102 protein-coding genes, 1 tRNA gene, 4 pseudogenes and 2 riboswitches (2 of these 109 running past the window's edge) are annotated in these 113,662 nt (G+C 73.2%); of the genes and pseudogenes, 61 read left to right on the plus strand and 46 right to left on the minus strand.

Annotated elements, in window-relative coordinates; all coding sequences use genetic code 11:
- The 3 genes in view from CO540_RS21640 to hppD are tightly spaced (at most 55 nt apart) and all read right to left on the minus strand, a layout consistent with a single transcriptional unit that may run on beyond the window.
- On the minus strand, positions 1-598 hold the 5' portion of the coding sequence (locus CO540_RS21640; protein ID WP_099163425.1) for an RDD family protein. 419 nt of this gene lie to the left of the window's left edge; the window shows 598 of its 1,017 coding nt (coding positions 1-598); it begins with the start codon at positions 596-598; its stop codon lies beyond the left edge, outside the window.
- 55 nt (positions 599-653) lie between these two features.
- Positions 654-1,367, minus strand: coding sequence for an RDD family protein (locus CO540_RS21645; RefSeq protein ID WP_099163426.1), 714 nt, complete (start codon positions 1,365-1,367; stop codon positions 654-656).
- Positions 1,368-1,377: 10 nt separating this feature from the next.
- Positions 1,378-2,583, minus strand: coding sequence for a 4-hydroxyphenylpyruvate dioxygenase (gene hppD / locus CO540_RS21650; RefSeq protein WP_091568761.1), 1,206 nt, complete (start codon positions 2,581-2,583; stop codon positions 1,378-1,380).
- Positions 2,584-2,723: 140 nt separating this feature from the next.
- On the opposite strand from hppD, the gene CO540_RS21655 reads away from it, so the two are divergent.
- From CO540_RS21655 to CO540_RS21680, 6 genes are all read left to right on the plus strand, one after another.
- The gene (locus tag CO540_RS21655; protein WP_099163427.1) at positions 2,724-3,230 is read left to right on the plus strand and encodes an Lrp/AsnC family transcriptional regulator; all 507 of its coding nucleotides are present in this window, start codon (positions 2,724-2,726) and stop codon (positions 3,228-3,230) included.
- A gap of 103 nt (positions 3,231-3,333) precedes the next feature.
- Positions 3,334-4,767, plus strand: coding sequence for a PQQ-binding-like beta-propeller repeat protein (locus tag CO540_RS21660; RefSeq protein ID WP_099164888.1), 1,434 nt, complete (start codon positions 3,334-3,336; stop codon positions 4,765-4,767).
- A 76-nt stretch (positions 4,768-4,843) separates the two neighbouring features.
- A complete protein-coding gene (locus CO540_RS21665) occupies positions 4,844-6,511 on the plus strand; it encodes a fumarate hydratase (protein ID WP_099163428.1) in 1,668 nt (555 codons plus the stop codon).
- A gap of 264 nt (positions 6,512-6,775) precedes the next feature.
- Positions 6,776-9,757: a BTAD domain-containing putative transcriptional regulator gene (locus tag CO540_RS21670; RefSeq protein ID WP_099163429.1), complete on the plus strand. Its 2,982-nt coding sequence runs from the start codon at positions 6,776-6,778 to the stop codon at positions 9,755-9,757.
- Between the two features lie 43 nt (positions 9,758-9,800).
- The gene (locus tag CO540_RS21675) at positions 9,801-11,210 is read left to right on the plus strand and encodes a class II fumarate hydratase (protein WP_172967901.1); all 1,410 of its coding nucleotides are present in this window, start codon (positions 9,801-9,803) and stop codon (positions 11,208-11,210) included.
- A gap of 63 nt (positions 11,211-11,273) precedes the next feature.
- Positions 11,274-11,867: a GNAT family N-acetyltransferase gene (locus CO540_RS21680; RefSeq protein ID WP_099163431.1), complete on the plus strand. Its 594-nt coding sequence runs from the start codon at positions 11,274-11,276 to the stop codon at positions 11,865-11,867.
- On the opposite strand, the gene CO540_RS21685 is transcribed toward CO540_RS21680, so the two are convergent.
- Positions 11,834-12,379: a CGNR zinc finger domain-containing protein gene (locus CO540_RS21685; RefSeq protein ID WP_099163432.1), complete on the minus strand. Its 546-nt coding sequence runs from the start codon at positions 12,377-12,379 to the stop codon at positions 11,834-11,836. The genes CO540_RS21680 and CO540_RS21685 overlap by 34 nt on opposite strands.
- Before the next feature lie 71 nt (positions 12,380-12,450).
- On the opposite strand from CO540_RS21685, the gene CO540_RS21690 reads away from it, so the two are divergent.
- From CO540_RS21690 to CO540_RS21700, 3 genes are all read left to right on the plus strand, one after another.
- Entirely contained in the window at positions 12,451-13,413 is a 963-nt protein-coding gene (locus CO540_RS21690; protein ID WP_099163433.1) for an EamA family transporter, read from the plus strand.
- A complete protein-coding gene (locus CO540_RS21695) occupies positions 13,410-14,108 on the plus strand; it encodes an HAD family hydrolase (protein ID WP_099163434.1) in 699 nt (232 codons plus the stop codon). Before CO540_RS21690 ends, CO540_RS21695 begins: the two co-directional genes overlap by 4 nt.
- A gap of 88 nt (positions 14,109-14,196) precedes the next feature.
- Entirely contained in the window at positions 14,197-15,885 is a 1,689-nt protein-coding gene (locus CO540_RS21700) for a S8 family serine peptidase (RefSeq protein WP_172967902.1), read from the plus strand.
- A 68-nt stretch (positions 15,886-15,953) separates the two neighbouring features.
- Here the strand turns inward: CO540_RS21700 and CO540_RS21705 are convergent, their stop codons facing one another.
- Together CO540_RS21705 and CO540_RS21710 are read right to left on the minus strand one after the other, a co-directional pair.
- Positions 15,954-17,009 (minus strand): hypothetical protein, encoded by a 1,056-nt coding sequence (locus CO540_RS21705; RefSeq protein ID WP_172967903.1) that lies wholly within the window; start codon positions 17,007-17,009, stop codon positions 15,954-15,956.
- Between the two features lie 401 nt (positions 17,010-17,410).
- Positions 17,411-18,058, minus strand: a complete 648-nt coding sequence (locus CO540_RS21710; protein WP_099163436.1) for an IclR family transcriptional regulator — start codon at positions 18,056-18,058, stop codon at positions 17,411-17,413.
- Positions 18,059-18,120: 62 nt separating this feature from the next.
- Between CO540_RS21710 and cysS the strand changes: the two genes are divergently transcribed.
- Entirely contained in the window at positions 18,121-19,536 is a 1,416-nt protein-coding gene (gene cysS, locus CO540_RS21715) for a cysteine--tRNA ligase (protein WP_099163437.1), read from the plus strand.
- Positions 19,536-20,651 carry a 23S rRNA (guanosine(2251)-2'-O)-methyltransferase RlmB gene (gene rlmB, locus CO540_RS21720; protein WP_099163438.1) on the plus strand — a complete coding sequence of 372 codons (1,116 nt, stop codon included), beginning with the start codon at positions 19,536-19,538 and terminating at the stop codon, positions 20,649-20,651. The genes cysS and rlmB overlap by 1 nt, the downstream gene beginning before the upstream one ends.
- 60 nt (positions 20,652-20,711) lie before the next feature.
- Here the strand turns inward: rlmB and CO540_RS21725 are convergent, their stop codons facing one another.
- Positions 20,712-21,803 (minus strand): ABC transporter ATP-binding protein, encoded by a 1,092-nt coding sequence (locus tag CO540_RS21725; RefSeq protein WP_099163439.1) that lies wholly within the window; start codon positions 21,801-21,803, stop codon positions 20,712-20,714.
- Positions 21,804-22,167: 364 nt separating this feature from the next.
- Between CO540_RS21725 and CO540_RS21730 the strand changes: the two genes are divergently transcribed.
- Positions 22,168-22,244, plus strand: a tRNA-Thr gene (locus CO540_RS21730).
- A gap of 73 nt (positions 22,245-22,317) precedes the next feature.
- Here the strand turns inward: CO540_RS21730 and CO540_RS31055 are convergent.
- Positions 22,318-22,875, minus strand: a complete 558-nt coding sequence (locus tag CO540_RS31055; RefSeq protein ID WP_253866142.1) for a tyrosine-type recombinase/integrase — start codon at positions 22,873-22,875, stop codon at positions 22,318-22,320.
- 760 nt (positions 22,876-23,635) lie between these two features.
- Here CO540_RS31055 and CO540_RS21740 point away from each other — a divergent pair.
- Genes CO540_RS21740 through CO540_RS21750 form a run of 3 tightly spaced genes read left to right on the plus strand, consistent with a single transcriptional unit; the run spans position 23,636 to position 29,383 of the window.
- Positions 23,636-25,135, plus strand: coding sequence for a class I SAM-dependent DNA methyltransferase (locus CO540_RS21740; RefSeq protein WP_216642295.1), 1,500 nt, complete (start codon positions 23,636-23,638; stop codon positions 25,133-25,135).
- Positions 25,128-26,342 carry a hypothetical protein gene (locus CO540_RS21745; protein WP_157779170.1) on the plus strand — a complete coding sequence of 405 codons (1,215 nt, stop codon included), beginning with the start codon at positions 25,128-25,130 and terminating at the stop codon, positions 26,340-26,342. The genes CO540_RS21740 and CO540_RS21745 overlap by 8 nt, the downstream gene beginning before the upstream one ends.
- Positions 26,339-29,383 (plus strand): type I restriction endonuclease subunit R, encoded by a 3,045-nt coding sequence (locus CO540_RS21750; RefSeq protein WP_099163441.1) that lies wholly within the window; start codon positions 26,339-26,341, stop codon positions 29,381-29,383. Before CO540_RS21745 ends, CO540_RS21750 begins: the two co-directional genes overlap by 4 nt.
- 831 nt (positions 29,384-30,214) lie before the next feature.
- On the opposite strand, the gene CO540_RS21760 is transcribed toward CO540_RS21750, so the two are convergent.
- The 3 genes from CO540_RS21760 to CO540_RS21770 form a co-directional block, all read right to left on the minus strand.
- A complete protein-coding gene (locus CO540_RS21760) occupies positions 30,215-31,108 on the minus strand; it encodes a tetratricopeptide repeat protein (RefSeq protein WP_099163443.1) in 894 nt (297 codons plus the stop codon).
- A 42-nt stretch (positions 31,109-31,150) separates the two neighbouring features.
- Complete coding sequence (locus tag CO540_RS21765) at positions 31,151-31,855, minus strand: hypothetical protein (RefSeq protein ID WP_099163444.1); 705 nt, start codon at positions 31,853-31,855, stop codon at positions 31,151-31,153.
- Positions 31,856-32,103: 248 nt separating this feature from the next.
- Positions 32,104-32,568: a carboxymuconolactone decarboxylase family protein gene (locus tag CO540_RS21770; RefSeq protein WP_216642296.1), complete on the minus strand. Its 465-nt coding sequence runs from the start codon at positions 32,566-32,568 to the stop codon at positions 32,104-32,106.
- A 125-nt stretch (positions 32,569-32,693) separates the two neighbouring features.
- Here CO540_RS21770 and CO540_RS21775 point away from each other — a divergent pair, with 125 nt between their 5' ends.
- From CO540_RS21775 to CO540_RS21790, 4 genes are all read left to right on the plus strand, one after another.
- Positions 32,694-33,551, plus strand: coding sequence for a sigma-70 family RNA polymerase sigma factor (locus tag CO540_RS21775; RefSeq protein ID WP_099163446.1), 858 nt, complete (start codon positions 32,694-32,696; stop codon positions 33,549-33,551).
- Positions 33,548-33,949 (plus strand): helix-turn-helix domain-containing protein, encoded by a 402-nt coding sequence (locus CO540_RS21780; protein WP_091568979.1) that lies wholly within the window; start codon positions 33,548-33,550, stop codon positions 33,947-33,949. Before CO540_RS21775 ends, CO540_RS21780 begins: the two co-directional genes overlap by 4 nt.
- A gap of 35 nt (positions 33,950-33,984) precedes the next feature.
- Positions 33,985-34,419 carry a VOC family protein gene (locus tag CO540_RS21785; protein WP_091568982.1) on the plus strand — a complete coding sequence of 145 codons (435 nt, stop codon included), beginning with the start codon at positions 33,985-33,987 and terminating at the stop codon, positions 34,417-34,419.
- A 68-nt stretch (positions 34,420-34,487) separates the two neighbouring features.
- Entirely contained in the window at positions 34,488-35,102 is a 615-nt protein-coding gene (locus CO540_RS21790) for a histidine phosphatase family protein (protein WP_099163447.1), read from the plus strand.
- A gap of 59 nt (positions 35,103-35,161) precedes the next feature.
- Here CO540_RS21790 and CO540_RS21795 read toward each other — a convergent pair whose 3' ends face one another.
- A complete protein-coding gene (locus tag CO540_RS21795; RefSeq protein ID WP_099163448.1) occupies positions 35,162-35,818 on the minus strand; it encodes a type 1 glutamine amidotransferase domain-containing protein in 657 nt (218 codons plus the stop codon).
- 71 nt (positions 35,819-35,889) lie between these two features.
- Here CO540_RS21795 and CO540_RS21800 point away from each other — a divergent pair, with 71 nt between their 5' ends.
- Positions 35,890-36,774 carry a LysR family transcriptional regulator gene (locus CO540_RS21800; RefSeq protein WP_099163449.1) on the plus strand — a complete coding sequence of 295 codons (885 nt, stop codon included), beginning with the start codon at positions 35,890-35,892 and terminating at the stop codon, positions 36,772-36,774.
- 9 nt (positions 36,775-36,783) lie between these two features.
- Here the strand turns inward: CO540_RS21800 and CO540_RS21805 are convergent, their stop codons facing one another.
- Positions 36,784-37,239 (minus strand): protealysin inhibitor emfourin, encoded by a 456-nt coding sequence (locus CO540_RS21805; RefSeq protein ID WP_157779171.1) that lies wholly within the window; start codon positions 37,237-37,239, stop codon positions 36,784-36,786.
- Positions 37,240-37,411: 172 nt separating this feature from the next.
- On the opposite strand from CO540_RS21805, the gene CO540_RS21810 reads away from it, so the two are divergent.
- From CO540_RS21810 to CO540_RS21820, 3 genes are all read left to right on the plus strand, one after another.
- Positions 37,412-39,811 (plus strand): M4 family metallopeptidase, encoded by a 2,400-nt coding sequence (locus tag CO540_RS21810; RefSeq protein ID WP_099163451.1) that lies wholly within the window; start codon positions 37,412-37,414, stop codon positions 39,809-39,811.
- Between the two features lie 77 nt (positions 39,812-39,888).
- Positions 39,889-40,656, plus strand: a complete 768-nt coding sequence (locus CO540_RS21815) for an enoyl-CoA hydratase/isomerase family protein (protein WP_099163452.1) — start codon at positions 39,889-39,891, stop codon at positions 40,654-40,656.
- A 58-nt stretch (positions 40,657-40,714) separates the two neighbouring features.
- Positions 40,715-41,326 (plus strand): hypothetical protein, encoded by a 612-nt coding sequence (locus CO540_RS21820; protein WP_099163453.1) that lies wholly within the window; start codon positions 40,715-40,717, stop codon positions 41,324-41,326.
- Here the strand turns inward: CO540_RS21820 and CO540_RS21825 are convergent.
- Positions 41,301-41,852 carry a peroxiredoxin-like family protein gene (locus CO540_RS21825; RefSeq protein WP_099163454.1) on the minus strand — a complete coding sequence of 184 codons (552 nt, stop codon included), beginning with the start codon at positions 41,850-41,852 and terminating at the stop codon, positions 41,301-41,303. The two genes, CO540_RS21820 and CO540_RS21825, sit on opposite strands and share 26 nt — an antisense overlap.
- Positions 41,853-41,921: 69 nt before the next feature.
- Here CO540_RS21825 and CO540_RS21830 point away from each other — a divergent pair, with 69 nt between their 5' ends.
- Complete coding sequence (locus CO540_RS21830; protein WP_172967904.1) at positions 41,922-42,545, plus strand: TetR/AcrR family transcriptional regulator; 624 nt, start codon at positions 41,922-41,924, stop codon at positions 42,543-42,545.
- 102 nt (positions 42,546-42,647) lie between these two features.
- Here CO540_RS21830 and CO540_RS21835 read toward each other — a convergent pair whose 3' ends face one another.
- From CO540_RS21835 to CO540_RS21845, 3 genes are all read right to left on the minus strand, one after another.
- On the minus strand, positions 42,648-43,088 hold the full coding sequence (locus CO540_RS21835) for an HNH endonuclease (protein ID WP_091569006.1): 441 nt from the start codon (positions 43,086-43,088) through the stop codon (positions 42,648-42,650).
- Positions 43,089-43,360: 272 nt separating this feature from the next.
- A complete protein-coding gene (locus CO540_RS21840; protein ID WP_099163456.1) occupies positions 43,361-44,887 on the minus strand; it encodes an FAD-dependent oxidoreductase in 1,527 nt (508 codons plus the stop codon).
- 219 nt (positions 44,888-45,106) lie between these two features.
- Entirely contained in the window at positions 45,107-45,586 is a 480-nt protein-coding gene (locus CO540_RS21845) for an MSMEG_6728 family protein (RefSeq protein WP_099163457.1), read from the minus strand.
- 87 nt (positions 45,587-45,673) lie between these two features.
- Between CO540_RS21845 and CO540_RS21850 the strand changes: the two genes are divergently transcribed.
- Positions 45,674-47,458: a TrkA family potassium uptake protein gene (locus CO540_RS21850; protein ID WP_371682238.1), complete on the plus strand. Its 1,785-nt coding sequence runs from the start codon at positions 45,674-45,676 to the stop codon at positions 47,456-47,458.
- A gap of 6 nt (positions 47,459-47,464) precedes the next feature.
- On the opposite strand, the gene CO540_RS21855 is transcribed toward CO540_RS21850, so the two are convergent.
- The 3 genes from CO540_RS21855 to CO540_RS21865 all read right to left on the minus strand — a co-directional run bounded on the left by CO540_RS21855 (position 47,465) and on the right by CO540_RS21865 (position 52,122).
- Positions 47,465-48,694 carry an APC family permease gene (locus tag CO540_RS21855; protein WP_099163458.1) on the minus strand — a complete coding sequence of 410 codons (1,230 nt, stop codon included), beginning with the start codon at positions 48,692-48,694 and terminating at the stop codon, positions 47,465-47,467.
- Between the two features lie 72 nt (positions 48,695-48,766).
- Complete coding sequence (locus CO540_RS21860; protein ID WP_099164891.1) at positions 48,767-51,298, minus strand: chitinase C-terminal domain-containing protein; 2,532 nt, start codon at positions 51,296-51,298, stop codon at positions 48,767-48,769.
- A gap of 86 nt (positions 51,299-51,384) precedes the next feature.
- The gene (locus CO540_RS21865; protein WP_172968060.1) at positions 51,385-52,122 is read right to left on the minus strand and encodes a phosphatase PAP2 family protein; all 738 of its coding nucleotides are present in this window, start codon (positions 52,120-52,122) and stop codon (positions 51,385-51,387) included.
- 130 nt (positions 52,123-52,252) lie between these two features.
- On the opposite strand from CO540_RS21865, the gene CO540_RS21870 reads away from it, so the two are divergent.
- The gene (locus CO540_RS21870) at positions 52,253-53,461 is read left to right on the plus strand and encodes a DUF4032 domain-containing protein (protein ID WP_091569017.1); all 1,209 of its coding nucleotides are present in this window, start codon (positions 52,253-52,255) and stop codon (positions 53,459-53,461) included.
- Positions 53,462-53,469: 8 nt separating this feature from the next.
- Here the strand turns inward: CO540_RS21870 and nagA are convergent, their stop codons facing one another.
- Genes nagA through CO540_RS21885 form a run of 3 tightly spaced genes read right to left on the minus strand, consistent with a single transcriptional unit; the run spans position 53,470 to position 56,493 of the window.
- Positions 53,470-54,579 (minus strand): N-acetylglucosamine-6-phosphate deacetylase, encoded by a 1,110-nt coding sequence (nagA, locus tag CO540_RS21875; protein WP_099163460.1) that lies wholly within the window; start codon positions 54,577-54,579, stop codon positions 53,470-53,472.
- Positions 54,576-55,508, minus strand: coding sequence for an ROK family protein (locus tag CO540_RS21880; protein WP_099163461.1), 933 nt, complete (start codon positions 55,506-55,508; stop codon positions 54,576-54,578). Before CO540_RS21880 ends, nagA begins: the two co-directional genes overlap by 4 nt.
- 55 nt (positions 55,509-55,563) lie before the next feature.
- Positions 55,564-56,493, minus strand: coding sequence for an SIS domain-containing protein (locus CO540_RS21885; RefSeq protein ID WP_099163462.1), 930 nt, complete (start codon positions 56,491-56,493; stop codon positions 55,564-55,566).
- Positions 56,494-56,692: 199 nt separating this feature from the next.
- On the opposite strand from CO540_RS21885, the gene CO540_RS21890 reads away from it, so the two are divergent.
- The 4 genes from CO540_RS21890 (at position 56,693) to CO540_RS21905 (ending at position 60,164) form a co-directional block, all read left to right on the plus strand.
- Complete coding sequence (locus tag CO540_RS21890) at positions 56,693-57,478, plus strand: DeoR/GlpR family DNA-binding transcription regulator (RefSeq protein WP_099163463.1); 786 nt, start codon at positions 56,693-56,695, stop codon at positions 57,476-57,478.
- Positions 57,479-57,620: 142 nt separating this feature from the next.
- Positions 57,621-58,622, plus strand: a complete 1,002-nt coding sequence (locus CO540_RS21895) for an ATP-binding cassette domain-containing protein (protein ID WP_099163464.1) — start codon at positions 57,621-57,623, stop codon at positions 58,620-58,622.
- A complete protein-coding gene (locus CO540_RS21900) occupies positions 58,619-59,632 on the plus strand; it encodes an ABC transporter permease subunit (RefSeq protein ID WP_099163465.1) in 1,014 nt (337 codons plus the stop codon). The genes CO540_RS21895 and CO540_RS21900 overlap by 4 nt, the downstream gene beginning before the upstream one ends.
- Positions 59,633-59,768: 136 nt before the next feature.
- Positions 59,769-60,164, plus strand: coding sequence for a DUF3263 domain-containing protein (locus CO540_RS21905; RefSeq protein WP_253866144.1), 396 nt, complete (start codon positions 59,769-59,771; stop codon positions 60,162-60,164).
- Between the two features lie 6 nt (positions 60,165-60,170).
- On the opposite strand, the gene CO540_RS21910 is transcribed toward CO540_RS21905, so the two are convergent.
- Positions 60,171-60,383 carry a hypothetical protein gene (locus tag CO540_RS21910; RefSeq protein ID WP_091569036.1) on the minus strand — a complete coding sequence of 71 codons (213 nt, stop codon included), beginning with the start codon at positions 60,381-60,383 and terminating at the stop codon, positions 60,171-60,173.
- Between the two features lie 158 nt (positions 60,384-60,541).
- Between CO540_RS21910 and CO540_RS21915 the strand changes: the two genes are divergently transcribed.
- The 12 genes and pseudogenes from CO540_RS21915 (at position 60,542) to CO540_RS21970 (ending at position 67,556) form a co-directional block, all read left to right on the plus strand.
- Positions 60,542-61,444 (plus strand): hypothetical protein, encoded by a 903-nt coding sequence (locus tag CO540_RS21915; RefSeq protein ID WP_099163467.1) that lies wholly within the window; start codon positions 60,542-60,544, stop codon positions 61,442-61,444.
- Between the two features lie 150 nt (positions 61,445-61,594).
- Positions 61,595-62,104, plus strand: a complete 510-nt coding sequence (locus tag CO540_RS21920) for a GNAT family N-acetyltransferase (RefSeq protein WP_099163468.1) — start codon at positions 61,595-61,597, stop codon at positions 62,102-62,104.
- A gap of 256 nt (positions 62,105-62,360) precedes the next feature.
- Positions 62,361-62,810, plus strand: coding sequence for a hypothetical protein (locus CO540_RS21925; RefSeq protein WP_216642297.1), 450 nt, complete (start codon positions 62,361-62,363; stop codon positions 62,808-62,810).
- 2 nt (positions 62,811-62,812) lie between these two features.
- A complete protein-coding gene (locus CO540_RS21930; RefSeq protein ID WP_099163469.1) occupies positions 62,813-63,961 on the plus strand; it encodes an SRPBCC family protein in 1,149 nt (382 codons plus the stop codon).
- 35 nt (positions 63,962-63,996) lie between these two features.
- Positions 63,997-64,176 (plus strand): annotated as a pseudogene (gene gvpJ, locus CO540_RS31355) (gas vesicle protein GvpJ); the annotation flags it as partial.
- 181 nt (positions 64,177-64,357) lie between these two features.
- The gene (locus CO540_RS21940) at positions 64,358-65,113 is read left to right on the plus strand and encodes a GvpL/GvpF family gas vesicle protein (protein ID WP_099163471.1); all 756 of its coding nucleotides are present in this window, start codon (positions 64,358-64,360) and stop codon (positions 65,111-65,113) included.
- A gap of 2 nt (positions 65,114-65,115) precedes the next feature.
- Positions 65,116-65,460: a gas vesicle protein GvpG gene (locus CO540_RS21945; RefSeq protein ID WP_099163472.1), complete on the plus strand. Its 345-nt coding sequence runs from the start codon at positions 65,116-65,118 to the stop codon at positions 65,458-65,460.
- Positions 65,457-65,804, plus strand: a complete 348-nt coding sequence (locus CO540_RS21950) for a gas vesicle protein (RefSeq protein ID WP_091569055.1) — start codon at positions 65,457-65,459, stop codon at positions 65,802-65,804. The genes CO540_RS21945 and CO540_RS21950 overlap by 4 nt, the downstream gene beginning before the upstream one ends.
- Before the next feature lie 49 nt (positions 65,805-65,853).
- Positions 65,854-66,006: pseudogene (gene gvpJ / locus CO540_RS31360) on the plus strand (gas vesicle protein GvpJ); the annotation flags it as partial.
- A gap of 151 nt (positions 66,007-66,157) precedes the next feature.
- A complete protein-coding gene (locus tag CO540_RS21960; RefSeq protein ID WP_099163473.1) occupies positions 66,158-66,973 on the plus strand; it encodes a GvpL/GvpF family gas vesicle protein in 816 nt (271 codons plus the stop codon).
- Complete coding sequence (locus tag CO540_RS21965) at positions 66,964-67,206, plus strand: gas vesicle protein (RefSeq protein WP_099163474.1); 243 nt, start codon at positions 66,964-66,966, stop codon at positions 67,204-67,206. The genes CO540_RS21960 and CO540_RS21965 overlap by 10 nt, the downstream gene beginning before the upstream one ends.
- Positions 67,203-67,556: a gas vesicle protein K gene (locus CO540_RS21970; RefSeq protein ID WP_216642298.1), complete on the plus strand. Its 354-nt coding sequence runs from the start codon at positions 67,203-67,205 to the stop codon at positions 67,554-67,556. Before CO540_RS21965 ends, CO540_RS21970 begins: the two co-directional genes overlap by 4 nt.
- Positions 67,557-67,560: 4 nt before the next feature.
- On the opposite strand, the gene CO540_RS21975 is transcribed toward CO540_RS21970, so the two are convergent.
- Genes CO540_RS21975 through CO540_RS22005 form a run of 7 tightly spaced genes read right to left on the minus strand, consistent with a single transcriptional unit; the run spans position 67,561 to position 76,027 of the window.
- Positions 67,561-69,777 carry an AAA family ATPase gene (locus CO540_RS21975; protein ID WP_099163475.1) on the minus strand — a complete coding sequence of 739 codons (2,217 nt, stop codon included), beginning with the start codon at positions 69,775-69,777 and terminating at the stop codon, positions 67,561-67,563.
- A gap of 39 nt (positions 69,778-69,816) precedes the next feature.
- Positions 69,817-70,317, minus strand: a complete 501-nt coding sequence (locus tag CO540_RS21980) for a hypothetical protein (protein WP_099164892.1) — start codon at positions 70,315-70,317, stop codon at positions 69,817-69,819.
- 46 nt (positions 70,318-70,363) lie between these two features.
- Positions 70,364-71,125, minus strand: a complete 762-nt coding sequence (locus CO540_RS21985; RefSeq protein WP_172967905.1) for an ATP/GTP-binding protein — start codon at positions 71,123-71,125, stop codon at positions 70,364-70,366.
- Positions 71,103-71,552, minus strand: coding sequence for a DUF742 domain-containing protein (locus tag CO540_RS21990; RefSeq protein WP_091569069.1), 450 nt, complete (start codon positions 71,550-71,552; stop codon positions 71,103-71,105). Before CO540_RS21990 ends, CO540_RS21985 begins: the two co-directional genes overlap by 23 nt.
- A complete protein-coding gene (locus CO540_RS21995; RefSeq protein WP_091569071.1) occupies positions 71,549-72,013 on the minus strand; it encodes a roadblock/LC7 domain-containing protein in 465 nt (154 codons plus the stop codon). Before CO540_RS21995 ends, CO540_RS21990 begins: the two co-directional genes overlap by 4 nt.
- Positions 72,010-74,868 carry an ATP-binding protein gene (locus CO540_RS22000; protein ID WP_099163476.1) on the minus strand — a complete coding sequence of 953 codons (2,859 nt, stop codon included), beginning with the start codon at positions 74,866-74,868 and terminating at the stop codon, positions 72,010-72,012. The genes CO540_RS21995 and CO540_RS22000 overlap by 4 nt, the downstream gene beginning before the upstream one ends.
- On the minus strand, positions 74,855-76,027 hold the full coding sequence (locus tag CO540_RS22005; protein ID WP_099163477.1) for a hypothetical protein: 1,173 nt from the start codon (positions 76,025-76,027) through the stop codon (positions 74,855-74,857). Before CO540_RS22005 ends, CO540_RS22000 begins: the two co-directional genes overlap by 14 nt.
- A 375-nt stretch (positions 76,028-76,402) precedes the next feature.
- Between CO540_RS22005 and CO540_RS22010 the strand changes: the two genes are divergently transcribed.
- From CO540_RS22010 to CO540_RS22020, 3 genes are all read left to right on the plus strand, one after another.
- Positions 76,403-79,267 (plus strand): alpha/beta fold hydrolase, encoded by a 2,865-nt coding sequence (locus tag CO540_RS22010; RefSeq protein ID WP_099163478.1) that lies wholly within the window; start codon positions 76,403-76,405, stop codon positions 79,265-79,267.
- Positions 79,267-80,190: an ABC transporter permease gene (locus tag CO540_RS22015; protein ID WP_099163479.1), complete on the plus strand. Its 924-nt coding sequence runs from the start codon at positions 79,267-79,269 to the stop codon at positions 80,188-80,190. The genes CO540_RS22010 and CO540_RS22015 overlap by 1 nt, the downstream gene beginning before the upstream one ends.
- A 386-nt stretch (positions 80,191-80,576) precedes the next feature.
- Complete coding sequence (locus CO540_RS22020) at positions 80,577-81,026, plus strand: DoxX family protein (RefSeq protein WP_099163480.1); 450 nt, start codon at positions 80,577-80,579, stop codon at positions 81,024-81,026.
- 52 nt (positions 81,027-81,078) lie between these two features.
- On the opposite strand, the gene CO540_RS22025 is transcribed toward CO540_RS22020, so the two are convergent.
- Positions 81,079-81,732 carry a DUF4232 domain-containing protein gene (locus CO540_RS22025; protein ID WP_099163481.1) on the minus strand — a complete coding sequence of 218 codons (654 nt, stop codon included), beginning with the start codon at positions 81,730-81,732 and terminating at the stop codon, positions 81,079-81,081.
- 7 nt (positions 81,733-81,739) lie between these two features.
- Positions 81,740-82,048, minus strand: a complete 309-nt coding sequence (locus tag CO540_RS22030) for a helix-turn-helix transcriptional regulator (protein ID WP_099163482.1) — start codon at positions 82,046-82,048, stop codon at positions 81,740-81,742.
- A gap of 90 nt (positions 82,049-82,138) precedes the next feature.
- Between CO540_RS22030 and CO540_RS22035 the strand changes: the two genes are divergently transcribed.
- The 3 genes from CO540_RS22035 (at position 82,139) to paaN (ending at position 86,655) form a co-directional block, all read left to right on the plus strand.
- Positions 82,139-83,113 carry a DMT family transporter gene (locus CO540_RS22035; protein ID WP_099163483.1) on the plus strand — a complete coding sequence of 325 codons (975 nt, stop codon included), beginning with the start codon at positions 82,139-82,141 and terminating at the stop codon, positions 83,111-83,113.
- A 72-nt stretch (positions 83,114-83,185) separates the two neighbouring features.
- Positions 83,186-83,318: riboswitch (SAM riboswitch) on the plus strand.
- A 12-nt stretch (positions 83,319-83,330) separates the two neighbouring features.
- Positions 83,331-84,620: a threonine synthase gene (gene thrC / locus CO540_RS22040; protein ID WP_099163484.1), complete on the plus strand. Its 1,290-nt coding sequence runs from the start codon at positions 83,331-83,333 to the stop codon at positions 84,618-84,620.
- A gap of 361 nt (positions 84,621-84,981) precedes the next feature.
- Entirely contained in the window at positions 84,982-86,655 is a 1,674-nt protein-coding gene (gene paaN / locus CO540_RS22045) for a phenylacetic acid degradation protein PaaN (RefSeq protein WP_172967906.1), read from the plus strand.
- A gap of 58 nt (positions 86,656-86,713) precedes the next feature.
- Here paaN and CO540_RS22050 read toward each other — a convergent pair whose 3' ends face one another.
- On the minus strand, positions 86,714-87,229 hold the full coding sequence (locus CO540_RS22050) for a GNAT family N-acetyltransferase (RefSeq protein WP_099163486.1): 516 nt from the start codon (positions 87,227-87,229) through the stop codon (positions 86,714-86,716).
- Positions 87,230-87,452: 223 nt separating this feature from the next.
- Between CO540_RS22050 and CO540_RS22055 the strand changes: the two genes are divergently transcribed.
- The 3 genes from CO540_RS22055 to groL all read left to right on the plus strand — a co-directional run bounded on the left by CO540_RS22055 (position 87,453) and on the right by groL (position 90,925).
- Positions 87,453-87,656 carry a cold-shock protein gene (locus CO540_RS22055; RefSeq protein ID WP_067305333.1) on the plus strand — a complete coding sequence of 68 codons (204 nt, stop codon included), beginning with the start codon at positions 87,453-87,455 and terminating at the stop codon, positions 87,654-87,656.
- A gap of 110 nt (positions 87,657-87,766) precedes the next feature.
- A complete protein-coding gene (locus CO540_RS22060) occupies positions 87,767-89,029 on the plus strand; it encodes a hypothetical protein (RefSeq protein ID WP_099163487.1) in 1,263 nt (420 codons plus the stop codon).
- Positions 89,030-89,302: 273 nt separating this feature from the next.
- The gene (gene groL, locus CO540_RS22065) at positions 89,303-90,925 is read left to right on the plus strand and encodes a chaperonin GroEL (RefSeq protein ID WP_018787968.1); all 1,623 of its coding nucleotides are present in this window, start codon (positions 89,303-89,305) and stop codon (positions 90,923-90,925) included.
- Between the two features lie 69 nt (positions 90,926-90,994).
- Here the strand turns inward: groL and CO540_RS22070 are convergent, their stop codons facing one another.
- From CO540_RS22070 to CO540_RS22080, 3 genes are all read right to left on the minus strand, one after another.
- Positions 90,995-91,237 carry a hypothetical protein gene (locus CO540_RS22070; protein WP_091569104.1) on the minus strand — a complete coding sequence of 81 codons (243 nt, stop codon included), beginning with the start codon at positions 91,235-91,237 and terminating at the stop codon, positions 90,995-90,997.
- Between the two features lie 62 nt (positions 91,238-91,299).
- Positions 91,300-92,226: a GNAT family N-acetyltransferase gene (locus CO540_RS22075; protein WP_099163488.1), complete on the minus strand. Its 927-nt coding sequence runs from the start codon at positions 92,224-92,226 to the stop codon at positions 91,300-91,302.
- Between the two features lie 43 nt (positions 92,227-92,269).
- Positions 92,270-94,702, minus strand: coding sequence for a S8 family serine peptidase (locus CO540_RS22080; protein WP_099163489.1), 2,433 nt, complete (start codon positions 94,700-94,702; stop codon positions 92,270-92,272).
- A gap of 68 nt (positions 94,703-94,770) precedes the next feature.
- Here CO540_RS22080 and CO540_RS22085 point away from each other — a divergent pair, with 68 nt between their 5' ends.
- Both CO540_RS22085 and CO540_RS22090 read left to right on the plus strand, forming a co-directional pair.
- Positions 94,771-96,573, plus strand: coding sequence for a glycerol-3-phosphate dehydrogenase/oxidase (locus CO540_RS22085; RefSeq protein ID WP_099164893.1), 1,803 nt, complete (start codon positions 94,771-94,773; stop codon positions 96,571-96,573).
- Between the two features lie 69 nt (positions 96,574-96,642).
- Positions 96,643-97,152 (plus strand): hypothetical protein, encoded by a 510-nt coding sequence (locus CO540_RS22090; protein ID WP_091569111.1) that lies wholly within the window; start codon positions 96,643-96,645, stop codon positions 97,150-97,152.
- Between the two features lies 1 nt (position 97,153).
- Here the strand turns inward: CO540_RS22090 and CO540_RS22095 are convergent, their stop codons facing one another.
- Positions 97,154-98,554 (minus strand): FAD-binding oxidoreductase, encoded by a 1,401-nt coding sequence (locus CO540_RS22095; protein ID WP_099163490.1) that lies wholly within the window; start codon positions 98,552-98,554, stop codon positions 97,154-97,156.
- Between the two features lie 33 nt (positions 98,555-98,587).
- Here CO540_RS22095 and CO540_RS22100 point away from each other — a divergent pair, with 33 nt between their 5' ends.
- On the plus strand, positions 98,588-98,920 hold the full coding sequence (locus CO540_RS22100) for a DUF4031 domain-containing protein (protein ID WP_091576892.1): 333 nt from the start codon (positions 98,588-98,590) through the stop codon (positions 98,918-98,920).
- On the opposite strand, the gene CO540_RS22105 is transcribed toward CO540_RS22100, so the two are convergent.
- Positions 98,846-99,481 (minus strand): HD domain-containing protein, encoded by a 636-nt coding sequence (locus CO540_RS22105; protein WP_099163491.1) that lies wholly within the window; start codon positions 99,479-99,481, stop codon positions 98,846-98,848. The genes CO540_RS22100 and CO540_RS22105 overlap by 75 nt on opposite strands.
- Before the next feature lie 109 nt (positions 99,482-99,590).
- Between CO540_RS22105 and CO540_RS22110 the strand changes: the two genes are divergently transcribed.
- The gene (locus CO540_RS22110) at positions 99,591-100,814 is read left to right on the plus strand and encodes an aromatic acid exporter family protein (RefSeq protein ID WP_253866147.1); all 1,224 of its coding nucleotides are present in this window, start codon (positions 99,591-99,593) and stop codon (positions 100,812-100,814) included.
- A gap of 23 nt (positions 100,815-100,837) precedes the next feature.
- Here the strand turns inward: CO540_RS22110 and CO540_RS22115 are convergent, their stop codons facing one another.
- Positions 100,838-102,100: an aminotransferase class V-fold PLP-dependent enzyme gene (locus CO540_RS22115; RefSeq protein ID WP_099163493.1), complete on the minus strand. Its 1,263-nt coding sequence runs from the start codon at positions 102,098-102,100 to the stop codon at positions 100,838-100,840.
- A 45-nt stretch (positions 102,101-102,145) separates the two neighbouring features.
- Positions 102,146-102,268, minus strand: a riboswitch (SAM riboswitch).
- Positions 102,269-102,291: 23 nt separating this feature from the next.
- Here CO540_RS22115 and CO540_RS22120 point away from each other — a divergent pair.
- Entirely contained in the window at positions 102,292-103,743 is a 1,452-nt protein-coding gene (locus CO540_RS22120; protein ID WP_099163494.1) for a PrsW family intramembrane metalloprotease, read from the plus strand.
- Positions 103,744-103,746: 3 nt separating this feature from the next.
- Here the strand turns inward: CO540_RS22120 and CO540_RS30445 are convergent, their stop codons facing one another.
- The gene (locus tag CO540_RS30445; RefSeq protein ID WP_172967907.1) at positions 103,747-103,914 is read right to left on the minus strand and encodes a hypothetical protein; all 168 of its coding nucleotides are present in this window, start codon (positions 103,912-103,914) and stop codon (positions 103,747-103,749) included.
- Positions 103,915-103,985: 71 nt separating this feature from the next.
- A complete protein-coding gene (locus CO540_RS22125) occupies positions 103,986-104,333 on the minus strand; it encodes a co-chaperone GroES (protein ID WP_099163495.1) in 348 nt (115 codons plus the stop codon).
- Positions 104,334-104,505: 172 nt separating this feature from the next.
- Here CO540_RS22125 and CO540_RS22130 point away from each other — a divergent pair, with 172 nt between their 5' ends.
- Entirely contained in the window at positions 104,506-105,786 is a 1,281-nt protein-coding gene (locus tag CO540_RS22130; RefSeq protein ID WP_371682312.1) for an AI-2E family transporter, read from the plus strand.
- A gap of 52 nt (positions 105,787-105,838) precedes the next feature.
- On the opposite strand, the pseudogene CO540_RS31365 reads toward CO540_RS22130, so the two are convergent.
- A pseudogene (locus tag CO540_RS31365) lies at positions 105,839-106,525 on the minus strand (ATP-dependent DNA helicase); the annotation flags it as partial.
- Positions 106,526-106,645: 120 nt separating this feature from the next.
- Positions 106,646-107,977: pseudogene (locus tag CO540_RS31370) on the minus strand (ATP-dependent DNA helicase); the annotation flags it as partial.
- 125 nt (positions 107,978-108,102) lie between these two features.
- Here CO540_RS31370 and CO540_RS22140 point away from each other — a divergent pair.
- Positions 108,103-108,609 (plus strand): DUF402 domain-containing protein, encoded by a 507-nt coding sequence (locus CO540_RS22140; RefSeq protein WP_091569133.1) that lies wholly within the window; start codon positions 108,103-108,105, stop codon positions 108,607-108,609.
- Positions 108,610-108,616: 7 nt separating this feature from the next.
- Here the strand turns inward: CO540_RS22140 and sigJ are convergent, their stop codons facing one another.
- Positions 108,617-109,570, minus strand: coding sequence for an RNA polymerase sigma factor SigJ (gene sigJ / locus CO540_RS22145; RefSeq protein ID WP_099163498.1), 954 nt, complete (start codon positions 109,568-109,570; stop codon positions 108,617-108,619).
- Between the two features lie 477 nt (positions 109,571-110,047).
- Between sigJ and CO540_RS22150 the strand changes: the two genes are divergently transcribed.
- From CO540_RS22150 to CO540_RS22160, 3 genes are all read left to right on the plus strand, one after another.
- Positions 110,048-110,998: a PPK2 family polyphosphate kinase gene (locus tag CO540_RS22150; protein WP_099163499.1), complete on the plus strand. Its 951-nt coding sequence runs from the start codon at positions 110,048-110,050 to the stop codon at positions 110,996-110,998.
- Between the two features lie 151 nt (positions 110,999-111,149).
- Complete coding sequence (locus CO540_RS22155) at positions 111,150-111,776, plus strand: DUF47 domain-containing protein (protein ID WP_089157475.1); 627 nt, start codon at positions 111,150-111,152, stop codon at positions 111,774-111,776.
- A gap of 4 nt (positions 111,777-111,780) precedes the next feature.
- On the plus strand, positions 111,781-112,785 hold the full coding sequence (locus tag CO540_RS22160; RefSeq protein ID WP_099163500.1) for an inorganic phosphate transporter: 1,005 nt from the start codon (positions 111,781-111,783) through the stop codon (positions 112,783-112,785).
- A gap of 76 nt (positions 112,786-112,861) precedes the next feature.
- Here CO540_RS22160 and CO540_RS22165 read toward each other — a convergent pair whose 3' ends face one another.
- On the minus strand, positions 112,862-113,662 hold the 3' portion of the coding sequence (locus tag CO540_RS22165; RefSeq protein WP_099163501.1) for a Gfo/Idh/MocA family protein. 168 nt of this gene lie beyond the right edge of the window; 801 of the gene's 969 nt are visible here — the last part of the coding sequence; its start codon lies beyond the right edge, outside the window; its stop codon occupies positions 112,862-112,864.

Below are 113,662 nucleotides of genomic sequence, written 5' to 3' on the forward strand. Positions count from 1 at the left end.
TGGAGGTGTCCCCGTTCAGGGCCCGGCGCATCGACTCGCGCAGGTAGGGCGAGACCGCCTCGAAGTAGCGCCAGACGAACCAGCCGTTGACCACGGCGTTGAGCAGGAACACCACGCCGAGGTCGATCAGGCGGGCGATCAGTCGCGAGCCGTACGAGGCGAGCGGCAACCCGTGCGGACGCGGCGCCGGCGGCCGGCCCGGCCAGTGCGGGTACGGCCAGCCCGGCGGCGGCCCCTGCGGCCCCGGCCACGGCCCGGCCTGTCCGGGTTGCCCGGGCTGCCCCGGCCACGGCCCGTTCGGGCCCGGCTGCCCGGGAGCGGCGGTCGGCGGGAGCGGGTACGGCCCGGCCGGCGGCTGGCCCGCGCCCGGCCCGGAGACCGGCGGGACGGCCGCGCCACCGGTCGCGCCCGAGGTCGGCCGGGCGGCGGTGGGGTCGGCGCCCGCCGCCACCGGGGTCGGCTCGGGCTCGGCGGGCGGTGGGCCGTCGGGCGGGGTGACGTCGACCGGGATCGGCGCGCCGATCCAGCCCTCACCGTCCCACCACCGGCGGGTCTCCGGATCGGCCGGGTCGACGTGCCAGCCAGGTTCCACACTCACGGGGCCGTCCTTGTTCCCGACTGCGGGGCTCGCAGGCCCGGCTCACTCCTCGCGCTCACGGTGCAACCTTAACGACGACCGTGCCGGCCGCCTTGTCGTGCAGGCACTGCTGCCAGGGCTTGTCCCAGAGCTGCCAGAAGCCGTCCAGGTAGTTGAGGAACGGCACGAGCGAACCGGCGACGAACTCGACCAGGTACCGCTTGCCCAGGGCGCCCCGGGTCAGCGGGGCGTCCGGCTGGAGCGGCACGATCCGCAGTTTCATCACCTTCTTGCCGAGCGTCTGGCCGGTCCGGCGGGCGTACTCGACGTGGTAGAGCCAGTAGAAGACCAGCAGGAGCAGGAACAGCCCCAGCTCGGCCAGGAGCAGCGGCAGGAAGATGTCGCTGAAGATCACCGACGGGTCGGGTTCGGCCACGGTGCCGTCCGGTCCGGCCGCCGGCATCCGGTCGATCATCCGGACGACGAGCCAGACGAAGACCGGCGCGAAGAGCACCATCAGCACCGCCGACGCGAGAGCCGTGTCGATCAGCCAGGCGACCAGCCGTTCCCCGAAGCCGGCCAGCGGTTGACCGTTCGGGGCGACGGCCGGCGGCACGAACCCGGCGTGCGGCGCGTACCCCGGGGGTGGGGGCGGATAGTCGGGCAGGTGGGCGTACGTCGGCGGGGTGTGCTGCGCGGGCACCGCGGGGTCGGTGGGCGGCGCGAAGCCGCCGCCCGCGGGCGGGGGCCCGGCGGGCGGCGGCGTGCTGCTCGGGGGAGGCTCGATCACGCCGACAGTGTTACAGGTTGCCGCGCTTCTCCTGCTCCCGCTCGATCGCCTCGAACAGGGCCTTGAAGTTGCCCTTGCCGAAGCCGAGGGAGCCGTGCCGCTCGATCAGCTCGAAGAAGACGGTGGGGCGGTCCTGCACCGGCTTGGTGAAGATCTGGAGCAGGTAGCCGTCCTCGTCCCGGTCCACCAGGATCTTGCGGGACTGGAGCTCCTCGATCGGCACCCGGACGTTGCCGATGCGCGCGCGCAGCTCCGGGTCCTCGTAGTAGGAGTCCGGGGTGTCCAGGAACTCGACGCCCGCCGCCCGCATGGCGTCCACGCTGGCCAGGATGTCGTTGGTGGCCACGGCGACGTGCTGGGCGCCCGGGCCCTGGTAGAACTCCAGGTACTCGTCGATCTGCGACTTCTTGCGGGCCACGGCCGGCTCGTTGAGCGGGAACTTCACCTTGCGGGTGCCGCTCGCCACCACCTTGCTCATCAGCGCCGAGTAGTCGGTGGCGATGTCGTCGCCGACGAACTCGGCCATGTTGGTGAAGCCCATGACGCGCTTGTAGAACTCGACCCACTCGTCCATCCGGCCCAGCTCCACGTTGCCGACCACGTGGTCGACGGCCTGGAAGAAGCGCTTCGGCTGGAGGCCGGCGTCGATCATCGGCTGCCGGTCCACGATCGGGCCGCGGGCGACGAAGCCGGGCAGGAACACCCCGGTGTAGCGGGACCGGTCGACCAGCGTGTGCCGGGTGTCCCCGTACGCGCCGATGGACGCCATCCGGACGGTGCCGTGCTCGTCGCTGACGTCGTGCGGCTCGACCAGACCGGTCGCGCCCTGCGCGGTGGCGTGCGCGTACGCGGCGTCCACGTCCGGCACCTCCAGCGCGATGTCGGAGATGCCGTCGCTGTGCCTGGCCACGTGCGCCTCGCCGTCGGCGCCCGGGCGGACCACGCCGGTCAGCACGAACCGGGCCGAGCCGCTGGTCAGCACGTACTGGGCGTGGTCGCGGTAGCCCTGCTCCGGGCCGCGGTAGGCGACACAGGTCATGCCGTAGGCGGTGGAGTAGTAGTGCGCCGCCTGCTTGGCGTTGCCGACCAGGAAGTGCAGGTGGTCGAGGCCCTTGACCGGGAACGGGTCCCGGCTGATGTCATGGTCGACGGCGCCGACGAGAACGTCGGCGTCGACGTCCTCGGTCGACTGGGGTCGGTCGATCGCCTGGGTCATGGTGGCCTCCCTCGCGTACCGGCCGGCCTCGTGGGCCGCCGTGGATGTGCTCTTCCGGCGAGGATCTACGGCCGACCGTAAGGTGGGCAATAGTTGGCGATATTCCTGGTCAGGTTGCGCATTCGGTACGGTTGGTCGCCATGAACACTGGTCAGGATGTACAGCTCGACGAGCTGGACGCCCGCTTGATCGAACTGCTCGCCGAGGAGCCCCGGATCGGGGTGCTGGAGTGCTCGCGGCGGCTCGGCGTGGCCCGGGGCACGGTCCAGGCGCGGCTCGACAAGCTCGTCGGTCGCGGGGTGGTGGGCGGGTTCGGGCCGGACATCTCGCCGGCCGCGATCGGCTTCGGGGTGACCAGCTTCGTCACCCTGGAGATCAGCCAGCGGCACGGCCACGACCAGGTCACCGCGCACCTGGCCGCCATCCCGGAGGTGCTGGAGGCGCACACCATCACCGGCTCCAGCGACCTGCTCTGCCGGATCGTGGCCCGGTCGAACACCGACCTCCAGCGGGTCATCGACCAGATCGTCGCCTCGGAGGGGATCCGGCGCGCCTCCACCATCATCGCGCTGGCCGAGCAGATCCCCTACCGCACGCTCCCCCTCGTCCGCTCCGCCGCCCGGGGGGAAGGAAGGGCCCCCGCTTAACGCATCCGGTAGAGGAAGGGCCCCCTCTTAACATCCGAACCCGGGCAAGAAGCGGCGCGACACGCCCCGCGGGCGGCCCGGTGCAGCGGTGATCGTCGCTACCGTGTGCGGTGTGAAGGGCCTAGGCGTACGCGGCTGGTTGCTGCTCGGGCTCGTCACCGTGGTCGTCCTCGCCGCCACCGGGGTCTGGAACCCGTTCCCCGGCCTCTGGGACTGGGTCGACCGGAGCAAGCCGATCTCCGAGCCGGACGTGGTCTGGCAGCAGCGCGTCGGCGGCACCCCGCGCAGCGTCACCATCGCCGGCGACACCGTGATCGTGGAGCAGCGCACCCGGATCGAGGCGCGCACGCTCGCCGACGGCAGCCAGCTCTGGGAACGCAAGGCCGACTGGTCGGCGGTGGCGGGCAGCGGCCGGGAGTCGGTCGTCGCGGTGGGCAAGCTGCTGGACAAGGGGTACGAGGTGCTCGACCCGGTGACCGGCGTGACCCGCCGCCGGGACGAGCGGGCCATCGCCGTCTGGACCTACCGGAACCTGCTGCTGGACGCGTACTGCGTGCAGGCCACCGACTGCACGCTGCGGGCCTGGGAGCCGCGCGGGACGACTCCGCTGTGGAGCGCGTTCCTGCCCGGCGTGCACAGCGGCGTGCTCGCCGACAACCCCGAACTGCTCGGCACCCGACGACTGGGCGCGACCCGGATCGACGGCGGGGTGGCCGGGCCGGAGTCGGTCCCGCCGCTGCTGGGCTTTCCGGTCGACGGTCGGGTGCACGTGGTCGACACCGCCACCGGCCGGGTGCTGCAGAACGTCCAGCCCGGGCGGGAGGAGCGCCTGGCGGTGGTCGGCGGGCGGCTGCTCCGGATCGCGGCGACCTCCCGGGACGGGAGCTGCTACTTCGTCGTCACCGCCGTCGACCCGGCCACCGGGCAGCAGGTGTGGCGGCGGGCCGGGATCAACCTGCGCACCGCCGACTACGCCGGCTGCGTGCAGCGGGAGGATCCGCAGGGTGCCCGCAACGTGCTCATCGGCGTCGCCCCGGACGGGCGGGAGGCGGTCCTCGACGGCTACGACGGCCGGCTGCTCCAGGTCGGCGCGGAGGGCGAGAAGCTGCTCGCGGTCGACGACCGGTACGCGGTGGTGCGCAGCGCCGACAAGGACTCGCTGCTCGGCCGGGAGCTGTCCGCCGACCGGACCCGGTGGACCCGGCCGGCCGGCGGCAAGAGCGGCGCGGCGCTCACCCCGTACGCGGCGGTGATCAGCGAGGAGAAGCCGTCCCGGCTGGTCGCGGTCGAGCCGCGTGGGGGCCGGGTGCTGGTCGAGCTGCGCACGTCGGCGAACGCGTTGGCGGTCGGCCCGAACGGCATGATCATCGGCGAGGGACGGGAGATCGGGTACGTGCGCTGGGGCGCCGGGGCCGCCGGAGCGCCGCCGCCGAACGAGGACGCCGTGCCGGCGCCCGACCCGGGTGACACCTGGCGTCCGCCGACTGACCAGGGCAGCTGCGGTCCGAAGCGGGAACTCTGCGCCGACGGCAAGTGACGCCGGGTGAGAGCGCCGTCCCACGACCGACCTGCGGGTGTCACCGATCGACGGCTCTGCCCTAGGCTTTTCGGTCATGAGCAGTGCCGCCGCCTTCTCGTACGCACCCCTGCTGCCGACCGGTCCCGACCAGACGGAGTATCGCCTGGTCACCGACGAGGGCGTGGACGTCGTCAACGGCCCGGGTGGCCGCCGGTTCCTCACCGTGGAGCCGGCCGCGCTGACCGCGCTGACCGCCGAGGCGATGCACGACATCGCCCACTTCCTGCGCCCGGCGCACCTGGCCCAGCTCCGGTCGATCATCGACGACCCGGCGGCCTCGCCGAACGACCGGTTCGTCGCGCTGGACCTGCTGCGCAACGCCAACATCGCCGCCGGCGGCGTGCTGCCGATGTGCCAGGACACCGGCACCGCGATCGTGATGGGCAAGCGTGGCCGGCACGTGCTCACCGACGGCGCCGACGCGGAGGCGATCTCGCGCGGCGTCTACCAGGCCTACACCCGGCTCAACCTGCGCTATTCCCAGCTCGCGCCGCTGACCATGTGGGACGAGCGGAACACCGGCAGCAACCTGCCCGCCCAGGTGGAGCTCTACGCCGAGGACCCGGACGGCCACCCGGACGCCTACAAGTTCCTGTTCATGGCCAAGGGCGGGGGTTCGGCCAACAAGTCCTACCTCTACCAGGAGACGAAGGCGCTGCTGAACCCGACGCGGATGATGCAGTTCCTGGAGGAGAAGCTGCGGCTGATCGGCACCGCCGCCTGCCCGCCCTACCACCTGGCGATCGTCATCGGCGGCACCTCCGCCGAGTACGCGTTGAAGACCGCCAAGTACGCCTCCGCGAAATACCTGGACGCGCTGCCGACGCAGGGCTCGATGAGCGCCCACGGCTTCCGCGACCTGGAGCTGGAGGCCGAGGTGCTGGAGCTGACCCGCAACTTCGGGATCGGCGCGCAGTTCGGCGGGCGCTACTTCTGCCACGACGTGCGGGTGGTCCGGCTGCCCCGGCACGGGGCCTCCTGCCCGGTGGCGATCGCGGTCTCCTGCTCGGCCGACCGACAGGCGGTCGCCAAGATCACCCCGTCCGGCGTCTGGCTGGAGCGGCTGGAGACCGACCCGGCGCGGTTCCTCCCCGACGTCACCGACGAGACGCTGGAGACCGAGGAGGTCGTCCGCGTCGACCTGAACCGGCCGATGGACTCCATCCGCGCCGAGCTGTCGAAATACCCGGTGAAGACCCGCCTGTCGCTGACCGGTCCGCTGGTGGTCGCCCGGGACATCGCCCACGCCAAGATCGCCGAGCGGCTGGACGCCGGTGAGCCGATGCCGCAATATCTGCGCGACCACGCGGTCTACTACGCCGGCCCGGCCAAGACGCCCGAGGGCTACGCGTCCGGTTCGTTCGGCCCGACCACGGCCGGCCGGATGGACGCCTACGTGGAGAAGTTCCAGGCCGCCGGCGGTTCGCTGGTGATGCTGGCCAAGGGCAACCGGTCCGGCCAGGTCACCCGCTCCTGCGCGGCCCACGGCGGCTTCTACCTCGGCTCGATCGGCGGACCGGCGGCCCGCCTCGCCCAGGACTGCATCAAGCACGTCGAGGTGCTCGAATATCCCGAGCTGGGCATGGAGGCGGTCTGGAAGATCGAGGTGGAGGACTTCCCCGCCTTCATCGTCGTCGACGACAAGGGCAACGACTTCTTCGCCGAGGTCACCAAGCCGGTGCTCACGGTCGGCCGGCGCTGACCCGCTGACGGCGCGAGGGGCGCCCGGGAGTCCTCCCGGGCGCCCCTCCGCGTGTCCGCTGTGCACCGACATCGGTGCGCCCGCCCGGCTGGACGGCCGGACGGGCGCACCGCCCCCGTCGGATGCCGTCACCGACAACCGGGACGAGTCTGGTCGCCGTCGCTGTCGATCCGCTATCACATCGCTATCGCCTCGACAGGGCATTCCGTGACCATCGGGCTACGCTGCTGGAAGTTGCACTCACGGGGGCGGGTGGTGGCACAGATGCGCTTCGGGATCCTGGGACCCCTGCGGGTCGGCGGTGGTGAAGCCACCGTCACCGCGGGTCGGGACCGGATCGTGCTCGCCATGCTGCTGCTGCGCGCCGGGCGGGTGGTGTCGACCGAGGAACTGGTCGACGCGGTCTGGGAGGAGCGCCCGCCGGCCACCGCGCGGGCCCAGCTCCAGATCTGCGTGTCCCGACTGCGGCAGCGGTTCGCCCTGCTCGGGCTGCCCGCCGAGACCATCGTCACCGACCCGGCCGGCTACGGCATCCGGGTCGAGCCGGACGACCTCGACGCCGAGGTCTTCGCCCGCGGGGTGGAGACGGCCCGCGCGGCGGCGGCCGGCGGCCGGGTGGCGGACGCGCGGCGGCACTACCGGGCGGCCCTGGCGCTCTGGCGGGGTCCGGCGCTGGCGGGGGTTCCGGCCCGGAGCGTCCGGCGACGGGCCCAGACGCTCGACGAGCAGCGGCTCGCGGTGCTGGAGGAGTGCGTCGACGTGGAGCTGCGGCTGCGGCGCGCGGCCGACCTGGTCGACGAGCTGGCCGAGAACGTCGAACGCCACCCGTTGCGCGAGCGGCTGCGCGGGCAGCTGATGCTGGCCCTGTCCGCGCTCGGGCGCCAGGCGGACGCGCTCGCCGTCTACCGGGAGGGCCGGCGGATCTACGCCGACGAGCTGGGCATCGAACCCGGTGCGGCGTTGCAGGAACTGCACCAGCGGGTGCTCGCCGGTGACCTGGCGCTGGGCGGGTCGGAGACGCGCGCCGCCACGCCCGTGCGGGCGCTGCCCCGGGCCATCAGCGACTTCACCGGCCGGCAGCAGACCGTGGCCCGGCTGGTCAAGGAGATCGAACAGGACGGTGTCCGGGTCCACCTGGTCGACGGCATGGCGGGCAGCGGCAAGACCACGCTCGCCGTCCAGGTGGCGACCGCGCTGGGCGAGCGCTTCCCGGACGCGCAGCTCTTCGTCGACCTGCACGGGCACAGCGAACGCAGCCCGTTGAGCACGGCCGCCGCGGTGGCCACCCTGCTCCGGCAGCTCGGTGTGCCGGCCGAACGCGTACCGGTGGACCTGGCGGACCGGCTGGCCATGTGGCGCTCCGAGCTGGCCGGACGGCGGGCCGTCGTGGTGCTCGACAACGCGGCGGACGCCGCCCAGGTCGTACCCTTGCTGCCCAACGGCCCGGACTGCCTGGTGCTGATCACCAGCCGTCGGCGGCTGATCGGCCTGGACGGCGGCCGGCCGTCCTCGTTGCCGGTGCTCGACGCCGACGAGGCGGTCGAACTGCTCGCCCGGGTGGCCGGCGCGGAGCGGGTCTGGGCGGAGCCCGACGCCGCCGCGGAGGTGGCCCGTCGCTGCGGCCATCTCCCACTCGCCCTGCGGCTGGCCGGCGCCCGGCTCGCGCACCGGCCGCGGTGGCGGGTGGCCGACCTGGCCGAGCGGCTGGCGACCGCGGCGGATCCGCTGGCCGAGCTGACCGCCGGGGAACGTTCGGTGGCCCGGGCCTTCGCCCTGTCGTACGAGCAGGTGGCTCCGGCCGCGCAGCGTGTCTTCCGCCTGATCGGGCTGCACCCGGGCGCCCGGGTCGACAACCGGGTGGCGGCGGCGCTCGCCGACCTGTCGCTGCCGGAGGCGCAGGACGCACTCGACGACCTGGTCGACGCACACCTCGTCGAGGAGGTGGAGCCGGGCCGCTACGGGCTGCACGACCTGATCCGGGAGTACGGGCGCACGCTCGGCGCGGACCGGGAGACCGCGGCGGAGCGGCGGGCGGCGCTGGAACGGCTCCTCGAATACCACCTTCAGGTCGCTCTCGCCATCGCCCGCGTGATGGAGCTGCCCGGCAACGGTCACCTGTTCGACCTGCCCGAGCCGGCCCGGCCGGACCTCGTGGCCGCCGTCGCCCCCCTCGGCCGGCCCTGGTTCGACGAGAACGGGGCCGCCCTGCTCGCCCTGATCCGGCTGGCGGAGGTCGAAGGATTTCCGCGGTACTGCTGGCAGCTCGCCCGCGCCTGCTGGAAGGCGCACTTCGACGGGGGTCACCTCGACGAGCTGGTCGAGGCGCACACCATCGGCCTGCGCGCCGCCCTGGCCCTCCAGGACGACGAGGCCGTGGCGATGACGCTCAACTACCTCGCCTCGGCGCACTTCCGTCGGGCCCGCTTCGCCGAGGCCGTGCGGCTCACCGAGGCGTCCGTCGAGGTCTACCGGCGGCTCGGCCGGCGCCACGCGCTCCGCAACTCACTGAACAACCTGGGCACCGCCTACTCCCACAACGGCGACCACCGGCGGGCGATCGAGACGTACGCGGCCGCCACGCAGCTCGCGCGGGAGCTGGACGAGGCCGCGGCGCTGGCGAACGTGCTCAACAACACGGCGCTGTCGTTGCTGTTGTGGGGGCGGTACGACGAGGCGCTGGAGGTGTCCCGCCGGCATCTCGTGCTGGCCCGGGAGACCGGTGACTTCCGGCAGCTCAGTCAGGCCGTGGGGCACGTCGCGATGGCCCGGCACCGGCTGGGTCACCTGGGCCCGGCCCGGCGGCTGCTCCACGTCGCGTTGCGCCTCAAGCGCCGGGCCGCCAACCGCTACGGCGAGGGCGAGGTGCTCAACGAGATCGGCGTGCTGGAACGCGAGGCCGGCTTCCCGGACCGGGCGGCCGCCCGGCACCGGACCGCGCTCGCCGCGATGACCGACGCCGGCGACGTGATCGGGCAGTGCGCCTCCCGGAACCTGCTCGCCCGGGCGATCGGAGACCAGGGCGACGTCAGCAGCGCGTTGGACCTGCACCGCCGGGTGCTCACCGACGCCACCCGGCTCGGCGCGCGCTACGAGCAGGCCCGGGCGCTGGACGGCATGGCCCGGTGCCTGCGGTACACCGACTCCGACCAGGCACGGCGGTACGCCAACCGGGCGGTGGCGCTGTTCCGTCAGATCGAGTCGCCGGACCGGTGGGCCACCGAGGAGTTGCTGGCCGAGCTGGGTTGAGCGCCCCCCACTTTCCCTGCACGCCGGCGGCCGGCGCGGCAGGATGGTATGCGTGACGACTCCAGAGGCGACCGGCTACCGGATCGAACGCGACTCGATGGGCGAGGTGGAGGTGCCCGCCGAGGCGCTGTGGCGGGCGCAGACCCAGCGCGCGGTGCAGAACTTCCCGATCTCCGGACGCGGGCTCGAACCGGCCCAGATCAAGGCGCTGGCGCAGATCAAGGGGGCGGCGGCCCAGGTCAACGGTGAGCTGGGGGTGATCGACGCGGACGTGGCGGAGGCGATCGCCACCGCCGCCGCGCACGTTGCCGACGGCGGCTACGACGACCAGTTCCCGGTGGACGTCTTCCAGACCGGCTCCGGCACCTCGTCCAACATGAACACCAACGAGGTCATCGCCACGCTGGCCGGCCGGGAGCTGGGCCGCGACGTCCACCCGAACGACCACGTGAACGCCTCGCAGTCCAGCAACGACGTCTTCCCGACCTCGATCCACCTGGCCGCCACGCAGTTCGTGGTGGAGGACCTGATCCCCTCGCTGAAGCAGCTCGCGGGCGCGCTGGAGGAGAAGGCGGCCGAGTTCGAGACGGTGGTCAAGGCGGGCCGCACCCACCTGATGGATGCCACGCCGGTCACGCTCGGGCAGGAGTTCGGCGGCTACGCCGCCCAGGTCCGCTACGGCGTGGAGCGACTGGAGTCCGTGCTGCCCCGGCTGGCCGAGCTGCCGCTGGGCGGCACCGCTGTGGGCACCGGCATCAACACCCCGCTCGGCTTCGCCGGCAAGGTGATCGGCCGGCTGCGGGACTCCACCGGCCTGCCGCTCAGCGAGGCGCGTAACCACTTCGAGGCGCAGGGCGCCCGGGACGCGCTCGTGGAGACCTCGGGCCAGCTCCGCACCATCGCGGTCGGCCTCTACAAGATCGCCAACGACGTACGCTGGATGGGCTCCGGGCCGCGCGCCGGCCTGCGCGAGCTGCGCATCCCCGACCTCCAGCCCGGCTCGTCCATCATGCCGGGCAAGGTGAACCCGGTGGTGGCCGAGGCGATGCGCCAGGTCTGCGCCCAGGTCATCGGCAACGACGCGGCGGTGGCGTTCGCGGGCTCGCAGGGCGACTTCGAGTTGAACGTGATGCTCCCGGTCATGGGCCGCAACCTGCTGGAGTCGATCAAGCTGATCGCCGCGTCGAGCCGGTTGTTCGCCGAGCGCCTGGTGGCCGGCCTGGTCGCGGACGCCGAGGTCTGCCTGGCGTACGCGGAGGGGTCGCCGTCGATCGTCACCCCGCTCAACCGCCACCTGGGCTACGACGAGGCCGCCTCGATCGCCAAGGAGGCGCTGGCCAGGCAGGTCTCCATCCGGGAGGTGGTGATCTCCCGGGGGCACGTCGACTCGGGCACGCTCACCGAGACCCAGCTCGACGAGGCGCTGGACCTGCTCCGGATGACCCACCCCTGAGCGGGACGCCGCGACGCCGGTAATTGCCTCGCCCCGTCACCGGGTGCGCGGGATGATCCGACCGTGCCTGACGACGGGGTGTTGCTGGAGACCGCGCGGCTGACGCTGCGCCGGTTCACCATGGACGACGTGGGCCGGCTGGTCGAGCTGGACGCCGACCGTGAGGTCATGCGGTTCCTCACCAACGGTGAGCCGACGCCCGCCGGGACGATCCGGCACGAGGTGTTGCCCCGGCTGCTGGGGCAGTACGGCCGTCACCCCGGGCTCGGCCGCTGGGCGGCGCTCGACCGGTTCACCGGCGAGTTCCTGGGCTGGCTCGCGCTCGATCCGTCCGACGACGGTGCCGAGGGGGAGCTGGGCTACCGGCTGCGCCGCGCCGTGTGGGGGCACGGCCTGGCCACCGAGGGGGCGCGGGCGCTGGTGCGGCACGCGTTCGAGACGGTCGGCGTGCGGCGGGTGTGGGCCGAGACCATGGCGGTCAACGACCGCTCGCGCGCGGTGATGGCCCGCGCGGGGTTGCGCTGGGTGCGCACCTTCCACCTGACGTTCGACGACCCGATCCCGGGTACGGAGCACGGTGAGGTGGAGTACGAGCTGCGCCGCGAGGAGTGGCCCGCGGCGCGTCAGGAGTGGGACGCCGCCCTGCGGGCGCGGTAGGCGCTCACCGCGGCCCGGTTGCCGCAGCCGGCGTCGCAGAACCGGCGGGACCGGTTCTTCGACAGGTCGACCAGCACGTTGGCGCAGTCCGGGTGGTCGCAGTGCCGCAGCCGGCGCAGTTCACCCATGCGGATCAGGTCGGCCAGGGCCATCGCGGCCTCGACGGCCATCCGGGTCGCCAGCGGCGCGTCCCGCGGCACGGCGTGCAGGTGGTAGGGCTCGTCGTCGTGCCGGATGAGCTGTGGCAGCGCGTGCGACTCGCGGAGCAGGCCGTTGACGATCTCCACCACCTCGTCGGCGTCGGCGTGCCAGACGCGGTGCAACCGGGGCCGCAGGGCGCGGACCTGGCGCAGCTCGACGTCGGTGTGCTCGTGCCGGCCGCTGAAGCCGTGGACGCTGACGAAGTCGTCGAGGGCGCCCACGTCGGGCAGCTCGTCCCGGCCCGGACCCGCCGTGTTCACCAGTGCGGCGGCGGCGACCAGCGCGCACTCCGTGTCATGAGCAAAGAGCACCTTGACTCCTGTCGAAGGTTCCGCCTAGCGTCACCAGCATAACGCTTTTTACTCATGACCAGGAGTTGCCCATGCGTGAACGGCCCCGCGCCGGGCTCGGTCTGGCCCTGCTCTCCGCGCTCGCGTTCGCCACCTCGGGCACGTTCGCCCGCCCCCTGCTCGACGGGGAGTGGTCGGCCGCCGCGGTGGTGATCGCCCGGGTCGGTGTCGCCGCGCTGGTGCTGGGCGTGCCCGCCCTGCTCGCGCTGCGCGGCCGATGGCCGGTGCTGCGCCGCAACGGGGTCGCGGTGGTGCTGTTCGGTCTGCTCGGCGTGGCGCTGGCCCAGGCCTGCTTCTACAACGCCGTCCAGTACCTGCCGGTCGGGGTGGCGCTCATGCTGGAGTACCTCGGCATCGTGATGGTGGTCGGATGGATGTGGCTGGTCCACGGGCAACGTCCACGACTGCTGACCGTGGCCGGCTCGCTGACCGCCCTGTGCGGGTTGGCGCTCGTCCTCGACCTCACCGGCGCCGGCGGCCTCGACCCGGTGGGTGTGCTCTGGGGTTTGGGCGCCGGCGTCGGGCTGGCCGGTTACTACGTCATCGCCGGCCGCGTCGACGCCGAACTGCCGTCGGTGGTGATGGCCAGCGGCGGCATGGCCGTCGGGGCGCTGGTGCTGCTGCTGCTCGGCGCGGTCGGGGCGTTGCCGCTGGCCGCCGGCACCGGGGACGTCAGCTTCGCCGGGCACCGGATGAGCTGGCTGGTGCCGATCGTCGGGCTGTCGCTGATCGCCGCCGTCGTCGCCTACCTGGCCGGCGTCGCCGGGGCCCGGTTGCTCGGTGCGCGGCTCTCCTCCTTCATCGGGCTGACCGAGGTGATGTTCGCGGTGCTGATCGCCTGGCTGGTGCTGAACGAGTTGCCCAGCGGGATCCAACTGGTCGGCGGCGTCTTCATCGTCGGCGGCGTCGCGCTGGTCCGGATGGACGAGTTGCGGGCCGGACCCGAGTCGGCGGCACCCGCTCCGCCCGCGCCGGCACTGGCCGGCGAGCGATGAGCACGCCCCGCGCCGCGGTCGTCTTCGACGCCGACGAGACCCTGATCGACCTGCGCCCGGCGGTCACCGGCGGGCTGGTCGCCGTACTCGAGGAGATGCGGCGGCGGACCCCGGCGGCGGCCGACGTGTCCCTCGCGGACCTGGAGGGGGACTGGGGTGCGGTCTTCGGCGCGCTCAGCGCCGCACCGGTGCAGGAGATCCGACGGGCCGCGCTGGCCCGGTCGCTGGCCCGGGCCGGACTGGACGCGCACCTGGACGAGTTCGCGACGCTGTTCTTCGCCCGCCGGTACGCGCTGAGCAGGCCGTTCCCCGACGCGCTGCCGGCGCTGGCCGCGCTGCGCCCGCACCACCTGCTGGGCTTCGCCACCAACGGCAACAGCCGCGCCGAACGCTGCGGCCTGCCCGGCCAGTTCGCCTTCGAGCTGTACGCGCACGAGGGCGGCCTGCCGAAGAAGCCGGCGCCGGCGTTCTTCGCGGCCGTGGTCGCGGCCGCCGGGCTGCCGGCCGCGCGCATCGTCCACGTCGGCGACTCGCCGGAGCACGACGTGGTCGCCGCCCAGCGGGCCGGGCTACGCGCGGTCTGGCTCAACCGGGGCGGACTGCCCCGCCCGCCGGGGCTCGACCCCGACGCGGAGGTGTCCACGCTGGCCGAATTGCCCGAGGCCATCGCGGCGTTGACAAGTGCGAATGCCTGATTGGGGTCTATACCGGACGTGGATCTGGCGGAACTCGCTCCCGTGATGTGGGATGACACCACGTCCCTCAACGAGAGGATCTGATGTGGTGAGCAAGCGCTTCACCGCCGGCGCGGTCGCGGCTGCGGCCTCGCTGGCACTCACGGTGACCGGCCTGGGCGTTCCGGCGGCCGCCGCGCCGTCCAGCACCCGGACCTTCACCGTGCTGGCCGAGAGCGGCGTCTCCAACGACGCCGCCATCGCCGCGATCACCGCGGCCGGTGGCAAGGTCGTCTCCCGTACCGACGACGTCGGCCTCTTCCAGGTGACCAGCGACCGGGCGGACTTCGCCAGCCGGGCCACCGCCGCCGGCGCGCTGCTCGGTGCGGCCGAGGAGAAGGCGATCGGCAGCAAGCCGAAGCTGGACCGGGTCGAGCAGGAGCACCTGCTGGCCGCCGTCGCGAGCAAGGGCAAGGCCGCCAAGGGCAAGGCCAAGAAGATGGACCCCCTGGACGACAAGCTCTGGGGTCTGGACATGATCCGGGCCGACAAGGCCCGCACGATCGAGCCGGGTGACCGTCGGGTGACCGTCGGCGTGCTGGACACCGGCGTCGACGCCAGCCAGCCGGACCTGGCCCCCAACTTCAACTGGGCGCTGTCGCGCAACTTCGCGCCGGACCTCGTGGACGTCGACGGCCCGTGCGAGGTGGCGAGCTGCCTCGACCCGGTCGGCACCGACGACGGCGGGCACGGCACGCACGTGGCCGGCACCATCGGCGCCGCCGCCAACGGCTTCGGCCTCTCCGGCGTGGCGCCGAAGGTCTCCCTGGTCGAGCTGAAGGGTGGCCAGGACAGCGGCTACTTCTTCCTCAACCCGGTGGTCAACGCCCTGGTCTACGCGGGCCGTTCCGGCCTGGACGTGGTCAACATGTCCTTCTACGTCGACCCGTGGCTCTACAACTGCACCGCCAACCCGGCCGACTCGCCGGAGGCGCAGGCCGAGCAGCGGACCATCATCGAGGCCATGAAGCGGGCGCTCACCTTCGCGCACCGCAAGGGCGTCACGCTGGTCGGCGCGCTGGGCAACAACCACGAGGACCTCGGCAACCCGCGCACCGACGTGAGCAGCCCGGACTACGGCTCCGACCCGTACCCGCGGCCGATCGACAACGCGAGCTGCTGGGACCTGCCCACCGAGGGCCCGCACGTGATCGGCGTGTCGGCCGTCGGCCCGTCCGGCAAGAAGGCCGACTTCTCGAACTACGGCACCGAGCAGATCTCGGTGGCGGCTCCGGGTGGTTGGTTCCGGGACGGCTTCGGCACCGACACCTACCGCGCCGACGCCAACATGATCCTCTCCACGTACCCGAAGAAGGTGCTGCAGGAGGAGGGCTCGGTCGACGAGGCCGGCAACATCGTCGCCGGCTTCGAGAACTCGGTGTTCAAGCAGTGCACCGCCAAGGGTGAGTGTGGCTACTACACCTACCTCCAGGGCACCTCGATGGCGTCCCCGCACGCCGCGGGCGTGGCGGCGCTGATCGTCAGCCGCTACGGCAAGCAGCAGGGCCGCAACGGCTTCGGCATGTCGCCGGACCTGGTCGAGCAGCACCTCTACCGGACGGCGGCCGAGCACGCCTGCCCGGAGCCGCGGCTGCAGACCTACACCAACGAGGGTCGGGACGCCGAGTTCGACGCGTACTGCGCGGGCTCGCTGAACTTCAACGGCTTCTACGGCTACGGCATCGTCGACGCCTACGCCGCGGTGAAGACCCCGCTGAAGCCCAACGCTCGTCCGTAACACCCGTTCGACCGTCGTGGCGGTGTCCGGTACTCCCGGGCGCCGCCACGTCGGCTTTCTCGCGCTCGTCACGGCCGCCAGCCCCGGGCCACCAGGGCAGTGCGGATCTCCCGGACCAGCGCGGGGAACTCCTTGCGCAGGCGACGGCCGGTCACGTGCAGCACCAGCCAGCCGGCCTCGACGAGCTGGTTGAGGCGCCGCCGGTCCAGGTGCATCCGGTCGGCGTCGGAGTGCCACTGGCCGTCGTACTCGACCGCGACCCGGAACTCCGGCCACGCGAGATCGGGATGCAGGATCAGGCCGGTCGACACGCGCACCGGATGCTGGGCCACCGGACGGGGCAGGCCGGCGAACATCAGCCGCACCCGCAGGTGGGACTCGGGCGGAGACTGAGCCAGCCCGTCGGTCAGGCCGAACACCCACGCCGCCCGTCGGCCTCCGGGGCGACCGACGTTCCGGGCCGCCTCGCTGGCCAACTCCGCGCGGCCCACCGAGCCGGTGCGCAGCAGGCCGTCGATGATGCCGACCGCCTTCACCGGCTCGGCCCAGACCGCGGTCTCCCAGGCACAGGTCACCGGATCGGTGCGGGGCGGTGGCTCGGTCATGACCAGGGGCAGGCCCGATGATCGGTCCGCCGCAGGCGACGAGGTCGTGCGAGCGGGCGGACCGGTGCGCCTGGTCGGCGTGGTGCCCGCGGCCGCGCCGGTGACGGCGGCCCTGGTGGTGCCGGGGGTTGTGGCTGTGCCGGCCGGGACCAGGAGGCCGCAGCGGGTGGTCGACATCGGGGCATGGTGCACCCGCACACCCGGTTGCGAGTCGGCCCTGACCGTGGCCGGCAGCAGGACGTGCACGTCGTCCGTGAAGCCGGCAGCGTGCTCGACACCGTGCAGGTAGGCCGCAGAGGGGCCGGCGACCAGAGTGCCGGGTGGCATGCGCAGCAGAGCCGCGCGGCAGGTCAGCGCGTGATCACGGTCGAGCCGCGCGTCGGCGTAGACGTCCTGCCGGAGCCGGATCCAGGACGCCCCCCGGAGGTGGTGTCGGGACAGCAGGCCGCGCCGGATCGCGGCCGAGCCCCGGAAGACCTGCCAGGCCAACTCCGCTGGTCGATGAGGATGAGGTGGCATGCGACCAGCCTGGCGTGGTCGGGGCGGCACTCGACACCCCTGTGGACAGCCGCGGCCGAGCCATCCACCGCGACCTGTGGACAACCGCCTCACCCGGCCGCCGGTGTGGTAACGCCTCGCGCTCGGGCCGCAGGGTGATCGACTGCGGTTCGGGGAGGTGGTGGCGTCCGGGGCGTGGTGATGCAGCAACTTCGGCGTAGTGGTGGGGGATGGGCTTCGGTGGGGTCACTTCCGGGGTGGCGGCGCTGCGGTGGGAGGGTCGGGTGGTCTGGCCGGCGCGTCCCGGTCGTTGATCGTCTGCAGTTCGGCGAGGTGGTGGCGTCCGGGCTGTGGTGATGCCGCCACGTCGGCGGACTGGCGTGGGCCGCCCGGCCAGGCCTCGTGTCGGCGGGTGAGGCGGATCAGGAGAGGGCGGCGGCGACCGCCTCGGCGGCGGCGGTGACCTGGGCGCCGACCTCGATCACGTCGAGCGGGGTCAGCGAGACCACCCCCACGCTCCCCTCCAGCCCTGGCACCCCGAGCACCGGCGCCGCCACCCCGTACGCGCCGGACTGCAACTCGCCGCTGGTGCTGACCGGCCCGGACTCGCCGGCCCGCCCGGCCAGCACCGCCCGCCCGGCCGCGCCCCGCTCCAACGGATGCCGGGAGCCGGTGCGATAGGCCACGTGGAAGGCGGTCCAGCTCGGCTCGACCACGGCCAGCGCCACCCCCTCGCCACCCTCGACGACGGTCAGGTGGGCGGTCGCCCCGGTCCGCTCGGCGAGCCGGCGCAGGGCGGGCAGCGCCCCCTCGGCGAGCAGGGGCTGGGCCCGGCGGGCCAGGTGCAGCACGCCCATGCCGATCCGCAGCCGGCCCTCGCCGTCGCGCCGGAGCATGCCGTGCCCGGTCAGCGCGCCGACCAACCGGTAGACCGCCGCGCGCCCGATGCCGAGCCGCTGCGCCGCCTCGGTGACGGTCAGCCCGCCCGGGGCGTCCGCCACGAGGTGCAGCAGGCGCAGCCCGCGGTCCAGGGTCTGCGCCGTCTCACCCGGGCGTGCCGCCGTGTCCACGCACGCAGCGTACGGCCCGGCTCCGCCCAACCGGGAAATGTGCGGACGGCTACGCTTGTGAGGTGACGCTACGCCTGTATGACACCGCCACCCGATCGGTGCGGGACTTCGTCCCGCGGGAAGCCGGCAAGGTGGGGGTCTACCTGTGTGGTCTCACGCTCCAGGCCCCGCCGCACATCGGTCACCTTCGCTCCGGCGTCAACTACGACGTGCTGCGCCGCTGGCTGCTGAGCAAGGGCTTCGAGGTCACGTTCATCCGCAACCTCACCGACATCGACGACAAGGTCCTGGCCAAGGCGATGGAGCAGGGGCGACCGTTCTGGTCGATCGCCTACACGAACGAGCAGCTCCTCTCCGCGTCCTACCGGGCACTGAACGTGCTCCCGCCGACCTACGAGCCGCGGGCCACCGGTCACGTGCCGGAGATGCAGGAGCTGATCGCCCGGTTGATCGAGACCGGGCACGCCTACCCGGCCACTGACGGCTCCGGCGACGTCTACTTCGACGTGGCCTCCTGGCCGGCCTACGGGTCGCTGTCCGGCCAGTCGCCGGCCGACATGCAGTCCGCCGGGGACGCCCCCGACCGGGGCAAACGGGATCCGCGTGACTTCGCCCTCTGGAAGGGCGCCAAGCCGGACGAGCCGGCCGACGCCTACTGGCCGTCGCCGTGGGGTCGCGGCCGACCCGGCTGGCACATCGAGTGCTCGGCCATGTGCTGGCGCTACCTGGGCGCCGAGTTCGACATCCACGGCGGCGGGCTCGACCTGACGTTCCCGCACCACGAGAACGAGATCGCCCAGTCCCAGGCCGCCGACCTGCCGTTCGCCCGCTACTGGGTGCACCACGGCCTGCTCGGCATCGGCGGCACCAAGATGGGCAAGTCGTTGGGCAACACGCTCGACCTCGACTACGTGGCCTCGCTCGGGGTCCGCCCGGTGGAGCTGCGCTACTACTACGTCGCCGCGCACTACCGCTCCCGCATCGACTACTCCGAGGACGCGCTGCGCGAGGCCGCGGTCGCGTACCGGAGGGTCGAGGGCTTCGTGCAGCGGGCGGTCGAGCGGGTCGGCGCCGCCCGGCCCGGCGACCTGCCGGCCGGTTTCGCGGCGGCGATGGACGACGACCTGAACACCTCGGCGGCGCTGGCGGTGCTGCACGAGGTGGTCCGGGACGGCAACACGGCGTTGACCGCCGGCGACGATGTGACCGTCCGCACGACGCTCGCCGCCGTGCGGGCGATGCTGGATATCCTCGGCGTCGACCCCCTGGACCCGGCGTGGACCGGCGGTGGGCGCACGGACGACCTGCGCGGTGTGGTGGACTCGCTGATCGCGCTCGCCCTGGAGCAGCGCGCCCAGGCCCGCAGCCGCAAGGACTGGACCGCCGCCGACGCGGTCCGCGACCAGCTCAAGCAGGCCGGTGTGGTCGTCGAGGACACCCCCCAGGGCCCGCGTTGGACTATTGGAGAGCAGGACTGATGGCCGGCAACTCGCAGCGCCGTGGCCGGCGACTGACGTCGAAGTCGGGCGCCCCCAAGGGCACCGGTGGCAAGAACAAGGACTCCCTCGCCGGGCGGGGCCGCACCCTGCCGGCGGACGAGCGGCCGTGGCACAAGGCGTACTCGGGCACCGAGAAGCTGCCCCAGCGCACCGCCTGGAAGCAGGACAAGGAGCGCCGCGCCGCCGCCGAGGAAGGGCGCGCGCCCAAGATCGGCAACCCGGGCACCAAGGACACCACCTGGGGCAAGGGCACCCGGGCCGGCGTGCCGCTGAAGGGCGGCAAGGGCAAGCCCGGTGGCCGTGGCGGCCCCCGGGTGGCGCCGGGGCGCAAGGCCAACCCGGCGAAGGACAGCCCCGAGCTGCTGGTCGGGCGGAACCCGGTGCTGGAGTCGCTGCGCACCCAGGTGCCGGCCACCGCGCTCTACACCGCGCAGGGCATCGACGTGGACGACCGGGTCAAGGAGATCGTCCGCACCGCCGCCGACCGGGGCATCGCGATCCTGGAGGTCAGCCGCGCCGAGCTGGACCGGATGACCGGCGGCGTGCTGCACCAGGGCGTCGGCCTCCAGGTGCCGCCGTTCGCCTACGAGCCCTTCGACGACCTGGTCGCCGCCGCGCTGGAGCAGGCCGCCCCGCTGCTCGTCGCGCTGGACGGGGTCACCGACCCGCGTAACCTCGGCGCCGTCATCCGGTCGGCCGCCGCGTTCGGCGCGCAGGGTGTGTTCGTACCCGAGCGGCGTGCCGCCGGGATCACCGCGACCGCCTGGCGGACCAGCGCCGGCGCGGCCGCGCGCGTGCCGGTCGCCCAGGTCACCAACCTGACCCGGTCGCTCAAGGCGTGCAAGGACGCCGGCTTCGTCGTGGTCGGCCTCGACGCCGACGGGCAGACCGACCTGTACGACCTGGAGGCCGCGGTCGGCCCGCTGGTCGTGGTGGTCGGCTCGGAGGGACGCGGGCTGTCCCGCCTGGTCGGCGAGACCTGCGACCTCACCGTCAGCATCCCGATGATCTCGGACGTGGAGTCGCTCAACGCCAGCGTCGCCGCCGCGGTCACGCTCGCCGAGGTCGCCCGCCGTCGGTCCGTCGAGGCCTGACCGCACGTACGACGAAGGGGCGGTCCGCCACGGCGGACCGCCCCTTCGCTGTCGCTGACGTCAGATCCGCTTGCCGGTGGTGGCGTGGAAGACGTGGTTGCGCCCGGCACGCGGCTTGACGAACACGGTGTCACCCATGTTCGGCATGCTGCGCCGGTCGGTGCGAACCACGAACCGCTCGTTGTGGCCCTCCAGCGCGGCGTGGCCGTAGATGTTGGCGTCGGAGCCCAGGTCCTCGACCAGCTCGACCACGACCGGCATGCCGCCCTCGGACGGGCTCACCAGGTCGCAGTCCTCCGGACGGAAGCCGACGGTCACCTTGCCGTCGCCGCCCTCGGCCCGGGCCGCCGCGACCTGCTCGCGGGTCAGCGGCACGGTCATCTCGGCGAACGCGGCGCCCTGCTCGGCCAGCGGCACCGTCTTGATGTTCATGGCCGGGGAGCCCATGAAGCCGGCGACGAAGACGTTGGCCGGGGTGTCGTAGAGCGCCCGCGGGGTGTCCACCTGCTGGAGCACGCCGTCCAGCATGACCGCCACCCGGTGACCCATGGTCATGGCCTCGACCTGGTCGTGGGTGACGTAGACCGTGGTGACGCCGAGCTTCGCCTGGAGCGAGGCGATCTGCGTACGGGTCTGGACGCGCAGCTTGGCGTCGAGGTTCGACAGCGGCTCGTCCATGAGGAAGACCTGCGGCTCGCGGACGATCGCGCGGCCCATGGCGACACGCTGGCGCTGACCGCCGGAGAGCGCCTTCGGCTTGCGGCTGAGGAACTCCTCCAGCTGGAGCAGCCCGGCCGCCTCCTTGACCCGCCGGTCGATCTCCGACTTCGAGGTCTTGCGCAGCTTGAGGGCGAACGCCATGTTCTCGTACACCGTCATGTGCGGGTAGAGGGCGTAGTTCTGGAAGACCATCGCGATGTCGCGGGCCTTCGGCGGGAGGTGGGTGACGTCCCGGTCGTCGATGTAGATCGCGCCGTCGTCGACGTCCTCCAGGCCGGCGAGCATCCGCAGGCTGGTGGACTTGCCGCAGCCGGACGGGCCGACCAGGACGAGGAACTCCCCGTCACCGATCTGGAGGTCGAGCTGGTTGACGGCGGGGCGCTCGGTGCCCGGATAGATCCGGGACGCCTTCGCGTAGGTGACCGTAGCCATGATGGAGCGCTTCCTTTCACCGGCAGGAACGTGCCGGACGATCCGAGTGAAGGAGCGACCGGCGCCCAAGGCACCGGCCAACGGGGTCGTCGCCCGGGCAGCCGAGGCCGGCCGGAGTGTCGTCCGTGTCACTGCACCGTAAACGGCTTTCGCGGCCGTGCCAAGACGAGGAGCAGCGGGTGGGACGGACGGCATACACATTTCGGTCACCCGGGCACGGCGAGGCATCAATCTCCCCGCCCGAAGCGCGTCAGACCGACGATCCGTCGGCGCGGCCGGTCGGGAAATTGACGTTTTCCGTGCTCGGGAGCCCTGCCAGGCGGGATTTCCGGAGGCCACTCGCTATGCTGAGCCCGTCACACGCGCCCCTGTAGCTCAGCTGGCCAGAGCACTCGCCTTGTAAGCGAGATGTCGCCGGTTCGATCCCGGCCGGGGGCTCCAATTCCACAAGGCGATGCCGGCCGGTGGCCGTCGTGATCCCTCCGGTTGACAGCAACGCTGACAGCAACGGGGGTCACGACAGCCGTCCGTCGAGCTTGCCGAGCGCCTGGCGCATCGCGTCGAGGTTGGCGTGAGCGTAGACCTTGAGCGTGACCTTGACGTCGGCGTGCCGGGCGATGGCTTGGACAACGTGCGGGGGCACGCCCAGCTCCATCAGCAGGGAAACGACCGTGTGCCGTAGGTCGTGCAGCCGGACGCCGGGTAGGCCGGCGGTTTCCCGGAGCCTGGCGAAGGAGCGGCTGAGGTTGGTCGGCTCCATCGGCGTACCGCGCTCGGAGGGGAAGACGGGCCCCTGATCCTCCCAGACCTCGGAGAGGGCGGCCCGCTCCGCCTGCTGGCGCTCCCGGTGCTCCATCAATGTGAGCAAGGGCCGCGTGAGCGCGGCCCCACCCGGCGCACTCGGCCTGCTGGCGGCCTCCGGCCGGCATCGGCCGGCACGCCGGGCGGGATTGGGATAGGCACGATCTATGGATAGCCATGCCATGACGATCGCGTGCGGATTGGCCACCGTCGAGGGCAGGGCAATCGCTGCCGCGCCGCTACGCGGCTTGCCAGTGATGGCCAGCCCCATTGGGGAAGATCAGATAGACAGCCGAAGCCCCTGATGGGCGGGCCGGCGAGAGGGTAGATCCGACTCTTCGAGTGGCTGGCGGTACGGCGATGTGGTGGTCCGTAGATTCTGCACTTCTTCAAGGCGGCCCGCAACGGGCCGCACGCGCCGCCGCCTGGGCGCGCGCTGGCCGCTGCCGCTGTCGCTCCGCGGCCGTCACGCCTGACGCCCGGCGGCTGGCGCGGACAGCGAGAAGCCCGGTGGGCCGCCGCAGAACGACAGGCCGTTGACCGGCGAGGGTTGGGCCGGCAGCCGGGCGGGCCGCGCGGCCACGAGCCCGCGCGGCGTAGGGGAGCGGACGCCGGCCGCGTCGGCGAGCTGGCGGCGGTCGCGGGGTTGCGGTTACTGCGCCTCCGGCGGGGGCGCTCCGGCTCCAGGATGGCCGGGGCTCCGCCGGCGGGTCACGGTCCGTGCGTGGTTGCGGTAGGCCACCCGCCCGCAATCGACCCGGGCAAGCCGAGCAGACCACCGCCCGACCCACCAGCGTCCGTACGAGCGGTCAAGGTCCGCTTGACGCGGCGGGCCGGGCGGCGGCCCGCTCCCTAGGAGGGCGGGTCGACGGCGGAGGGGATGGCAGCGTTGTATGGATGCGGCAGAATCATCGGGTCGCCACTCTTGCCAAACGTGTCCCAGTCACCTGGAGTAAGCCAAGTGACATAGGAACGTGTCGGCGTCCTACGGGACGAGGCGGACAGCAACCATCGAGCGGGGAGTGCAGTACGTGAAGATCGCCCAGGGCGAACTGGAATCGAGATTGTGGGACGCCGCGGACGCTCTTCGCGGTCCGGTCGACCCCGCTGACTTCAAGACTTACGTCTTCCCGATGCTGTTCTGGAAGTGGATCAGCGACACATGGGAACATGAGCACGCGGCCGCGGTCGACGAGTGGGGTGCCAGCCTCAACGATGAGATAGAGGCCGACTACCACCGCTTCGTCGTTCCAGCCGGCACTCTATGGTCCGAGGTTACGGTCAAGGCCGACAACATCGGCGCTCGGATCAGCAAAGCCCTGGGCAAGATCGAGCAAGCGAACCCCGCCACCCTTGCCAACATCTTCGGCGACGCCGCCTGGGGCAACAAGGACCGGCTTCCCGAAGCAGCTCTAGTGGCCCTCATCAACGCCTTTAACAGCGTCCCCCTTGACCCCGACAGTGTCAGCCATGACGCGCTCGGCCACGCTTATGAGTACCTGCTAAAGGAATTCGCGGAAGCATCAGGCAAGAAGGCAGGGGAATTCTTCACACCACCGACCGTCGTGCACCTACTGGTTGCCATCCTGCGACCCCAGCCCAAGGAAACCGTCTACGACCCGGCTTGTGGCTCTGGCGGGATGCTCGTAGAGACCATCAACGCCATCGAGGCCGCCGGCGGAGACCCCCGTGAGGTTCGGCTGTTCGGTCAGGAAGTTAATCTGACCACTTCGGCGATCGCCCGGATGAACTTGGCCTTTCACCGCACTGTGGACTCGGAGATTCGCCGCGGCGACACCTTGCGCGAGCCGAAGTTCTGGGCCTCCAACGGAACCCACCAACGCTTCGACGTGGTGCTCGCCAATCCGCCTTTTAGCCTCGCAAACTGGGGTGCCGACGTCTGGCGCGCAGACCCGCGCTCCCTCTGCGGGGTACCCCCAGCAAAGAATGGCGACTTTGCGTGGATCCAACACATGATCTGTTCGATGAAGGAGAACACCGGCCGCGTCGGTGTCGTCATGCCCCACGGCGTCCTCTTCCGCGGCGGCGCCGAGGCGAAGATCCGCCAGTGCCTCATCGAGCGCGACGAGTTGGAGGCCGTTATCAGCCTGCCGCCTAACCTTTTTTACTCGACCTCCATCCCGGCGTGCCTGCTCATCTTCCGTTCGACTAAGCCCGAGGAGCGGCGCAACCACGTCCTGTTCGTCGACGGGTCCGCCCGGTTTACAAAGGGCAAGAAGCAGAACGTCATGTCAGACGCCGAGATGCAGGCCATCCTGGATGCATACCGAACCGGCGAGGCTCCGGACGGCCCCGACGACGTGAAGGTCCGTCTAGTGCCCTTCGGTGAAATCAAAGCCAACGACTTCGACCTGAACATCGGTCGCTACGTCCGCGCCGCGACTGAAGAGGCCGCTGACCTCGATAGCGCCCTTAAGGCGTACACAGAGGCCCGCACCGCTCGGCTGCACGCCGAGCAGCACATGTTCGAGAAGCTTCGTTCCTTTGGGATCGAGGTGCCGGGTGAGTGAATGGGCCGAGGTGACATTGAGCGAGGTCCTGAGTCCGACCAGTCGCCCACAGTCGGTGGCGGACGTCCACGAGGTACCGTTCGCAGGCGTGCGGTGGTATGCCGAGGGTGTCTATCCTCGTGCAACCGAGGATGCTTCCTCGGTGAAAACCAAAACACTGAACCGCCTCGACGTAGATGACATCACCTACAATCGCATGTGGGCCACTAAGGCTGCCTTCGGCGTCGTGGGCCCTGATGCGGCGGGATGCCTGGTAACCACCGACTTTCCCATCTTCCGAGCCGATAACACCCGCCTGCTGCCCGCCTACATGCGCCTTCTGTTCTCGACACGGAACTTTCAGCAACAGGCCTCGCTGCTCGCGGTCGGCACGACGGAGCGTCGGAGGCTGAAGGAGCCTGATTTCCTGAAGATCCGGGTCACCCTGCCGTCCGTTCATGAGCAGCGCCGCATGATTGCCCTGATAGCTGCGGTCGATACAGCTGTCACTTCACTGCGTGCCGAGATACGAGCGGTTGTCGACGTCGCCCAGCGGATTGCAGACGCCGCCTTCTCGTTCGCGGCAAGCACTGGGCACCTCTCCTCGGTGGGTGCCGTCACCAGCAAGGTTCAGAACGGCGTTATGTATAAGCGCGGCGCCGCGGAGGGAGGCTGGCCGGTAACCCGCATCGAGACCATGTCGACTGGCCGTATCAACCTGCTTCGCACCGGTCGCGCAGGCTTCACGGACGCCAATGCGAAGAACTTCGTTCTGGCCGAGGGTGACATCCTGTTCAGCAACAAGAACAGCCTCGATCGCGTCGGGGCGACCGCGTTTGTCCGCGCGGGGGATTTGCCATTGATTAATGGCGACAACATCCTGCAACTGCGGGCTGACGGAGTGAAGCCGACCTACCTGTTCGTGCTACTGCGATCTCGTCAGATGCGTGACGCCATTCGCCGCGTGACGCGCCCTGCGGTGAATCAGGCAAGTGTGAACGCCGGGCAAGTCAGGGCATTGCCAGTTCCCGTGATAGACGAGCAGCATCAGGAGAGAATCGGAGAGCAGTACATGGCTGCTCTGAACTTGGTCGAGCGCGTGGAATCCGAAATGACCGCTCTTCGCTCCTTCCGCTCCACGCTTCTTAGTTCCCTGCTGTCTCAGTCCATCTCGGTTACTGACTCGTACGACAGTCGGCAGGAGCAAGGCATGGAGACAGTCTCGTGAGTGGGTTCTCGGAGTCCTCGACAGTTCAGAAGTGGCTGGTCGACCGGCTCGGCGGCCTCGGCTGGGATCACGTCCCCGGCAAGGAGTTGCCGCGCGCCAAGACCGAGGTGCTCGCCGAGGAGTGGCTAATCCAGGCGCTCGAGACGCTAAATCGGGAGATCCAGGGCGTGCCGGAGCGCGTGGACGAGGTGCTTCCGCTAGTCCGAATGGGTGTGCTGTCGGCGGCGAATGAGGGTCTCGTCGCGGCGAACGAGCAGATGACGACGCTGCTGCGCGGGAACCGGACGGTCAAGTACATCGGAATTGACGAGTACGTGCCGCTACGGCTGATTGACTTCGACAGCCCGAGCAATAACAGGCTAGTCGTGTCGGATGAGGTGACCTTCGGGCCACCTGGCAAGGAGCGCCGCTTCGACGTCGTGTTGTGGGTCAACGGCATCCCGGTCGTGGTGATCGAGACAAAGACCCCGGTGAAGTCGGCGGTGTCTTGGCTGAACGGGGCCCGAGACCTCGCGAACGTCTACACGGTTCAGCACCCATCGTTCTTCGCGACGAATGTGCTGCTGGCCGCCACGGAGGGTAGGGAGTTTCATTACGGCGCTGTGGGCCAGCCGCCGGAGGAGTGGCTGATCTGGGGATCGACGGCCGACCCGTTTGACCTCGATGGATTCGCCCGGGTCGAGCGGACGGTGGATCTGCTGCTGACCCCGTCGCGGGTGTTGTCAGTGCTTCGGGACTTTACCCTGTTTGAGCAGCCGCACGGCGGGGCGAAGCGGAAGTTGTTGCCGCGCTACCCGCAGGTTGAGGGGGCCGAGGAGATCCACTCGAAGGTGGTGCGTGGCCGACCGAGTGGTCTGATCGAGCATTATCAGGGTACTGGCAAGACTCTCCTGATGGCGTTTGCAGCGCTCATGCTTATCAATGATGAGCGTGTAGGTGGGCCGACGGTGCTGGTGGTTCTCGACCGGCTGGACCTGATTGAGCAGGTGGAGCGTCAGTTCCGCACCGCCGGGCTGCCGCGCGTGTCGGTGGCGGAAACGAAGAAGGACCTGAGGCGGGTGCTGCGCGAGGACCACAGGGGGATCGTGCTTACGACGATCTTCCGATTCGAGCGCGAGGACAAGAGCCAACCGGCGTCGGCGCTGAACGACCGCGCGAACATCGTGGTACTGGTCGACGAGGCTCATCGCACCACCGAAGGCTCCCTCGGTGACGACATGCGCGCAGCTTTGCCAAATGCGAGGTTCTTCGGGTTGACCGGCACGCCGATCTCGGACAAGGACCGCAACACATTCAAGTTGTTTGGCGACCCTGAGGATCAGGGGTACGTCATGAATCGCTACACCGCCGAACGGTCCATCTTCGACGGCGCGTCGGTGCCCATCCATGTCGAGACCCGCCTCGTCAACTCCCACCTAGACAAGATCGCCTTGGATGAGGCGTTCGAGGAGATGGCGAGCGAGGAGGCGTTGACCGACGAGCAGCGGGAGTTCCTCGCAGGCAAGGCTGCGCGCGTTAAGACAATCCTGATGAACTCCGAGCGGATCCGTGCGGTGTGTACGGACATCGTCGAGCACTTCACCGCCAAGGTCGCTCCGCTTGGTATGAAGGCTCAGGTAGTCGCCTACGACCGCGAACTCGTCGTCGCCTACGAGACCGAATTGAAGCGTGTGTTGGCCAACCGTGGCCTGCCGTACGATGTCCAAGTCGTCATGAGCGTCGGCACCAGCAAAGACGAGCCTACAGCGTGGACGGCCTATGACCTGACCCGCGAGCAGGAGGCTCAAGTCAAGCGCCGCTTCAACGACGAGAACGATCCTCTCGCGTTTGTTGTGGTCACCTCGAAGCTGCTCACCGGCTTCGACGCGCCGATCCTGTTTGCTCAATACCTCGACAAGCCGCTACGCCGCCACACCCTCTTCCAGGCCATCACCCGGCCGAACCGGCGCTACACGAACCGGAAGACCCGGCAGGAGAAGCGCTACGGTCTCGTCGTTGACTACATCGGCCTCGGCCAGCAGATCGCCCAGGCGCTTAAGGCAGCAGACCCGGAAACAGGCGGCAAACGAAAGGTCGACGTCGACGATCTGGCGGCCGAGTTTGAGGCCCGCCTGACGGCCATTCTGTCACCGCGCTTCGACGGCATCGACCGCAACGACTCCGGCTTCGCCGCGTTGCAAAACGCCATGCAGCGGCTCGCCGCTGCAGACGAGCGAGATGCGTTCGCCCGAGTGTTCACCGGTCTGCAGACACTCTGGGAGTTCCTGTACCCGGCGCCGGTGCTTGCCGCGCACAAGCACGATTACTCCTGGCTGGCGAAGGTCTACGAGGCCGTTAAGCCAACGGGTGTCTCCAATGATCTATTGTGGGCGCGACTCGGAGCGAAGACCCTCGACCTGGTGCACGGCCACATTACCGACGTCGTCGTCGTCGGTACCGGTCTCGAAGAAGTCGTCGTGGATCCGGCCGCCATCGAGGCGATGCGCGAACTAGCCGAACAAGGGGGCTTCAACTTCGGCGGCAACGACCGCGACTTCGCCGAAGAGCCCATCACCCTGGCGGAAGTACTCGATACCATCGACACCCGCATCAAGCGCCGCTTCGAAGCCACCGGTGCAGCGGTGTACAGAAGCCTCGCCGAAAAGATTGACCAGCTCCGGGCGCAGGCCATCAAGAAGGCCGAGGACTCTGTCGAGTACCTGAAGAAGGCCCTCGAAGTAGCCAAACTGGCTGTCCAGGCTGAGCGCCTCGAAGGCGAGGGCCGACTCGACGAGGCAGAACGCCTACTGGATCCCAACATCGGCGCGCTGACCCAGATCGTGGAGACCTACAAGCCGGAAGGAACCCCAGTTATCGTTGAAGAGGTCGTTAAGGCCATTGACTCGATCGTGAAGGAAGTCCGGTTCACTGGCTGGAACGAGACCCAGGAGGGCGACAAGATCGTCCGCAAGCAGCTCCGCCTCGTCCTAGGCCGATACGGACTTCCAGCGACAGGGCCCCTGTTCGACAATGCCTACGCGTACGTCAGCGAGAACTACTGATGGCCAATGCCTGATCCCCGTGGTCGTCACACCAAGGGCAGGACCGCGGGGAACGACAGCCGCTGACACTGACCGACCACGCCGACCTAGCCCGGCGGATGTAGATGCTCACCGCCATGTGCTCCATCGACCGACATAGGCGATGGGCGAGGCGGGTGGCCGTCGAGCCGACGGGCGAGGGCAAGATCCGGACTATACGCGGCATGATCATGGCGGACGTGGAACGGGCGGGTCCTGTTGCGCTGTTGGAAGGCCCAGCGGCCGATGAAGCGCTAGCTGCTTCCTAAACCGTGAGCCGGTCGACCTGGCTACTCAGGCACGCCGTCGGTCAGATGCAGGTGGCTGAGGTTAGGCGAGAAGGCAGCAACATGGTTAGGGGTTCCGTGGTGCGGCTTGCTTGGTCGGAAGCGACCGGCCGCCACGGCCTGGTCTTAACAGCCGACCCCTACGGGGTACTCGCTCAGAGTGCCCGACGAGTCCGTCAGCTTCAGACCGGAACACACCGGAAGCGAAACGAGCGTTCGAGCCGTGAAAGACCCACACCGTGGAGGTCGCTGCGCCGCACGGGTCAGGGCTGGCGGGTGGCTGCACGGCCAGAGTATGCCTGCGGAGTCAGCCGGCGTGCGGCCCGTACCAGCCGACAGGATCGCAGCGGAGGTAGCTGTCGACAGCAACGGCGACAGTAACCGGCCCGGACGAGGACGCCCATCGACGGAAGCGTGCGGACAATCGTCCAAGGTCGCGAACGCCTACAGACGACGCCGGACGACCTACATAGAGCTTGTAAGCGAGATGTCGCCGGTTCGATCCCGGCCGGGGGCTCCAGTTCCATCAGGCGACCCGGGCCGTCTCGCGCGCCGGGCCGCCGGTGGCGTCCTCCTCCGGCAGGCGCCCCGCCCGGCGGTGCCGGAGCCGGAACGTGAGCGCGAAGAGCAGCGACACCGCCACAGCCGTGAGGCCGAACGCGGCGGCCATGGTCGCCGTGCGGGTACCGCCCCAGACCGCCCCGGCGGCGCCGGCCCCGCCGACGCACGCGGCGCCGACGATCGCGCGCCAGGTCAGCACCAGTGGCACGACGCCCGACGTCCGACCGACCGCGGCGCAGACGATCAGGACGGCCACCCCGACGACGGTGGGCCACATCATCCAGCCGGCATCGGTGGAGCCGTCGTCGACGGCGAGCCAGCGCAGGAACAGCACGCACCAGGGCGGGTATACCGCGAGGAGCACCAGGGTCGCCGCGCCCCGGCGGCGGATCCGCCGGTCCAGTCCGGCGCTGTGCCGCGCCGGCGCGCTGCTCGGGTCGACGGTGAGCGCCCGCCGGTAGAGCTCGCGGAACCGGGCCACGTCGCGGTCGACGGTGAGCACGTTGACGGCGAGCAGGTTCAGCCCTTCGGGATCGTCCGGGGCGAGTTCGACCGCGCGCCGCGCGTCGGCGTACGACTCCCGGTGCCGGCCCAGCAGGTGCCGGGCCAGCGCCCGGTACCGCCAGGCCACCGTGTCGCCGGGGTCGATGTCGATCGCGCGACCGGCCGCGTCGATCGCGGCGTGCTGGTCACCCAGGCCGATGAGCGCACCGGCCAGTCGACGCCACGCGAGGCTGTCGTCGGGGTGGGTCCGCAGGTGCGCGCGCAGCAGCGTGACCGCGGGCTTGAACTCCTTGGCGAGGACCAGGTCGCGGGCGCGCGCGACGGCGTCCTCGACCGGGGCGGACTTCGACTCCAACGCGGCTGCTCCTCGGCGGGATGATCGGCGAGCACCGAAGTATCACCCGGCGGCTGCGGGGTCGGACGGCGGGGACGTCGAGTGGGTCACCTCCACCTGACGGATCTGGTCCAGCAAGGCGTGGTGGTCGGCCTCCCTGGTGACGGTGTCCACCGGCACGTCGTTCAGGACGGTCTCGCCGCCGAGGGTGCTGGCCCAGACGCGCTCGGCATCGCCGTCGTCGGCCCGTCGGCCCCTGGCGGTCAATTCGCCCCGGCCGTTCTCGGCGTGGGCGAGCAGTTCCTTGACCAGGGGGCAGTCGCTGTCGATGCCGACCCGGCCCCGCAGGTCCAAGGTCGCCATGTCGCCGTTGGCCTGCCGGAGCAGATGGAGCAGCCCGTCCACCCTCGGCGGCGCCACCGGTCCGTCCTCGAAGCGGAATCGCACGCGGGTGACCACGTCGACGGTCTGCCGCCAGTCGGAGAAGCGTGTCTCGCCGGTCAGCGAACGGACGTCCCATTCGTCCGTGGTCGCGTTGCGGAGGATGGAACGCAACGCCCCGGTGAACGACATGACCCTGATGTCCCGGCGGATCTGGAAGATCACCACGAGATCGGCAAGGCGGAGGGCGAAGGGAGCGGCCATCCCGTCGGCCACGGCGCTGGGCGTGAAGTCCTGGGTCCGGTCGTCCCACAGGTCCACGTCCACCTGCTTCTGGAAACCGAGGCGCCCGTAGACGATCCCGTCCCGGACGCTCGTCCGGCCCACCCGCCAGAGCCGACCGTAGCGCTCCTCCCGTAAGCCAGGCTGGAGTGCGTCCAGCACCTGATTCGCGGGAGTCCGGAAGAGGTTGAGCTGGCCGGGAGGGACAATCCTGGCGCGGGCGACCCGACCCCTGGGGTGTGGGGGCATAGCCCGATCTTAGAGCGAAAAGCGTCGATTTTATAGACGCTGTGTCACTGACAGGAAACTCTGTGTGGCGCGGGGTGCCTGACGCCCCGCGCCACACCTGCGGATCAGCCCCAGTTCTGCGGGGCCGGCTGCCGGGTGGTCGCGTTGATCCGGTTGAAGAAGTTGGTGGTGGCGATCCAGAGCACCAACGCCGCCAGTTCCTTCTCCCCGAAGTGCCGGGCCGCCTCGGTCCACACCGCGTCCGGCACCGCGTCGCCGCGGTCGGCGAGACGGGTGGCGTGCTCGGCCAGGTCGAGCGCGGCCCGCTCGGCGTCGGTGAAGTACGGCGTCTCCCGCCACGCCGCCACCGCGAACAGCCGCTCCTCGGTCTCGCCGTTCTTGCGGGCGCCGCGCGCCCCCGAGTCGACGCAAGCGCTGCATCCGTTGATCTGGCTGGCCCGCAGGTGGACCAGCTCCAACGTGCCGCCGGGCACGCCGGCCGAGTGCGCGGCCCGGTAGAGCAGGTTGACCGCCTTGACGGTGTCCGGGAGCAGCGCGGCCGGGTTCGGCATGCGGGCTTCGAGGCTCATGGTCGTCCGTCCTGTCCTTGTAGGCTGGGCGGCGTCCGTTCGCCGCCCTCGCCCGTCTGTCGAGATCCGGGCCGGTGGTGTGACGGATGTGACGGCGATCACGCGGCGGTGAAGGGCGGGGGGTCGTGACCGACGCGGACCTGGTGGCCCGGCGCTTCGAGGAGCAGCGGCCCCGCCTGCGGGCGGTGGCCCACCGGATGCTCGGCTCGGCCGCCGAGGCGGACGACGCGGTGCAGGACGCCTGGCTGCGGCTGAACCGGGCCGACATTCCCGGGATCGACAACCTGCCGGGCTGGCTGACCACCACCGTCGGCCGGGTCTGCCTGGACCGGTTGCGGTCGGCCGGGCATCGGCACGAGGAGACCGTCGACGCGGTGGGCGAGGAGCCCTCGACCGTGCCGGAGCCGGAGCAGGAGGCGCTGCTCGCCGAGCGGGTCGGGCACGCGCTCCAGGTCGTGCTGAGCACGCTCGGCCCCACCGAGCGGCTGGTGTTCGTGCTGCACGACATGTTCGCCGTCTCCTTCGAGGAGATCGCGCCGGTGGTCGACCGCAGCGCCCCGGCGGTACGGCAGATCGCCGGCCGGGCCCGTCGCCGGGTGCAGGGCCGTTCCGCCGATCCGGTGACCGACCCGGCCCGGCAGCGTCGGGTCGTCGAGGCGTTCCTCGCCGCGTCCCGGGAGGGTCGCTTCGACGACCTGGTCGCGCTGCTCGACCCGCACGTGGTGCTGCGGGAGGACGCCGCCGCCGTACGGATGGGTGGCAGCGCCGAGGTCCGTGGCTCGTCGGCGGTGGCCGGCTTCTTCAACGGTCGGGCGCAGGCGGCGGTGCCCGCCTGGGTCGACGGGGCGGCCGGCGCGGTGGTGGTGCTCGACGGCCGGATCCGACTCGCGCTCAGCTTCGCCGTCACCGACCGGATCATCGGCATCGAGGTGGTGGCCGACCCGGACCAACTCGCCGACCTCGACCTGGTGGTCGCCGGATGAGTCGGGCGACCGAGGAGTCCAACCGGGCCATGCTGCGGGCCCGGGACGCGATGGACCGGGCGTACGCGCAGCCGCTGGACATCCCCGCGCTGGCCCGGATCGCGCACGTCTCCGAGTCGCACTTCATCCGGACGTTCCGGGCCACCTTCGGCGAGACGCCGCACCGCTACCTGCAGCGGCGTCGGGTCGAGCGGGCCATGTCCCTGCTGTTGGAGACCGACCGCGACGTCACCGACATCTGCCTCGCGGTCGGCTTCACCAGCCTCGGCACGTTCAGCCGGACGTTCCGCGACATCGTCGGGGAGTCGCCCCGCGATTTCCGGCGGCGCCGGTCCGCCGCCGCGAACGTGCCGAGCTGCTTCGCCAAATCCTGGACCAGACCCAGCAGTTTTGGATAAGCAGCAGGTCAGGGCGGTGCTCTAGCGTCGACGGCATGACGATGACTTCGATTTCCCGCTCGCAGATCTACGTGCTCGACCAGGACGAGGCGCTCGACTTCTACGTCGGCAAGCTGGGCATGGAGGTGAACACCGACCAGGATCTCGGCTTCATGCGCTGGCTGACCGTGAACGTGCCGGGTGACGCCGAGCGGGAGATCCTGCTGGAGAAGCCCGGCCCGCCGGCGCTGGACCCGAAGACCGCCGAGCAGGTCCGCGAGCTGCTCACCAAGGGCGCCGCCGGTGGCTTCCTGTTCCTGACCACTGACGACGCGCACAAGACGTACGCGGATCTGGTGGCCAAGGGGGTCGAGGTGACCGACGAGCCGACCGACCGGCCGTACGGGATCGACTTCGGGATCCGGGACCCGTTCGGCAACCGGATCCGGATCGGCCAGATGCACCCGCGGGAGCAGTGGGCGAACGGCTGACCACGGGGCTGCGGGGTCGGGGAGCGACCGACTAGGGTCGGCCACTCCCGATCCTGAAGGGGTGACCGATGGCGAGCCGCCTGTTGTTCCTGGCCCGGCACGGCGAGCAGGAGGAGACCGGGACGGAGGCCCCGGAGGTCGGTCTCTCCGCCCGGGGCCGGCGGCAGGCGACGCTGCTCGGCGAGCGGCTGCGGGGCGCGCGCATCGACGCCGTGCACCACGGGCCGTTGGCCCGGGCCGCGGAGACCGCCGCGCTGGTCGCGAAGGAGCTGCCGGGTGTTCCGGTCCACGAGGACGAGCGGGCCGGCGACCACATGCCGCACGACACCGACCCGACCGGCCTGCCGGCGCGGTACGCCGCGTTCCTCGCCGAGTTCACCGACGCGGAACGGCGAAACGGGCCGCGCGTGACGGCGGAGGCGGTGGCCCGGTTCGCCACCGCCCCCGCCGAGGGCGACGTCCGGGAGCTGGTGATCACGCACAACTTCCTGGTCGCCTGGCTGGTCCGGCACGCGCTGGAGGCGCCGGAGCGCCGCTGGATCGGGCTCAACCACGCCAACTGCGCGCTGACCGTGATCCGCTACAGCGACGCCGGCCCGCCGACGGTGGTCGCGCTGAACGACGCCGCCCACCTGCCGGCCGACCTGCGCGCCACCGGCTTCCCCGACGACTACCGGTTCTGACACCCGAACCACGCCCGCCTCGCGGAATGACGTGCGAGGCGGGCGGCGCGCCCGACGGGTCAGCCGCGGAGCTTGACCACGGCTTCGGCGAGCGCGCGGGCCGACTGCGGGTTCTGGCCGGTGACCAGGCGGCCGTCGACCACCACGTGCTCGGTGAAGTTCGGCGCCGGGACGTGCTGCGCGCCGGCCTCGGTGAGCTTGTCGGCGAGCAGGAACGGCACCTCGTCGGTGAGGCCGACGGCCGCCTCCTCGTCGTTGGTGAAACCGGCCACCCGCTTGCCGGCGATCAGCCGCGAGCCGTCGGAGAGGGTGAGGTTCACCAGCGCCGACGGGCCGTGGCAGACGGCGGCCACCACGCCGCCGCGCTCGTAGACCCCGCGGGCGATCCGGGCCAGGTCCGGGTCGTCGGGGAAGTCCCACATGGTGCCGTGGCCGCCGGCGAAGACGATCACGTCGTAGCCGTCCGGGTCCACGGTCGCGGCCTTCGGGGTGTCCGTCACGCCGGCCGTCGCCAGGAAGTCGTTCTGGGTCCGGTCGTCGGTGTCCCGGCCGTCGACCGGCGGCTCGCCGCCGGCCACGGACACCAGGTCGACGTCGTACCCGGCGGCCCGGAAGACCTCCCACGGCTCGGCGGCCTCGCCGACGTAGTAGCCGGTCTTGCGGCCGGTGGCACCGAGTTCGGAGTGGCTGGTCAGGGCGATGAGTGCACGAGTCATGCCACCATGCTGGCGCGCTGATCCATAGCTGACCAATAGGCAAGAGTCACGTCGGCGATAGGTTTGCTGATGTGAAGGTGTCCCTGGACCTGCTCCGCAGCTTCCTCGCCGTGCACCGGGCCGGGTCGGTCACCGGCGCGGCCGAGCTGTTGGGTGTGGCGCAGCCCACGGTGACCGCGCAACTGCGCGCGCTGGAGGAGGCGGTCGGTCGGCCGCTCTTCGACCGACTGCCGCGCGGTGTCACCCCGACCGCCGCCGGGGACGAGCTGGCCCGCCGGGTGGCCGAGCCGCTGGACCGGCTGGCGGCCGTGCTGACCGACGAGCCGGGTGCCGCGTACGCCCGGACGGTCTTCCTCGGCGGGCCGGCCGAGCTGCTCGCGGAGCGGGTGCTGCCGGCGCTGGGCGGGCTGGTGGCCGAGGGGCTGGAGCTGCGGGTCGCGGCCGGGCTGCCGGATCGGCTGCTGGACGACCTGGTGGCCGGCCGGCTCGACCTGGCGGTGACCAGCGTGCGGCCGCGTCGGCGGGGGGTGGTGGTGGAGCCGCTCTACGACGAGGAGTTCGTGCTGGTGGCGGCACCGGCCTGGGCCGATCGGCTACCGGACCCGGTGACCCCGGCGGCGCTGCGGGACGTGCCGCTGGTCGCCTACGGGGAGGAGGCGCCGATCCTGCGCCGGTACTGGCGGACCGTCTTCGACACCCGGCTCACCCGCACGCCGAGCCTGGTCGTGGCGGACCTGCGGGCGGTCCGGGCGGCGGTGGTGGCCGGTGCGGGGGCGAGCGTGCTGCCCGCGTACCTCTGCCGGGGTGAGCTGGCCTCCGGCGCGGTGCGGGCGCTGCTCGCGCCGCCGGTGCCCCCGCTCAACACGCTCTTCCTCGCGGCGCGGCCGGCGGTGGCCGGCCGGCGCGAGGTCCAGGCCGTGCGCCGGGCGTTGCTGGCGGCGGCGCCCGGCTGGTGAGCGGGCGGGTCAGCCGGTGGCGCGGGTGAGCAGGTCGACCACCTCGGCGGTGGCGGCCGGCGGGGTGGCCTGCGGCGGGCAGTCCACGTAGGAGCTGGTGGTCGGCCCGATGGTGAGCTGGTAGCTGAACGCGTCGGCGCACATGGTCGCCGGCACGGTGACGGCGGCCTCGGCGGTGAGCCGGGGGTCGGCGGCGAGCCGCCGCAACCGGTCGAGGTCCGCCTCGGAGAGCCGGCCCTCGCGTTCGGCGCCGGCCCGGTCGGTGGTCGTCCAGGTGCCGTCCGCGTGCACGGTGATGGTGTCGGTGAGCCCGGCGATGCCGCCCGAGCGCACGAGCACCACCTCGACGCCGGGCAGTGACGTGACGGCCGGGCCGACGCGCGCCGGTGAGTCGGTCCGGGCGCAGCCGGCGAGCGGGATCAGGAGGGCGGCGACGGCGGCCGCCACGGCGGGGGCTGCTCTCATGCCGGATCGGACGCACGGCGAGGCCACCCGGTTCCGGACCACCGCGTCCTCCTCATCCGTTCGGTCAGTGTCTTGGACGGGAAGCCGTCGACCTCTTTCACGTTCTTCGATGTATCGCTATATCTACATCAGTGACTACCCCCGTCACAACTTCGCCTTCGGAGGAGGGCCCGTGAAAAGATCCGTCGCCGCCGTCAGCGCAGCGCTGCTCACCAGCGGCGTGCTGACCTGCGTCACCACCACGGCGCACGCGGCAGCGCCCAGCGCCCCCAGCCCCGAGCCCGCCGCCGCGGCCCGGGCCGACAGCCTGGTCCGTGCCAACCCCGGCGCCGTCCAGGGCGCCAGCGGGGAGGCCTACCAGGCCGTCCGCACCAAGGTCGACCCTTCGGGGGCGGCGCACACCCGCTACTCCCGGACCTACCGTGGCCTGCGGGTCTACGGCGGTGACTTCGTCGTCCACACCGCCCCGAACGGCACCATGACCGGCACCTCGGTCGGCCTGTCCGCCCCGCTCACCCTGGGCACCACCGCCAAGGTGGGCGCGTCCGCGGCCAAGGCCAGCGCGCGCAAGGCGTTCTCCGGCACCCTCACCTCGATCGGCGCGCCGGAGCTGTTCGTCGACGCCAGCAGCGGCAAGGGCCGGCTGGCCTGGGAGACGGTCGCCACCGGGTGGAAGGCGGACAAGCAGACGCCGTCGAAGCTGCACGTGGTCACCGACGCCAGCACCGGCAAGGTGATCGGCTCGTACGACGAGATCGAGTCGGTGGTCGGCAGCGGCCAGGGCATCTACACCGGCACGGTCAGCATCGACACGACGCTCTCCGGCAGCACCTACCAGATGATCGACCCGTCGCACGGCAACGGCCGGACCTGCGACATGAACAACGGGACCTCGACCTGCACCACGTTCACCGACGCGGACAACGCGTGGGGCAACGGCGCCACCTCCAACCGGCAGTCCGCCGGCGTGGACGCCCACTTCGGCGCCGCCAAGACGTTCGACTACTTCAAGAACGTGCACGGCCGCAACGGCATCTTCGGCAACGGGCAGGGCGTGCCGAGCCGGGTGCACTACGGCAACAACTACGTCAACGCCTTCTGGGACGGGTCCCAGATGACCTACGGCGACGGCTCGGGCAACTCCCGCCCGCTGGTCTCGCTGGACGTCGCCGGGCACGAGATGAGCCACGGCGTCACCGAGGCGCTGGCCGGGCTGGTCTACTCCGGTGAGTCCGGTGGCCTGAACGAGGCCACCAGCGACATCTTCGGCAACATGGTGGAGTTCTACGCCGCCGCGCCGAGCGACCCGGGCGACTACCAGGTCGGTGAGAAGATCAACATCAACGGCAACGGTACGCCGCTGCGCTACATGTACAACCCGTCGCTGGACGGCTCGTCCGACTCCTGCTGGTCCACCAGCACGAAGAACAAGGACGTGCACTACTCCTCCGGCGTCGGCAACCACTTCTTCTTCAACCTCGCCGAGGGCACCGGCTCCACCGCGTACGGCACCTCGCCGGTCTGCGGCTCGGCCCCGGCGGTGACCGGCATCGGTCGCGCCAAGGCGGAGAAGATCTGGTACCGGGCGCTCGACGTGTACTTCACCTCGAACACCTCGTACGTCAACAACACCACCCCGTCGAACACCGCCCGGGCGTACACCCTGAAGGCGGCGACCGACCTGTACGGCAACTGCTCGACCGAGTACAAGGCCGTCCAGGCGGCGTGGACCGCGGTGAACGTGGCCGGCAACGACGCCCCGTGCAGCTCCACCGGCAACGACTTCTCCGTCTCGCTCTCCCCGACCGCCGGCTCGGTGACCCAGGGCGGGTCCGCCACCGCCACCGTCGCCACCGCCACCACCAACGGGGCCGCGCAGACCGTGACGTTCTCCGCGTCCGGCCTGCCGACCGGCGCCACCGCGTCGTTCAGCCCCGCCTCGGTGACCTCGGGCGGCTCGTCCACCCTCACCATCGCCACCAGCGCGAGCACCCCGACCGGCACCTACTCGGTGACGGTCACCGGCAGCGCCGCGTCGGGCACGAAGACCGCGACCTACTCGCTGACCGTCACCGGCACCGGCGGCGGCTGCACCGGCGCGGGTCAGAAGCTCGGCAACCCGGGCTTCGAGTCCGGCAACACGGTCTGGTCCGCCAGCTCCGGCGTGATCGGGCAGTACGGCTCCCAGGGCCAGCCCACCCACGGCGGGACCTGGAACGCCTGGCTGGACGGCTACGGCAGCACCCACACCGACACGCTCTCGCAGTCGGTGAGCCTGCCGTCGGGCTGCTCGACGTACAACTTCAGCTTCTGGCTGCACATCGACTCGGCGGAGACCACCTCGAGCGTGCAGTACGACAAGCTGACCGTGCAGGTGCTCAGCTCCTCCGGCTCCGTGCTGGCGACGCTGGCGACCTACTCGAACCTGAACAAGGCCAGCGGCTACAGCCAGAAGTCGTTCTCCCTGGCCTCGTACGCCGGGCAGACGGTGACCCTGAAGTTCACCGGCACCGAGGACAGCTCGCTGCAGACCTCGTTCGTCGTGGACGACACCGCGGTCAACGTCTCCTGACCTGACCGCCCGACCCCGGGGCCCGGCGGCCACCCCACGCGGGTGGTCACCGGGCCCCTCCCGTTACGGTCGGAGCCATGTCCGACGCGGAACTGACCGTCACGGTGGACGGCCCGGTGGCGACCGTGGTGATACGCAACCCGGCCCGCCGCAACGCCATGACCCCGGCCATGTGGCGACAGCTCCCGGTGCTGCTCGACGGCCTGGAGGCCGACCCGGCGGTCCGGGTGCTGGTGCTCACCGGAGCGGGTGGCACGTTCTGCGCCGGCGCCGACCTCGGTGACCTGGACGAGCTGCTGGCCGCCGGTGACGGCAGCATCGCGGTGGCGGCCGAGGAACGGCTCGCCGCGTTCGGTCGCCCCACGGTGGCCGCGATCGAGGGCGCCTGCGTCGGTGGCGGGTGTCAGCTCGCCGTCGCCTGCGACCTGCGCCTGGCCGCGGCGGACGCCCGGTTCGGCGTACCACCGGCGCGGCTCGGCCTGGTCTACCCGGCGCCGACCACCCGCCGGCTGGCCGGGCTGGTCGGGCCGTCCGCGGCCAAGCACCTGCTCTTCACCGGCGAGCTGGTCGACGCCGAGCGGGCGCTGCGGATCGGCCTGGTCGACGAGGTGCTGCCGGCCGACGTGCTGGCCGATCGGGTCGCGGCGCTGACCACCACGATCGCCGAGCGCTCCCGGCTGACCGTGACCGCCGCCAAGGAGATCGTCGACGGGCGCGCCGACGCCGACCGGCTGGCCTGGTGGCACGCCCAGGTGCGGGACAGCGGCGAGGCCCGCGAGGGGGTGTCGGCGATCAACGAGCGCCGGCCCCCGCGCTTCGGCTGGACCCCGCCGGCCGCCCGCTGACCGCCGTTTGACCGACACCCCCCGACGGGTACGTCCCGACCGTCGAACGGGGGCCATCATGGACAGTGATCCGGAGCGTCGGGAGATCCAGCGGAAGCGGCGCCGGTTCCGCCTGCTGCTGGTCGGCACGGTGCTGGCGTTCGCGCTGGTGTCGCTGCTGGTCGGGTTGACGGCGGGCGGCGCGTTCCCGGGCAGTTGGCTGGAACGCGGCGACCCGCCCGGCTGGATGGAGGTGACCGGCGGGGTCCTGGCGGTGCTGGGCCTGGTGCTCGAGATCGTCGGGCTGGTCGGTCTGGTTCGCAGCGGCAGCTACCGGGCCGACCGGGAGTCCCGCCTGTGGGCGGTGAGCTTCCGCCGCCGCCGCGAGCTGGCCCGGGCGGTTCGGCGCGGCGCGGTGGACTCGCCGGACGACCTCCCGTGGCTGCGGACCGCCGCCGCGCAGATGGTCCGGCAGCGGAGGCAGATCCCCATCATCGGTGGGCTGGTGACGCTGAACCTCGGCCAACTGCTGCTCAGCCTCGCCCCGATGTGGTTCCTCCTGTTCGGCTTCACCACCGTGATGTTCGCGTTCGCCTGCTGGCAGATCCTCCGGGACGCGCCCCGGGCCGAGGCGTTCCTGCGGGAACACCCGGGCGATCCGGCAGTCACCGCGCCGACCGGCTCCCGCTGACCCGGACCAGCAACTCGTCCACCGACCACTGGTCGGAGGCGTGCTCACCGTGCTTCACCGCGAGCACCCGGCCGTCGGGGGCGATCAGGAAGTCGGCCGGCAGCCCCAGCCGACCGCCGTGCGGGGTGCGCGACGGCAGCCGCTCCCGGCCGCGCAGGACGTGCCAGGTGCCACTCGCCACGGCGCGCAGGATCGGCAGCCAGGCGCGCGGGTCGAGCAGAGCCCGCCGCGCGGACTCCACGCCGAACTCCCGGTAGAGCCGCCGGTCGGGATCGGCCACCACGGCGAACGGCAGGTCGGCGACGTGTTCCCGCAGTTCGTCGGCGGGGGAGTGGAAGAGCACCACCTCACGGACGCCGGCCGCCTCGATCTCGGCGTGCCGGCGGACGATCGAGCGCAGGTGGAGATTGCAGACCGGGCAGCCGGCGAACCGCCGGAACTGGAGGTGGACCAGGCGGTCCGGATCCGGCAGGGCGACCTCGGCGCCGGTGACGCTGGTCAGGTGGCGGGGGGTGACGACGTCCATGCGTGCTCCCGTTGTAGGCGTACAACGTACTCCTACAACCGTAGGCGTATCTTGTACGCTGTCAAGGCCATGCCCCGTCCCCGTTCCCTGACCCCCGCCCAGCTCGCCGACGCGGCGCTCGCGGTGCTCGACCGGGACGGCCTCCCCGGCCTCACCATGCGGGCGGTCGGCGCGCGGCTCGGCACCAGCACGATGGCCCTCTACCGCTACGTCGCCGACCGCGACGAACTGGAGGCGCTGGTCGTCGAGCGGGTCCTCGACGGGGTGGACATGCGCCCGCCGCTCGACGTGCCGTGGCCGGACGGCATCCGGGAACTGGTCGACCGGGTGCGCGCCGCGGTCGGCGCCCACCCGGCCGTGGTGCCGCTGCTCCCCGCGCACCGGCACCGCTCGCCCGGGATCCTGCGCTGGGGCGAGGCGGCGCTCGCCGTCCTGACCCGGGGCGGCTTCGCCGGCACCCGGCGGGTGGTCGCGTTCCGCGCCCTGCTCGCGTACGTGGTCGGGGCGATCCAGATGGAGCACCTCGGCGCGCTGGGCGGCCCCGGCACGGCGGTCATCGCCGCGCTGCCCCGCGACGAGTTCCCGCTGCTGGCCGAGACCGCACGCGCGGCCGGTGCGGTCGGCCCGGACGACGAGTTCGGCGGCGGACTCGACCTGCTGCTCGACGGACTCGCCCGGCAGCTCGACGGCTGACTGCCGTCACCGCCCGGGTCCGGCGACCGGGACGGTTGGTGCCGGCGGGCGCCGCGCCGGGGAAGGTCCCCGACACCGCCCCCTGTGCCCGCCGGCCGTCCGTCACCGCGCCAGCGCGGCCCAGCTCGGCGTCACCGGCTCCCGCCGCAGCGGCATGCCCGCCTCGGCCGGGGTCCGGTCACCCTTGCGCTGGTTGCAGCCGTAGCAGGCGGCGGTGGTGTTCCCCCAGGTGTTCCGGCCACCGCGCGAGCGGGGCAGGATGTGGTCGATCGTGCTGGCCGGGCCGTCGCAGTAGGCGCACCGCCGGCCGTCGCGGCACAGCACCCCGGCCCGGGACCAGGCCGGACCGGAGGTGAACCGCCAGCGGGTCACCACGTACCGGACGAGGCGGACCACCCGCGGCAGCGGGAAGACGCCGATCACCCGGTCCGGCTCGGACTCGTGGATCTCGGCGACCCGGCGGCAGAGCATCCGGATCGCGTGCTTGACGGTGACCCGGTGCAGCGGGCCGAGGTCGGCGTTGATGACGAGGACGGCGTCCACCGGGCTCTCCCTTCACGATCGGTGGTACGGCGACGAAAAAGCCGCCCGGTCCACGGGGACCGGGCGGCGACGACACGAACGCGCGGCGCGCGTCAGTCGGACCTTCCGGGCCGTGGGCCTCCCGCCCGGCAGCCGTCGCTGAGCAGCCACGACGTCATCGTGGTGGCGGGTCGTAGCGACATCGACGGCTCCTGGAGCGGCGGTTGACCTTGCGCGTTCACGGTAGGTCCACACCGGAGAGGCGGGCAACGCATTTCGATCTCACCCGCGCCTCAGCGACGGGCCAGCAGACCACGCGGGCGGATCGAACGGACCGGCTCGGCCGCCGCCCCCTCGGCGCGCAGGATGTGGTTGGCGGCGATGATCCCGGTCGCCGCCGAGCGCTCCATCAGCGCGCTCGGGAACTCGGTGCGGATCCCGTCGCCGGCCAGGTAGAGACCCGGCGCGTCGGTGCGTACGCCGGGCCGCCCGGCGTGGCTGCCCGGGGTGAACGCCGGGGCCTGCGCCTCGACCCGGGCGCGCAGCTCGCGTACCCGCAGGTCGGCCACCTCCGGCCAGAGCGTGGTCAGCTCCCGCAACATCCGCGCGGCCAGCTCGTCGGCCGGCACGTCCGGCTCGCAGGCGTACGCGTGCAGCTCCAGCACCGAGCCGCCGGTGCGTTCCGCCCAGCGGCGCGGCTCGGACTCCAGCCGGTGGTATAGCGTCACCGAGTCCAGGGTGGGCTGCCGGGAGACCCCGCTGAACACCGCCCGCTCCGGGCGCACGTCCCCGTCCATCCAGTAGCGCGCCACGGCGTACGGGGGACCGGGCCGACCGAACGCGGGCATCCGCGCCACCAGCTCGGGCGCCGCCACGGCCAGGCCGGGGGAGGCGTCGACCAGCGCGGCCAGGGCGGGCGGGTCGACCGCCAGCACCACGTGCGCGGCCTCCCAGACGTCGCCGTCGGCGCCGGCCACCCGCCAACCCTCCGGCGTACGGTCCAGCCGGGCGGCCGGAGCGCCGGTGAGCACCCGGCCGCCGTGCTTCTCCACGTGCCGGGTCAACGGCTCCCAGATCGCCGTCGCGTAGTCCTCGTCCGGGCAGTCGAAGGCCAGCCCCTCCGGGTTGCCGAGCAGGTAGAAGTGGAACTGGGCGATCATCTCGGCGGCGGACATCTCCGCCTCGTGGTTGAAGAACGAGTGCGAGAAGACCTCGAAGAGCATCGCCCGGGCGCGGTCCGGCAGCCGCAGCGAGCTGAGCAGCTCGTCGGCGGTCCGCTCGTCGAACTCGGCGTAGGTGCGCACCGGATCGTAGGTGAGCAGCGGCAGCGCGGCGTCGCGGTCCATCGACCGCAGGTCCGCCAGCCGCAGACTCGGGCTGCGCAGCAGCAGCGCCAGCAGGTTGGCCGGCGGGGCCGGCGGGAGCTTGCCGAACTCCTCGGTCGGCCACTGGGCGGACAGGATCGGATAGCCCGGAATCGGCTTGAGGAAACCCAGCGCCGGATCGACCCGGCGCAGGATCGAGCGCCAGTTCCAGTACTGCCGGAAGAAGGCGTGGAAGCCGTGCTCGTTGCGCTGGACGCCGTCCGGCAGCTCCTCCGGCCAGGCGCCGAGCCGGCCGCCGAGGTGCGGCGCGGCCTCCAGCACGGTCACCTCCACCCCGCGCTCGGCCAGCACCACCGCCGCCGACATGCCGGCGATGCCGCCGCCCACCACCAGCGCCGACACCGGTCGCGGCACGCGCGGGGCGCCACCGCCGCCCGGGTCCACCAGGTGCTCCCGTACGCCGATGAGGCGACCTACCACTTGCGACAGACCCACGGGCATCCTCCAGTCGGCGGTCCCCCAGTCTGCCTGAGGTGAAAGGAAGGGACCCCTTTTAACGCATACGGATGTGCGGGGCCCCCTTTTAACGCCCCGCGCCCCGCGCCCCGCGCCCCGCGCCTCGCGCCGCGCCCCGCGCCCCCGCCCCGCGGGCGCGGGTAGGTGTTAAGAAGGGGCCCTTCCTCTACCGGAGGCGTTAACAAGGGGCCCTTCCTTTCACGGCAGGCAGCGGCGGGGGCGGTCGGAGGGGGGCCAGACGTACTCCAGGTCGGGAGAGACGTCGGTGAACAGCGGGGCGTAGTGGGCGGGGTCCTTGCGCAGCAGCGACGAGCGGTGGCTGCGGTGCAGGTCGTCCCGGCCCAGCCAGGGCGGCAGCTCGCCGGTCGAGGCCAGCTCGGCCTGGGTCCGGATCACCGCGATGCCGCAGGCGGCGGCGAGGTCGGTGGCGAGCGTGGCGGCGCAGGTGTCCGCCCGGCCCGGCTCGCACCACACCGCGCACATGTCCAGCCCGTAGCGGGTCAGGGCCTCCTCGTACCCGGCCCACATCTTCACCGCGGGATGGTTGCGCCAGCCGTAGTCCGGGCGGGTCAGGCCGCGCAGCACCTGGATGGTCTCCACGCGCTGCTTGCCCAGCCGCTTCTGGTCCAGGGCCCGGGCGCTGGCCAGGAAGTCCGGATACGGCAGGAACGTCTGCATGCCGGTGCTCTACCCGTACCCGGCGACGCCATGCGTTCATGATCGAGGGGGCTGCGCCCACCGCGAGCGGCTGACTACGATCCGGGCATGGCCGAGCCCCTGCGCGACCGCGCGCGCCGCGCGACCGGCTGGCGGCTCCGGATGAACGGTGACGAACGACCCCACTTCGTGGTCTGCGGTTCCGACCCGCTGGCCTACTGGGTGGTCCGCGCCCTGCTCGCCACGGACGGGGCCCACGGCCAGGTGCGGGTCACGCTGGTGGTGCCGGAGCGCCGCCGCTCCGAGGGCCCGGACGGGCGGGACGTGCCCGGGGTCCGGGTGGTGCGGGCCGACCGGCTCGACGAGGCCACGTTCCGCCGGGCCGGGCTGGCCGACGCGGCCGGGCTGGCCCTGCTGCACCAGGACGACGTGGGCAACATGCACGCCGCGCTCTGCGCCCAGGAGGTCGAGCCCCGGCTGCGCCTGGTGGTCCGGATGTTCAACACCAACCTGGCCGACGGGCTGCGGCAGCTCTTTCCCGACTCGGCGGTGCTCTCCGACGCCTCGATGGCCGCCCCCGCGTTCGTCGCCGCCGCGCTGGGCGAGCTGGCCCCGACCCACTTCCGGCACGCCGGCCGCACGCTCTACGTGGCCCGCCGCGCCGACGTACGCCCGCAGGACGTGGTCTGCGGCCTGGCCGTCACCGGTGATCCGGAGCTGGTCCGGGTGCTTCCCGCCGACGAGGCGGCGGCCGACGTGGTGCTCGCCGAGGCGACCGGCCAGCCGCCCGGCACCGAGTTGGCCGCGCGGCGGCTGGTCCGGGCCCGGCGGCGCCGGCAGCCGGTCGAGGTGCTGCTCCGCGCGGTCCGCAGCTTCGCCACCCGCAAGATCGGCATCGCGGTGCTGGTGCTGCTCGGGGTGATCGCGGTGCTCGGCTGGCTCAATGCCCGGGCCGCCGACGTCAGTTGGAGCGAGGCGCTCTATCTCACCCTGGTCACCACGCTCAGCGGCCAGGACCCGGACGTCAACAAACCGGTCGCCGCCCAGATCATGCAGGTGGTGCTCAACCTGGCCGGGCTGGCGCTGATCCCGCTGATCACGGCCGCCGTGGTCGACGGCATCGTGAACGCCCGGCTGGCCCTGCACGCCGGCCGGATCCAACCCGACCGGTCCGGCCACGTGGTCGTGGTCGGGTTGGGCAACATCGGCACCCGGGTGATGGCGCAGCTGCACGACTTCGGGGTCGAGGTGGTGGCCATCGACCGGAACGCGGAGGCGCGCGGCGCCGCGCTTGCGCACCGGCTGGGGGTGCCGTTGATCGTCGGCGACGCCGGTCGGGAGGAGACGTTGCGCTCCGCCTCGGTGGACACCTGCCAGGCGCTGGTGGTGGTCTCGACCGACGACGGGACGAACCTGCGTGCCGCGTTGATCGCCCGTTCGCTCGACCCCGACCTGCGGGTGGTGCTGCGGCTGTTCGACGGCGACTTCGCCGAGCGGATCCAGCAGGCGTTCGGCATCGGCATCTCGCGCAGCGTGTCCTACCTGGCCGCGCCGTCGTTCGCGGCGGCCCTGCTGGACCGCGCGGTGATCGCCACCATCCCGGTCGACCGGCACGCGCTGCTGGTCACCGAGGTGCCGGTGGTGGCGGGTTCCCCGTTGGACGGGCGACCGCTCGGCACGGTGGCCCGCCCGGGCGAGGTGCGCCTGCTGGCGCACACCCGCGTCGGCCAGAAGGCCGACTGGTCGGTCGACCCGCGCATGGTGCTGCAGGCCGGCGACCGGTTGACCGTGGTGGCCCGGCGGGCCGGGCTGACCGCCCTGCTCCGGGAGACCACACCCGCGCCACCGCCCGCGCCGACCGGGCCACCAGCGCCCCGCGAGGCGGCGGAGTGAGCCTGGTCAGCGGTGGCGGAGGGCGTACCAGGCGGCGCCGAGGGCGAGCACGCCGAAGCCGGCGAGCACGCTCGGCAGCGGCAGGTTGACCGCGAGCAGCAGGCAGCCCACCAGTCCCAGGGCCGCGAGCGCCCGCACCGGCAGCTTCCGCGCCGGGTCCCGCCCCAGCGTCAGCGCCGCCGCGTTGGTGATCGCGTAGTAGACCAGCACGGTGCAGCTGGAGAAGCCGATCGCGCCCCGCACGTCGCCGAGCGCCACCACGACGATCACCACGGCGGCCACGGCCAGTTCGGCGCGGTGCGGCACCCGGTGGCGCGGGTGCACCGCCGCCAGGGTCGCCGGCAGGTCGTGGCGGCGGGCCATCGCCAGCGTGGTGCGGCCGACGCCGGCCAGCAGGGAGAGCAGCACCCCGGTCACCGCGACGGCCGCCCCCGCCCGGACCAGCCAGGCCAGCCCGGGGCGACCCGCTGCCGACACCACCTCGACCAGCGGCGCGGAGGCGGCGGCCAGCCGGTCGGTGCCCAGCACGCCGAGCGCGACCACGGCCAGCGTCAGGTAGACGGCCAGCACCGCGCCGAGCGCGAGCGGCACGGCGCGCGGGATCGTGCGCTCCGGATCGCGTACCTCCTCTCCCAGCGTGGCGATCCGCGCATAGCCGGCGAAGGCGAAGAAGAGCAGGCCGGCGGCGGTGAGCACGCCGCGTGCCCCGATGTCGCCGCCGTCGGTGAGCCGGTCGACGGCGACCTGCGGCGCGCCGGTCACCGCCACCACGGCGAGCACGGTGAGCACCACGCCGACCAGGACCCGGGTGGCGGTCGCGGTCCTGCCGACGCCGCGCAGGTTCACCGCGGTCACCGCCACCACCGTGAGGACCGCGACGAGCCGGGCCCGCCCCGGCCACAGGTACGCCCCCACGGTCAGCGCCATGGCCGCGCAGCTCGCCGTCTTGCCGACCACGAATCCCCACCCGGCGACGAAGCCGGCGAACGGGTGCAGTCGTTCCCGGCCGTAGACGTAGGTGCCGCCGGACTCCGGGTATCTGGCGGCGAGCCGGGCCGAGCTGGTGGCGTTGCAGAACGCGATGAAGCCGGCCAGCGCCAGCGCCACCAGCAGCCCGGCGCCGCCGGCCGCCGACGCGGCGGGCGCGAAGACCACGAAGACGCCCGCGCCGAGCATCGACCCCAACCCGATGACGACCGCGTCGGGTACGCCGAGTCGTCGTGCCAGCCGTTCCACATCCGCAGCCTAGGGGTGGGACGTGAACGGCCGGTGCCGCCGGCGTGGTCCGCCGGCGGCACCGGTCCCGGTTCAGCAGGGCCCGTTGTCGGTCCAGACGCCCTGGCTGTCGGCCCCCGGGACGTCACCCTGGGTCCACCACCGCGCGGTCCACCGGTGCCCGCCGTGGGACACCACCGCACCGCCGGAGTACGCGGTGCCGGCGGCCCAGGCCGGGGCCGTGCACGTCCCACCCGTGGACGTCGGGGAGGCGGTGGGCGTCGGGGAGCCGGCGCAGGCGCCCTGGTCGGCCCAGACCGCCGCGCTGCCCGGCGTCTCGCCCTGGGTCCACCACTTCGCGCTCCAGGTGTGCCCGGCGTACGAGACGGTCGCGCCGCCGGAGTACGCGGTGGCCGCCGACCACGCCGGGGCGGTGCAGGTGCCGCCGCCGGGCGGGGTGGAGCCGCTCGGGCTCGGCGACGGGGTGACGACCGCGCCGCCGCGCGCCCAGTCGCCGGTCAGCGCGTACGTCTGGCCGCCGAAGGTGAGCGTGAGGTTGGCCGGGCCGGAGATCGGGAGTTGGTAGTTCAACGTCACCTCGGCGTACGCGCCGGGCGCGATGGCGGCCGGCACGGTGAGGCGTACCCGGTTGTGGTCGCCCTTGAGGCCGCCCACGTTGCTGCCGGTGTGGCCGGTGGAGACCGTGGTGAGCGCCCAGCCGGACTGCTGGCTGAGCGTGGCCGGGGTGGTGGTGGGGTAGTCGAACTCCAGCTGCGCCCCGGCCGGGATCGGCGCGCCGGTGTTGTTGGTCAGCCGCAGCTCCGGGTTGATCGGGTAGTTGTTGTCGCCGAGCGCGAAGCCGCCCATGCCGACCGCCACGTCGAGCGTCTTCGTGGGCATGGTGGTGCCGGCCTTGCGGGCGCCGTACGCGGGCGCGGCCTTGAACCGGTCGTAGAGCAGCGTGGTGAGCGTGTCGCCCATGCCGTACTGGCCCTTGGCGGAGTCGTAGGCGTAGTCGCCGGCGAGTTCCCAGATCATCACGCCGCCGACGCCCTTGGCCGTGACCCAGTCGGCCTTGGCGGCGAGCGACTGGTCGTCCTCGGTGGAGAGGAAGACCTTCTTCTCGGCGTTCCACAGCCAGGGCGCGACCAGCGCCGACGAGTAGTTCCGGGCGTAGCTGCCGCTGATCCGGTCGGCCGGGTCGGTGGCCGGGGTGAGCCCGTACGCGGTCAGGTAGTCGCCGGTGATGCCCTGCTGGAGGTTCTTCGCGTGCCACATCGGGTTGGCGCCGGCGGGCACCTCGTCGCCGGCGGCGTCGAGGTCGTGCCAGAGGTTGTCGATGCCGACCGCGCCGTTGCCGCAGGGGATGGTGGAGCCGATCGAGCCGCCGGTGCCGGCCGGGCACTTCGTCTGGTCGGGCAGCGCCGCCCGCCCCCACAGGCCGTTGGTGCCGCCGGTGACGCCCTGCCAGCCCCGGGTGTAGTAGGGCACGCCGATGTTGACCCGGCCGCTGGGCAGCGCGCCCCGGAAGTAGTGGTAGGCCCAGTCGGTGTTGAGGTAGCCGATCCCGGAGTACGCGCCGTAGACGCCGCCGGAGGCCAGCTCGGCGTCGTCACCGTTGTCGTAGAGCGCCGCGTTCGGCCCGACGAAGTGGTTCCACGCGCCGTGCAGGTCGTAGGACATGACGTTGACGTAGTCGAGGTACTGCAACGCCTGGTAGGACTCCATGCCGCGCAGCAGCCACCCGGACGCGGGCGCGGCCACGGTGAGCAGGTAGTGCTTGCCGTCGGCGGCGGCGGCCCGGTCGAGCTTCTCCCGCAGCGTGCGCATCAGCACCTGGTACGACGCGTTGAGCCCGGCCCGCTTGGCGTCGGCCTGGGCGAAGTCGAGCGGGTTGCCGGCCTTGTTGTTGGAGGTCGGGTACTCGTAGTCGATGTCCACGCCGTCGATGCCGTAGGTGCGCAGGAACGTGACCACCGAGTCGGCGAACGTGTTGATGCCGGCGGTGTTGACCGTGTTCGTGCCGGTGGTGGTCATCCGGTAGAAGCCGCCGGAGTCCACCCGGTTGCCGTTGTCGTCGATGAAGCCGCCGGTCTCGGCCCAGCCGCCGACGCTGATCAGGGTGCGGACGTTCGGGTGCTGCTTCTTGTACTTGTTCAGCAGGTTGAAGTGCCCCGTGTAGGGCAGGCTCGGGTCCATCTCGGCGCCGGCCACGCCGGGCCAGGTCATGTTCGTGGCCGGGTTGTCCGGGGCGGCCGGGTTGCCGACGGAGATCCGGTTGTTCGCGTCGACGTGGGCGAACGCGTAGTTGATGTGGGTGATCTTCTGCCACGGGATCTGGTTCACCAGGTAGGCGGGTGCGCCGTTGCGGCCGGTGCGCCAGCTGGTGAAGTAGCCGATGATCCGGCGCGGGTGGTCGGCGCCCATCTTCTCCCGGCCCGCGGTGTCGTAGACGGTGCAGTAGGGCACCGCGACCCCGGGCGTGCGGTAGAGCCCGTCGGGCCGGCAGGCCTCGTCGTCGACGACGGCCGACCGCGCGTCCGGGGCGACGGCGACCGCCAGGGCCGCGGTCAGCAGACCGGCGGCGCCCGCCGACAGCCAGCGGCTGATTCGTCTCACCAGCACGTGCACCTCCTACATTTAACAAACTTAACTGTTAAGGTTGCTAAATGTATACCGGCGTCGATCCGTCGGGACAAGAGGCGGGAAGGTCAGCGCAGCTGGTCGGTCGGCCGGGCCCACGGGCCGAGCCGCCCGGGCAGCGGCAGGTCGTCCCACGGCACCCGGTGCAGCAGCCGGTCCAGCAGCAGCCCGAGCAGCAGCCCGGCGACCGAGTCGGTGAACCAGTGCCAGCCCAGGTAGACGGTGGTGCAGAAGACCACCGCCGGGGGGACGACCCGGACCACGGTGACCAGCCGGGGTCCGACGGCCCGGCCGACCGAACGCAGCAACGGGGCCAGCAGCAGGGCGAGCACGCCGTACCAGACGATCGCGTTGGCCACGTGCCCCGACGGGTACGACTGCGCGAACCGCACCGGCAGGTCGTGCTGGAACAGCGGCAGCGTCTGCTCGGCCGGCAGGAACGGCTCCTTCACCGAGGCGCTCGGCGCCGGGCGGGCCGTCCACACCTTCAGCGGGCCGATCGTGAAGAAGGTCAGCACGAACGCGGTCACCGGCGGCAGCACCGGCCGTACCGAGCGCAGCCGCAGCGCGAGCAGCACACCGAGCCCGGCCGCCAGCAGCGTCAGCGGGGTGCCCTGGCCGAGCAGGTTGAGCGCCATCGCCACCCAGCGGGCGGCCGTCGGGCGGTGCGCGGCGGCCCAGTCGGCGACCGCCCGGTCGAGCCCGAGGAGATGGTCGGTGGCGAGCGCCACGGTCAGCGTCACCAGGGCCGCGAGCAGCAGCCCGTCGAACCACCACCCGGCCGGTCGGACCGGTCGCAGCCGCAGGTCGCGGCGTACCCCTGAGGTCTGGCGCACGCGACCACGCTACCGGCCGACCGCGTCGACCCGATCGGTGGCTGTGTGCCGAGCCACGAAGGGAAGCGCGGCGCGGGGGTCACCGGTCACACTGGTTGCCGTGCGGATCACCTCGGCCCTCGTCGACCCGGCGCTGCTCGACCTCCCCTGGTCGACCCCGCTGGAGCAGTGGCCTGCCGAGCACCTGGTGGCGCTGCCCCAGGGCATCTCCCGGCACATCGTGCGGTTCGTCCGGCTCGGCGGCTACGTCTACGCGGTGAAGGAGACCGGCGAGCGGGTCGCCGAACGCGAGTACGACCTGCTGCGGGCGCTGGAGCGGATCGACTTCCCGTCGGTCGAGGCGATCGCCATCGTGGCCGACCGGCAGACCGACGACGGCGAGCCGCTCGACCCGGTGCTGATCACCCGGCACCTCCAGTTCTCCCTGCCCTACCGCGCGCTGTTCTCCAACACGCTGCGGCCGGAGACGATGAACCGGCTGCTCGACGCGCTGGCCGCGCTGATCGTCCGGATGCACCTGACCGGCTTCTTCTGGGGCGACTGCTCGCTGTCGAACACGCTGTTCCGGCGCGACGCCGGCGCGTTCGCCGCCTACCTGGTGGACGCCGAGACCGGCGCGCTGCACCCCTCGCTCTCCAACGGCCAGCGCGGCGAGGACCTGGAGATCGCCCGGGTCAACATCTTCGGCGAGGCGCTCGACCTGCAGGCCGCCGGCCTGCTGCACGAGTCGATCGACCCCGAGCTGGTGTGCGAGGAGGTCGTGCGGCGCTACGAGCGGCTCTGGCACGAGATCACCTACGAGCAGCAGGTCGAACGCGCCGCCCGGCACGACATCGAGGGCCGCATCCGGCGCCTCAACGAGCTGGGCTTCGACGTCGCCGAGGTGGCCATGTCGACCGTCGACAACGGGCGCTACCTGGTGCGACCCAAGGTGGTCGACGCCGGCTACCACACCCGACGGCTGCTGCGGCTCACCGGCCTGGACGCCGAGGAGAACCAGGCCCGCAAGCTGCTCAACGACCTGGACGCCTACCGGGTGGAGAGCGACCTCACCGACGAGCAGCAGGCGGCGCACCGCTGGCTCACCGAGGTCTTCGAGCCGGTGGTCCGGGCCGTGCCCGCCCACCTGCGGCGCAAGCTGGAGCCACAGGAGCTGTTCGCGCAGATCATCGAGCACAAGTGGCTGCTCTCCGAGCAGGCCGGTCGGGACGTCGGGATGCGCCGGGCCGTGCAGTCCTACCTGGCCGACGTGTTGGTGCACCGCCCGGACGAGCAGGCCGTGCTCGGCGTCGAGGTCCCCACCGCCTGACGGCCGGGTCACTCCACCCAGTCGCCGCCGCGCATCACCCGGACCACGTTCAGGTCGTCGTCGAGCACCACCAGGTCGGCGCGCAGGCCGGTCTGGAGGGCGCCCACCCGGTCGCCGAGGCCGATCGCGCGGGCCGGGGTGGTGGACACCATGCGGCAGGCGTCCGGCAGCGCGACCCCCGCGTCGACCGCGTGCCGCAGGGCGGCGTCCATGGTCAGGGTGCTGCCGGCGATCGCCCCGTCCCGGCTGAGCCGGGCCACGCCGTCGGCCACGGTGACCGCCTGGCCGCCCAGCTCGTACTCGCCGTCGGGCATGCCGGCGGCGGCCATCGCGTCGGTGATCAGCGCGGCCCGTTCCGGGCCGGCGACCGAGGTGGCGAAGCCGAGCATGCCGTCGTGCAGGTGGACGCCGTCGGCGACCAGCTCGCAGACCACGTTCGGGGCCTCCAGCAGCGCCACCACCGGGCCGGGCTCGCGGTGGTGCACCGGGCGCATCCCGTTGAACAGGTGGGTGCCGACGCTCGCGCCGGCGGCCACCGCCGCGCGGGTCTGCGCCCAGGAGGCGTCGGTGTGTCCGACCGCCGCGACCACACCACGCCCGACCAGCAGCTCGATCGCCGCCGTCGCGCCGTCCCGCTCGGGGGCGAGGGTGACCATGCGCACCGCGCCGCCACCCAGCTCGATCAGTTCGGTCAGCTCGGCCGTGGACGGGTCACGGAGGAACTCCGGGTTCTGCGCGCCGCAGCGGTCGGCCGACAGATAGGGGCCCTCGAAGTGGATGCCGGCGAGCACCCCCTCCTCGACCAGCGGGCGGAAGGCCGCGGTGGCGTCGCGCATCAGCGCGAACGGGGAGCTGACCAGGCTGGCCAGCAGCGTGGTGGTGCCGTGTCCGAGGTGGAACGCGGCGGCCTGCCGGGCCGACTCCGGGTCGCCGGTGGTGAACGTGTGGCCACCCCCGCCGTGGGTGTGCATGTCGACGAAGCCCGGCACGATCCAGTGACCGTCGCGCACCGACGGGTAGTCGGCCACCGCGCTGATCCGACCGTCCCGGATCTCCACGCAGCCCTGCCGGATGACGCCGGTCGGGGTCACCACCTTGCCGGTCACGCGCAGGGTCATCGGCTCTCCTTCGCCAGGGTGTCCAGGGCCAGCAGGGCGGCGCCCAGGCAGCCGGCCTCGTCGCCGAGGGCGGCCGCGAGCAGTCTCGGTTCCCGGTGGAAGGTCAGCCGCTCGCGCAGCGCCTTCCGCAACGGGTCGAACAGCCGGGGGCCGGCCTGGGCCAGCCCGCCGCCGAGCACCACGGTCGCCACATCGTAGAGCGCCTGCCCGGTGGCCAGACCGTCGGCGAGCGCCTCGACCGCCTCCCGCCAGACCCGCTCGGCGAGCCGGTCGCCGGTCGCCGCCCGGTCGGCCACCTCGGCGGCGGTCGCCGGTGTGCCGGCCAGCTCGGTGTAGCGACGGCCGATCGCCGAGGCGGAGGCCACCGCCTCCAGGCAGCCGGCCCGGCCGCAGCCGCAGGGCGGGCCGTCGGGGCGTACCAGGATGTGGCCGATCTCCCCGGCGGCGCCGTGCGCGCCGACGGCGGCCGACCCGTCGACCACGTGCGCGGCGGCGATGCCGGTGCCGATCGCGACGAAGAGCACGTGCCCGGCGTCCCGGCCGGCGCCGAGCCGGGCCTCGGCCAGGCCGCCCACCCGCACGTCGTGGCCGAGCGCCGCGGGCAGATCGAGGCGCGTGGCCGCCAGGTCGCCCAGCGGTACGTCCCGGAAGCCCACGTTGGCCGACCAGACCGCCACCCCGCGGGCCTCGTCGACCACCCCGGGCACGGCGATGCCGCAGGCCACCGGCGTGAGGCCGGCGGCGCGCGCCTTGCCCGCCAGCCCGTCGGCCACGTCCAGGACGGTGTCCACCACGGCGTCCGGGCCGCGCTGGGCGTCGGTGGCGTGCCGTTCGGTGTGCACGGTCGTGCCGTCCGGCCGGACCAGGGCGCACTTCATCCCGGTGCCGCCCACGTCCAGCGCGACGACGACCTCGTCGCGCCCCCTCACGCCGTCTGCCAGCCGGGCATGCGCTCATGGCCCTCGCTGCGCTCGGTGCGTTCGCTCATGCCAGGACCACGGACCTGGTGAGGTGCCTCGGCGCGTCGGGGTCGAGACCACGGCTGGTGGCCAGCGCGACGGCGAAACGCTGGGCCAGGATCAGGTCGGCCATCGGGTCGACCGGGTTGCGGCCGGCCGCCCAACTGGTCAGCACCGTGCGGCACCCGTGCGTGCGGCTGTGCACGAACGCGGCGCCGGTGGCCGCCACGTCCTCCGGCAGCCCGTCCGGGATGTCGCCGAACGCCCAGACCAGCCGGCCCGGGGCGGCGACCGAGATGGGGCCGTGCCGATAGTCCATCGCCGGGTACGCCTCGGCCCAGAACGTGGCCGCCTCGCGGCACTTCAGCGCGGCCTCCTGGGCCAGCCCCACGGTCCACCCGCGACCGAGGAAGGTGACCTGCTCGATGCGGGCCGGGTCGATCGGCAGCGGCGCCCGGACGGCGACCTCGGCGTCGGCGGCGAGCCGGCCGAGGTCCTCACCGAGGTGTGCGCGGAGCAGCGCGAGCGCGGTGGTGGCGAAGCGGGTCTGCACGACGGAGCGCTCGTCGGCGAAGGGCAGCGCGACCGTGGCGTCGGCCAGGGCGACGGCGGGGGAGTCCGGGTCGCCGACCAGGACCGTGGTGGGGATCCGCCCGCGCAGCGCGGCGAGCAGGTCGAGCACCTCGGTGGTGGTGCCGGAACGGGTGATCGCGATCAGCCGGTCGTAGTGGCGGCCGGTGGGGAACTCGCTGGCCTGGAAGGCATCCGTCTCGCCCTGGCCGGCGCCCTCGCGCAGCCCCGCGTACGACGCCGCCATGAACCACGACGTGCCGCAACCGACCACCGCGACCCGCTCGCCGGGGCGCGGCAGCTGGCCGGCGACGGTCGGGGCGAGCCGGGCCGCCTCCCGCCAGCAGTCGGGCTGGCTCGCGATCTCCGCGTGCACGAACGCCATGACAACTCCTCGCCAGGGGAGACCTTGCGCAATAGGGCGCGATACAGCCGTCTTTCGCGCGTCATTCTGCGCGAAGTCGGGTGGCTGTGGCAACCGTCTCCCGGTTCGCGCAGCACGGGGTTTTGCGCAGACCCAGTTTCGCGCACTACTGTGCACGCAATCAATCACCGTTCGTGCACAGTCAGGGGAGGCCCCCGCGGTGGACCGCTACGCGCGCTGGAACGCGCTGCTCGAGATGCTGACCGACAGCGGCCGGGTCAGCGTCGAGGAGGCGGCCGAGCGGCTCGACGTCTCCCAGGCCACCATCCGGCGGGACTTCGACCAGCTCGCCCAGCAGCAGATGATCACGCGGACCCGGGGCGGCGCGGTCGCCAACGGCGTCTCCTACGACCTGCCGCTGCGCTACAAGACGGCCAAGCACTCGGCGGAGAAGCAGCGGATCGGCGCCGCCGCCGCGGCGCTGGTCTCCCCGGGCACCGTGGTGGGGCTCAACGGTGGCACCACCAGTACCGAGGTGGCCCGCGCCCTGGCGGTCCGTCCGGATCTCAACACCAGCGCCGAGGGCGCCCAGCTCACCGTGGTCACCAACGCGCTGAACATCGCCAACGAGCTGCTGGTGCGTTCGCGGATGAAGGTGGTGGTGGCCGGTGGCGTGGTGCGGCCCAAGTCGTTCGAGCTGGTCGGCCCGCTGGGCGGGGCGCTGCTGCGCGAGGTCACCCTGGACGTCGCGCTGCTCGGCGTGGACGCGATCGACCCGCAGCTCGGCGCCGCCGCGCACCACGAGGGTGAGGCGGCCATGAACAGCCTCATGGTGGCCCGGGCCAAGCGGGTCGTGGTCATCGCCGACTCGTCCAAGCTGGGCGGGCACGCGTTCGCCCGGATCTGCCCGGTGGACCGGATCGAGACGCTGGTGACCGACTCCGGTGCGGCCCCGACGGTGGTGCAGGCGTTCCGGGACGCGGGCGTGCACGTCGTCTGCGCCTGAGGTGCAAGGAAGGGCCCCCTCTTAACGCCTCCGGTATGGGAGGGGTCCCTTCTTGACACGCCGACACTGCATACCCGGTATTGCCTTCGCGTGCATACCGCGTATGGTGTCGCTGTCACCTACTCATCGGGGGAGGTCAGCTGTGTCGGCTGTCCTGGAGATCGAGGGTCTCCGCAAGACGTACCGGAGCCGGAAACGCGGGGTACGCCACGCGCTCGACGGCTTCGACATGCGGGTCGAGGCCGGCCAGGTGCACGGCTTCCTCGGCCCGAACGGCTCGGGCAAGACCACCACGCTGCGTACGCTGCTCGGGCTGATCCGCCCCAACGGCGGCCGGATGGCGATCCTCGGCCAGGAGCTGCCGCACGCGCTGCCGGCGGTCGCCGGGCAGGTCGGCGCCATCGTGGAGAGCCCGCAGTTCTTCCCGCACTTCTCCGCGCGGGACACCCTGGGCCTGCTCGCCCAGGCCGGCGAGCTGCCCCGGCAGCGGGTCGACGAGGTGCTGGAGCTGGTCGGGTTGCGCGACCGCGCCGGCGAGCGGGTGAAGACCTACTCGCTCGGCATGAAGCAGCGGCTCGCCGTCGCGTCGGCGCTGCTCAAGAACCCGAAGCTGCTGATCCTCGACGAGCCGGCCAACGGTCTCGACCCGGGCGGGATCCGGGAGATGCGCGGGCTGATGCGCGGGCTGGCCGAGTCCGGGATGACCGTGGTGCTCTCCAGCCACATCCTGGGCGAGATCCAGCTCATCTGTGACTCGGTCACCATCATCTCGCTCGGCCGGCGGGTCGCGTACGGGCCGGTCGAGGAGGTGCTCGCGGCGCACTCGCAGGGCAGCGTGCGGGTGCGGCTGGAGGCGGTCAGCGACCTGCCCCAGGCCGCCGAGACGCTGACCCGCTCCGGCATCCGTGTCGCGACCAGCGAGGCCGACCACCTGATGCTGTCCGGCGTGGACAAGCCGGCCGAGGTCAGCCGGCTCCTCGCCGAGCAGGGTCTCTACGTCAGCGAGCTCACCCCGGTCGCGGTCGACCTGGAGAGCGTCTTCCTCGAACTGACCGCGACCGCGCCGGTCCCCGGCCAGCACCGTCAGGTCGATCAGTCCGCCAAGGTCGACCAGACCGGCACCGCAGGAGGTTGGGGCGCATGAGCCTGTTCGTCACCGAGCTGCGCCGGCTCGGCAAGCGCCGGCTCACCCGGCTGCTGCTCGTCCTGCTGCTGGTCGGGCTCGCCACCGTCGCCACCGCGTTCAGCTTCTCCAGCCACAAGCTCTCGCCCGAGGTGGTCGCCGCCGCCCAGGCCGAGTCCGACGCCCAGTACAAGCGCTCGGTGGAGGACTGGAAGCGCACCGTGGCCGACTGCGAGGCCGCCCAGGCCCGCGGCGAGCAGACCGAGGAGCGGTTCGGCCCGAACTGCGGCAAGGACTACCAGCCGCAGCCCGAGATGTTCGACCCGAAGTGGAACCTGCCCTACCAGTTCGACTTCCGGGCCGAGTTCCCCACGTTCATCGCCGTCTTCGCCGGGGCCGTGGCGCTCTTCGCGTTCATCGTCGGCGCCTCCTTCGTGGGGGCCGAGTGGAACACCGGCGGGATGATGAACCTGCTGCTCTGGCGACCGAAACGGCTCGCCGTGCTGGGCACCAAGCTGGCCGCCCTGCTCACCACCGTGCTCGGCGTGACGGTGGTGCTCGGCGCGCTCTGGACCGCGGCGTTCTGGCTGATCGGCACGTCCCGCGGCACCACCGCGAAGATGACCGCCGGCGTCTGGCGCTCGATCGGCCTGGACGGGCTGCGGGCGGTGGCCCTGGTGCTGGTGGTCGGCGCGGTGGCGTTCGCGCTCGCCTCGCTGGGTCGGCACACCGCCATGGCCCTGGGCGCGGCGGTGGCGGTCTTCGCGATCAGCGAGATCGGCATCCGGATCGCGGTCGGCGTGCTCTCGGTGCCGTTCGGCGACCGCTACGTGCTCTCCACGTACGCCCAGTCGTGGTTCCTGAAGCAGGCGGAGCTGTTCGACTACGACACCTGCCAGTTCGCCAAGGGCGCCTGCGAACCGGCCAAGTACGTGGTGACCTGGCAGCAGTCGGCAGTGGTGTTCGGCGTCGGGGCCGTGGCGGCCCTGGTCGGGGCGTTCTGGACGATGCGCCGGCGGGACATCTCCTGACCGCCGTCCGCGCCGCCGGCCGACGCCGGCGGCGCGGACCGCGCGTGCGATGCGGCCGGGGACGGCCCTGGTTACGCTGGGGTCCCCCGGCCGGCGCGTGCCCCGCGCCGGTCATCTGCCGTCGGAGAGGAGCGCCGTGTCCGCCGACGCCACCGAACGGGCCACCGACCGGGCCGAGCCGTCCACCCCGGACGCGCCGCCCACCGTCCCCCCGCCCCGCTCGGCACCGCCGGTCGAGTCCGCGCTGCCCGACGAGTCGCCGTCCCTCGACGCGGCCGGGCCGGTCGGGGAGGAGCCGGTCGCCGGGCTCACCGAGCGGGAGCGGCGGATCCTCGCCTTCGAGTCCCGCTGGTGGAAGCACGCCGGCGCCAAGGAACAGGCCATCCGGGACACCTTCGGTCTCTCCGCGACCCGCTACTACCAGCTGCTCAACGCGTTGCTGGACCATCCGGCCGCGCTCGCCGCCGAGCCGGTGCTGATCGGCCGGCTGCGGCGGCTCCGCTCGTCGCGGGCGCGCAACCGCCGGCGCTGACCGGCCTCACTTCTCGTACGTGCGCAGCCCGTTGCCGATGGCGAAGAAGGTCGGCGCCCACTCGCCGATGAAGATGCCCCACCGGTCCGCCCGCGCCACCCCGGCACGCTCCAGGCTCTTGGAGAGGAACCAGCTGGTGAACGAGAGCCCGATGCTGACGAACCCGGCGACGTAGGCGTGCTCCGCCCGGATTCCCGACTCGTGCAACCGCTCCAACATCGCGATCCCCCTGACGCTCGGTCCGACCCGATCGGGAATGACGCTACCGGCTGTTGCGAGGTGGTGACGGAGGGTTGCCGAGATGCGCCGGCGGTGCCGGCCCGCATGGCTCCGCGCCGTCCGGGTAGGCGGCGTGCGACGACGGAGGGAGCGGCTCGATGGGTGCACCGGACCGCCGGTACGCGACCGGCAGCAGCCCGGCCCGGGCGGTGGGGCAGGCGCCGCTGATGCGGGTGCGCTCCGCCTCCGATCCGGCGCCCGGCCGGCCGGAGAACGAGGACGTGGTCTTCCGGTTCGGTCCGCTGGTCGGCGTCCTCGACGGGGCGACCGTGCCGGAGGGCTTCGACACCGGATGCGTCCACGGCCCGGCCTGGTACGTCCGTCACCTGGCCGCCCGGATCGGCCTGGCGGTCGCCGCCCGGCCCGGTGCGACGCTGATGAGCAGTCTGGCGGCGGCGATCCTGGCGGTACGGGCGGACCACGGCGGGGTGTGCGACCTGGACCACCCGGGAACCCCGTCGTCGACCGTGTGCCTGCTGCGTGAGGGCGGCGACCGGGCCGACTACCTGGTGCTCTGCGACAGCCCGCTGGTGCTGCAGACCGATCGGGAGATCGAGGTGGTCACCGACGACCGGCTGGAGACCGCGCTGGCCGACCTGCGGCGCGCCGCCGCCGCGCTGCCCGGCGACGAGGTCGACCCGACCGTCCGGTTCCGGCGCGCGGTGAGCGTGCAGCGGACGCGGATGAACCGCACCCACGGCTACTGGGCGGCGGCCGCCGATCCGGACGCCGCCTACCACGCGGTGACCGGCGCGGTTCCGTTGCGCGGGCCGGGGGCGCTGTGCCGGGCGGCGCTGCTCAGCGACGGGGCCTCCTGCGCGGTCGAGCAGTTCGGCCTCTTCGACTGGGCCGGCCTGCTGGAGGTGGCGGCCGTGGAGGGGCCGGAGGGGCTGATCGACCGGGTCCGCGTGGCCGAGCGGGACCACCCGGACCGGCTGCGCCGGCGTAAGCGGACCGACGACGCCTCGGTGGCGCTCTGCGAGTTCGGACCCGTCGGGTGAGCACGCTCACGCCCGGAAGGACCGGTCGGATGACAACGCAGCGTGAGGCGGAACACCCCGGGGGTACGACCGGCCGACCCGCTCCGCCGTACCGGCAGTAGGTCGGCAAAGGGGTGGACGCGCGGCGGAACGGGCGGCAGACTGCGGCTCGTGACGGGTGCGGTACGGCTGGAGCCGGTGGACGAGCGCAACCTGGAGCCGTTGCTCTCCGTAGCGGCGGCCGAGGCTGAGCCGGAGGACGTGATGCCTCCGGTGGACGCTCCGGCCGGCTGGTCGTTGGCCCGTCGGGACGCCTTCCGCGAGTTCCACCGGGCCAGCTTCGGCGGTCTGGCCGGCCCGACCCGCACCGCCATGTACGCCGTCGTCTCCGGCGGCGAGGTGGTCGGGATGGTGCGGATGGCCCGCCGCGACGAGCCCGGGGTGGTGGAGACCGGCATGTGGCTGGGCCGGTCGGCCCGGGGGCGGGGCCTGGGCGCCGCCGCGCTGCGGGAGTTGCTGCACGCCGCTGCGGCGGCCGGAATGCACACGGTCGTCGCGGACACCACACCGGACAATGCCGGCGCTCTTTCCGTTCTTCGCCGATGCGGCGCGGAATTGCACGAGGAGAACGGCAGGATTCACGCGAGAATGTGTCTCGACTCGGCCATTCCGAGCCACTGAACGCACGCTTGCCGCAAGACAATCACCTCGTGTTCTCCCTGCTCACTTGGGATTGAGTGCGAGGTTCATCCTTTTCGGCGACGCCCTTCGCATTCCCTCGGGAAATGTTTCGCGCATGTGCTGACGGGTACTGCCCGCCGGGTCCGCTGATGGCGGGACACCGGTCGCTGACCCTTTTTCGCTGATCCCCGGCAGTTGTCTTCCGGGTCTGCTCCAGCATGTGGTGTCCCTTCCGCCGGGGAGCGAAGGAGAACTGATGAAGAGCGGAGCTCGGATCGCCCTGGCGGTCGGTTTCGGATATGTCCTCGGCCGCCGCAGGAAGCTGCGGACCGCACTCACCCTGGCCGCCGCCGTCGCGGCCGGCCGGGCCAGCCAGAACCCCGGCGGCCTGAAGCAGATGGCCACCGGCCTGCTCGGGTCGAGCCCGCAACTGGGCAACCTCGGCAAGCTCGGCGCGCCGCTGGTCACCGCCGGCCGGGCCGCGGCGACCGCCGCCGCCGGCAGCGGCATCGACGCGGTCAGCGGCAGGCTGCGCAGCGGCGCCGACGCGTTGCGCCGCCGCTCCGGCGAGCAGCCGGAAGGCGAGCGCTCGGCGCCCGACGAGGAGCAGGAGCTCGACGAGCAGCCCATGGTCGACGACGAGGACCGCGACGACGGGGACCGGGCCGAGCGGCCGGCCCCGGTCCGTCGTGGACGGGGGCGGTGACGATGGCCCCCACCAGCCTGACGGACCGGGCACGTGAACAGATCGGCGACGAGCTGCGCAACCTCGCCTCCGCGATCGGGGAACGGGCCGTGCAGGTGGTCACCGAGCGGGTCACCGGCGCCACCGGTCGACTCAGCGAGTACGCGAAGCAGGGCGGCGGTCCCGGCCTGGTCGCCGCGGCCACCGGCGCGCAGAAGCTCGCCGACGGCAACTCCCCGCTGAAGGCCATGTTCCATGCCGGCCTGGCCGGCGGTAAGGAGAAGCTGATGTCGGCGTTCGGCGGCGGCAAGGGTGGCAAGGGCGGCGGCAAGAAGCTCAAGGTCACCAACATCGTCGAGACCATCGAGGTCGGGGTGCCGGTCCGGGTGGCCTACAACCAGTGGACGACGTTCGGCGACTTCCCGAGCTTCATGAAGAAGGTCGAGCAGGCCGACAACGACGAAGACGAGAAGATGACCTGGAAGGCGCAGGTCCTCTGGTCGCACCGGACCTGGGAGTCGACCATCGTGCGGCAGATCCCGGACCGGCTCATCCACTGGCGGTCGAAGGGCGAGAAGGGCTCCGTCGACGGGACGGTCAGCTTCCACGAGGTCGGCCCCGAGCTGACCAAGATCCTGGTGGTGCTGGAGTACCACCCGCAGGGTCTGTTCGAGCACACCGGCAACCTCTGGCGGGCCCAGGGTCGCCGCGTGCGCCTGGAGCTGAAGCACTTCGTCCGGCACGTGATGACCGAGACCGTGCTCGACCCCGACTCCGTCGAGGGCTGGCGCGGCGAGATCGAGGACTCCCAGGTGGTCAAGGACCACGAGACCGCGCTCCGCGAGGAGCAGGAGGGCCGCGCCGAGGAGCCGGAGACCGAGCCCGAGGAGGAGCGCCGGCCCGCCGAGCGTGGCCGCCGCCGGCCCCCGGCACGCCGTCGCCCCACGCCCGCGGAGGAGGAGTACGCGGACTACGACGACGGCGAGGACTTCGAGGACGACGAGTACGACGAGGAGCCCGAGGAGGAGGAGCCGCCGCGTCGGCGGCAGCCCGAGCGGGCCCGCCGCCCGCAGCGCGCGGAGCGGGAACCCCGCGAGGAGCGGGCCCGTCGTGCCCCCGAGGCGCCCCGCCGTCCGGTGGTCCGCCGTCGGCGTGAGGAGCGTGGGGAGTGAGCGTCGCCGCCGCGGCCGGGAGTCCCGGCAGCGCGTTGGAGCGCACCGGCGGCGGTGGTGGTGGCCTCGCCGACGTCGTGGAGACCGTGCTGGACAAGGGCGTGGTGATCGACGCGCAGGTGTCGGTCGCCGTCGTCGGGATCCAACTGCTGGAGATGAACGCCCGGGTGGTGGTCGCCAGCCTCGAGACGTACCTCCGGTTCGCCGAGACGGTCGACCGGATGAACATCGTGCCGAAGGAGCAGAAGACGTTGCCCGACCTGGTGGACGGCGTCGCCGGGTCGGCCGCGAAGGGCAAGGCGATCTCCGGCCTGGGCAAGGCCGCCGAGGAGATCAGCAGCGCGGTGGCGGACTCGCTGCGCGACCGGCCGCGCCGGCGGGACGGGGAGCGCTGAGATGGCCGGGGAGAGCGGGCTGTTCATCTACGGCATCGTGCCGTCCGACGTGGAGCCGACCTCCGACGCCGAGGGGGTCGGCTCCCCGCCCGGCGAGGTGACCGCGATCCGGCACGGCGAGCTGGCCGCGCTGGTCAGCGAGGTGGGGCTGGAGGAGCCACTGGGCCGGCCGGCGGACCTGTCCGCGTACGAGCGGTTGCTGGACGGGACGGCCGAGGTCGCGCCCGTGCTGCCGGTCCGCTTCGGCACGGTGGTGACCGGCGAGGACGCGGTCGAGGACCTGCTCGACGCGCACCACGACCGGTTCGCCGACGCGCTGGACGAGTTCGAGGACCGGGTGCAGTACACGGTGCACGGGCGCTTCGACGAGCAGGAGTTCATCGGCGAGCTGCTCGCCGGCAACCGCGACGCCGTCGCCCTCGCCGACCAGGTGCGAGGTCGGCCAGAGGCGGAGAGCCGGGAGCAGCGGATCCGCCTCGGCGAGATGATCAGCCAGGCGGTCGAGCTGCGCCGGGAGGCGGAGAACCGGGACCTGATCGACGCGGTCGGCGGACACGTGGTCGCCGACGCGGCCCGCGCGCCCAGCCACGAGCTGGACGCCGTGCACGTCGCCTTCCTGGTCGCGAACGACGACGAGGAGGAGTTCGTCCGGGCCGTGGAGGAGTTCGCCGAGCAGCGCCGGGACCTGATCCGGACGCGGCTGATCGGCCCGCTCGCCCCGTACGACTTCGTCAGCGCGCACCAACTGGCGGAGTGAGCATGGACATCCTGTGGGCGCTGCTGACCCTGCCGTACGCGCCGGTGCGCGGGCTCACCGCGATGGTCAGGGTGGTCGCCCGGGAGGCGGAGTCGAAGCAGCACGACCCGGTGAACATCCGCCGCGAGCTGGAGGAGCTGGACCGGGCGGCGGAAGCGGGCGACATCACGCCGGAGGAGCGCGACCGGGGCCAGCAGCGCGTGCTGGACCGGCTGACGCCGCAGGGTGCGACGACCGGCCGTAGCGCGTCCCGGGCGAACGGCGGCGATCAACCGCCGCCGTCCGCCCGGCGACGCCCCGCCCGCCGGCGGGGGGAGCAGCAACGGGGGGCGAGGGGGAGGACATGACGTCGACACGGATCCGCGGCGACGGCAACCGCCAGCGGCAGGACGGCCGGGCCGAGGAACGCTACCTCGACGAGAACGACGAGGAGGCGATCAGCACGGCCGAGGCGGCCCGGGAGGGGCTGCGTCAGGTCGTGGCGCTGACCGGCAAGGACCCGCTCGGGATCACCTCGATCCAGCCCACCGACGACGGCTGGCTGGTCGGGGTGGAGGTGGTCGAGGACCATCGCATCCCCGCGTCCACCGACCTGCTCGGCCTCTACGAGGTGGAGCTGGACATGACCGGTGACCTGCTCGGCTACCGGCGGACGCGCCGCTACCAGCGCGGCAAGGGGGACGGGGGCTGAGATGACCACAGCGCGGCAACCGCCGGTGGTGCAGAACACCGGCCAGGTGATGGGCGCCGGACACGAGCCGGCGAACCTCGGCGACATCCTCGAACGGGTCCTCGACCGGGGCATCGTCATCGCCGGCGACATCCGGGTCAGCCTGCTCGACATCGAGTTGCTGACCTTGAAGCTGCGGCTGGTCATCGCCTCGGTCGACACCGCCCGGCAGATCGGCATCGACTGGTGGGAGCACGACCCGTGGCTCAGTTCCCGGGCCCGCCCACCGGTCGAGCCGGGACCCCGCGACCCCGAGGAGGTCGAGGCGTCCCGCCGGCCGCGCGTCGCCGCCCGTGTCGCGAGGGAGGAGTGGGATGACGACGACAGCTGAACCCGCCCCGGTGGCGCCGGAGACCGGCAGCGGCGTCTGGCTGCACGGCGTGGTGGCGGAGGTCGCCCCGACGACCCTGGCCGGGATCCCCGGCATCGCCGGCACGCCCGTGCGCGCGGTCACCGGCGCGGGCCTCGTCGCCGTGGTCGGCGACGCGCCGCTGGCCGAGTACGGCGAGGAGGCGTTGCGCCGCAACCTGGAGGACCTGGGCTGGCTGGAGCGCGCCGCGCGGGCCCACCACGCGGTGGTCGACGCGCTCGCCCGCGCCGGGGCCGTGGTGCCGGCCCGGCTCGCCACCGTCCACCGCGACGACGACCGGGTGGCCCGGGTGTTGGCCGAGCGGCACGACGAGCTGTCCGGCACGCTGGCCCGGCTCACCGGCCGCGAGGAGTGGGGCGTCAAGGGGTACGTGGTGCCGGGCGTCACCCCGCGCACCGAGGAGCCGGGCGGCGGGGGCGGCGCGGGGGCGGCGTACCTGCGCCGGCGTCGGGCCCAGCTCACCGCCCGCGAGGAGGGGCAGCGGATCGCCGCCGACGCGGCGGCGGCCGTGCACGCCGCGCTCGCCGGGCACGCGGTGGCCGCCCGGCGGCACGCGCCGCAGGACCGTCGGCTCTCCGGCGCGGCCACCGCGATGGCGCTCAACGGCGCGTACCTGGTCGACCGCGCCGGGCTGGACGGCTTCCGCGCGCTGGCGGGAGCGCTCGCCGACCGGCACCCGGAGCTGCGGTTGGAGCTGACCGGCCCGTGGCCGGCGTACTCGTTCGTGACGGAACCGGCGGCGGAGTCGGCATGGCCGTGACGGCACTGGCCCCGAGCAGCGTCGACGACCCGTCGGCCTACCGGCAGGTGGCGCTGGTCGACCTGCTCGACCGGGTGCTCGCCGCCGGTGTGGTGGTCACCGGCGACATCACGCTGGCCATCGCGGACGTCGACCTGGTCCGGATCTCGCTGCGCGCGCTGATCGCGTCCGTCGGGGCACTCGCCCCGCCCGAGCCGGGAACCGTCGCGCCGGAGTCGGCGGTGGCGCCGTGACCACCCGGAACGAGGCGGCCGAGCTGGCCGCGGCGTTGGGCGAGTCGACCTGGACCGCGCCCCGGGTCCGGCCGCTGGACCGGCGGCTCGCGGTGGACGAGAACTCGGTCGAGCGCGGCCTGGCCAGCCTGGTGCTCACCGTGGTCGAGCTGCTCCGCCAACTGATGGAACGGCAGGCGCTGCGCCGGGTCGACCTGGGCGACCTCGACGACGACCAGGTCGAGCGCATCGGCGCCACGCTGATGGCGCTGGAGGAGCAGATGACCCAGCTCCGCGACTACTTCGGACTCTCGCCCGAGGACCTCAACCTCGACCTGGGCCCGCTCGGGCCGCTGCTGCCCACCGACTGAGCCGTCACCGCCGGGTGGCGGCGTACGACTCCAGGTGGGCGAGCTGCGCCGGATCGAGGGAGGGGCGTACCCGGGCACGGGCCGCCTCGACGTGCCCGGCGGTGACCGTGCGGGCGCTCAGCGACTCGCGCATCGCGGCCAGCGCCGCCTCCCGCACCAGCGCGGCGCAGTCGGCCGCGGAGAAGCCGTCCAGGTCGCCGCCGAGCGCGTCGAGGTCCACGTCCGACGCGAGCGGCACGTTCCGCGCCGCCGCCCGGAGGATCTCGGCGCGGGCCGGACCGTCCGGCGGGGGCACGTAGACCAGGCGTTCCAGCCGGCCGGGACGCAGCAGCGCCGGGTCGACCAGCTCCGGCCGGTTCGTCGCGCCGACCACCACCACGTTGCGCAGCGCCTCCACCCCGTCCAGCTCGGTGAGCAGCGCGGCGACCACCCGGTCGGTGGTACCCCCGTCGGTGGCCTGGCCGCGCACCGGGGCCAGGGCGTCCACCTCGTCCAGGAAGACCAGGGTGGGCGCCGCCTCCCGGGCCCGGCGGAACAGCTCGCGGACCGCGCGTTCGCTGTCGCCCACCCACTTGGAGAGCAGCTCGGCGCCCTTCACCGACAGCACGTTCGCGCGCCCGGAGCCGGCCAGCGCGGTGACCAGGTAGGTCTTCCCGCAGCCGGGCGGCCCGTAGAGCAGCACCCCGCGCGGCGGCGTCACCCCCAGCCGGGCGAACGTGTCCGGATAGGTCAGCGGCCAGAGCACGGACTCGGTCAACGTCTGCTTGACCTCGTGCAGCCCGCCCACGTCGTCGAGCGTCACCGACGCCAGCTCCAGCGTGGAGGCGGCCATGGTGGTCGGCCGGACCACCTCCAACGCGGCGGTGAAGTCGGCCATCGCCACGGTCGGCGTCTCCGCCGTCTTCTGCCGCAGCGCCGCCCGCACCCCGGCCTCCCGGACCAACGCCGCGAGGTCCGCGGCGACGAAACCGGGGGTACGCGCCGCCACCTCGTCCAGCCGGACGTCGCCGGCCAGCGGCACCTGGCGGGTGAGCACTGTCAACTGCTCCCGGCGCAGCGCCGGGTCAGGCAGCGGCACGGTGATCCGCAGGGCCAGCAGGTCCGGGCCGCGCAGGGCCGGGTCCACCGCCTCGGGGCGCGCGCTGGTGCAGACCACCGCCGCGCCGGCCCGTACCGTCTCGGCGACGACCTGCCGGAACACCGTGGCCAGCGGGCCCGGCTCGTCGGCCGGGGCGATCGCCTCCACGTCGGTGACCAGCAGCACGGCGGGTCCGCCGGCGCGTACCGCCGAGGCCGCCTCGCGCAACCGTCGGGCCGCCGCGTCGGCGGTCGACGCGGCCAGCTCCGGTGCCCAGAGCGGACGGATTCGCGCGCCCACCCGGGCGGCGACGGCGCGGACCAGCGCTGCCTTGCCCGAGCCCGCCGGGCCCTCGACGAGAACCCCGAGCGAGACGGTGGTGCCCAGCCGGCCCAGCACCTCCCCGTGGTGGAAGCCGAGGTCCAGCAGCTCGGTCAGCTCCTCGGCCTGGGCCCGCAGGCCGGGCAGCTCGTCCACGTCCGGCGCGTCCTCCGGACCGAGCAGACCCTCGGCCGCCGTCGCGACGGGCGCGGAGTCGGACACGTCCGCCGGGCCGGAGCCGCGGGTGGCCGGTCCGTGTTCCCAGCCCACCACCGTGTCCATGGTGACCAGCGCGCCGGTCGCCGGCTCGGCCGCGACCACGGTGAGCAGGGTGCTGGTCCAGGCGTACCCGACGGAGCTGGCGAGGCTGCGCCGCGCCGCCTCGACCAGGCCGCGCACGGCGGCGTCCGGGAGCACGTCCTGCGGCAGCAGCGAGACGTCGTCGCCGGCGGTGACCACCTTGCCCAGCAGCGCGAGCCGCAGCATCTCCGGCGGGACCGCGGCGACCACCGCGGCCGGGCCGGCCACTGTCACCCGGCGCGCCGGGGCGGCCGCCAGCGGGCTCACCGTGACCTGCCCGCCGGCCCGCACGCCGAGGTTGCCGAGCAGCAGATCGTCGGCGTACAGCAGGGCGCTGCTGGTGCCCGGCTCGGCGGCGGCCGCGATGCCGGCGGTCACCCGGCGACCGGTCAGGCGCACCGGGTCGCCGGGGCGCAGGGCCAGCGCGGTCAGCACCTCGGGGTGCAGGCGTACGACGCCCCGGCGGGCGTCCAGCGCGGCCGGCCGCAGGCTCGCGGTCAGGGTCAGGTCGGGTTCGGCCACCCGCCGACAGTAGCCGCCGGCACCACACCCCGCCGGGGGTCAGCGCGGGCCGGGGTCCTCCAGCAGGGACGGGTCCCGGCGGATCATCTCGGCGAGCCGGGCCGCCGGGTCGGTGTCCAGCGGGTCGTGCCCGGGCGCGGGCACCGTCTTCACCGACATCGGCCAGGCCGGCGGGGGCGCCGGCGCGGCGGCCGGGCCGACCGTCACCGCCGGGCCCGCCCAGGAGACCCGCAGCGGGTACGCCTGGCCGCCCAGCTCGACCCGGAGCGTCACGTCGAGCCCGGGATGCTCGGCGACCACCCGTCGGACCGCCTCGGCGACCTCCTCGACCGGGTCCCGCCGGTGCGCCGCCTCGCCGCCCCGCAGCCGGTACGCGCCGTGCCCGGCCCGCCGGTCCGGCGGCCCGTCCGGGACCGGCCCGTCGGCGGCGCCACCCCGTTCGGCCGCTTCGGCCGGCTCGCCGGGCAGCGGCTCCCGTCGGCGCCGCGCCTCCTCGCGCCGCGCCAGCCGGGCCAGTGTCTCGTCCAGATCACCCCTCATCGCGTCCACCCCCTTCGCCAGAAAACGGACCGGATCGAGCGTCGGTTCAACCCTCCCGGGACCGGGTCGCCCGGTCCAGCGCCCGGTCCAGGACGACCAGCAGGGCGTCCCGGACGGAGAGCCGGTCCCGGGCGTCGAACTGCACCAGCGGCACGTGCTCGGCGATCGCCAGCGCCCAGCGGATCGACGGCAGGTCCAGCGCCAGCTTCCCGTCGAAGGCGTTGACGCCGACGGCGAACGGCAGCCCGGCCCGCTCGAAGAAGTCGATCGCGGGATAGCAGTCGTCGAGCCGGGCGCTGTCCACCACCACCAGCGCGCCGAGCGCGCCCCGCGCCAGGTCGTCCCACATGAAGCCGAAACGGGCCTGGCCGGGCGTGCCGAAGAGGTAGAGCTTCAGGCTGCGGTCGATGGTCACGCAGCCGAAGTCCATCGCCACCGTGGTGGTGGTCTTGCCGGCCACCCCACCCGGGTCGTCCACGCCGATGCCGGCGCTGGTCATCTCCGCCTCGGTGGTCAGCGGCGCGATCTCGGAGATGGCGCCCACGGTGGTGGTCTTGCCGACTCCGAAGCCACCGGCGATGAGGATCTTCACCGGGATCGGCGGGCGGGGCGCGGGCGCCCGCCGCACGATCGGGGCCGGTTCGCCGGGCGCGCCGGGGGGCCGGTACGGCAGCGGCGGCGGCGCGGGCGGGGGCGGTGTGGCCCGGCCGATCAGCGGGGCCGGGCCGCCGTAGCGGGTGGGGGCGCTGTTCGCGGACGGCCCGCCCAGGGCCGCCGCCGGCCATTCAGGAGATCGCACGGAGTCCATCAATCACTCGCAGGATGATGTCGGGATCGAGGGCGTCGTCGACGTCCGCGACGTGCACGTCGAGATGACCGGCGGCGCGCAGGTCGCCGACCAGCACCCGGGTCACCCCGAAGTGCATCCGGGTACGGGCGGAGATCTCGGCGACCGAGACCGGCTCGGCGCAGATCGCGACGATCGCCGCCAGCTCCGGGGCCAGCCGGGCGGTCACCGCCCAGGTGCCGCTGCCCGCGCGGGCGGTCACCTGGGTCTCCAGGCCGATCGCCGGGTCACCGTCCACCCGTCCGGCGGTGAGCACGAACGGGCGTGGGCCGGTCGGCTCCCCGTCGCCCGCGTCCGACCCGGTGAGCGGGGCGGACGCGCGCAGGAAGGGACGGATCCGGACGCCGGGTTCCGGCTCCGGGTCCCCGCCGGCGGCCCCCGGGATCATTGCTGGACGGCGTTCTTCAGCTCGGCGATCAGGCGGGGGCTCAGGGCGCCACCGGCGCGGCCCGCGAAGAGCGTCATCTCGTACGCCACGGTGCCCAGGTTGGCCGAGCGGTCGGCGACCACGCCGAGGACCGAACCGCTGCTGATCGCGCTGATCAGCAGGTAGCCCTCGGCCATGTCGACGATCACCCGGTTGAGCGCGCCCAGCGCGTACCAGCTCGCGGCGCCCCCGGCGAGGCTGGTCATGCCGGAGACGACGGCGGCGAGGCGCTCCGCGTTGGACCGGTCCTTGATGGCGGACATGGCCATCAGCAGCCCGTCCGAGGAGACCGCGATCGCCTCCATCACCCCGGCCGTGCTGGAGGTGAACGAGTCGAGCAGCCAGTTGAAGGTACGCGCCTCGGGGCTGAGGTCGCCGGTGGAGCTCTGTTCGACGTTGTCGTGCAGGAACGGGCTGGTCACCGTGATGGATCCTCTTCGTAGCGACGGTCGGTACTGACTTCGCGCAGAGCACGGGCGACGCCCGCCTCGAACTCGGTGATGAGGTTGCGGACCTCGACGGGGTCGCCGGGGTCGGAGCTGGTCGGGGGCGCGGCCGGCACCGGGGAGACGGCCAGGTTGGCTCCGGGCACCCGCCGGCTGAGCCGGGGACGTCCCGGCGTCGGCGGGGCCGGGGTGACGTCGTCCTCGGCCCGGCGTACGCCGTCCTGGAACGCCTCGACCAGCGCCCGGACCGAGGCCGGGTCGGCGGGAACCCCGATCAGTGGTCCGGTCGCCGGGCCGGCGGGGCCCGCCGGGGCACCAGTGGGCAGGTTCGCCCCGGGCACCCGCTTGCGGATCGGCCGGGTGCCGGCCGGTCCGGGCCGCCCCGCCGGCGGGCCGACCGGAGCCGGTCCGGTGGACGGCCGTCCGGCCGGGGCCACCGGCGGCGGGCCGGCCGGCGGGAAGGCGGCGCCAGGCGGTGGGCCGTCGGACGGTACGCGGGCGGGGCCGGTCGTCGGCCCGGCGGCCGGGGGAGCGGCCGGTGCCGGGCCGACGACCGGTGTCGGCGGGGTCGGGGCGGCGGGGTACGTGGCCGGGCCGGCGGGGTAGGTGGCCGGACCGGCGGGTGGCGTGGTCGCCGGCCCGGCGGCGGGCGGCCAGGCCGGCGGCGGCCCGGCGGTGGGGAAGCGGAGATCGTCGACCGGCGCGCCGCCGGCCGGGGCGGCCACCGGCACGTCCCGCGGACCGGCCGGGTCCGGGGTGTCGGCCTGACTGCCGAACGCGTCCCACGACTCGCCGGTGGCGATGCTGCGGGTGGCCCGGGTGAGCAGCTCGGCGTCGAACCCGGTCGGTTCGACGGCGGCCGGCGGGGGGTCGACCGGCCGGCCCTCGGCGGGCCGAGCGGGCGTCGGCGCCTCGGCCGCCGGTGCCGGCTGCCGCTCCGCGGGTGCGACGGTGGCCCGGGCCGCCGTGGCGGAGGGGCGCTCCGGCCGGCGGACCACCAGCGAGGCGGCCGGGATCTCCACGCCGGCGGTGACCCCGCCGCCCGAGGTCGCGGCCAACCGGACCGTCCAACCGTGCCGGCGGGCCAGCCGGCCCACCACGAACAGGCCGAGCACCTCGGTCGGCGCGAGGTCGAGCCGTTCCCGCCGGGTGAAGCGGGCGTTCTCCTCGGCGAGCCGCTCGGCGGTGAGGCCGATGCCGTGGTCGACCACGGTGAGGCGGGCGCCGCCGTCGGTCAGCTCACCGGCCACCACCACCCGGGTGTGCGGCGGTGAGAAGGAGGTGGCGTTCTCCATCAGCTCGGCCAGCGCCAGCACCAGGTCGCCGGCGATCGCGGGCGCGGCCGAGACGCCGGGGGGCACCTGCACGTCGACCCGGGTGTAGTCCTCGATCTCGCCGAGCGCGAGCCGCACCACGTCGGCCAGCGGGACCGGCGCCACGTGCCCGTCCGAGCCGGTGGCGCCGGAGAGCACCACCAGGCTGCCGGCGTTGCGGCGCAGCCGGCTGGAGATGTGGTCCAGCCGGTAGAGGTGCTCCAGCCGGGCCGGGTCGGCCTCCTGCCGTTCCAGCCGGTCGATGAGCGCGATCTGGCGGCCGACCAGGTTCTGCGTACGCCGGCCGACGTGGCCGAACATCTGCGCCACGTTGCGCCGGCCGGCCACCTGCCGCTCGACCAGCCGGGCGGCGGTGTGCTGCACCCGCTCGAACGCGCGGGCCAGGTCGCCGATCTCGTCCCGGGCGTCGACGTCCACCGGGTCGAGGCGGACCGGTGGCACCGACTCGGTCTCGTCGTCGGCGACCCGGGTCAGCTCGGCCTCGGCGACCCGGGCGACGCGTTCGGCGGACCGGGTGAGCCGGCTCAGCGGCCGGGCCACCGTCCGCGCCACGGTCATGCTCAGCAGCACCACGAGGAGGAGGATCAGGACCGCCGCCACGCTGACCAGCCAGGCCGCGGTCAACGCGGTCCGCTGCTCGGTGCGGGTCTCCGCGATCACGTCCGCGACGACCTTCTTCTCCACGAACTGGCCCAGGGTGATCATCGAGCGGACCGAGGGGAAGAGCGCGTCCAGCGGCACCGGCGCGATCGCCCCGATCGGGTCCCGGACGCTGTCGACCAGGAACGTCGGGCTGGTCCGGGCCGCCACGGCGGCGTCGTCCAGCCGGGCCAGCTTGAGCTGCTCCGGCGTGATGAGCTTGCGGAACCGCTGGTTGTCCACGTTGAGCGCGGCCATGCAGGCGATGTACGAGCCGGCCACCTTCGCGTCGCCGGTCGCCTTGACCAGCACGATCTGGGTGGCGCAGGAGCTCAGCCCCTCGTCGGCGCGCAGCAGCGCGTCCAGGGCCAGCACCTGCCGCCCCGCCGGGGTGTCGGTGTCCACCTGGAACGGCAGCCGCAACGACTCGATCAGGGCGGTGTCGACCGCGGCGAAGACGGTGAGGATCTGTTCCGGCGTGGCCCGCCCGGCGAGCACTGTGGTGCGGACGTCGGCCAGCGTGCGTACTCCGTCGAGGGCCGCGCGGACCGGCGCCGGCAGCGTCTCGGCGCGCAGGTCGGCGACCCGGTCGTCGACGGTGACGGACTTCTGGATCAGCTCGGTGCGGGTCACCCGGCCGAGCAGCAACCCGACCGAGAGCAGGCGTTCCTGCTGGAGGTCCTGGACCAGGCTGCCGATCCGGCTGGCGACGCGGACGGTCTCGGCGGTGTCGGCGGCGCGCTGCGCGGTGGCCACCCGGTCGACGACCACCGGCACGGCCAGCCCGACCATGCTGAGCAGCGGGATGATCACCAGCAGGGCGAGCTTGCCCCGGATCCGCAATCTAGCGAGCAGCATCGAACGGCCTCCACCGCTCGGCGTCGCCGCCGCCCACCGTGACGGGCTGGCGGTCGGCGGGCCGGGTCGCGGCCGGCTGGTCCGGGTGGACCGTCGGCGGCCGGCCGGCCTCGGCCGGCTCCCGCGCCTCGGTGGAGCGGTGCCGGCCCCGGCGCCACGCGGCGAGCTGGACCACGGCGAGCCCGGCCAGCAGCGCGACCGCGACCACGGCCGCGATCCGGGCCAGGAGCCGGTCCCGGTCGAGCGTGTCCAGCCGCTCCTCCAGCAGCGCGTCGAGCTGGTCGAGGATCACCGTGCGGAGTTCCTTGGCGGAGTTCTGGGCGGTCAGGCCGGCGTTGGTGAGCTGGTCGGTGCTCGGTGCGGCGCGCCCCGGGCCGGGCGCGGAGAACGCGGTGAACGCCTCCAGCGAGCGCTGGTAGGTGTCCAGCGGAGTGAGCACGTTGGCGCCCAGGTCGGTGCTCTCCGAGCTGTCCACCGCCGAGCGCAGGTCGGCGACCAGGTCCATGGCGGGCCCGAGCGCGGCCACCCGCAGCTCGGCCAGCTCGGCACCGGTCTTCACCCGCTCGGCGGCGGGGCGGGCGGGGGCCAGCCGGACCAGGTCGGCGAGCCGGCCGGCCAGCACGGTCGCGGTGGGCAGGTCGCCGCCGATGCCGTCCTGGAGGAAGAAGGAGTCGGCCCGGGGGTCGCGGATCAGGCCGGAGCTCTCCCGCACCTTTCGGTAGAGGGCCAGCAGCAGGTCGGTGGCCTCCCCGTACGCCCGGTAGGCCGCCTCGGGGTCGCCGAGACCGCGGTCCGGCAGCGCCTCCACCTTGGCCCGCAGCCCGGCCCAGCGCTCGTGACTGCGCAGCTCGTCGCCGACGGCGGCGTCCACCTCGGCCGCCCGCTCGATCGCGGCGTTGAGCGCCGCGCGGGAGACCGGCGCCCCGGCGACGGCGGTGGACTGGGCCTCGACCAGCGCGTCGGTGACCGGCCCGAGGGCGCGCAGGTAGCGGACTCCGAGGCGTTCCCGGGTCGCCAGGTCGTGATCGTCGGCGGTGGTGCCGGAGGCCTGGGCGAAGAGCAGACCGAGCGGGGCGATCAGCGCCAGCACCAGCAGCAGGGGCAGGACACGGCCCGGTACGGAGGGCCGCCGACGGACCCGCGGCGCGGGAACTGTCATGGTCTGTCTCCTCCGGCGACGGCAGGGTGATGCGGTGCCCCGGGAGGTCGCCGTACGCAGTCCCGTGCACCGGACCGGAAAAGTAGCCGAACCGGGCGTGGTCGGAACCTCGGTCGATGAGTCGGCTTCACGTCACTTCGGTGGGTATGACGGAACGTCGAAGGGGTGAACACGGAGCGTTCGATCGACGTGGCGAGACGCGACATCGACGGTGATTTGCGGTTGTAGATGTGAATTCACGTGATCCGAATACATCCCGCTGGGATGGTCTGGACCTTCTGCGGACGACGGACGGCACGCGACGAACGGCCCAGCCGGACGGACGTACGGCGGATCTCAGGGAACGCTCAGCCGGCGGCCCGTACCGTGTGCCGCATGAGATCACCCGTCGCGCGGGTCCGGCGCGCCCTCGCCGGCCGTCCGCGCCGGATCGTCGCCGCCGTCGTGGTGGTCGTCCTGGTCGTGGCCGCCCTGGTCTGGGCGGTCCGCCCGCAGGGACCGGACTTCCGGACCGAGGCGGCCGTGGTGACCGTCCGGTCCGGACCGACCGGGGACGAGCCGGTCGACCTGGACACCACGCTCTACCTGCCCGACGACGCCTCGGAGAGCAACCGGGTGCCGGCGGTGCTGCTGGCGCACGGCTTCGGTGGCACCAAGGGGTCGGTCCGCGCCGACGCCGAGGACCTGGTCGCCCGGGGGTATGCGGTGCTCACCTGGACCGCCCGGGGCTTCGGCCGCAGCGGCGGCCAGATCCACCTGGACAGCCCGGACCACGAGGTGCGGGACGCGCAGCGCCTGCTGGACCGGCTCGCCGCCCGCCCGGAGGTGCGCCTGGACGCGGCCGGCGACCCGCGCGTCGGCGTGGTCGGCGGCTCGTACGGCGGCGGCCTGGCCCTGCTGCTGGCCGCGCAGGACCAGCGGGTCGACGCGATCGTCCCGATGATCACCTGGAACGACCTGTCCCGGGCGTTCCTGCCGGAGAGCACCGGCCGGGAGCCCACCGACGGCGTGTTCAAGAAGGGCTGGGCCGGCATCTTCTTCGGCGGTGGCGGCAACGCCGGCTCCGGTCCGGCCGGTCTCTCCGGCGCCACCGCGGCCCAGCCGGAGGGCGCTCCCGCGTCGGCCGGCCCGGCGAGCCCGCAGCCGGGCGCCGGCCCGGGCAGCAGCTCCGGACGGGCGCCGGGTGGCGCCGCCGCCGATCCGTCCTGCGGTCGCTTCGCCGCCGACGTCTGCGCCGCGTACCTGCGCATCGCCACCACCGGCCGGGCCGACGCGGCGGCGGTCGCGCTGTTGCGGCGGTCGTCGCCGGCCGGTGTGCTCGATCGGATCAAGGCGCCCACCCTGCTGGTCCAGGGCGAGGCCGACACGCTCTTCCCGCTCACCGAGGCGGACGCCAACGCGCGCGGCATCGCCGCCGGCACGCCGGTGCGGGTCGCCTGGTTCACCGGCGGGCACGACGGGGGCGCCGGCCCGACCTCCGACTCGGACCGGGTGAAGTTCCTGACCGCCCAGTGGCTCGACCACTACGTCAGGGGCGACGGCCCGGCCCCCGGCGACACCTTCACCTTCTCCCGGATCGCCGGCTTCGACGCGCTCGACCGCGGCCTGGTGGCCACCGGCTTCCGCACCGACGACTATCCGGGCGTCGCCGGCCAGGACCGCCGGGAGATCACCCTGACCGGCGGGGCCCAGCCGGTCGCCGTGCCGCCCAACGGCAACCCGGCGGCGATCTCCGCGGTGCCGTTCGCGGGCGCGCTCGGGTCGTTGCTCGACAGCGTGGCCGGGGACATCCCCGGCCAGCACGCGCGCTTCGAGTCGGCGCCGCTGGACGACCCGGTCGACGTGGTCGGCGCGCCGACCGTGCGGATCCGGGCCGCCTCACCGACCGGCGAGGCGGTGCTCTTCGTCAAGCTCTACGACGTCGACCCGCAGGGCGCGTCCACGTTGCCGTCCGGCCTGGTCGCGCCGGTGCGGCTGACCGGCCTGCCGCGCACGCTGGACGCGGCGGCCCCGGTCACGGTCACGCTGCCGGCGATCGTCCGCCGGGTCGAGGCCGGGCACCGGCTGCGGCTCGTGGTGGCGACGTCGGACCAGGCGTACGCCACCCCGGCCGAGCCGACCGTGCACACGGTGGCGCTCGGCGACGGCCCGTTGGTGCTGCCCACCGTCGACGCCGCGCCGATCCCGACCACCGCCGCGGTGTGGCGCTGGGTGCTGGCCGGTCTGCTCGCCGCGATCGTGGTCGGGCTCGTCGTGGTCGTCCTGGTCACCCGCCGCCGGCACCGTCGCCAGGACAGCTCCGTGCACCCGGAGTACGCGGGCGTCCCGCTCGCCGTGCGCAACCTGCGCAAGGAGTACGCGGACGGGTTCGTCGCGGTCTCCGACGTGGACTTCGAGGTGCACCCCGGCCAGGTGGTCGGCCTGCTCGGGCCGAACGGCGCGGGCAAGACCACCACGCTGCGGGTGCTGATGGGGCTGACCCAGCCCACCGCCGGGGAGATCCACGTCTTCGGCCACCGGCTGGTGCCCGGCTCGCCGGTGCTCTCCCGGATCGGCGCGCTGGTCGAGGGGCCCGGCTTCCTGCCGCACCTGTCCGGTCTGGACAACCTCAAGGCGTACTGGCGGGCCACCGGGCGGCCGTGGGAGGACGCCCACTTCGACGAGGCACTGGAGATCGCCGGTCTGGGCGACTCGGTGCACCGGCGGACGAAGAAGTACAGCCACGGCATGCGGCAGCGGCTCGCCATCGCGCAGGCCATGCTCGGCCTGCCCGAGCTGCTGGTGCTCGACGAGCCGACGGACGGGCTGGACCCGCCGCAGATCGCGGAGATGCGCCGGGTGCTCCAGCGGTACGCCACCGACGGCCGCGCGGTGCTGGTCTCCAGCCACCTGCTCGCCGAGGTGGAACAGACCTGCACGCACGCGGTGGTGGTGAACAAGGGCCGGATCGTGGCCTCCGGGCCGGTCGAGGAGATCGTCGGCGAGTCGCCGAGCGTGCTGTTCGAGGTGAGCGACCCGGACGCGGCGCGTACGGTGCTCGACCGGCTGGACGGCGTACGGGTGCTGCCGGACTCCGACGGCGGGCTGGTGGTCGACACCAACGGCACCGCCCGGAGCGAGGTGGTGGCGGAGCTGGTCCGGGCCGGCATCGGGGTGGACCGGGTGGTGCCCCGGCGCCGCCTGGAGGACGCGTTCCTCGCCCTGGTGGGCGAGAACTCTCGGGGAAGCGGTGACCGGTGATGGCGGGTTCTTCGGTGGCGTCGTCCGGCGGTGGCGCGGTCGCCCCCGGCGGCACGGCTGCGCCCGGCGCGGGTGGTGCGGCGGCCGGTTACCGGCCGTCGGCCACGATGCCGTTCGGCGCGGAGTTCCGGCGGCAGGCGTCGCGCCGCCGGACCCAGCTCGCGCTGGGGTTCATGGTGCTGCTGCCGCTGATCATCCTGGTGGCGTTCCAGTTCGACTCCGGGGACGACGACGGCGGCGGCCGGGGCGAGTTCGCCAGCCTGGCCGACCTGGCCACCTCGGGCGGCCTCAACTTCACCCTGTTCTCGATCCTGGTGTCGGCGTCGTTCCTGCTGGTCGTCGTGGTGGCGTTGTTCTGCGGCGACACGGTGGCCAGCGAGGCGAGCTGGGGCAGCCTGCGCTACCTGCTGGCGGTGCCGGTGCCCCGGGCCCGGCTGCTCGCGGTGAAGCTGGTGGTCGCGCTCGCGTACTCCGGGCTGGCGCTGGTGCTGCTGGCCGGCACCGCGCTGCTCGCCGGCACGCTGCGGTACGGGTGGAAGCCGCTGAGCAGCCAGGTCTCCGCCGAGCTGGCGCCGACCGACGGGTTGCTCCGGCTGCTCGGCGTGCTGGGCTACCTGGCGGTGGTGCTGCTGGTGGTGGCCGGGCTGGCGTTCCTGCTCTCGGTGACCACGGACGCCGCGCTCGGTGCGGTCGGCGGTGCGGTGCTGCTCTGGATCCTCTCCAGCATCCTGGACCAGATCACCGCGCTGGGCGGACTGCGGAACCTGCTGCCGACCCACTACAGCAGCGCCTGGCTGGGGCTGCTGTCGTCGCCGATGCAGACCGACGACGTGGTCAAGGGCGCGATCTCGGCGATCGTCTACGCCACGCTGTTCTGGGGCCTGGCCTTCTGGCGCTTCACCCGCAAGGACGTCACGAGCTGAGGTGGCCGTCACCGACCCGTCGGGGCCGGTCGGCTGTCGGCCAGCTCGACTCTCGCCTGGTTACGGCGGTCACTCTCCGCAACGCTCCGTCAGAAGCAATGTCTCCTCTAACCCTCTTATGACTCTGAGTCATAATTATGACTCAGAGTCATATCGCACTCGGGAGAAGCTTGACCCGACCGTGCGGGGCCGACTGAGGAGGGCCTGACTAACTGGGGTTCGCCGAGCCGGGCTGAGTCGAGCCGCAGGTCTTCCCGGCGGCTTTCGGACTTCCATATCATGGGAGCGTTCCCACGAAGTTGTCCCGCCAGCAAGGAATTGATTAACTTCAATCTTTTGCGCCGCCATCCTGGACGTCGTCCGATACCCGTCCCAGGAGGTTTCCCATGGTCCCGAGCCAGTTGAAAGGCCCTGTGCTCTCCCTGTTCCGCATCGTCGTCGGCCTGCTCTTCCTGCTCCACGGCGCGGCGTCGATCTTCGGAATACTCGGCGGCAACCCGGCGACCGGCGGGGCGGTCCCGCTCGGCACCTGGCCGGGCTGGTGGGCCGCGCTGATCCAACTGGTCTGCGGCGCGTTGGTGCTCGTCGGCCTGGGCACCCGGCCGGCCGCGCTGCTCGCCTCCGGCTCGATGGCGTACGCGTACTTCGTGGTGCACCAGCCGCACGGCCTGCTGCCGATCCGCAACGGCGGCGAGCTGGCCGCGATGTTCTGCTGGTCGTTCCTGCTGGTCGCGGTGCTCGGCCCCGGCACCTGGGCGCTCGACGCGCTGCTGTCCCGCCGTCGGGGCGAGCCCGCGGACGCCACTCCCGCGCCCCGCACGTCGGTCCCCGCCTGAGTCGGTCCCCCACCGGGCCCTGGTGCGGGACTCCCCGTCCCGTGCCAGGACCTCAGAGCGGGTTGACCGGGGTGGTCGCGAGCGACGGCGGACCGATCGGCGCGGACGGCGCGGGCGCCTGCGTGGTCGGCGCCGGGTCGCGCCGCTTCCAGGCGCTGACGCCGAGCCGACCGGTGTTGCCGAGGTCGATCGGCCCGTCCAGCGCGACCGGGTACGCCGGCCGGCCGGCCACCGGGGCGACGTCCAGCTCGACGCCGTCGGTCGCCACCACCGTCGCGTCGGTGACCAGGTTGCGCCAGATCAGCGCGGCGCCGGCCCGTTCGCCGGGGCGCAGCACGAGCGCGGTGGGTGGGTCGTCGAAGCCCGAGGTGATCGGGGCGGCCCCGGGGATCACCCGCGCCGTGATCGGGTCCCCGTCGGCGTCGCGCAGCGCGACCGCCGGATAGCCGCGCAGCTCGTACGGCCGGTTGCCGCAGTTGACCAGGTCGAGGCCCATCGCCCGCAGCCCCATCGCGGCGCTCACCCCGAGTTCGACGATCCGGATGCCCTCCGGCGAGCAGGCCGGGGTGGGGGTCGCGGCGTCGGCGGCGTCGCCCGGCCGTGGCGGTGGCGTGGGCAGCGGGTCGATCGGGCGCGGCGTCGGGGTGCAGGCGGTCAGCAGGGTCAGCCCCGCGATGACGCCGAGTCGGGCCGCCGCGTTCCGCATCCGGTGATCATGCCACCCGGTCGGGCGCGGCGAGGACCGCGTCGAGCAGGCCCGGGTAGAGGCGGTCCAGTTCCTCGCGGCGCAGGCGCACGTATCGGCTGGTGCCGGCGACGCGGGTGCGGGTGACGCCGGCCTCGCGCAGCACCCTGAGGTGGTGGCTGCGGGTGGCCTTGGAGACGCCGAACTCGAACGTGCCGCAGGCGTGCTCGCCGCCCCCGGCCAGCGTGCGCACGATCTGCAGTCGGACGTCGTCGGCCAGCGCCGCCAGCACCGCGGTCACCGGCACGTCGCGCAACTCGGGTTCGTGCAGCTCCATGTGACCAGGGTAACCCATGTTCGACATCCGTCGAACAACCTCCTAGAGTCGGCTCCGTTGGTTCGACGATACTCGAACATAGGAGCTGCGATGCGTTCCCGTTCCGCCGCCCTCCCGCTCTTCGCGGTGCTCAGTTGGGGCGTCATGTTCCCCGTCCTGGCCAGCGCGCTCACCCGGGTCGACGCGCTCAACCTGACCACCGCCCGGTACGTGCTCGCCACCGCCGTGCTGGTCGCCCTGCTCCTGGCCCGGGAGGGGGTGACCGCCCTGACCACGCAGCGACGCGGGGTCGAGGTGCTGCTGCTCGGTGCGCTCGGCTTCGCCGGCTTCAACACGCTCACCAACCTCGCGCTCGGGCACGCGGCCCCGCAGCAGATCGCCCTGTTCGCCGCCACCGTGCCGGTCGTCACCCAGCTGGTCCGCTGGGCGCGGGACGGCGTCCGGCCCCGGCCGGCGATGCTCGGCCTCTCCCTGGTCGCGCTCGTCGGCGTCGGCCTGGTGATCACCCGCGGCCGGCTCGACGGGCTGGGCGAGTTCGGTCTCGGCGGGCTGCTCATGGTCGGCGCCGTGCTCGGCTGGGCGTTCTACACCCACGGCGCGACCCGGTTCCCCGAGTGGTCGCCGCTGCGCTACACCGCGCTGACCGCCGTCGCCGGCACGATCGCCATGCTCGCCGCCAGCGCCGCCGCCGACCTCACCGGGGTCCAGCACGCCCCGCACGCCGCCGACCTCGTCGCGGTCGCCCCCCAGCTCGCGTACGCGGTGCTGGTCGCCGCCGTGGTCGCGGTGCTGGCCTGGAACACCGGCGTCCGGCGGCTCGGGGCGGCGGACGCCGCGTTGTTCATGAATCTGGTCCCGGTGACCACGTTCGCGGTGCAGATCCTGCGCGGCTACCGGCCGGGCGCGGTCGAGCTGGTCGGCGCCGGGCTGACCGTCGCCGCCCTGGTGGCGGCGAACCTGGTCACCCGTACCCCGGCCCGGCGGGCCACGACGGCGACCCTCGTGCCGGCGGCCGTGGTGGACCGGCCGGCGGTGGTCGAGCCGGTCGCGGTGGTCGGCCGCTGAGCCGGCCCACACCGTGGGATCCCGAGGTGGCGCGGCCGTGAGCGGCGCATAGACTCGGCGGCACAACTGCATACCTCATCCAGAGGGGCTGAGGGATACGGCCCGACGACGCCCCGGCAACCACCCGCGCGCTCGACGACGAGCGACCGCGGGCAGGTGCCAATTCCGTCCCCGCCGCACCCGGCGATGCGGGGAAAGATGAGAGGACACCCTCGACATGACGTCGACGCTTCCCGCCGCACCCGGCATCGACACCACCCGCAGCCCGGCCCGCGCCCTGGTCTGTCGCGCCTGTTCCGCGCGGTACCCGCTGGCCGCCCAGCACGCCTGCTACGAGTGCTTCGGGCCGTTGGAGGTCGACTACGACACCGCCGCTCTGGCCACCGTCACCCGGGAGCGCATCGAGGCCGGCCCGAACAGCATCTGGCGGTACGCGGACCTCCTGCCGGCCGGCCAGGACCCGGCCACCCGGGTCACCCTCGACCCCGGGTTGACCCCGCTGGTGTCCGCCCCGCACCTCGCCGCCGAACTGGGCCTCACCGGCCCGCTCTGGGTCAAGGACGACAGCGCCAACCCCACCCACTCGTTCAAGGACCGGGTGGTGTCGGTGGCGCTGACCGCCGCCCGGGCGCTCGGCTTCACCCGCTACGCCTGCGCGTCCACCGGGAACCTGGCCAACTCCGTCGCCGCGCACGCCGCCCGCGCCGGCGTGCCGTCGGTGGTCTTCATCCCCGGTGACCTGGAGCAGGGCAAGGTCGTCACCACCGCGGTCTACGGCGGCGACCTGGTCGCCGTCGACGGCTCGTACGACGACGTGAACCGGCTCTGCGGCGAGCTGGTGGAGACCGACGACTTCGAGGACACCGCGTTCGTCAACGTGAACGTCCGGCCCTACTACGCCGAGGGGTCCAAGACGCTCGGCTACGAGGTGGCCGAGCAGCTCGGCTGGCGGATCCCGGCCCAGGTGGTGATCCCGATGGCCAGCGGCGAGCTGCTCACCAAGATCGACAAGGCGTTCACCGAGCTGGTCGAGATCGGCCTGGTCGAGGCGCCGGCCGGCGGTTGGCGGGTGTTCGGCGCGCAGTCCGCCGGCTGCAACCCGATCGCCACCGCGCTGCACGCCGACAGCGACACCATCGTCCCGGTCAAGCCGACCGGCATCGCCAAGTCGCTGAACATCGGTGACCCGGCCGCCGGCCTCTACGCGCTGGAGGCGGTCCGCCGCACCGGCGGCTGGATGGAGTACGCCGACGACGACGAGATCCGTGCCGGCATCCGGCTGCTCGCCCGCACCACCGGCGTGTTCGCCGAGACCGCGGGCGGTGTCACGGTCGCGGTGCTGCGCAAGCTGGTCGAGTCGGGCCGGCTCGACCCGACGGCGGAGACGGTCGTCTTCAACACCGGCGAGGGTCTCAAGACGCTCGACGCGGTGGCCGCCCAGGTCGGCCCCACCCACCGCATCAAGCCCAGCCTCCGCGCCGCCCGCGACGCCGACCTCCTCACCTGAGCCTTGATCGACTCGGTCGGGCGGTGGAGGTGGGACTCGCCCGGGTGGGGGATCGGGCAGGACCGGTGGGTAACCGGCGATGTGCGGTGAGTGCCAGAAACCCGCCGACAAGGACTTGACGACAGGAACCGGACGGCGCAAGATGCTTCGTGCGGGAGGGCATCCGCCGGAGACTTTTCAAGTTCTTGCGACCCAACGCCGGAGGCGTTGTGCGGACGTCCCTCCCGACCAACCTCGCGCAGGGCCAGCGGAAACCCGCTGGCCCTGTCGCCGTTCCGGCCCGATCCGTTCGCCGGCGACCGATCTTCAGTTGTGACACGCCCCTACTGATCTGGTGGCTTCCTGTTGCATGATGGCGGGCATGACGGAGACCCCGCACCCCCTGTACGACAGGCACCGCGAGACCCTCGACCGGGCGCTGACCGCGATCACGGAGCGCGGGTACTGGTCGGCCTATCCCGAGTCGCCCAGCCCCCGGGTGTACGGCGAGACCGCCGCCGCCGACGGCAAGGCCGCGTTCGAGGCGTACCTGGGCGGGGACTTCCCGCTCGACCAGCCGGGCGACGGCAGCAGCGTCGCCACCGAGGCCAGCCCGTTCGGTGTGCCGCTGGACGTGCGCTACCCGCACGCCGGCGCCGACCAGCTGGTGTCCGCCGCGACCGCCGCGCTGCCGGCCTGGCGCGACGCCGGTCCGCAGGCTCGGGCGGGGGTCTGCCTGGAGATCCTCGACCGCCTCCACAAGAACGTGTTCGAGCTGGCCAACGCCGTGCAGTTCACCAGCGGTCAGGCGTTCGTGATGGCGTTCCAGGCCGGTGGCGCGCACGCGCTGGACCGGGCGCTGGAGGCGGTGGCCTACGCGTACGCGGAGATGAGCCGCCACCCGGGGACGGCCGGCTGGGAGAAGGCCGCCGGCAAGGGCGACCCGCTGCGGATGACCAAGACGTTCCACGTGGTGCCCCGCGGCGTGGCCCTGGTCATCGGCTGCAACACGTTCCCGACCTGGAACTCGTACCCCGGTCTCTTCGCGTCGCTGGTCACCGGCAACCCGGTGGTGGTCAAGCCGCACCCGCGCGCGGTGCTGCCGCTCGCCGTCACCGTGAAGTACGCCCGGCAGGTGCTCGCCGAGGCCGGGTTCGACCCGAACCTGGTGCAGCTCGCCCCCGAGGCGCAGGGCGAGAAGCTCGCCTCGACGCTGGCCCTGCACCCGGCCGTGAAGATCGTCGACTTCACCGGCTCGACCGAGTACGGCGACTGGCTGGAGGCGAACGCCCGGCAGGCCGCCGTCTACACCGAGAAGGCCGGCCTGAACACGGTCGTCATCGACTCCACCGACGACTTCGCCGGGCTCTGCCGCAACCTCGGCTTCACGCTCACGCTCTACAGCGGCCAGATGTGCACCACCTCGCAGAACCTGCTGATCCCGCGCGACGGCATCGAGACCGACCAGGGGCACAAGAGCTTCGACGAGGTGGCCGCCGGAATCGCCGGCGCGGTCGCCAAGCTGACCGCCGACCCGGCCCGGGGCGTCGAGCTGACCGGCGCGATCGTCAACGACGGCGTGCTGGAGCGGCTGGACGAGGTCACCAAGGTCGGCGAGCCGGTGCTGGAGTCGCGGACCGTCGCGCACCCGTCCTTCCCGGGCGCGGTGGTGCGGACGCCGACCGTGGTCAAGCTGGACGCCGGCGACACGGCGACCTACTCGCGGGAGTGGTTCGGGCCGATCTCGTTCGCCATCGCCACCGACTCGACCGAGCACAGCCTGCGCATCCTGCGCGAGACGGTGGGGGAGAAGGGCGCGCTGACCGCGGCGGTCTACTCCACCGACGAGGCGGTGCTGGACGCGGCCGAGAAGGCGGCGATCGACGCCGGCGTGCACCTGTCCTGCAACCTGACCGGCGGCGTCTTCGTCAACCAGTCGGCCGCGTTCTCCGACTTCCACGGCTCCGGCGCCAACCCGGCGGCGAACTCCGCGCTGACCGACGGCGCGTACGTGGCCAACCGGTTCCGCGTCGTGCAGAGCCGCCGGCACGCGTGAAAGGAGGGGCCCCTTCTTAACGCCTCCGGTAGAGAAGGGGCCCCCGCTTAACACCCCGTCAGGCCGCGCGGCGCATCTGGAGTTCGTGCAGGCCGGGGATGCGCGGGTGCGCGACGCGTACGCCGGTGTCGGTGAAGCCCAGCTTCTGGTAGGCCCGGTAGGCGCGGTCGTTGCCGACCACCACCTCCATCATCAGTTCGGGCCGCCCGCAGGCCCGGGACCAGGCCGCCACCTCGTCGACCAGCGCGGCCAGCAGCCCGCTTCCCCGCCGGGCCGGCGTCAGGTAGACCGCGTAGACCAGCGTCAGGCCCGGCTCGTCCGGCGCGGCGACCCCACCCGCGTGACCGACCAGGCGACCGCCCGGGTCCGCCACGAACTGGGCGGTGTGGTCGCCGCGCGAGACCGCCGCCACCCGGGCGGCGAAGTCGGCGTGCGGGCGGGCCGCCGCCTCGGCCACGGTCTCCAGGAACGCCAGCGGGCTGTCCGCGAGCATCTCCAGCCGGAGGGCGCGCATCCGGGCGGCGTCCTCCGGACGGATCCGGCGGACGGTGGTCAGGACGGTCGTGCTGGTCATGTCGCATGCATACCGGACCGTCCCCGGACGGCGTACGCGGGTGCCGCGTTCCGGGCCGGAATATGCCCGATTTGTGGTCGTGCGCGGTCGTCACGCCTCGTGTAGCGTGCGATTTCGGTCACCGATTCAGCGGCCGTCGCCGATCGCCGAAACCGGTGCGCCGCCGGTGCCGGTCCGCCGGTTCCCGGGTCTTGGAACGCCGCGCAGAGTGAGGAAGTGCACCGTGGCACAGGGCACCGTGAAGTGGTTCAACTCCGAAAAGGGCTACGGCTTCATCGCCGTCGACGGCGGGCAGGACGTGTTCGTCCACTTCTCCGCGATCGAGATGGACGGTTACAAGGCGCTGGACGACGGCCAGCGGGTCGAGTTCGAGATCGCCCAGGGCCAGAAGGGTCCGCAGGCCGAGCGGGTCCGTGTCATCGCCTGACCCGGCCGGGCCCGCCGTCGGCGGCCGAGCCACCCCGACCGGGGCTGCGGTGCGGCCCCGCACCGTGGAAGATCATGAGCCGTTCCAGCCGTTGCCGCTGAGGAGGGCCCATGTCCGACCTGCCCCCGTCGGGTTCCACCGAACCGATGCCCCCGGCGTCGTCCGGTGCGCCGACCGACCCGACCCGGTCCACGCCGCCGACCGCCGGGCCGGTGCCGGGGCAGCCGGGCCCGTCCGGATCGCCCGCGCCGGCCGCCGATCCCTGGGCCCGGCCGGTCGTGCCCGAGCAGCCGGGCCCCGGCGCGTCGCAGCCCGCCCACCCCGACCCCGCCACCCCGGCCACGCCTCCGCCGGGTTGGCCCGCGTCGTCCGGCGCCACGCCCCCGCCCGGCTGGCCCGCGCCGCCGGGTGACCCGTCGACGGGCTGGGGCTGGCCGGCCGGCGGGCCGGCGTATCCGGGCCACCCGATGCCCGGCGCGCCGTATCCGGCCCAGCCGATGCCCGGTGGCCACTACGGCTGGTATCCGCCCGCCGACCCGAACGACCCGCTGGTCACCCCGCCGCACGCCGGTGTCGCCGGCTGGTTCTCGCGGTGTGCCGGCGCGGTGCGGCGCGGTTGGCGGCAGCTGCTGCCGATCGTGCTGCTCGCCCAGTGCGTCCCGGCCGCGATCATCTCGGTCCTCTCGCTCTACCTGGTGCCCACCGACGAGCCGGTGACCGGGCCGGACGGTGCGCCGGTGCTGCCCGACGGCTACCTGGAGCACATGTTCGCCTTCTACGGCGTGGTCCTGCTCGCCGCGCTGATCTTCGGCCCGGTGCAGGCCGCCGGCTGGGGCGCGGGCACGTGGGTGGTCGCCCGCCAGGCGGCCGGTGAGCCGGCCGGTCTCGGCGCGGCCCTCCGGTACGGGCTGCGCCGCGCGCTCGGTCTCTGGGGCTGGACCATCGTGGCCTCGCTGCTGATCACCGTGGGCGCGTGCCTCTGCCTGTTGCCCGGCGTCTACGTCGGGTTCGCGGTCGCCCTGTTCGGCCCGGTCTACCTGTTCGAGCGGCAGGAGCCGATCGGGCGGGCCTGGCGGATGTTCCACCAGCGGTTCGGCATGGTGCTGGGCCGGGTGGCGCTGGTGATGTGCGCGCTGCTCGCGGCGACCGTGCTGGACCTGGTGGTCAGCACGGTGAGCGGGGTGGTGTTCGGGGCCGACCCGACGAGCGCGCCGGGCACCACCGTCGGCGCGGTGGCGCTGGCCGTGGTCGGCGCCGCGTTGGCCGCGCCGGCCTACCTGGCGCAGCTGGTCGGGCTGGTCGTCGCGTACGCCGAACAGCGGGCGCAGGAAGGCCCGGTGAACGCGGCCCGACTGGCGGCGGAACTCGGCTGAGCGGGGCTGTCGTGCTTGCACTCGGCTAGGGAGAGTGCTAAACAAGTCATTGGCACTCGCGTACGGTGAGTGCCAGAAGGTCGGGGCGGTAGGGCCACGATCGCGCCGGTGCCCGAAGGGCGTCGGAGCGGTACGAGGCCGGTCGTCGCGGGCTGTCCGGCCCGACCGAGGAGACGTCGTCGTCGCCAGGTGGCGACGTCCCCAAGGTGCGTACACCAGACGGCCCATCCGGGCATCCGGGTGGCCCGTGAGTGTCCAGGAGGACAACGCCGTATGGCCAAGATGATCGCGTTCGACGAAGAGGCGCGCCGCGGCCTCGAGCGGGGCATGAACCAGCTCGCCGACGCCGTGAAGGTGACCCTCGGCCCCAAGGGCCGCAACGTCGTGCTCGAGAAGAAGTGGGGTGCCCCCACCATCACCAACGATGGTGTGAGCATCGCCAAGGAGATCGAGCTCGAGGACCCGTACGAGAAGATCGGCGCCGAGCTGGTCAAGGAGGTCGCGAAGAAGACCGACGACGTCGCCGGTGACGGCACGACGACGGCGACCGTCCTGGCCCAGGCCCTGGTCCGTGAGGGTCTGCGCAACGTGGCCGCCGGCGCCAACCCGATGGCCCTGAAGCGGGGCATCGAGGCGGCCGTGGCCAACGTCTCGGAGGAGCTGCTCAAGCTCGCCAAGGACGTGGAGACCAAGGAGCAGATCGCCTCCACCGCCTCCATCTCCGCCGCCGACCCCAGCGTCGGCGAGATCATCGCCGAGGCGATGGACAAGGTGGGCAAGGAAGGCGTCATCACCGTCGAGGAGAGCAACACCTTCGGCCTGGAGCTCGAGCTCACCGAGGGCATGCGCTTCGACAAGGGCTACATCTCCGCCTACTTCATGACCGACCCGGAGCGTATGGAGGCCGTCTTCGACGACCCCTACATCCTGATCGTCAACAGCAAGATCTCGTCGGTGAAGGACCTGCTCCCGATCCTGGAGAAGGTCATGCAGTCGGGCAAGCCGCTGCTGATCATCGCCGAGGACCTGGAGGGCGAGGCCCTCGCCACCCTGGTGGTCAACAAGGTCCGGGGCACCTTCAAGTCGGTCGCCGTCAAGGCGCCGGGCTTCGGTGACCGCCGCAAGGCCATGCTGACCGACATCGCCATCCTCACCGGTGGCCAGGTCATCAGCGAGGAGGTCGGCCTCAAGCTGGACGCGACCGGCCTCGAGATGCTGGGCCGCGCCCGCAAGGTCGTGGTGACCAAGGACGAGACCACCATCGTCGACGGTGCCGGCGACGCCGAGCAGATCCAGGGCCGGGTGAACCAGATCCGGGCCGAGATCGACAAGAGCGACTCCGACTACGACCGGGAGAAGCTGCAGGAGCGTCTGGCCAAGCTGGCCGGCGGTGTTGCGGTGATCAAGGTCGGCGCGGCCACCGAGGTCGAGCTGAAGGAGCGCAAGCACCGCATCGAGGACGCCGTTCGCAACGCGAAGGCCGCCGTCGAGGAGGGCATCGTCCCGGGTGGTGGCGTCGCGCTGGTGCAGGCCGGCAAGACCGCCTTCGACAAGCTGGACCTGGCGGGCGACGAGGCGACCGGCGCGCAGATCGTCAAGATCGCGCTGGACGCCCCGCTGCGGCAGATCGCCGTCAACGCCGGCATGGAGGGTGGCGTCGTCGTCGAGCGGGTCCGCAACCTCGACCCGGGTCACGGCCTCAACGCCGCGACCGGCGAGTACGTGGATCTGCTGGCCGCGGGCATCATCGACCCGGCCAAGGTGACGCGTTCCGCGCTGCAGAACGCCGCCTCGATCGCCGCGCTGTTCCTCACCACCGAGGCCGTCGTGGCGGACAAGCCGGAGAAGACCCCGGCCGCCCCGGCTGGCCCGGGTGGCGGGGAGATGGACTTCTGAGTCCAGCTCCATCCAGTACGCCGAAGGGGGCGGGCCGCGTCAGCGGTCCGCCCCCTTTCCGCGTACGTGTCAGGTGGGCAGCGGCCGTTGGTTGCGGCGCTTCTTCGCCCGGTCGTACGGGGGCGGCAGCCATCTCGGTTCGTCCACCGGTTGCCGTGGCTCCTCCACGGGTGGCTGGTCGGCCCCGGCCAGCTCGGCGAGCTGCTCGGCGTCGCCGACGTCGAGCCGGTCGAACGGGAGCTGCCCGGGAAGCTCATCGGTCGGGCGTCGGCCCGTGGCCGGGTCGTCGGCCCGTTCGTCATCCGTGCTCATGCACCGCCTCCTCCTGCCTACCGACCGTAGGTCCCGGGTGACGCCATGGAGGGTGAACGGCGTTATGCCCTTTTGATGGCTTTCCGGTAGAGGAAGAAGACGCGCTCGATCCGGGCGCCCGCCGCGCCGGAGTAGAACGGCACCGGGCCCACCCAGCCGATCTGCGCCGCGCCGATCCCGGACGCCGCCTGGTCCCGCAGGCAGCGGCGCAGCAGCACCCCGCCGATGCCGGACCCCTCGGCCGCCGGGGCGGTGCCCATCGGCCCGAACCAGCTCGGTCGCGCCGACCCCCAGGCCGCGAAGCCGAGGATCTCCCCGTCCCGCTCGGCCAGGTGCGCGCCCGCGTCCGGGCGACCCACCGAACCGGCCAGCTCGCCGTCCCAGGTGCCGCCGAACGTGGCCCGGGCGAACGCGGTCAACGCCGGCAGGTCCGCCGGTCCGGCCCGACGTACGGTCACGCCCCGCCCGGCCAGCCGCTGCTCGGCGGCCTCGGTGGAGCGCAGCGCCGGTGACCCCTCGGTCAGCTCGGCGGTCATGTTCCAGGCCGTCCGGTCCTGCCGGAAGCCGAGCCGCGACGCGGCGCAGACCGCCGGTGTGTAGCGCACGTCGATGCCCGGCCAGGCGTAGTGCGGCGGGTTGCCGGCCAGCAGCAGCTCGGTGGCGCCGAGCGCGGCCAGCCGGGCCTCCGCCTCCGCGAGCAGCGCGCCACCGACCCCCTGGCGGCGTTCCGCCGGGGCCACCGCGACCAGGTCGACGTGGCCGAGCCGGGGATCGGTCCCCGACAGCGACCCGACCAGCACCCCGACCAGCGTGCCGTCGCGTACCGCGCCGAGCCGCAGCACGGTCCGGTCGGCCGCGGCGCGGTCGGCCAGCGTGGTCACCACGGCCGACGCCTCGGCCGCGTCCTCCGGCAGGTCGAGCGACCGCCGGCAGAGTTCGACGACCTCGGGCAGGCGGTCCCGGCCCAGCTCGATGATCTCCACGTCCATGGTCGCCGACCCTAGGTCATCGGCGCGGCAATGGACAGGGTTCCTAACCGCTGGAGGTCGCCCGGGCGGCCCGCACCGCCGCGTACGCGTCGACCAGGCCCGCGCCGACCAGGTCGCGGGTGCCCCCGCAGGGCGCGCCGGCGGGGACCGTGGCCGGGGTGGCCGTGTCGGCGAGGATCCGCCGGGTCCGGTCCAGGTCGCCGACCAGCGCCGGGTTGGCCGACCACATCAGCGCCACCACGCCGGCCACCTGCGGCGTCGCCATCGACGTGCCGTCCAGGGTGGCGTAACCACCGCCGGGGAACGCCGACGGCACCGCCGCACCCGGGGCCACCAGATCGGGCTTGCCGGCCGTTGCGGCCGGGCCCCGGCTGGAGAAGTCGGTGAGCCGGCGGCTCCGGTCGACCGCGCCGACCGTGAGCACGTCCGGGTACGGCGCCGGCGGGTCGACGATCGACCCGCAGTGCGGACCGGTGTTGCCGGCGGCGGCCACCACCAGGATGCCGGCGGCGGCCAGCGCGGCGGTGGCCGGGCGCAGCGCCCCCGGGTCGCAGCCCTCCAGCGGCGGGCAGCCCCACGAGTTGGTCAGCACGTCCGGGGCGCGCGCCGGACGGCCGTCGGTGAACGGGTCCCCGCCGGGCGGGAACGGGGCCAGCATGAACTGGAGGCAGTCGAGATAGCGGGCCGGGCTGCCCAGGTTGCGGTCCAGGTTGACGCAGCCCACCCAGTGCGCCCCGGGCGCCACCCCGATCCCGTCGCGGCCGACCGCGCTGCCCAGCGTGTGGGTGCCGTGGCCGCCCCGGTCGGCCGGCGCGCGGCGGTGCTCCCACGGGTCGTACCAGGAGTCGTCGCCGCCCCGGAAGCCGGCGGCGAGCGCCGGGTGCCGGCCGTCCACCCCGGAGTCCGAGCTGCCCACCACCACGCCGGCGCCGGTGACGCCCAGCTCCGACCAGACCCGGTCCGCCCCGATCAGCGACACGTTCCAGGTCGGACCGCTCGGGGCCGGGGCGTCGCCCCGGGCCGGCGGCGCCGCCGCGGGCAACGGGCGCGGGCGCTGGCCGACCAGCACCCGGGCCACCTCGGGGCGGCCGGAGAGCCACGCCCGCACCGCCGGCCCGCCGTCCGTCTCGATCGCGTTGACCAGGTAGTAGGGCGTCGGGTTCAGGCGCAGTCCGCGCAGCGTGCGGCGCAGGTCGCCCTGCGTCCGGTCGGCGGTGGCGACCAGCCGCCGGTAGACCTCGGCGGCCCGCGCGTCCCGTCCCGCCCGGCCCGGGGCGCCGGCCGGCAGACCGCTCAGGTCGGCCTGCTCGCGCAGCACCACCAGCAGCCGCTCGCCGTACAGGCCAGGTTGGCCGGGCACCACGTACACCACCGCCACGGCGGCCAGCAGCGCGCCGGCGGCCAGCGCGGCCGGACCGCGCCGGGGCGCGCCGGCGCGGCTCCGGGCGAACAGCACGCCGTACCCGACGGCGAGCAGCGCCGCGACGGCGAACCCGGCGCCGGTGCCGACCGCGACCCAGTACGGCACGTCGCGGGCGGCGGCCAGCAGGAGCGTGACCTCCTCCGGGTCGGTGAAGGCCAGCGGCCCGGCGAGCGCCAGGCCGACCAGCCAGCGCGCCGGCGCCGAGCCGGCCGCCCGGCCGCCGTGCCGGGCCGCGGCGTCCAGCGCGCCCAGCACGAAACCGAGCGGCGGCAGCAGGACCAGCGCCGGGAGCTGCGCGCCGGACTGCCCGGCCCCGGCGGCCAGCAACGTCAGCGTGACGCCGGCGACCAGGCCGCCGAGCAGCGCCGCCCGGACCGGCCGGCGCGACGACCCGGCGCCGAACGCGGCCCAGAACCCGGGACCCAGCAGCACCCCGGCGAGGACGCCGAGCGCGGCGGCGGCCAGCCCGGCGAGCAGCGTCTCCAACGCCCCGCCCAGCGCGCCGATCCAGGCCCAGGGCAGCAGCGTGGCCAGCCCGGCGGCGATCGCCAGCAACGGCACCGCCCCGAACCGCCCGCCCCGGCCCGCCTCCCCGGTCGCCGCCGGAGGGACGACCGGGCGACGGCGGGTGATCCGCTCCGCGACGAACGCGAGCAGCGCGGCGGTCACCGCCAGCGCCGCCAGGTACGCCTCGTGGTGCACCGGCGGCACCACCCGGAGCAGCGTCGTCGCGCCCAGCGCGAGCACACCGGCGGTCCAGGCGCGGCCGGTCGTCCGCAGTGCCGGTGAGCGGGGCGCCAGCGCCAACGCCAGTGCGGGCGCGCCGACCAGCAGCACGGTGGCCGCCGCCACCACCGGCCACACCGCCAGGGCCCGGTCCAGCCCGCTGACCAGCACCACCTGGTCGACCAACCAGCCGGTGACCTGGCCGGGCACGGTGACGAGCACGGCCCAGAGGCCGGTCAGCACCGCCGCGACGACCGGCCACGGCCCGGTCTCGCGGGGCGGCGGCGGGGGTACGGGAACAGCGGGCGGGCCGGTGAGCATGGTCATCACGGTACGGCCGGGACGTGTCGCGGTGGCGCGGGGACGGTTACCGTGGACGGGTGCGCGACCCCAACGTGTCCCGATCCGAGGCCGGTCAGCTCTCCGCCGAGCGCCGCGCCGACGAGCTGCGCCGGCTCCGCGCCGAGCGGTTCGACGTGCTGGTCATCGGCGGTGGCGTCACCGGTGCGGGCGCCGCGCTGGACGCCGCGTCCCGGGGCCTGAAGGTCGCCCTGGTCGAGGCGCGCGACCATGCCGCCGGCACCTCCAGCCGGTCCAGCAAGCTCATCCACGGTGGCCTGCGCTACCTGGAACAGTTGGAGTTCCACCTGGTCCACGAGGCGCTGACCGAACGCGGGCTGCTGGCCACCCGGCTCGCCCCGCACCTGGTCCGCCCGGTGCCGATCCTGGTGCCGCTGCCGGCCGAGGGCGGCGCCCGTGACCTGCCCCGACGGATCTTCCGCCGCTCCTACTACGGGCTCGGCGTGGCCGCGTACGACGTGTTCGCCGGGGTGTTCGGCGGGGGCCGCGGGATGCCGCTGCACCGGCACCTGACCCGCGAGGGCGCCCGGCGGATCTTCCCCAGCCTCCGGCCGGACACGCTGGCCGGCGCGATCCGCTACTACGACGGCCAGGTCGACGACGCCCGCCTCGTGGTGACGCTGGCCCGCACCGCGGCCAGCCTCGGCGCGACAGTGGTCACCAGCGCCCGGGCGGTCGGCCTGATCCGCCAGGCCCGCGAGGTGACCGGCGTCCGGGTGCGCGACCTGGAGGCGCCGGCCGACGCGCCGGACGCCGAGTTCGAGGTACGCGCGCGCACCGTGATCGCCGCGACCGGCGTGTGGAGCGACGACATGTCGCGGATGCTCAACGACGTCGGGCTCCGCCCCAAGCTGCGGGTCCGGGCCTCCAAGGGCGTGCACCTCGTGGTGCCGCGCTCGGCCATCGTCGGCGAGACCGGGCTGATCCTGCGTACCGCGACGAGCGTGCTGTTCGTCATCCCGTGGGGCGGCCACTGGATCATCGGCACCACCGACACGGACTGGCAGCTCGACCGGTCCCACCCGGCCGCGACCGCGGGCGACATCGACTACCTGCTGTCGCAGGTCAACACCGTGCTGGACCGGCCGTTGACCACCGCCGACATCGAGGGCGTCTACGCCGGGCTGCGACCGCTGCTGGCCGGCGAGGCGGACTCCACCTCCAAGCTCTCCCGGGAGCACGCCGTGGTGGAACCGATGCTCGGCCTGTTGCTGGTGGCCGGCGGCAAGTACACGACCTACCGGGTGATGGCCGCCGACGTGGTCGACCGGGCCATGCACCGGCTCGGGCAGACCCGGCCGTCGCGCACCGCCGACCTGCCGCTGCTCGGCGCCGACGGGTACGCGGCCCTGTGGCGGGACCGGGCCGACCTGGCCCGCCGGCACGGGGTGGCGGTCGGCGTGGTCGAGCACCTGCTGGAGCGCTACGGCAACCTCACCCTGGACCTGCTCGCCCTGGTCGACGCCGACCCGCTGCTCGGCTCGCCGCTGGCCGGCGCGCCGGAGTACCTGGCCGCCGAGGTGACGTACGCGGCCCGCGCCGAGGGCGCGCTGCACCTGGAGGACGTGCTCACCCGGCGGACCCGGATCTCCATCGAGACCAGTCATCGCGGAATGGAGTCGGCCGAGCACGCCGCGGAGTTGATGGGCGCGGTGCTCGGCTGGGACGCGGCGACCCGGGCCCGGGAGGTCGCCCACTACCGGGCGCGGGTCGAGGCCGAGCGGGAGTCGCAGCTCATGTCGGACGACGTCGCGGCCGACGCGGCGCGGCTCGGCGCGCCGGACGTGCGCGGTTTCGCCGCCGACCGGGGGACCGAACTCCCCACCTCGCCGCGCTGAGGAAACCGGAACCCCTACCGGCCGCTCGGCCGGTGGTGCGCGCTACCTACGGAAGTGTAGGTTTCCCGCGTGGTTCGCCCAACCTGGTCGCGCGTCGCCGCCCTCTCCGCCGGCATTCTGCTGGCGACCACCCTGACCGGCTGCACACTCTTCGGCCGGGCCGAAGGGGCCACCACACCCGGTCAGCAGGGCTCCGCCGCACCGACCCCGGCCGGGAAACGTGTCTCCCTGGTGCAGCGGCTGGGTGCGGACGGGCCGGTCCGCACGCTCGACGTGGACCCGACCGGCCGGTGGCAGTGCCGTGACTGCGCCGGCGACGGTGTCGACGCGACCGGCACGCTCAACCCCGAGCAGACGCAGCGGTTGCAGCAGATGCTCACGGACCCGGCGCTGGTCGGGGAGACCGACCAGGCGCGGCAGTACAAGCAGGGCTGCATCGGCGTGCTGACCTCGACGCTGCTCGTCCCGCCCGGGCTGACCGTGACCATCCAGGACTGCCCGGGTGAGCCGAAGCCGACGGTCGCCTACGACGTCCTGCTGCTGCTCACCCAGGCGACCCCGGCCGAGGACAAGGGCTGACTCAGATCACCTTGCCCGGGTTGAGCAGCCCGGCCGGGTCCAGCGCCGCCTTGATCGCCTGGTGCACCCGGACGCCCACCGGGCCGATCTCCCGGGCCAGCCAGTCCCGCTTCAGCAGCCCGACGCCGTGCTCCCCGGTGCAGGTACCGCCCAGTTCCAACCCGAGCCGCATGATCTCGTCGAAGGCCCGCCGCCCCCGGTCCAGACTCACCGGGTCGGCCCGGTCGACCACGATGTTGGGGTGCATGTTGCCGTCCCCGGCGTGACCGACCACGCCGATCGGCACGTCGCACGCCTCGGCGATCCGGGCCACCCCGTCCAGCAGTTCGGCGAGCCGGCCGCGCGGCACCGCCACGTCGTCGATGACCAGGCCGCCGTTGCCGCCGGGGAACGTCTCCGCGGCGAACCGTTCCATCGCCGGATGGGCCAGCCGTCGGGCCTGGAGCAGGGCGGCCGCCTCGGTCGCGTCAGTGGCCACCCAGACCTCGTCGGCGCCGGCCCCGGTGCACACCTCGGCGATCCGGGCCAGGTCGTCGGCGGCCCGGGCGCCGGTGTCCACCGCCGCCAGCAGCAGCGCCTCGGCGTCGGTGCGCAGACCCATCGGCCGGTACGCCTCGATCGCCAGCAGGTGGGTCCGGTCCAGCAGCTCCAACAGGCTCGGGGTGAGACCCCGCCGGGCGATCCCGGCCACCGCGCCGCCGGCCGCCGCCGTGGTCGGGAAGACCGCGACCAGGGTCAGCGACTCCTGCGGCGCCGGGCGCAACGCCACCGTCACCTCGGTGATCACGCCGAGCGTGCCCTCCGAGCCGACGAAGAGCCGGGTCAGGTCGTACCCGGCGACGCCCTTGGCGGTGCGGCGGCCGGTGCGCAACACCTCGCCGGAGGCCAGCACCACCTCCAGGCCGAGCACGTACTCGGTCGTCACGCCGTACTTCACGCAGCACATGCCGCCCGCGTTGGTGGCCACGTTGCCGCCGATGGTCGACGACTCCCACGAGCCCGGGTCCGGCGGGTACCAGAGGCCGTGCTGCCGGACCGCCCCGGCCAGCGCCGCGTTGACCACGCCCGGTTGCACCACGGCGAACCGGCCGACCGGGTCGATCTCCCGGATCCGGTCCATCGCCGTGGTGCTCAGCACCAGCGCGCCGGACACCGCGTTCGCCGCGCCCGCCAGCCCGGTCCGCGCCCCCTGCGGCACCACCGGTACGCCGTGCCGGCCGGCCGCGCGGACCGCCGCCACCACGCCCTCGGTGTCCCGCGGCCGGACCACCACCAGCGGGGTGCCCGCGGCGCACAGGTCCGCCTCGTCGCGTTCGTGCCCGGCCAGCAGGTCCGGATCGGTCAGCACGGCGGCGTCGCCGAGCGCGGCCCGCAGGTCGTCGAGGAGGGGATGGGCGGCCATGCCGGGAAGGCTACCGGCGTACCGTTGGTCGCCGTGCTCTACCTGGACCCGCCCACGGTGCCCTGGCGCGGCCGGCTGTGGTCGCACCTGATCAGCGACGTCTCCTACGCGGAGCTGCACGCCTTCGCCGAGATGCTCGGCGCGCCCCGGCGCGGCTTCGACCGGGACCACTACGACCTGCCCGCCGAGCGGTTCCGGGTCGCGGTCTGGCTGGGTGCGACGGTGGTCGGATCCCGGGACATCGTCCGCCTGCTGCGCGCCGCCGACCTGCGCCGCCCCAAGCCCCGCGCCTCAGCCGAGGCGCGCGAGTTCCCGGCTCAGGTTGGCCCGGGCGGCGTCCTCCCAGCGGGCGTGCGGCTCGGGTAGGCGGTAGAGCGCCGGCAGGCCGAGCAGGTGCCGCAGCACGGCCGCCCGGCCGGCGCGGAAGTCCGGCTCGGGGACGTGGGCGTACTCCCGGCGGATCGCGGCGGCATAGCGGTCGTAGCCGTCCGGTGGAGCGGCCAGCACCGCCAGGTCGGCGTCGCAGAGCAGCGCGCCGTCCGGGTCGTCCGGGCCGACCGCGTGGCCGGCGGTGAGCAGCACCAGGCGGCGTACCTCGGTCACCGCCGCGGCCGGCAGCCCGGCGGCGGTGAGCAGCGTGTCGCCCAGCTCGGCGCTGGCCCGCTCGTTGGTGTCGCCGCCCGCCCGCGGGTCGTGGACCACGTCGTGGCACCACGCGGCCAGCCGGACCAGGTCGGGTCGGCGGGCCCGGTCCGCGTACGCGTCCACCACGTCGAGGACCGCCCGCAGGTGGTCCACCGTGTGGTACCGCCGGTGGGGTTCCCGCCAGCCGGCCAGCAGGCGCGCCCCGGCCCGGTCCACGCCCACCGGGTCGGTGGCGCCGGCCGCGTGGGCGGCGTCCCGCCACCGTGCCGTCAGGTCGTCCATCGGCTGAAGTCTGCCCCATCGCGGGCGGCGCGAGGATTCACCCGGGGTGGGACGGGTAGTACCGGCCATGGCCGAGGCCCGGGACCGACGACCACCGCTCCTGCGGCGTATGACGGACCGCGAAAAGCTGGGCGACCTCGACGGGCCACGGATCAGCGCCGCCATGGACGAGCTGCGGGATCGGAGCAAGGCCACCCTGCACGACCGGCTGCACCGCGTCCGTACCGCCTTCGGTCTGGCGCTGCAGGCCGGGCTCGCCGCCGGCCTGGCGTACCTGATCTCGCACCGGCTGCTGAAGAACCCGCAGCCGGTCTTCGCCCCGATCTCCGCGGTGGGCACGCTCGCCGCCTCGGTGGGCCAGCGGTTCCGGCGCACCGTCGAGCTGATCGTCGGGGTCGCGGTCGGCGTCCTCGTCGGCGACGTGCTGATCTACTTCCTCGGCACCGGCGCCTGGCAGCTCGCGCTGGTGGTGACGTCGGCGATCCTGTTGACCATCTTCGCCGGGGCGAGCGTGGCCATCGTGATCCAGGCGGCGGCCACCGCGGTGCTGATCGTGACGCTCAGCCCGTCCACCCAGAACCTGGAGTTCCCCCGCTTCGTCGACGCCTTCCTCGGCGGTGGCATCGCGTTGCTGGTCACCGCCATCTTGCTCCCGCTCAACCCGCTGCGGGTCATCAACCGGGCCGCCCGCCCCGCGCTGGACCTGCTCGCCGGTCAGCTGGACACCTGCGCCGAGGCGCTGCGCAACCAGGACCGGGGCGCCGCCCAGCGGGCGCTGTTCCGGCTGCGGGAGAACAAGGAGGAGCTGGCGGCGCTCTCCGAGGCGATCGAGGGCGCCAAGGAGACCATCACCATCTCGCCGGCCCGCTGGCACCGGCGCAGCGAGCTGACCCACTACGCCGAGGCGGCCGAGCCGATCGACCGGGCGATGCGCAACAGCGGCACCCTGATCCGCCGCTCGGTCACCATGATCGAGGACGAGGAGCCGATCCCCGAGCCGATGCCGGACTCGATCGCCCACCTCGCCGAGTCGGTACGCCTGCTGCGGCACGAGTTCGCCGCCGGCGAGGAGCCGGAGCAGGCCCGCGAGCGGTCGCTGCGCGCGGTCAGCGAGGCCGGCCGGGCGTACGCCGAGGGGGTGGGCTTCTCCGGCAGCGTGGTGATCGCGCAGGTGCGGACCACCGCCAGCGACCTGTTGGTGGCCTCCGGCGTCGACCAGGAGGAGGCGAACCGGCTGATCCGGCAGGCGTTCGGCGAGAAGGAGCAGCGCAGCGGCGAGCCCACGGAACAGAGCCCGGCCCCCAAGCCCCCCACCGCACCCCCCGTCGGCTGACTGTCCAACCGACAGGCTCACAGTCAGGGGAGGGTGGTCAGGGCGGTGAGGAGGGTGTCCACCTCTTGTGCGGTGGTGCCCAGGCCGAGGCTGGCGCGCAGGGCGGTGGGGGGCAGGTCGGTGCGGCCGGAGCGCGCGGCGGCCTCGGACAGCAGGCGGCGGGTCAGCGGGTGGGCGCAGAACAGGCCGTCGCGCACCCCGATCCGGTGCCGGGTCGCCAGGTGGGCGGCCACCTCGGCCGAGTCCCGCCCGGCGACCACGAAGCTGACGATGCCCACCCGGGGCGCCTCCGGGCCGAACGTGCGCAGCTCCACCACGTCGGGCAGCGCGGCCAGGCCGGACCGCAGCCGGGCCAGCAGCGCCTGCTCGCGGGCGTGCAGCGCGCCCCGGTCGGCGGCCGCGAGCGCCTCGCAGACCGCGCCCAGCGCCACCGCGCCGAGCAGGTTCGGGGTGCCCGCCTCGTGGCGCGCCGGGCCGGTCGCCCAGCGCACCTCGTGGGTGGCCGCGCCGACGTGGCTGGTGGCCCCGCCGCCGGCCAGGTACGGCGGGGCGGCGTCCAGCCAGTCCGCCCGCCCGACCAGCACGCCCGCGCCGAACGGGGCGTAGAGCTTGTGACCGGAGAGCGCCAGGTAGTCCACGTCCGACGCGGTCAGGTCGACCGGCGCGTGCGGGGCCAGCTGGGCGGCGTCGACCAGGATGCGGGCGCCGCGCCGGTGGGCGACCCGGGCCAGTTCCGCCACCGGCCAGCACTCGCCGGTCACGTTGCTGGCCCCGGTCACCGCGACCAGCACCGGCAGGCCGGGTCGGGCGTCGCGGGCCAGCTCGCCGAGTGCCGCGGCGAGGGACCGGACCGCGCCGGCCGGGCTGTCCGGGACCGGCAGCCGCACCGAGCCGCGCGGCCAGGGGAGCAGGTTCGCGTGGTGCTCGCCGCCGAACGTGACCACCGTGGTGCCGGCGGGAAGCGCCCGGGCCAGCAGGTTCACCGCGTCGGTGGTGTTCCGGGTGAAGATCACGTGATCGTCGGGGCGGGCGCCGACGAAGTCCGCCACGGTCTGCCGCGCCCGCTCGTAGGCCAGCGTGCAGCGCCGGGACAGCGCGCCCGCGCCGCGGTGCACGCTCGCGTACCAGGGAAGCAGCTCGGCCACCGCGTCGGCCGCGGCCCGCGCGCACGGCGCGCTGGCGGCGTGGTCCAGGTTGATCTCCCCCGGTACGCCGAGCACGCCGAGCGGGTCGGGCCGGACCGGCGTGGGCAGCACGGGAGCGGGCGGTACGAGGGTGAGGGTCATGCCGGAGCCTCCGGGTCACCGGGGGACCCCGAGGTGTCGGGACGGGGTCCGCGCTTGCCCAGCACACGGGTCGGCGCCGGGCCCGGTCATCACCCGGGGCACCCCACCGCGAACCTCGACGAGGGTTGCCGGCCAGCAAGCCGGGGCTTGACGCTGGCGCTCGTGACCTGTTCGGGAGCATAGCCGTCGCGATGCGGCCGGACCAGTGGGGCGCGGGTGACTACGCTGACCGCATGGTCGTCACCCCGCCCGGCGGAGCGCCGCCGCCGCCGTCCGCGCCCGCCGCCCCGCCGCCCGGCGCGCCGACGCCCCGGATGCCGCTGCGCCGGCTCGGTTGGCGACGTTTCCTGGCGCTGGCCGGGGTGGTGCTGCTGATCGCGGCCGGCGCGCTGTTCATGGTCTTCACGCTGGGCGAGAGCCTGGGCGCGGAGGCTCTGCTGGTCGGCGTGATCGCGGCGATCCTGCCGGTGCCGGTGCTGGTCTCCTGCTTCCTCTGGCTCGACCGCTACGAGCCCGAGCCGCTGAAATACCTGATCTTCTGTTTCGCCTGGGGCGCCTTCGTCTCCACCGCGATCTCGCTGCTGGTCAACGAGACGGGCGCGCGGCTGTTCGAGGACCGGGGGCTGCCCACCGCGCTGACCGCCGTGCTGGTCGCGCCGTTCATCGAGGAGCTGACCAAGGCGGCCGGCCCGATCCTGCTGCTGATCTTCCGCCGCCGGGAGTTCTCCGGCGTCACCGACGGCCTGGTCTACTGCGGGCTCTCCGCGGTCGGCTTCGCCATGGTCGAGAACATCCTCTACCTGGGCGGGTACGGCTACCGCACCGGCGTGGAGGAGTACGGCCCGGCCACCGGCGCCCAGCAGGTCATCGCGATCTTCATCGTGCGGATCCTGCTGTTCGGCTTCGCCCACCCGCTGTTCACCTCGATGACCGGCGTCGGGCTGGGGGTGGCCGCGCGGACCGCCGACCGCCGGGTCCGGATCCTCGCCCCGCTTGCCGGCCTGCTGCTGGCCATGATGCTGCACGGCACCTGGAACCTGCTGCCCTCGCTGGCCCAGGCCACCGGGCAGCCGGTGATCGTGCTCTACGGCTACCTCGGCGTGATGGTGCCGATCTTCTTCGCCATGGTGGGGCTGGCGGTGTGGCTGCGGGCCTGGGAGGGGCGGCTCACCGAGCGCACCCTGCCCGACTACGTGCGTGCGGGCTGGCTGACCCCGCCGGAGGTGGCGGCGCTGGGCAGTCTGGGCCGGCGGCACGCGGCCCGCACCTGGGCCCGCCGGGTGGCCGGCGACGGCGGCGTGAAGGCGATGCGCGGCTACCAGTTCGCCGCGACCCGGTTGGCGTTGCTGCGCGACGGGATGCGCCGGGGGTTGGACCGCAAGCCCGCCGAGCGGGACCGGACGGCACGGGAGGAACGGGAGCTGCTGGACGCGATCGCCGCGTACCGGTCGTTCTTCGTCGGTCGGGACCCGCAGGCGCCGGTCGGGGTCTGGGACGGTCAGCGCTACCACCTGCGGTTTCCGGACGGGTCGCAGCGCACGGTCGACGCGCCGGACGAGCCGGTGGTGCCGATCCCGGTGGTGCTGGCCCCGCCACCGCCCCCCGTCGGTCACGGCCCGCACCCGTGGCACCCGGGCGGCTGACCGTCAGGCCACCAGGCCGGTGAGGAAGTCGCCGAGCCCCTGGGCGATGGCCATCAGCGCCACACCGATCCCCTTGAACAGCTGCGCCGCGCCGTCGGGTCGGAACGCCATGAAGTAGATCAGGAACGCGAGGAATCCCCAGGCGAGGATCTTCTTGATCACTACCGGCATGGTCCCTCCCCAGGGCGCTGAGGTGCCTGGGCTTCCCGCCGGGCAGCGCCGCAAACAGCGCCCGGGGCGGGCTACAGGTAGAGGCCGGTGGAGCCGGCGGCGGTGGTCTCCACCCGCTCGGCCGCCACGGCGTGCACGTCCCGCTCGCGCAGCAGCACGTAGGCCCGCCCGTGCAGCTCGACCTCGGAGCGGTCGTCGGGGTCGAAGAGGACCCGGTCGCCGGAGACGATCGAGCGCACGTTCGGCCCCACGCCGACCGCGGTGGCCCAGGCCAGCCGCTTGCCGACCGCCGCGGTCGCCGGGATCACGATGCCGGCGGTGGAGCGGCGTTCCCCCTCGGCGCCCTCGGTACGCACGAGCACGCGGTCGTGCAGCAGGCGGATGGGCAGCCCGGCGTCGAGACTCTGGTCGGCGGTCACGCGAAGACGCTACCGCGTGCCCCGCTGTCGATCCCGCCGTGGTTGGCCCGTGCCGTGGCGGGGCAATGTGTGGCGGAGCCGCCCTAGGGTGGGGCGGTCGGACGTATCCTGTCCCCCCTGTGACGTGGGTGGGCCAACTTTGCCGGAGGTGCGCTTGAGCCGCTTCGAGCGGATGCGCGGACGGCTCCGCCGCGCGTACGAGTCGGGCCGGGAGTCCGTCCGGTCCGGCCGGGAGGAGCTGGACTCGGCGCCGCCCGGCGCGGGCGTGGCCTCGCCCGTCTCGCCCGGTCCGGTGGCGGCGCCCTCGGCGACCGTGGTGGGCGCCGAGCCGCCGGCCGCGATGCACAACTCGACCGTCAGCCGCGACGACACGGAGGTGCCGCACGCGCTGCGCATCGCCGCCGCGTGGTGCTGGCGCCTGATCGTCATCGGCATCGTCACCTGGGCGCTGCTCAAGATCATCGGCACGATCAGCATCGTGATCATCCCGCTGACCGTCGCCCTCCTGCTCTCCGCGCTGCTAGCGCCGGCGGTCGGCTGGCTGCTCAAGGCCCGGTTCCCCCGCTCGCTGGCGACCGGCGTGGTGCTGGTCGGCGGCCTGGCCGCGGTGATCGGCACGCTGACCCTGGTGGTGAACGAGTTCATCCAGGGCGTGCCGAAGTTGAGCGAGAAGTCCTCCCAGGGCGTCCGGCAGATCCAGGACTGGTTCAAGACCGGCCCGCTGCACCTGTCCGACAGCCAGCTCGACCGCTACATCGACGAGGCGCAGAGCTGGATCAACGGCAACACCGAGCGGTTCACCAGCGGCGCGCTCAGCACCGCCGCCACGCTGGCCGAGGTGCTCACCGGCACCGTTTTGGTGCTGTTCGCGACGTTCTTCTTCCTCCGCGACGGCAACAACATCTGGCGGTTCCTGGTCCGGCTGCTGCCGGTCGCCGCGCGCTGGAAGGTCGACGACGCCGGGCGCGCGTCCTGGGCGACGCTCGGCGCGTACGTCCGGGCCACCGTTCTGGTCGCGTTCATCGACGCCGTCGGCATCGGCATCTTCCTGGTCGTCTTCGACATCCCGTTCGCGTTCCCGCTCGCCGCGCTGGTGTTCCTGGGCGCGTTCATCCCGATCGTCGGCGCCTTCCTGTCCGGCGTGGTCGCCGTGCTGGTGGCGCTGGTCGACAGCGGTCCGGTGACCGCCCTGATCATCCTCGGCGTGGTCATCGGCGTGCAGCAGGTCGAGGGGCACGTGCTCCAGCCGCTGATCATGGGTCGGGCGGTGGCCATCCACCCGCTCGCCGTGATCATCGGCATCGCCGCCGGCGTGGTGCTGGCCGGCATCGCCGGCGCGTTGGTCGCGGTGCCGCTGATCGCCGTGCTCAACACCGCGGTCCGGCGGCTCGCCGCGCGTACCGTGCCGGACACCCCGCCGGACGCCGTGGTGGTCGCCTCCCAGGCGCCCTGACCCGGCCCGACCCGTCGACGCCCGCGTCACCCCACCCGGGGAGGCGCGGGCGTCAGCTCTTGGCGAGCCGTTCCAACGCGCCCCGGGCCACCTCGGGCCGGGTGGTGTACCAGAACGGCGGCAACGACCGGCGCAGGAACGGGCCGTAGCCCCGCGCCGTCTCCAGCCGCGAGTCGAGCACCGCGACCACGCCCCGGTCGCCGGTGGCCCGGATCAGCCGGCCGACGCCCTGTGCCAGCCGGACCGCGGCGATCGGCACGCTCACCGCCGCGAACCCGGAGCCGCCGCCCGCGTCCACCGCCGCCGCGCGGGCCGCGGCGAGTGGTTCGTCGGGGCGGGGGAAGGGCAGCCGGTCGATCACCACGAGCTGGCAGGCGTCGCCCGGCACGTCCACCCCCTGCCAGAGCGACATCACCCCGAACAGGCAGCTCTCCCGTTCCTGGCGGAACCGGCGGACCAGCAGCGGCAGCGCCTCCTCGCCCTGGAGCAGCACGGGCAGGTCGGTCCGCGCCCGGACCAGCTCCGCCGCCTGCTGGGCGGCCCGTCGCGACGAGAAGAGCCCGAGGGTACGCCCACCGAGCGCCCCGACCAGCGCCAACAACTCCTCGCCGGCGGCCGTGGGCAGGCCGGACACGCTGGGGCGGGGCAGGTGCGCGGCGACGTAGAGGATGCCCTGCCGGGCGTAGTCGAACGGCGAGCCCACGTCGAGCGACCGCCAGCCGGGCCCCTCCGTGGCCGGGACCGTGCCGATCGCCGCCCGGCTGCCCTCGGTGCTGGCCACCGGCGCCGGCCCGGCGGTGCGACCCGCGGCGGCCGCGGAGGCCAGCGCGGCGGCGGCCGGCGACGGCGGGGTGGGCGGCGGGGCCTCCAGCCCGAGCGCCCGGGCCACCGTGTCGAAGCGGCCGCCCAGGGCGAGCGTGGCCGAGGTGGCGACCACGGTGCGCTCGTCGTAGAGGTGGGTGGCGAGGGTGCCGGCCACCGACAGCGGCGCCACCACCAGCGCCCGCCGGCTGCCGTTCTCCGGCTTCTCCACCCAGGCCACGTCGTGGTCGGCCTCCTCCAGCAGCCGCTGGGCGGTGGTGGACAACTCGTCCAGCACCGCCTTCGCCTGCTGCTTGCGGACCGGGTCGGGGTCGTCGGCCTTCACGTCGCCGATCGATTCCAGCGCGGCCCGGGTCGCCGCGTCGAGCAGCGTGCACGCCTCCCGCAGCGCGGGCGGCAGGCCGGCGGTGAGCCGACCGGCCGGCGCCTCGGCCAGCCCTACCGTCAGCGCGTCGCCGGCCTCGGTGAGCCGGTCGGCCAGGTCGGGCCGGAGCAGCGGCCGGGCCCGCCGGGTGGACCGGTCGATCAGCTCGGGCACCAGCTCGGCCTGGGCGGCCGAGGAGACCCGGTCGGCCAGCTCGTGCGCCTCGTCCACCACGAGCAGCTTGTGCGGCGGCACGATGTGCCGCCCGGCGAGCATGTCGACCGCGAGCAGGCTGTGGTTGGTCACCACGATGTCGGCCTCCCGGGCGCGGGCCCGGGACGCCTCCGCGAAGCACTCCTGCCCGAACGGGCAGCGGCTGGCCCCGACGCACTCCCGGGCCGGCATGGAGACGCTGCGCCACACCTGGTCGTCGACGCCCGGGTCCAGCTCGTCGCGGTCGCCGGTGGCGGTCTTCTCGGCCCAGTCGCGCAGCCGCTGCACCTGCTTGCCCAGCCGGCCGGCCTCACCCAGCCACTTCGTGGCGCCGGGACGGGGCGCGTCGAAGAGCGCGTCGTCCGGCTCGTCCTCCACCGAGCTGTCCAGCCGGGCCAGGCACAGGTAGTGGTGGCGGCCCTTGAGCACGGCGAAGGTGGGGCGGCGGCCGAGCACCGGCTCGACCGCGTCGGCCAGCCGGGGCAGGTCGTGGTCGACGAGCTGGGACTGCAACGCCAGGGTCGCGGTGGAGACCACCACCGGACCGTCCACGGTCAGGGAAGGGGCCAGGTAGGCCAGCGACTTGCCGGTGCCGGTGCCGGCCTGCACCAGCAGGTGCTCGCCGGAGGCGATGCTCCGCTCGATCGCCTCGGCCATCTGCTGCTGGCCCGGCCGGGCCGCGCCGCCCGGCACCGCGCCCACCGCGGCGGCCAGCAGCGCCCCGCCGTCGGCGCGGCCGGCCCGGCGTTTCTTCGGGACAGCGGGGCCGGTGGCGGTGCGGGACGGGCTCACCGTGCGACCGTACCCGCCGGCACCGACGGGGGTCCCGCCGCTCCGGCCGCGTGGCGCGGTCGGTGCGTCGCGTCCGGTTACCTCCCGATCGCGAGGCGTGGCCGGAATCGGTTAGGGTGCCAGGCATGCCGAGCGACGTGGTCCGCGTGATCTACCGCAAGTACGACGGCAGCGCGCACCGCGACTACCCGGCCCGCCGGCTCGCCGAGGACGACCTCGGCGTCTGGCTCGGCGTGCCGGCCGGCACCGAGTCCGTCTACCACGGCCGCCCCTCGGTCGAACAGATCCCGTTCGTCCTGTTGGTGCCCCGGCACGGCTGGTGGACCGGGATGTTCAACCCGCCGCCGCGCACCAGCGAGGTCTACTGCGACATCGCCACCCCGGCCCGCTGGGAGGGTGAGGAGACGGTCCACCTGGTCGACCTCGACCTGGACGTGGTGCGTCGTCGGGAGACCGGCGTCGTCGAGCTGCGCGACGAGGACGAGTTCGCCGAGCACCGGGCCCGGTGGGGTTACCCGGACGACCTGGTCGCCGAGGCCGAGGCGGCGGCCCGCTGGCTGCTCGGCGCGCTCGGCGACGGCAGCGAGCCGTTCGCCACCTCGTACCGCAAGTGGTTGGCCCTGGTGGTCTGAACCGCGGTCACCAGCGCGGCGGCCAAGCGGCGTCCGGCCCGAGCGGCGGCAGGTCGGCCACCTTGTCCGGGTTGAGCTGGTTGAACACGCCGGTCACCCGCCCGTCGTGCACCGCGAACGAGGTGACCATCCGGATCGTCCGCCCGTCGCGGTGGAGGAACTCCGACTGCCACCCCAGCGTGCCGTCCACCAGCACCGGCCGGCCGCGCAGGGCACCCCGCCCCCGGGCCTGGCCGTACAGGCCGAGGAGCAGGCGGCCGACCGCGTCGGTGCCGACCACCGGCCGGCGCCCCGCCGGGAAGTGCCCGCCGGAGTCGCCGATCGAGATGACGTCCGGGGCCAGCACCCGGACCAGCTGGTCCAGCTCGCCGGACTCCACCGCGGCGGCGAAGGCGGTGAGCACGCGGCGCTGCTCGGCGAGGTCGGCGCTGTGCCGTGGCGCGTCCGGCCCGTGCACGGCCCGACGCCCCCGGGACGCGAGCTGCCGCGCCGCCTCCGGCGTCACGGCGAGCACGTCGGCCACGTCGCCGAACGGCACCGCGAAGACGTCGTGCAGCACGAACGCCACCCGCTGCTCCGGCGTCAGCCGCTCCAGCACCACCAGCAGCGCGGTGCCGAGCTGGTCGGCCCGGACCGCGCGCTCGGCCGGGTCGGGGGCGAAACCGTCCGCCGCCGGTAGGCCGCGCACCACCGGCTCGGGCAGCCACTGACCCGGGTACGCCTCGCGGCGCACGCGGGCGGAGCGGAGCACGTCCAGGCAGATCCGGGAACAGGTGGTGGTCAACCAGCCGCGCACGTCGCGGACGCGGGCCCGTTCGGCCGGGTCGGCGAGCGCGCCCGAGAAGCGCAGCCAGGTCTCCTGCACGGCGTCCTCGGCCTCGCTGCGGCTGCCCAGCATCCGCTGCGCGACCGCCAGGAGGTGCCCCCGTTCCGCCTCGAACTCCCCCGCAAGCTCGTCCACCCACCCATTCTCCCGCTCGCCCACCCCGCACCGCCCACCGCCCACCGCCCGCTGCCGCGCCCGCCCGCTGCCTGCCGTCCATCGCCCCGGCTTCGCCGCCTGCCGTCCGCCGCCCGGCTCCCCCGTTCACCCGCCCTCCCTCCCGGCCGCCGTGACCAAGCCGCCTGGCGTTCGGCCGTTCGCGCCCGTCCGGCCCGATCCGGCGGGAGATCTTGGCACGAAACGGCCCCTATAGGGGCCAGTTCTTACCAAGATCTCGACCGATCCCACTTTGTGGAAGATCGATTCCGTTCGGTGAGGCGCTGGTTCCGAGAGGGGGTGACGTGCGTGAACGGGCGGGCGGGGGCGGGGGACTGCCGACGGGCGGGGCTGGCCGGGGAACGGGTGGAGGAGGTGGGCGGATGGAGGGTGAGTCGCAAAACGGGCGTAGCGGGCACGCCGTACCCATGATCGGGGTTGCGGGGTGAGGATCGGGGGATGAGTGGCGTGGTGGGGCCCGAGGGCGGGTCGATGCGGGAGTTGTTGCGGGTGGGCCCGGGGGCGGTGGACCTGGCGGCGATCGACCCCCGGTCGACACCGGGGTTGCCGGCGGCGGCCGGGCACGGGTCGGCGCGCAAGGAGTGGGCCCGTGGGCAGGTCGAGCTGGTCGGCGCGGAGCTGGGCCGGCAGCAGGAGATGCTCTACGCCGCCGCCCAGGGCGCGGCCGGGCCGGGGAGCGCCACCAGCGCGCCCAGCCAGGCCGGCGCACGGCTGGCCGGTGACCGGCCGCGCCGGGTGCTGCTGGTGCTTCAGGCCATGGACTGCGGCGGCAAGGACGGCGCGGTCAAGCGGGTGGCCGGCGCGATGAACCCGCTCGGGCTGCACATCCGTTCCTTCGGCCCGCCGACCGAGGAGGAGCGGCGGCACGACTTCCTCTGGCGCGTCCGGCGGGCGCTGCCGCCGCCGGGCTACGTGGGCGTGTTCAACCGCTCGCACTACGAGGACGTGCTCATCGCCCGGGTGGAGGAACTGGTCGACGAGGCCACCTGGCGGTCCCGGTACGCGATCATCAACGACTTCGAGCGGGAGCTGGTCGAGCAGTCCGTGACCGTGGTGAAGGTCATGCTGCACATCTCGTACGCGGAGCAGGGCGAGCGGCTGATGGAGCGGCTCACCGACCCGACGAAGTACTGGAAGTACAACCCGAGCGATCTGGACACCCGGGCCCGCTGGGACGATTACCGGGCCGCGTACACCGAGGCGCTGGAGCGTTGCGGGACGGACGCCGCGCCCTGGTTCGTGCTGCCGGCGGACCGCAAGTGGTACCGCGACTGGGCGCTGGCCCACCTGCTGCGGGAGACGTTCGACGGGTTGGATCTGGGGTATCCGCCTGCCGATTTCGACGTCGAACGGGAGCGTGACCGGTTACGCGACCAGGGCGGCAAGTGATCAGGTGAACAGCAGGTGAACGAGCGGTGAATCGGGCCTGACCAGGGGTGGGCCGGTCGATGCCGGGTTCGACCGTGTCCCTAGCATGCCCAGAGCAGACGCCTCTCGCAGGCGACGGCCACCCTTCCACCGACACGACGAGGTCCGTGCTGTGAAGTTTTCCTTCCGTCCCACCGAGGGCGCCTTCTACGAGCTCTTCACCAGGGCCGCGCAGAACCTGGTGAAGGGGACCGACCTGCTCAACGAGCTGGGTCTGCCCGGCGCGGACGTGCAGTCGATCAGCGAGCGGCTGACCGAGGTCGAGCACGACAGCGACCAGATCACTCACGACCTCTACAAGAAGATCAACTCCACCTTCATCACGCCCTTCGACCGGGAGGACATCTACCGGCTGGGCTCGCTGCTCGACGACGTGATGGACCACCTGGAGGCGGTCGGCAACCTGCTCTACCTGTACGGCCTGACCAAGCTCCCGTCGCTGCCGCGCGAGCTGCACGAGCTGGTCAACGTGCTCGACCAGCAGGCCAAGCTCACCGCCGAGGCGATGCCCCGACTGAAGTCGATGAAGGACCTCGAGGACTACTGGATCGAGTGCAACCGGCTCGAGAACGACGGCGACCAGGCCTACCGGATGCTGCTGGTCCGCCTCTTCTCCGGTGAGTACGACGCGCTGACGGTGCTGAAGATGAAGGAGGTGGCCGACGAGCTGGAGGCCGCCTGCGACGCCTTCGAGCACGTCGCCAACACCGTCGAGACCATCGCGGTCAAGGAGTCCTGATCCCGTGACACCCGAACTCATCGCCGTGCTGGCGGTGATCGCGGTCGCCATGGCGTTCGACTACACGAACGGCTTCCATGACGCGGCCAACGCGATCGCCACCAGCATCTCGACCCGGGCGCTGACCCCCCGGATCGCGCTCGCGCTGGCCGCCGTCGGCAACTTCGTCGGCGCGCACTTCGGCGCCGGGGTCGCCAAGACGGTCGGCGACGGACTGGTGACGCTACCGACCGGGGTGGAGAGCCTCGGCGTGGTCTTCGCCGGCGTGCTCGGCGCGATCGCCTGGAACCTGATCACCTGGTACTTCGGCCTGCCGTCCTCCTCCTCGCACGCCCTGTTCGGCGGCCTGGTCGGCGCGACCCTGTTCGCCGCCGACGGCATCGTCCAGTGGGGCAACATCCTGGAGAAGGTCATCATCCCGATGGTCCTCTCGCCGGTGGTCGGCCTGGTGCTCGGCTTCCTGGTGATGCTGGCGATCATGTGGCTGTTCCGGAAGGGGCAGCCGGGCAAGCTCAGCCGGGGCTTCCGCTGGGCGCAGACCGTCTCCGCCGCCGCCATGTCGGTCGGCCACGGCATGCAGGACGCCGCCAAGACCATGGGCATCATCGTGCTGGCGCTCTACACCGGCGGCTTCCAGGAGAGCAAGACGCACATCCCGGGCTGGGTGTTCTGGACCTCCGCGACGATGCTGGCGCTCGGCACGTACGCGGGCGGCTGGCGGATCATCCGGACGTTGGGCCGGAAGATCATCGACCTCGGTCCGGCGGAGGGCTTCGCGGCCGAGACGGTGGCCAGCGCGGTGCTCTACTTCAACGCGCTGGTGCTCAAGGCTCCGATCTCCACCACGCACACGATCACCTCGGCGATCATGGGTGTGGGCGCGACGAAGCGGCTCTCCGCGGTGCGCTGGAACGTGGCCGGCAACATCGTGATCGCCTGGATCATCACGTTCCCGGCGGCGGCGGCCATCGCCTGCCTCGCGTACCTGCTGGTGCGCCCGCTGTTCTAAGGCGGGGCCCCCTTTTAACGCCTCAGGTAGAGGAGGGGCCCCTTCTTAACACCGGATGTTAAGAAGGGGCCCCTCCTTACACGTAGGAGACGCCGATCCGGGCCTTGATGTCGTCGATCAGGGTCATCACCTCGAGCGTGGCGGCGTGCGGCACCAGCGGGCTCTCGGTCAGCCCGGCCGCCAGGCAGCGCTGCACCTCGATCGCCTCGTACTGGTAACCGCCGCCGGTCAGGTCCGCCGGGATGGTCTCCGGCTCGGCGTCGAGCCGGTGCAGCACCGCCGACGCGGGTCGGAAGAACGGCTCCGGCAGCTCGATCCGGCCGGTGGTCCCGGTGATCGACGCGGTGATCGCGGTGGCGCCGACCATCCCGCAGCTCAACGTCGCCACCGCGCCGGAGTCCCAGCCCAGGACGATGCCGGTGTTCTCGTCCACCGCCTCCGGGCTCAGCCGCGCCCACGCCCGCACGTGCTGCGGCGCACCGAGCACCAGGTGGGCCAGGCTCAGCGGGTAGACACCGAGGTCGAGCAGCGCGCCCCCGCCCAGCGCGGGATTCCGCATCCGGTGCTCGGGCGGGAACGGCCCGGCCACCCCGAAGTCGGCCCGGACGTGGGTCACCTCGCCGATCGCGCCGTCGGAGATCAGCTCCAGCACCCGCAGGATCAGCGGGTTGGTCCGCATCCACATGGCCTCCATGAGGAAGAGCCCGCGGGCGCGCGCCGTCTCCACCAGCTCGGTGGTGGTGGGCAGGTCCAGCGTGCAGGGCTTCTCCACCAGCACCGCCTTGCCGCCGGCCAGACAGGCCAGCGCCGCCTCGTGATGCGCGGCATGCGGGGTGGCCACGTAGATCGCGTCCAGGTCCGGGTCCGCGGCCAGTTC

Source organism: Micromonospora sp. WMMA2032 (assembly GCF_002688545.1).
Lineage (GTDB): Bacteria > Actinomycetota > Actinomycetes > Mycobacteriales > Micromonosporaceae > Micromonospora > Micromonospora sediminicola.

Bases quoted from the DNA above. Each gene is read 5' to 3' on its own strand.
- CO540_RS22070 (WP_091569104.1), bottom strand. From the start codon at position 91,237: ATGAGCACGGATGACGAACGGGCCGACGACCCGGCCACGGGCCGACGC.
- CO540_RS22060 (WP_099163487.1), top strand. From the start codon at position 87,767: ATGTCCGACCTGCCCCCGTCGGGTTCCACCGAACCGATGCCCCCGGCG.
- CO540_RS22080 (WP_099163489.1), bottom strand. From the start codon at position 94,702: ATGACCATGCTCACCGGCCCGCCCGCTGTTCCCGTACCCCCGCCGCCG.
- CO540_RS21695 (WP_099163434.1), top strand. From the start codon at position 13,410: ATGAGCACGCCCCGCGCCGCGGTCGTCTTCGACGCCGACGAGACCCTG.
- CO540_RS31055 (WP_253866142.1), bottom strand. From the start codon at position 22,875: ATGGGGCTGGCCATCACTGGCAAGCCGCGTAGCGGCGCGGCAGCGATT.
- CO540_RS22015 (WP_099163479.1), top strand. From the start codon at position 79,267: ATGGCGGGTTCTTCGGTGGCGTCGTCCGGCGGTGGCGCGGTCGCCCCC.
- CO540_RS21985 (WP_172967905.1), bottom strand. From the start codon at position 71,125: ATGGACTCCGTGCGATCTCCTGAATGGCCGGCGGCGGCCCTGGGCGGG.
- CO540_RS21705 (WP_172967903.1), bottom strand. From the start codon at position 17,009: ATGCCACCTCATCCTCATCGACCAGCGGAGTTGGCCTGGCAGGTCTTC.
- CO540_RS22115 (WP_099163493.1), bottom strand. From the start codon at position 102,100: ATGACCCTCACCCTCGTACCGCCCGCTCCCGTGCTGCCCACGCCGGTC.
- CO540_RS21830 (WP_172967904.1), top strand. From the start codon at position 41,922: ATGCCCCGTCCCCGTTCCCTGACCCCCGCCCAGCTCGCCGACGCGGCG.
- CO540_RS21790 (WP_099163447.1), top strand. From the start codon at position 34,488: ATGGCGAGCCGCCTGTTGTTCCTGGCCCGGCACGGCGAGCAGGAGGAG.
- CO540_RS22020 (WP_099163480.1), top strand. From the start codon at position 80,577: ATGGTCCCGAGCCAGTTGAAAGGCCCTGTGCTCTCCCTGTTCCGCATC.
- CO540_RS21900 (WP_099163465.1), top strand. From the start codon at position 58,619: ATGAGCCTGTTCGTCACCGAGCTGCGCCGGCTCGGCAAGCGCCGGCTC.
- CO540_RS21825 (WP_099163454.1), bottom strand. From the start codon at position 41,852: ATGGACGTCGTCACCCCCCGCCACCTGACCAGCGTCACCGGCGCCGAG.
- CO540_RS22050 (WP_099163486.1), bottom strand. From the start codon at position 87,229: ATGACCAGCACGACCGTCCTGACCACCGTCCGCCGGATCCGTCCGGAG.
- CO540_RS21815 (WP_099163452.1), top strand. From the start codon at position 39,889: ATGTCCGACGCGGAACTGACCGTCACGGTGGACGGCCCGGTGGCGACC.
- CO540_RS22140 (WP_091569133.1), top strand. From the start codon at position 108,103: ATGCCGAGCGACGTGGTCCGCGTGATCTACCGCAAGTACGACGGCAGC.
- CO540_RS21785 (WP_091568982.1), top strand. From the start codon at position 33,985: ATGACGATGACTTCGATTTCCCGCTCGCAGATCTACGTGCTCGACCAG.
- CO540_RS21885 (WP_099163462.1), bottom strand. From the start codon at position 56,493: ATGGCGTTCGTGCACGCGGAGATCGCGAGCCAGCCCGACTGCTGGCGG.
- CO540_RS21850 (WP_371682238.1), top strand. From the start codon at position 45,674: ATGGCCGAGCCCCTGCGCGACCGCGCGCGCCGCGCGACCGGCTGGCGG.
- CO540_RS21915 (WP_099163467.1), top strand. From the start codon at position 60,542: ATGGGTGCACCGGACCGCCGGTACGCGACCGGCAGCAGCCCGGCCCGG.
- groL (WP_018787968.1), top strand. From the start codon at position 89,303: ATGGCCAAGATGATCGCGTTCGACGAAGAGGCGCGCCGCGGCCTCGAG.
- CO540_RS21930 (WP_099163469.1), top strand. From the start codon at position 62,813: ATGGCCCCCACCAGCCTGACGGACCGGGCACGTGAACAGATCGGCGAC.
- CO540_RS22005 (WP_099163477.1), bottom strand. From the start codon at position 76,027: ATGACAGTTCCCGCGCCGCGGGTCCGTCGGCGGCCCTCCGTACCGGGC.
- CO540_RS21950 (WP_091569055.1), top strand. From the start codon at position 65,457: ATGACGTCGACACGGATCCGCGGCGACGGCAACCGCCAGCGGCAGGAC.
- CO540_RS21960 (WP_099163473.1), top strand. From the start codon at position 66,158: ATGACGACGACAGCTGAACCCGCCCCGGTGGCGCCGGAGACCGGCAGC.
- CO540_RS21655 (WP_099163427.1), top strand. From the start codon at position 2,724: ATGAACACTGGTCAGGATGTACAGCTCGACGAGCTGGACGCCCGCTTG.
- rlmB (WP_099163438.1), top strand. From the start codon at position 19,536: ATGGCCGGCAACTCGCAGCGCCGTGGCCGGCGACTGACGTCGAAGTCG.
- CO540_RS22035 (WP_099163483.1), top strand. From the start codon at position 82,139: ATGCGTTCCCGTTCCGCCGCCCTCCCGCTCTTCGCGGTGCTCAGTTGG.
- thrC (WP_099163484.1), top strand. From the start codon at position 83,331: ATGACGTCGACGCTTCCCGCCGCACCCGGCATCGACACCACCCGCAGC.
- CO540_RS30445 (WP_172967907.1), bottom strand. From the start codon at position 103,914: ATGCCGGTAGTGATCAAGAAGATCCTCGCCTGGGGATTCCTCGCGTTC.
- CO540_RS21780 (WP_091568979.1), top strand. From the start codon at position 33,548: ATGAGTCGGGCGACCGAGGAGTCCAACCGGGCCATGCTGCGGGCCCGG.
- CO540_RS21665 (WP_099163428.1), top strand. From the start codon at position 4,844: ATGAGCAGTGCCGCCGCCTTCTCGTACGCACCCCTGCTGCCGACCGGT.
- CO540_RS22095 (WP_099163490.1), bottom strand. From the start codon at position 98,554: ATGGCCGCCCATCCCCTCCTCGACGACCTGCGGGCCGCGCTCGGCGAC.
- CO540_RS21725 (WP_099163439.1), bottom strand. From the start codon at position 21,803: ATGGCTACGGTCACCTACGCGAAGGCGTCCCGGATCTATCCGGGCACC.
- CO540_RS21910 (WP_091569036.1), bottom strand. From the start codon at position 60,383: ATGTTGGAGCGGTTGCACGAGTCGGGAATCCGGGCGGAGCACGCCTAC.
- CO540_RS21690 (WP_099163433.1), top strand. From the start codon at position 12,451: ATGCGTGAACGGCCCCGCGCCGGGCTCGGTCTGGCCCTGCTCTCCGCG.
- CO540_RS21940 (WP_099163471.1), top strand. From the start codon at position 64,358: ATGGCCGGGGAGAGCGGGCTGTTCATCTACGGCATCGTGCCGTCCGAC.
- nagA (WP_099163460.1), bottom strand. From the start codon at position 54,579: ATGACCCTGCGCGTGACCGGCAAGGTGGTGACCCCGACCGGCGTCATC.
- CO540_RS22120 (WP_099163494.1), top strand. From the start codon at position 102,292: ATGCGGCCGGACCAGTGGGGCGCGGGTGACTACGCTGACCGCATGGTC.
- CO540_RS21990 (WP_091569069.1), bottom strand. From the start codon at position 71,552: ATGATCCCGGGGGCCGCCGGCGGGGACCCGGAGCCGGAACCCGGCGTC.
- CO540_RS22110 (WP_253866147.1), top strand. From the start codon at position 99,591: ATGACGGACCGCGAAAAGCTGGGCGACCTCGACGGGCCACGGATCAGC.
- CO540_RS21820 (WP_099163453.1), top strand. From the start codon at position 40,715: ATGGACAGTGATCCGGAGCGTCGGGAGATCCAGCGGAAGCGGCGCCGG.
- CO540_RS22025 (WP_099163481.1), bottom strand. From the start codon at position 81,732: ATGCGGAACGCGGCGGCCCGACTCGGCGTCATCGCGGGGCTGACCCTG.
- CO540_RS22000 (WP_099163476.1), bottom strand. From the start codon at position 74,868: ATGCTGCTCGCTAGATTGCGGATCCGGGGCAAGCTCGCCCTGCTGGTG.
- CO540_RS21945 (WP_099163472.1), top strand. From the start codon at position 65,116: ATGGACATCCTGTGGGCGCTGCTGACCCTGCCGTACGCGCCGGTGCGC.
- CO540_RS22130 (WP_371682312.1), top strand. From the start codon at position 104,506: ATGCGCGGACGGCTCCGCCGCGCGTACGAGTCGGGCCGGGAGTCCGTC.
- CO540_RS22010 (WP_099163478.1), top strand. From the start codon at position 76,403: ATGAGATCACCCGTCGCGCGGGTCCGGCGCGCCCTCGCCGGCCGTCCG.
- CO540_RS21795 (WP_099163448.1), bottom strand. From the start codon at position 35,818: ATGACTCGTGCACTCATCGCCCTGACCAGCCACTCCGAACTCGGTGCC.
- CO540_RS21965 (WP_099163474.1), top strand. From the start codon at position 66,964: ATGGCCGTGACGGCACTGGCCCCGAGCAGCGTCGACGACCCGTCGGCC.
- CO540_RS21925 (WP_216642297.1), top strand. From the start codon at position 62,361: ATGAAGAGCGGAGCTCGGATCGCCCTGGCGGTCGGTTTCGGATATGTC.
- CO540_RS21845 (WP_099163457.1), bottom strand. From the start codon at position 45,586: ATGCAGACGTTCCTGCCGTATCCGGACTTCCTGGCCAGCGCCCGGGCC.
- CO540_RS21980 (WP_099164892.1), bottom strand. From the start codon at position 70,317: ATGAGGGGTGATCTGGACGAGACACTGGCCCGGCTGGCGCGGCGCGAG.
- CO540_RS21675 (WP_172967901.1), top strand. From the start codon at position 9,801: ATGGTATGCGTGACGACTCCAGAGGCGACCGGCTACCGGATCGAACGC.
- CO540_RS21805 (WP_157779171.1), bottom strand. From the start codon at position 37,239: ATGAGAGCAGCCCCCGCCGTGGCGGCCGCCGTCGCCGCCCTCCTGATC.
- CO540_RS22030 (WP_099163482.1), bottom strand. From the start codon at position 82,048: ATGGAGCTGCACGAACCCGAGTTGCGCGACGTGCCGGTGACCGCGGTG.
- CO540_RS22075 (WP_099163488.1), bottom strand. From the start codon at position 92,226: ATGGACGTGGAGATCATCGAGCTGGGCCGGGACCGCCTGCCCGAGGTC.
- paaN (WP_172967906.1), top strand. From the start codon at position 84,982: ATGACGGAGACCCCGCACCCCCTGTACGACAGGCACCGCGAGACCCTC.
- hppD (WP_091568761.1), bottom strand. From the start codon at position 2,583: ATGACCCAGGCGATCGACCGACCCCAGTCGACCGAGGACGTCGACGCC.
- CO540_RS21670 (WP_099163429.1), top strand. From the start codon at position 6,776: ATGCGCTTCGGGATCCTGGGACCCCTGCGGGTCGGCGGTGGTGAAGCC.
- CO540_RS22150 (WP_099163499.1), top strand. From the start codon at position 110,048: ATGAGTGGCGTGGTGGGGCCCGAGGGCGGGTCGATGCGGGAGTTGTTG.
- CO540_RS21770 (WP_216642296.1), bottom strand. From the start codon at position 32,568: ATGAGCCTCGAAGCCCGCATGCCGAACCCGGCCGCGCTGCTCCCGGAC.
- CO540_RS22105 (WP_099163491.1), bottom strand. From the start codon at position 99,481: ATGGACGACCTGACGGCACGGTGGCGGGACGCCGCCCACGCGGCCGGC.